The organism is Trinickia fusca, assembly GCF_003628145.1.
GTDB lineage: Bacteria > Pseudomonadota > Gammaproteobacteria > Burkholderiales > Burkholderiaceae > Trinickia > Trinickia fusca.
Genome location: NZ_RBZV01000001.1, coordinates 1 through 113,018, shown reverse-complemented (window position 1 = coordinate 113,018; position 113,018 = coordinate 1). Strand labels below are relative to the sequence as shown.

At 64.9% G+C, this 113,018-nt stretch carries 109 protein-coding genes, 2 tRNA genes, 1 rRNA gene and 1 other RNA gene (1 of these 113 running past the window's edge); 51 read left to right on the top strand and 62 right to left on the bottom strand.

Features of this window, described 5'->3' with window-relative positions:
• From cmk to gyrA, 8 genes are all read right to left on the bottom strand, one after another.
• A protein-coding gene (gene cmk / locus D7S89_RS00560) for a (d)CMP kinase (protein WP_121274798.1) crosses the window boundary here: on the bottom strand, positions 1-318 show its 5' end (the start). 357 nt of this gene lie to the left of the window's left edge; the window shows 318 of its 675 coding nt (coding positions 1-318); it begins with the start codon at positions 316-318; its stop codon lies beyond the left edge, outside the window.
• A gap of 23 nt (positions 319-341) precedes the next feature.
• Positions 342-1,646 (bottom strand): 3-phosphoshikimate 1-carboxyvinyltransferase, encoded by a 1,305-nt coding sequence (gene aroA, locus D7S89_RS00555; RefSeq protein WP_121274797.1) that lies wholly within the window; start codon positions 1,644-1,646, stop codon positions 342-344.
• Positions 1,647-1,658: 12 nt separating this feature from the next.
• Positions 1,659-2,597 carry a prephenate dehydrogenase gene (locus D7S89_RS00550; RefSeq protein WP_121274796.1) on the bottom strand — a complete coding sequence of 313 codons (939 nt, stop codon included), beginning with the start codon at positions 2,595-2,597 and terminating at the stop codon, positions 1,659-1,661.
• A 66-nt stretch (positions 2,598-2,663) separates the two neighbouring features.
• On the bottom strand, positions 2,664-3,776 hold the full coding sequence (gene hisC, locus D7S89_RS00545) for a histidinol-phosphate transaminase (protein WP_121274795.1): 1,113 nt from the start codon (positions 3,774-3,776) through the stop codon (positions 2,664-2,666).
• A 102-nt stretch (positions 3,777-3,878) separates the two neighbouring features.
• The gene (pheA, locus tag D7S89_RS00540) at positions 3,879-4,961 is read right to left on the bottom strand and encodes a prephenate dehydratase (RefSeq protein WP_121274794.1); all 1,083 of its coding nucleotides are present in this window, start codon (positions 4,959-4,961) and stop codon (positions 3,879-3,881) included.
• Positions 4,962-5,019: 58 nt separating this feature from the next.
• Positions 5,020-6,102, bottom strand: coding sequence for a 3-phosphoserine/phosphohydroxythreonine transaminase (gene serC / locus D7S89_RS00535; protein ID WP_121274793.1), 1,083 nt, complete (start codon positions 6,100-6,102; stop codon positions 5,020-5,022).
• A 158-nt stretch (positions 6,103-6,260) separates the two neighbouring features.
• Entirely contained in the window at positions 6,261-6,851 is a 591-nt protein-coding gene (locus D7S89_RS00530; protein ID WP_121275924.1) for a DUF2059 domain-containing protein, read from the bottom strand.
• A 139-nt stretch (positions 6,852-6,990) separates the two neighbouring features.
• Positions 6,991-9,627, bottom strand: coding sequence for a DNA gyrase subunit A (gene gyrA / locus D7S89_RS00525; protein WP_121274792.1), 2,637 nt, complete (start codon positions 9,625-9,627; stop codon positions 6,991-6,993).
• A 500-nt stretch (positions 9,628-10,127) separates the two neighbouring features.
• On the opposite strand from gyrA, the gene ompA reads away from it, so the two are divergent.
• From ompA to ssrA, 4 genes are all read left to right on the top strand, one after another.
• Positions 10,128-10,781, top strand: coding sequence for an outer membrane protein OmpA (gene ompA, locus D7S89_RS00520; RefSeq protein ID WP_121274791.1), 654 nt, complete (start codon positions 10,128-10,130; stop codon positions 10,779-10,781).
• Between the two features lie 183 nt (positions 10,782-10,964).
• Positions 10,965-11,663: a bifunctional 2-polyprenyl-6-hydroxyphenol methylase/3-demethylubiquinol 3-O-methyltransferase UbiG gene (ubiG, locus tag D7S89_RS00515; RefSeq protein ID WP_121274790.1), complete on the top strand. Its 699-nt coding sequence runs from the start codon at positions 10,965-10,967 to the stop codon at positions 11,661-11,663.
• Positions 11,664-11,706: 43 nt separating this feature from the next.
• Positions 11,707-12,420: an HAD family hydrolase gene (locus D7S89_RS00510; protein WP_121274789.1), complete on the top strand. Its 714-nt coding sequence runs from the start codon at positions 11,707-11,709 to the stop codon at positions 12,418-12,420.
• Positions 12,421-12,499: 79 nt separating this feature from the next.
• Positions 12,500-12,856, top strand: a transfer-messenger RNA (tmRNA) gene (gene ssrA / locus D7S89_RS00505).
• A gap of 105 nt (positions 12,857-12,961) precedes the next feature.
• On the opposite strand, the gene D7S89_RS00500 is transcribed toward ssrA, so the two are convergent.
• Both D7S89_RS00500 and D7S89_RS00495 read right to left on the bottom strand, forming a co-directional pair.
• A complete protein-coding gene (locus D7S89_RS00500; protein ID WP_121274788.1) occupies positions 12,962-13,297 on the bottom strand; it encodes a type II toxin-antitoxin system RelE/ParE family toxin in 336 nt (111 codons plus the stop codon).
• The gene (locus tag D7S89_RS00495; protein ID WP_121274787.1) at positions 13,294-13,530 is read right to left on the bottom strand and encodes a type II toxin-antitoxin system ParD family antitoxin; all 237 of its coding nucleotides are present in this window, start codon (positions 13,528-13,530) and stop codon (positions 13,294-13,296) included. The genes D7S89_RS00500 and D7S89_RS00495 overlap by 4 nt, the downstream gene beginning before the upstream one ends.
• 155 nt (positions 13,531-13,685) lie before the next feature.
• Between D7S89_RS00495 and D7S89_RS00490 the strand changes: the two genes are divergently transcribed.
• Together D7S89_RS00490 and D7S89_RS00485 are read left to right on the top strand one after the other, a co-directional pair.
• Positions 13,686-13,985, top strand: a complete 300-nt coding sequence (locus tag D7S89_RS00490) for a hypothetical protein (RefSeq protein WP_121274786.1) — start codon at positions 13,686-13,688, stop codon at positions 13,983-13,985.
• 198 nt (positions 13,986-14,183) lie between these two features.
• The gene (locus tag D7S89_RS00485; RefSeq protein ID WP_121274785.1) at positions 14,184-14,567 is read left to right on the top strand and encodes a sugar ABC transporter ATPase; all 384 of its coding nucleotides are present in this window, start codon (positions 14,184-14,186) and stop codon (positions 14,565-14,567) included.
• Positions 14,568-14,604: 37 nt separating this feature from the next.
• On the opposite strand, the gene D7S89_RS00480 is transcribed toward D7S89_RS00485, so the two are convergent.
• Positions 14,605-14,871 (bottom strand): hypothetical protein, encoded by a 267-nt coding sequence (locus D7S89_RS00480; protein WP_121275923.1) that lies wholly within the window; start codon positions 14,869-14,871, stop codon positions 14,605-14,607.
• A gap of 138 nt (positions 14,872-15,009) precedes the next feature.
• Positions 15,010-16,110: a substrate-binding domain-containing protein gene (locus tag D7S89_RS00475; protein ID WP_121274784.1), complete on the bottom strand. Its 1,101-nt coding sequence runs from the start codon at positions 16,108-16,110 to the stop codon at positions 15,010-15,012.
• Between the two features lie 156 nt (positions 16,111-16,266).
• Here D7S89_RS00475 and D7S89_RS00470 point away from each other — a divergent pair, with 156 nt between their 5' ends.
• The 4 genes from D7S89_RS00470 to D7S89_RS00455 are packed head-to-tail and all read left to right on the top strand — an operon-like array spanning position 16,267 to position 21,588.
• The gene (locus D7S89_RS00470) at positions 16,267-16,749 is read left to right on the top strand and encodes an NAD(P)H-dependent oxidoreductase subunit E (protein WP_121274783.1); all 483 of its coding nucleotides are present in this window, start codon (positions 16,267-16,269) and stop codon (positions 16,747-16,749) included.
• Positions 16,746-18,314 carry a formate dehydrogenase beta subunit gene (locus D7S89_RS00465; protein WP_121274782.1) on the top strand — a complete coding sequence of 523 codons (1,569 nt, stop codon included), beginning with the start codon at positions 16,746-16,748 and terminating at the stop codon, positions 18,312-18,314. Before D7S89_RS00470 ends, D7S89_RS00465 begins: the two co-directional genes overlap by 4 nt.
• A gap of 14 nt (positions 18,315-18,328) precedes the next feature.
• Entirely contained in the window at positions 18,329-21,307 is a 2,979-nt protein-coding gene (gene fdhF / locus D7S89_RS00460) for a formate dehydrogenase subunit alpha (RefSeq protein WP_245982566.1), read from the top strand.
• A 38-nt stretch (positions 21,308-21,345) separates the two neighbouring features.
• On the top strand, positions 21,346-21,588 hold the full coding sequence (locus D7S89_RS00455) for a formate dehydrogenase subunit delta (protein WP_121274780.1): 243 nt from the start codon (positions 21,346-21,348) through the stop codon (positions 21,586-21,588).
• A 54-nt stretch (positions 21,589-21,642) separates the two neighbouring features.
• Here D7S89_RS00455 and D7S89_RS00450 read toward each other — a convergent pair whose 3' ends face one another.
• On the bottom strand, positions 21,643-23,397 hold the full coding sequence (locus D7S89_RS00450; protein WP_121274779.1) for an FAD-dependent monooxygenase: 1,755 nt from the start codon (positions 23,395-23,397) through the stop codon (positions 21,643-21,645).
• A 197-nt stretch (positions 23,398-23,594) separates the two neighbouring features.
• Between D7S89_RS00450 and D7S89_RS00445 the strand changes: the two genes are divergently transcribed.
• A complete protein-coding gene (locus D7S89_RS00445; RefSeq protein WP_121274778.1) occupies positions 23,595-25,472 on the top strand; it encodes a tetratricopeptide repeat protein in 1,878 nt (625 codons plus the stop codon).
• A gap of 65 nt (positions 25,473-25,537) precedes the next feature.
• Here D7S89_RS00445 and tcuC read toward each other — a convergent pair whose 3' ends face one another.
• The 3 genes from tcuC to uvrC form a co-directional block, all read right to left on the bottom strand.
• Entirely contained in the window at positions 25,538-26,833 is a 1,296-nt protein-coding gene (gene tcuC / locus D7S89_RS00440; RefSeq protein ID WP_121274777.1) for an MFS transporter, read from the bottom strand.
• Between the two features lie 148 nt (positions 26,834-26,981).
• Positions 26,982-27,575, bottom strand: coding sequence for a CDP-diacylglycerol--glycerol-3-phosphate 3-phosphatidyltransferase (gene pgsA, locus D7S89_RS00435; protein WP_121274776.1), 594 nt, complete (start codon positions 27,573-27,575; stop codon positions 26,982-26,984).
• Between the two features lie 159 nt (positions 27,576-27,734).
• Positions 27,735-29,819, bottom strand: coding sequence for an excinuclease ABC subunit UvrC (gene uvrC / locus D7S89_RS00430; RefSeq protein WP_121274775.1), 2,085 nt, complete (start codon positions 29,817-29,819; stop codon positions 27,735-27,737).
• A gap of 125 nt (positions 29,820-29,944) precedes the next feature.
• Between uvrC and earP the strand changes: the two genes are divergently transcribed.
• From earP to D7S89_RS00415, 3 genes are all read left to right on the top strand, one after another.
• Positions 29,945-31,165, top strand: a complete 1,221-nt coding sequence (gene earP, locus D7S89_RS00425) for an elongation factor P maturation arginine rhamnosyltransferase EarP (RefSeq protein WP_121274774.1) — start codon at positions 29,945-29,947, stop codon at positions 31,163-31,165.
• A 94-nt stretch (positions 31,166-31,259) separates the two neighbouring features.
• Positions 31,260-31,817 carry an elongation factor P gene (gene efp, locus D7S89_RS00420; RefSeq protein ID WP_121274773.1) on the top strand — a complete coding sequence of 186 codons (558 nt, stop codon included), beginning with the start codon at positions 31,260-31,262 and terminating at the stop codon, positions 31,815-31,817.
• A gap of 342 nt (positions 31,818-32,159) precedes the next feature.
• Entirely contained in the window at positions 32,160-33,542 is a 1,383-nt protein-coding gene (locus tag D7S89_RS00415) for a sigma-54-dependent transcriptional regulator (RefSeq protein ID WP_121274772.1), read from the top strand.
• 34 nt (positions 33,543-33,576) lie between these two features.
• On the opposite strand, the gene nagZ is transcribed toward D7S89_RS00415, so the two are convergent.
• The 22 genes from nagZ to D7S89_RS00305 form a co-directional block, all read right to left on the bottom strand.
• Complete coding sequence (gene nagZ / locus D7S89_RS00410) at positions 33,577-34,605, bottom strand: beta-N-acetylhexosaminidase (protein ID WP_121274771.1); 1,029 nt, start codon at positions 34,603-34,605, stop codon at positions 33,577-33,579.
• Between the two features lie 68 nt (positions 34,606-34,673).
• Positions 34,674-35,081 carry a holo-ACP synthase gene (gene acpS / locus D7S89_RS00405; protein ID WP_121274770.1) on the bottom strand — a complete coding sequence of 136 codons (408 nt, stop codon included), beginning with the start codon at positions 35,079-35,081 and terminating at the stop codon, positions 34,674-34,676.
• 16 nt (positions 35,082-35,097) lie between these two features.
• Complete coding sequence (gene pdxJ / locus D7S89_RS00400; protein WP_121274769.1) at positions 35,098-35,862, bottom strand: pyridoxine 5'-phosphate synthase; 765 nt, start codon at positions 35,860-35,862, stop codon at positions 35,098-35,100.
• Positions 35,859-36,758 (bottom strand): DNA repair protein RecO, encoded by a 900-nt coding sequence (gene recO / locus D7S89_RS00395; protein WP_121274768.1) that lies wholly within the window; start codon positions 36,756-36,758, stop codon positions 35,859-35,861. The genes pdxJ and recO overlap by 4 nt, the downstream gene beginning before the upstream one ends.
• Positions 36,745-37,644 carry a GTPase Era gene (era, locus tag D7S89_RS00390; RefSeq protein WP_121274767.1) on the bottom strand — a complete coding sequence of 300 codons (900 nt, stop codon included), beginning with the start codon at positions 37,642-37,644 and terminating at the stop codon, positions 36,745-36,747. Before era ends, recO begins: the two co-directional genes overlap by 14 nt.
• Before the next feature lie 67 nt (positions 37,645-37,711).
• A complete protein-coding gene (gene rnc / locus D7S89_RS00385; protein ID WP_121274766.1) occupies positions 37,712-38,911 on the bottom strand; it encodes a ribonuclease III in 1,200 nt (399 codons plus the stop codon).
• Positions 38,912-39,040: 129 nt separating this feature from the next.
• Positions 39,041-39,934, bottom strand: coding sequence for a signal peptidase I (gene lepB, locus D7S89_RS00380; protein ID WP_121274765.1), 894 nt, complete (start codon positions 39,932-39,934; stop codon positions 39,041-39,043).
• 15 nt (positions 39,935-39,949) lie between these two features.
• Complete coding sequence (gene lepA, locus D7S89_RS00375; protein ID WP_121274764.1) at positions 39,950-41,743, bottom strand: translation elongation factor 4; 1,794 nt, start codon at positions 41,741-41,743, stop codon at positions 39,950-39,952.
• Positions 41,744-41,935: 192 nt separating this feature from the next.
• Entirely contained in the window at positions 41,936-42,202 is a 267-nt protein-coding gene (locus D7S89_RS00370) for a glutaredoxin family protein (RefSeq protein WP_121274763.1), read from the bottom strand.
• Entirely contained in the window at positions 42,203-43,711 is a 1,509-nt protein-coding gene (locus tag D7S89_RS00365) for a DegQ family serine endoprotease (RefSeq protein WP_121274762.1), read from the bottom strand.
• Between the two features lie 17 nt (positions 43,712-43,728).
• The gene (locus D7S89_RS00360; protein ID WP_121274761.1) at positions 43,729-44,772 is read right to left on the bottom strand and encodes a MucB/RseB C-terminal domain-containing protein; all 1,044 of its coding nucleotides are present in this window, start codon (positions 44,770-44,772) and stop codon (positions 43,729-43,731) included.
• 4 nt (positions 44,773-44,776) lie between these two features.
• On the bottom strand, positions 44,777-45,382 hold the full coding sequence (locus D7S89_RS00355) for a sigma-E factor negative regulatory protein (RefSeq protein ID WP_121274760.1): 606 nt from the start codon (positions 45,380-45,382) through the stop codon (positions 44,777-44,779).
• Positions 45,383-45,468: 86 nt separating this feature from the next.
• Positions 45,469-46,068 carry an RNA polymerase sigma factor RpoE gene (rpoE, locus tag D7S89_RS00350; RefSeq protein ID WP_121274759.1) on the bottom strand — a complete coding sequence of 200 codons (600 nt, stop codon included), beginning with the start codon at positions 46,066-46,068 and terminating at the stop codon, positions 45,469-45,471.
• Positions 46,069-46,171: 103 nt separating this feature from the next.
• A complete protein-coding gene (locus D7S89_RS00345) occupies positions 46,172-46,627 on the bottom strand; it encodes a protein YgfX (RefSeq protein WP_121274758.1) in 456 nt (151 codons plus the stop codon).
• 4 nt (positions 46,628-46,631) lie between these two features.
• Positions 46,632-47,870 carry a beta-ketoacyl-ACP synthase II gene (gene fabF, locus D7S89_RS00340; RefSeq protein WP_121274757.1) on the bottom strand — a complete coding sequence of 413 codons (1,239 nt, stop codon included), beginning with the start codon at positions 47,868-47,870 and terminating at the stop codon, positions 46,632-46,634.
• Between the two features lie 157 nt (positions 47,871-48,027).
• Positions 48,028-48,267 (bottom strand): acyl carrier protein, encoded by a 240-nt coding sequence (gene acpP, locus D7S89_RS00335; RefSeq protein WP_004197638.1) that lies wholly within the window; start codon positions 48,265-48,267, stop codon positions 48,028-48,030.
• Positions 48,268-48,415: 148 nt separating this feature from the next.
• Positions 48,416-49,165 (bottom strand): 3-oxoacyl-ACP reductase FabG, encoded by a 750-nt coding sequence (gene fabG, locus D7S89_RS00330; RefSeq protein ID WP_121274756.1) that lies wholly within the window; start codon positions 49,163-49,165, stop codon positions 48,416-48,418.
• A 72-nt stretch (positions 49,166-49,237) separates the two neighbouring features.
• On the bottom strand, positions 49,238-50,176 hold the full coding sequence (fabD, locus tag D7S89_RS00325) for an ACP S-malonyltransferase (RefSeq protein ID WP_121274755.1): 939 nt from the start codon (positions 50,174-50,176) through the stop codon (positions 49,238-49,240).
• A gap of 82 nt (positions 50,177-50,258) precedes the next feature.
• The gene (locus D7S89_RS00320; RefSeq protein ID WP_121274754.1) at positions 50,259-51,248 is read right to left on the bottom strand and encodes a beta-ketoacyl-ACP synthase III; all 990 of its coding nucleotides are present in this window, start codon (positions 51,246-51,248) and stop codon (positions 50,259-50,261) included.
• Positions 51,248-52,351, bottom strand: coding sequence for a phosphate acyltransferase PlsX (gene plsX / locus D7S89_RS00315; protein WP_121274753.1), 1,104 nt, complete (start codon positions 52,349-52,351; stop codon positions 51,248-51,250). The genes D7S89_RS00320 and plsX overlap by 1 nt, the downstream gene beginning before the upstream one ends.
• 135 nt (positions 52,352-52,486) lie before the next feature.
• Entirely contained in the window at positions 52,487-52,666 is a 180-nt protein-coding gene (rpmF, locus tag D7S89_RS00310; protein ID WP_121274752.1) for a 50S ribosomal protein L32, read from the bottom strand.
• 101 nt (positions 52,667-52,767) lie between these two features.
• Entirely contained in the window at positions 52,768-53,406 is a 639-nt protein-coding gene (locus D7S89_RS00305) for a DUF177 domain-containing protein (protein ID WP_121275921.1), read from the bottom strand.
• A gap of 214 nt (positions 53,407-53,620) precedes the next feature.
• Between D7S89_RS00305 and D7S89_RS00300 the strand changes: the two genes are divergently transcribed.
• Both D7S89_RS00300 and D7S89_RS00295 read left to right on the top strand, forming a co-directional pair.
• Positions 53,621-54,250 carry a Maf-like protein gene (locus D7S89_RS00300; protein ID WP_121274751.1) on the top strand — a complete coding sequence of 210 codons (630 nt, stop codon included), beginning with the start codon at positions 53,621-53,623 and terminating at the stop codon, positions 54,248-54,250.
• Positions 54,247-54,969 carry an SAM-dependent methyltransferase gene (locus tag D7S89_RS00295; protein WP_121274750.1) on the top strand — a complete coding sequence of 241 codons (723 nt, stop codon included), beginning with the start codon at positions 54,247-54,249 and terminating at the stop codon, positions 54,967-54,969. The genes D7S89_RS00300 and D7S89_RS00295 overlap by 4 nt, the downstream gene beginning before the upstream one ends.
• Before the next feature lie 21 nt (positions 54,970-54,990).
• Here D7S89_RS00295 and D7S89_RS00290 read toward each other — a convergent pair whose 3' ends face one another.
• From D7S89_RS00290 to D7S89_RS00275, 4 genes are read right to left on the bottom strand one after another with little or no spacing between them, the layout of a single operon-like run.
• Positions 54,991-55,995 carry a S49 family peptidase gene (locus D7S89_RS00290; RefSeq protein ID WP_121274749.1) on the bottom strand — a complete coding sequence of 335 codons (1,005 nt, stop codon included), beginning with the start codon at positions 55,993-55,995 and terminating at the stop codon, positions 54,991-54,993.
• A gap of 9 nt (positions 55,996-56,004) precedes the next feature.
• Positions 56,005-56,412: a Rieske (2Fe-2S) protein gene (locus D7S89_RS00285; RefSeq protein WP_121274748.1), complete on the bottom strand. Its 408-nt coding sequence runs from the start codon at positions 56,410-56,412 to the stop codon at positions 56,005-56,007.
• Entirely contained in the window at positions 56,409-57,068 is a 660-nt protein-coding gene (locus tag D7S89_RS00280; protein WP_121274747.1) for an HAD-IIIA family hydrolase, read from the bottom strand. The genes D7S89_RS00285 and D7S89_RS00280 overlap by 4 nt, the downstream gene beginning before the upstream one ends.
• Positions 57,049-58,074 (bottom strand): RluA family pseudouridine synthase, encoded by a 1,026-nt coding sequence (locus D7S89_RS00275; protein ID WP_121274746.1) that lies wholly within the window; start codon positions 58,072-58,074, stop codon positions 57,049-57,051. The genes D7S89_RS00280 and D7S89_RS00275 overlap by 20 nt, the downstream gene beginning before the upstream one ends.
• A 728-nt stretch (positions 58,075-58,802) precedes the next feature.
• Between D7S89_RS00275 and D7S89_RS00270 the strand changes: the two genes are divergently transcribed.
• The 6 genes from D7S89_RS00270 (at position 58,803) to D7S89_RS00245 (ending at position 66,092) form a co-directional block, all read left to right on the top strand.
• A complete protein-coding gene (locus D7S89_RS00270) occupies positions 58,803-61,934 on the top strand; it encodes an Rne/Rng family ribonuclease (protein WP_121274745.1) in 3,132 nt (1,043 codons plus the stop codon).
• A gap of 170 nt (positions 61,935-62,104) precedes the next feature.
• On the top strand, positions 62,105-63,214 hold the full coding sequence (gene moaA / locus D7S89_RS00265; RefSeq protein ID WP_121274744.1) for a GTP 3',8-cyclase MoaA: 1,110 nt from the start codon (positions 62,105-62,107) through the stop codon (positions 63,212-63,214).
• A 7-nt stretch (positions 63,215-63,221) separates the two neighbouring features.
• Positions 63,222-63,845, top strand: coding sequence for a molybdenum cofactor guanylyltransferase MobA (mobA, locus tag D7S89_RS00260; protein WP_121274743.1), 624 nt, complete (start codon positions 63,222-63,224; stop codon positions 63,843-63,845).
• Positions 63,846-63,951: 106 nt separating this feature from the next.
• Positions 63,952-65,286 (top strand): molybdopterin molybdotransferase MoeA, encoded by a 1,335-nt coding sequence (gene moeA, locus D7S89_RS00255; RefSeq protein WP_121274742.1) that lies wholly within the window; start codon positions 63,952-63,954, stop codon positions 65,284-65,286.
• Positions 65,287-65,334: 48 nt separating this feature from the next.
• Entirely contained in the window at positions 65,335-65,610 is a 276-nt protein-coding gene (locus tag D7S89_RS00250) for a hypothetical protein (protein WP_121275919.1), read from the top strand.
• Positions 65,610-66,092 (top strand): GNAT family N-acetyltransferase, encoded by a 483-nt coding sequence (locus tag D7S89_RS00245; protein ID WP_245982564.1) that lies wholly within the window; start codon positions 65,610-65,612, stop codon positions 66,090-66,092. Before D7S89_RS00250 ends, D7S89_RS00245 begins: the two co-directional genes overlap by 1 nt.
• 48 nt (positions 66,093-66,140) lie before the next feature.
• On the opposite strand, the gene D7S89_RS00240 is transcribed toward D7S89_RS00245, so the two are convergent.
• The 5 genes from D7S89_RS00240 to pncB all read right to left on the bottom strand — a co-directional run bounded on the left by D7S89_RS00240 (position 66,141) and on the right by pncB (position 72,096).
• A complete protein-coding gene (locus D7S89_RS00240; protein ID WP_121274741.1) occupies positions 66,141-67,628 on the bottom strand; it encodes a DNA recombination protein RmuC in 1,488 nt (495 codons plus the stop codon).
• Positions 67,625-68,614 (bottom strand): 2-hydroxyacid dehydrogenase, encoded by a 990-nt coding sequence (locus D7S89_RS00235; RefSeq protein WP_121274740.1) that lies wholly within the window; start codon positions 68,612-68,614, stop codon positions 67,625-67,627. The genes D7S89_RS00240 and D7S89_RS00235 overlap by 4 nt, the downstream gene beginning before the upstream one ends.
• Before the next feature lie 17 nt (positions 68,615-68,631).
• Positions 68,632-70,071: a sodium:proton antiporter gene (locus tag D7S89_RS00230; RefSeq protein WP_121275915.1), complete on the bottom strand. Its 1,440-nt coding sequence runs from the start codon at positions 70,069-70,071 to the stop codon at positions 68,632-68,634.
• 67 nt (positions 70,072-70,138) lie between these two features.
• Entirely contained in the window at positions 70,139-70,810 is a 672-nt protein-coding gene (locus D7S89_RS00225; protein ID WP_121274739.1) for a LutC/YkgG family protein, read from the bottom strand.
• Between the two features lie 89 nt (positions 70,811-70,899).
• Complete coding sequence (pncB, locus tag D7S89_RS00220; protein ID WP_121274738.1) at positions 70,900-72,096, bottom strand: nicotinate phosphoribosyltransferase; 1,197 nt, start codon at positions 72,094-72,096, stop codon at positions 70,900-70,902.
• A gap of 281 nt (positions 72,097-72,377) precedes the next feature.
• Between pncB and fdxA the strand changes: the two genes are divergently transcribed.
• The 8 genes from fdxA (at position 72,378) to D7S89_RS00180 (ending at position 76,789) form a co-directional block, all read left to right on the top strand.
• Entirely contained in the window at positions 72,378-72,701 is a 324-nt protein-coding gene (gene fdxA, locus D7S89_RS00215) for a ferredoxin FdxA (protein WP_121274737.1), read from the top strand.
• Between the two features lie 120 nt (positions 72,702-72,821).
• Positions 72,822-72,897: transfer RNA gene (locus D7S89_RS00210), tRNA-Asn, on the top strand.
• A gap of 76 nt (positions 72,898-72,973) precedes the next feature.
• A tRNA-Asn gene (locus D7S89_RS00205) sits at positions 72,974-73,049 on the top strand.
• Positions 73,050-73,202: 153 nt separating this feature from the next.
• Positions 73,203-73,688 carry a CreA family protein gene (locus D7S89_RS00200; protein WP_121274736.1) on the top strand — a complete coding sequence of 162 codons (486 nt, stop codon included), beginning with the start codon at positions 73,203-73,205 and terminating at the stop codon, positions 73,686-73,688.
• A 49-nt stretch (positions 73,689-73,737) separates the two neighbouring features.
• On the top strand, positions 73,738-74,565 hold the full coding sequence (locus tag D7S89_RS00195; RefSeq protein ID WP_121274735.1) for an AraC family transcriptional regulator: 828 nt from the start codon (positions 73,738-73,740) through the stop codon (positions 74,563-74,565).
• A 208-nt stretch (positions 74,566-74,773) separates the two neighbouring features.
• A complete protein-coding gene (locus D7S89_RS00190) occupies positions 74,774-75,445 on the top strand; it encodes an AzlC family ABC transporter permease (RefSeq protein WP_121275914.1) in 672 nt (223 codons plus the stop codon).
• Positions 75,442-75,765: an AzlD domain-containing protein gene (locus D7S89_RS00185; RefSeq protein WP_121274734.1), complete on the top strand. Its 324-nt coding sequence runs from the start codon at positions 75,442-75,444 to the stop codon at positions 75,763-75,765. The genes D7S89_RS00190 and D7S89_RS00185 overlap by 4 nt, the downstream gene beginning before the upstream one ends.
• A gap of 256 nt (positions 75,766-76,021) precedes the next feature.
• The gene (locus tag D7S89_RS00180; RefSeq protein ID WP_121274733.1) at positions 76,022-76,789 is read left to right on the top strand and encodes a DUF4088 domain-containing protein; all 768 of its coding nucleotides are present in this window, start codon (positions 76,022-76,024) and stop codon (positions 76,787-76,789) included.
• A gap of 36 nt (positions 76,790-76,825) precedes the next feature.
• Here D7S89_RS00180 and D7S89_RS00175 read toward each other — a convergent pair whose 3' ends face one another.
• A complete protein-coding gene (locus D7S89_RS00175) occupies positions 76,826-78,997 on the bottom strand; it encodes an ATP-dependent helicase (RefSeq protein WP_121274732.1) in 2,172 nt (723 codons plus the stop codon).
• 104 nt (positions 78,998-79,101) lie between these two features.
• Between D7S89_RS00175 and D7S89_RS00170 the strand changes: the two genes are divergently transcribed.
• From D7S89_RS00170 to fumC, 4 genes are all read left to right on the top strand, one after another.
• Entirely contained in the window at positions 79,102-79,323 is a 222-nt protein-coding gene (locus D7S89_RS00170) for an RNA-binding S4 domain-containing protein (protein ID WP_121274731.1), read from the top strand.
• A gap of 132 nt (positions 79,324-79,455) precedes the next feature.
• The gene (locus tag D7S89_RS00165) at positions 79,456-80,838 is read left to right on the top strand and encodes an MATE family efflux transporter (protein ID WP_121275912.1); all 1,383 of its coding nucleotides are present in this window, start codon (positions 79,456-79,458) and stop codon (positions 80,836-80,838) included.
• A 321-nt stretch (positions 80,839-81,159) separates the two neighbouring features.
• On the top strand, positions 81,160-82,776 hold the full coding sequence (locus D7S89_RS00160) for a phospholipase D-like domain-containing protein (RefSeq protein WP_245982659.1): 1,617 nt from the start codon (positions 81,160-81,162) through the stop codon (positions 82,774-82,776).
• A 58-nt stretch (positions 82,777-82,834) separates the two neighbouring features.
• A complete protein-coding gene (fumC, locus tag D7S89_RS00155) occupies positions 82,835-84,241 on the top strand; it encodes a class II fumarate hydratase (protein ID WP_121274730.1) in 1,407 nt (468 codons plus the stop codon).
• Between the two features lie 88 nt (positions 84,242-84,329).
• Here fumC and D7S89_RS00150 read toward each other — a convergent pair whose 3' ends face one another.
• Positions 84,330-84,833, bottom strand: a complete 504-nt coding sequence (locus D7S89_RS00150) for an acyl-CoA thioesterase (RefSeq protein ID WP_121274729.1) — start codon at positions 84,831-84,833, stop codon at positions 84,330-84,332.
• Positions 84,834-84,936: 103 nt separating this feature from the next.
• Positions 84,937-85,080 (bottom strand): hypothetical protein, encoded by a 144-nt coding sequence (locus tag D7S89_RS27315; RefSeq protein ID WP_183085049.1) that lies wholly within the window; start codon positions 85,078-85,080, stop codon positions 84,937-84,939.
• Positions 85,081-85,279: 199 nt separating this feature from the next.
• Between D7S89_RS27315 and D7S89_RS00145 the strand changes: the two genes are divergently transcribed.
• Entirely contained in the window at positions 85,280-86,002 is a 723-nt protein-coding gene (locus D7S89_RS00145; RefSeq protein WP_121274728.1) for an ArsR/SmtB family transcription factor, read from the top strand.
• A 338-nt stretch (positions 86,003-86,340) separates the two neighbouring features.
• Positions 86,341-88,773, top strand: a complete 2,433-nt coding sequence (locus D7S89_RS00140; RefSeq protein ID WP_121275909.1) for a DUF6600 domain-containing protein — start codon at positions 86,341-86,343, stop codon at positions 88,771-88,773.
• Between the two features lie 133 nt (positions 88,774-88,906).
• Here the strand turns inward: D7S89_RS00140 and D7S89_RS00135 are convergent, their stop codons facing one another.
• Both D7S89_RS00135 and D7S89_RS00130 read right to left on the bottom strand, forming a co-directional pair.
• Complete coding sequence (locus D7S89_RS00135; protein ID WP_121274727.1) at positions 88,907-89,878, bottom strand: thymidylate synthase; 972 nt, start codon at positions 89,876-89,878, stop codon at positions 88,907-88,909.
• Between the two features lie 97 nt (positions 89,879-89,975).
• Positions 89,976-91,349 (bottom strand): sigma-54 dependent transcriptional regulator, encoded by a 1,374-nt coding sequence (locus D7S89_RS00130; RefSeq protein ID WP_121274726.1) that lies wholly within the window; start codon positions 91,347-91,349, stop codon positions 89,976-89,978.
• A gap of 509 nt (positions 91,350-91,858) precedes the next feature.
• Here D7S89_RS00130 and D7S89_RS00125 point away from each other — a divergent pair.
• The 9 genes from D7S89_RS00125 (at position 91,859) to D7S89_RS00085 (ending at position 100,234) form a co-directional block, all read left to right on the top strand.
• Positions 91,859-92,239, top strand: a complete 381-nt coding sequence (locus tag D7S89_RS00125) for a hypothetical protein (RefSeq protein WP_147426573.1) — start codon at positions 91,859-91,861, stop codon at positions 92,237-92,239.
• 33 nt (positions 92,240-92,272) lie between these two features.
• The gene (locus D7S89_RS00120) at positions 92,273-92,764 is read left to right on the top strand and encodes a hypothetical protein (protein WP_121274724.1); all 492 of its coding nucleotides are present in this window, start codon (positions 92,273-92,275) and stop codon (positions 92,762-92,764) included.
• A complete protein-coding gene (locus tag D7S89_RS00115; protein ID WP_245982562.1) occupies positions 92,761-93,429 on the top strand; it encodes a hypothetical protein in 669 nt (222 codons plus the stop codon). The genes D7S89_RS00120 and D7S89_RS00115 overlap by 4 nt, the downstream gene beginning before the upstream one ends.
• 30 nt (positions 93,430-93,459) lie before the next feature.
• Positions 93,460-94,854 (top strand): hypothetical protein, encoded by a 1,395-nt coding sequence (locus D7S89_RS00110; protein ID WP_121274723.1) that lies wholly within the window; start codon positions 93,460-93,462, stop codon positions 94,852-94,854.
• A 68-nt stretch (positions 94,855-94,922) separates the two neighbouring features.
• Entirely contained in the window at positions 94,923-95,630 is a 708-nt protein-coding gene (locus D7S89_RS00105) for a C39 family peptidase (protein WP_121274722.1), read from the top strand.
• Between the two features lie 6 nt (positions 95,631-95,636).
• Complete coding sequence (locus tag D7S89_RS00100; RefSeq protein WP_121274721.1) at positions 95,637-96,488, top strand: peptidase C39; 852 nt, start codon at positions 95,637-95,639, stop codon at positions 96,486-96,488.
• A gap of 123 nt (positions 96,489-96,611) precedes the next feature.
• Entirely contained in the window at positions 96,612-98,036 is a 1,425-nt protein-coding gene (locus D7S89_RS00095; protein ID WP_121274720.1) for a hypothetical protein, read from the top strand.
• Between the two features lie 79 nt (positions 98,037-98,115).
• Positions 98,116-99,555 (top strand): sigma-54 dependent transcriptional regulator, encoded by a 1,440-nt coding sequence (locus D7S89_RS00090; protein ID WP_245982658.1) that lies wholly within the window; start codon positions 98,116-98,118, stop codon positions 99,553-99,555.
• 163 nt (positions 99,556-99,718) lie between these two features.
• Positions 99,719-100,234: a dihydrofolate reductase gene (locus D7S89_RS00085; RefSeq protein WP_121274718.1), complete on the top strand. Its 516-nt coding sequence runs from the start codon at positions 99,719-99,721 to the stop codon at positions 100,232-100,234.
• 28 nt (positions 100,235-100,262) lie between these two features.
• Here the strand turns inward: D7S89_RS00085 and pmbA are convergent, their stop codons facing one another.
• Entirely contained in the window at positions 100,263-101,633 is a 1,371-nt protein-coding gene (gene pmbA, locus D7S89_RS00080) for a metalloprotease PmbA (protein ID WP_121274717.1), read from the bottom strand.
• Between the two features lie 207 nt (positions 101,634-101,840).
• Here pmbA and yjgA point away from each other — a divergent pair, with 207 nt between their 5' ends.
• Together yjgA and mog are read left to right on the top strand one after the other, a co-directional pair.
• Complete coding sequence (yjgA, locus tag D7S89_RS00075) at positions 101,841-102,458, top strand: ribosome biogenesis factor YjgA (protein ID WP_281273069.1); 618 nt, start codon at positions 101,841-101,843, stop codon at positions 102,456-102,458.
• A complete protein-coding gene (gene mog / locus D7S89_RS00070; protein WP_121275904.1) occupies positions 102,439-103,062 on the top strand; it encodes a molybdopterin adenylyltransferase in 624 nt (207 codons plus the stop codon). Before yjgA ends, mog begins: the two co-directional genes overlap by 20 nt.
• 52 nt (positions 103,063-103,114) lie before the next feature.
• On the opposite strand, the gene orn is transcribed toward mog, so the two are convergent.
• Complete coding sequence (gene orn / locus D7S89_RS00065; protein ID WP_121274715.1) at positions 103,115-103,723, bottom strand: oligoribonuclease; 609 nt, start codon at positions 103,721-103,723, stop codon at positions 103,115-103,117.
• 158 nt (positions 103,724-103,881) lie between these two features.
• Between orn and D7S89_RS00060 the strand changes: the two genes are divergently transcribed.
• From D7S89_RS00060 to D7S89_RS00050, 3 genes are read left to right on the top strand one after another with little or no spacing between them, the layout of a single operon-like run.
• On the top strand, positions 103,882-105,141 hold the full coding sequence (locus D7S89_RS00060) for a M48 family metallopeptidase (protein WP_121274714.1): 1,260 nt from the start codon (positions 103,882-103,884) through the stop codon (positions 105,139-105,141).
• Positions 105,138-106,088, top strand: a complete 951-nt coding sequence (rsgA, locus tag D7S89_RS00055; protein WP_121274713.1) for a ribosome small subunit-dependent GTPase A — start codon at positions 105,138-105,140, stop codon at positions 106,086-106,088. Before D7S89_RS00060 ends, rsgA begins: the two co-directional genes overlap by 4 nt.
• A gap of 34 nt (positions 106,089-106,122) precedes the next feature.
• Entirely contained in the window at positions 106,123-106,443 is a 321-nt protein-coding gene (locus D7S89_RS00050) for a putative signal transducing protein (protein WP_121275903.1), read from the top strand.
• A gap of 51 nt (positions 106,444-106,494) precedes the next feature.
• Here the strand turns inward: D7S89_RS00050 and D7S89_RS00045 are convergent, their stop codons facing one another.
• From D7S89_RS00045 to rpsP, 6 genes are all read right to left on the bottom strand, one after another.
• Positions 106,495-107,439 carry a CobD/CbiB family protein gene (locus D7S89_RS00045; RefSeq protein ID WP_121274712.1) on the bottom strand — a complete coding sequence of 315 codons (945 nt, stop codon included), beginning with the start codon at positions 107,437-107,439 and terminating at the stop codon, positions 106,495-106,497.
• A gap of 122 nt (positions 107,440-107,561) precedes the next feature.
• Positions 107,562-108,275: a CoA pyrophosphatase gene (locus D7S89_RS00040; RefSeq protein WP_183085048.1), complete on the bottom strand. Its 714-nt coding sequence runs from the start codon at positions 108,273-108,275 to the stop codon at positions 107,562-107,564.
• Between the two features lie 59 nt (positions 108,276-108,334).
• Positions 108,335-108,715 (bottom strand): 50S ribosomal protein L19, encoded by a 381-nt coding sequence (rplS, locus tag D7S89_RS00035; protein WP_121274710.1) that lies wholly within the window; start codon positions 108,713-108,715, stop codon positions 108,335-108,337.
• A gap of 152 nt (positions 108,716-108,867) precedes the next feature.
• The gene (gene trmD, locus D7S89_RS00030; protein WP_121274709.1) at positions 108,868-109,659 is read right to left on the bottom strand and encodes a tRNA (guanosine(37)-N1)-methyltransferase TrmD; all 792 of its coding nucleotides are present in this window, start codon (positions 109,657-109,659) and stop codon (positions 108,868-108,870) included.
• A gap of 2 nt (positions 109,660-109,661) precedes the next feature.
• Positions 109,662-110,351: a ribosome maturation factor RimM gene (rimM, locus tag D7S89_RS00025; RefSeq protein ID WP_121275901.1), complete on the bottom strand. Its 690-nt coding sequence runs from the start codon at positions 110,349-110,351 to the stop codon at positions 109,662-109,664.
• Positions 110,352-110,410: 59 nt separating this feature from the next.
• Entirely contained in the window at positions 110,411-110,665 is a 255-nt protein-coding gene (gene rpsP, locus D7S89_RS00020) for a 30S ribosomal protein S16 (protein WP_121274708.1), read from the bottom strand.
• Positions 110,666-110,878: 213 nt separating this feature from the next.
• Here rpsP and D7S89_RS00015 point away from each other — a divergent pair, with 213 nt between their 5' ends.
• Complete coding sequence (locus D7S89_RS00015; RefSeq protein ID WP_121274707.1) at positions 110,879-111,346, top strand: TM2 domain-containing protein; 468 nt, start codon at positions 110,879-110,881, stop codon at positions 111,344-111,346.
• Positions 111,347-111,361: 15 nt separating this feature from the next.
• Here the strand turns inward: D7S89_RS00015 and D7S89_RS00010 are convergent, their stop codons facing one another.
• Together D7S89_RS00010 and rrf are read right to left on the bottom strand one after the other, a co-directional pair.
• Positions 111,362-112,471 carry a PA0069 family radical SAM protein gene (locus tag D7S89_RS00010; RefSeq protein ID WP_121274706.1) on the bottom strand — a complete coding sequence of 370 codons (1,110 nt, stop codon included), beginning with the start codon at positions 112,469-112,471 and terminating at the stop codon, positions 111,362-111,364.
• A gap of 310 nt (positions 112,472-112,781) precedes the next feature.
• Positions 112,782-112,894 (bottom strand): 5S ribosomal RNA (gene rrf, locus D7S89_RS00005).
• Positions 112,895-113,018 lie beyond the last annotated feature (124 nt).

Here is a 113,018-nt window from a genome sequence, read left to right as displayed (position 1 = left end):
CACGGCAATCGCCGACGCGCGGTTGCCGATCTCCTCGGCGCGAATCTCATTGGACACATCGACGCCGTCGAGCTGCGCGCAGCCTTCGCGAAACGTGATGTGCAGATCGCCGACCAGCGCCGCGAGGTCGTCAGCCGCATCGGGCGCGATCTCGTAGCGCAGGCTCGCGAGCGCGGCAAGTCGATAGAGCGCACCGCTGTCGAGCAAGTGAAAGCCCAGCTGGGCCGCCACGAGCGTGGCTACGGTGCCCTTGCCCGACGCGGTCGGGCCGTCGATCGCGATGACAGGGGTCTGGTGAAAGGGACGAGTCGGTTTCATCTAAGCAAAAGCAAGAACTGCGGTCAGGGGGTCACGAGCGTATTGAAACGATCGAAGTAATCGGGAAACGTCTTGCCGACGCATTTCGGATCGTTGATGCGCACCGGCACGCCGGCCAGGCTCACGAGCGAAAAGCACATCGCCATGCGGTGATCGTCATACGTATCGATCGCGGCATCCGCAGTCAAGCGCTCGGGTGGCGTGACGACCAGATAGTCGGCCCCCTCCTCGATCGTCGCACCGACCTTGCGCAGCTCCTTCGCCATTGCCGCGATGCGATCGGTTTCCTTCACGCGCCAGCTGCCGATGTTGCGCAGCGTGGTCGTGCCGCGGGCCGTCAGCGCCGCGACGGCCAGCGTCATCGCGGCATCGGGAATCAGGTTGCAATCCATGTCGATCGCCTCGAGCTGGCCGTGATCGTGACCCACGCCGCGCACCTCGATCCAGTCCTCGCCGATCGTCACGTTCGCACCCATGCGCGTCAGTGCGTCGGCGAACGCGACGTCGCCTTGAATGCTGGCATGGCCGACGCCCACCACTCGCACCGGCCCGCCGGCCAGCGCACCGGCAGCCAGGAAATACGAAGCCGACGACGCATCGCCCTCGACCGCGATCGTGCCCGGCGCGCGATAGCGCACGCCGGCCGGCACCGTGAAGCGCTGCCAGCCTTCGCGCTCGACCGTCACGCCGAAGCGCGCCATGAGCCGCATCGTGATCTCGATGTAGGGCTTCGAGATCAGTTCGCCCTCGACTTCGAGCACGACCTGCCCGCTTTCGGCGCGCACGAGCGGCAGCGCCATCAGCAGCGCCGTCAGGAATTGACTCGAGACGTCGCCGCGCACGCGGATCGGCGCATCGACCGTAATCTCCCCCGCCCGGATCCTGAGCGGCGGATAGCCCTCGTTGGCTTCATAGTCGATGCGCGCGCCGATCTGCCGCAAGCCGTCGACGAGATCGCCGATCGGGCGCTCGTGCATGCGCGGCACGCCGTGCACGCGATAGTCGCCGCCGTTGACCGCCAGCGCCGCCGTGAGCGGACGAATCGCCGTACCGGCGTTGCCCAGAAACAGATCGGCCGTCTTGGCCGTAAACGCACCGCGCGTGCCCGCGACGACACACACGTCGCCTTCGCGCTTGAGCTTCACGCCGAGCTTGGTCAGCGCATCGAGCATCACGCGCGTGTCGTCCGAATCGAGCAGATTCGTGATCGTCGTTTCGCCCTCTGCCAGTGCCGCGAGCAGCAGCACGCGATTGGAAATGCTCTTCGAGCCGGGCAGGCGGACGGTGCCCTGCGCGCGGGAAAACGGTCCGAGATCCAGATATTCCATAGCGTTTCCTGTTTATGTCGATGCGAGATCGTCGAGCGGACGCGCGGCTCTCGCGCCACGCTCCAGCCATCCGGTACGTGCCTCGCGCGAGCGCGCGAACACCGCTTCGAGCGTCGCGCCGTCGCCCGCCAACATGGCGGCGCGCAAACGCGCGAGCACTGCCATATAAGCGTCGAGTTCGTCGACGAGCGCTTCGCGGTTGGCCAAGCAGACATCGCGCCACATCTCGGGGCTCGATGCCGCGATGCGAGTGAAATCACGAAAGCCGCCGGCCGCGAACGAAAACTTCAGCGCGCTATCGGCTTCGCCGAGGATCTGCTCGACGAGCGCGAACGACAGCAGATGCGGCAAATGACTGACGGCGGCGAACACGCGATCGTGTTGCGCGCCATCCATGGTGCGCACATGCGCCCCGGTGGCGCGCCACATGGCTTCGATACGGTGCACGTCGTCAGGCCGGTTCTCGGGCAGTGCGCACAGCACCACGTTGCGGCCCACGTACAGATCGGCGAGCGCCGCTTCGACGCCGCTCGACTCGCGCCCTGCGATCGGGTGGCCCGGCACGAACTGGCCGATGCGCGCCCCGAGCGCCTCACGGGCCGCAGCGATCACGTCGCTCTTCGTGCTGCCCGCATCGGTGATCAACGTGGCGGCATCGAGAAACGGTGCGATCCGCCGAAGCAGCGGCCCCGTCTGCGCGACCGGTGCGGCCAGCAGCACGAGGTCCGCACCGGCAAGCGCGCGAGCGAGCGATGCATCGTCCTCGAGCGCCGCGATTTCGTCGACGACGCCGAGTTGCCGCGCCCGTTCGCCCGATGCGCTCGAGCGCCCCACACCGACGATCGAGCCGCCTCGCGCGACACCGCCGCGCTCGCGCAACGCGCGCGCCAGCGAGCCGCCGATCAAGCCGACGCCGAAGATCACCAATTTTTCGAAAGAGAACGTGGTCACAACGGAGCTACCAGAACAAAGCGCGCGCCCGGAACACCGGGTGCGCGCGAGGGGAAATGCGGCGGCTTACGCCGTCGCGAGCGCCTTCTCGAGCGCCGCGATGAATGCTTCGTTTTCCTCGGGCAGACCGACCGTCACGCGCAGCCACTGCGGCAGCCCGTAGTTGCCGACCGGCCGCACGATCACGCCCTGCTTGAGCAGCGCGAGGTTCACGCGCGCGCCCGCACCGTCGTCGTTGCCGACGCGCACGAGCACGAAGTTGCCCGACGACGGTACGTACTCGAGGCCGAGCTTGTCGAACGCATCGGTCAGGCATTGGTAACCGGTTGCATTGAGCGTCGCGCTCTTCTCGAGGAAGGGGCGATCGTTCAGCGCCGCGATGGCCGCTGCCTGCGCGATCGTGTTGACGTTGAACGGCTGACGCAGACGATTCATCAGATCGGTCAGCTCGGGCTGAGCGATCGCGAAGCCGACGCGCAGACCGGCCAGCCCGAACGCCTTCGAGAACGTGCGCGACACCAGCAGGTTCGGAAAGCGGCGCACCCACGCGATCGAGTCATAGCGCTTGTCGGCCGACAGATATTCGGTGTATGCCTCGTCGAGCACGACGACGACGTTCTTGGGCACCTTCTCGAGAAATGCCTCGAGCACCGGACCTTCGACGAACGTGCCGGTCGGGTTGTTCGGGTTCGCGATGAAGATGAGCCGCGTGTCGGGCTCAATCGCGCGCAGCATCGCATCGAGGTCGTGCCCGTACTGCACTGCCGGAACGACGATCGCGCGCGCCCCGAGACCTTGCGTCGCGAGTGCGTACACGGCGAACGAGTATTGCGCGTAGATGATCGACTGCGACTTCTCGACGAATGCATGCGCGGCCAGTTCGAGGATGTCGTTGCTGCCGTTGCCAAGCGTGATCCAGTCAGCCGGCACGCCGTAGTGCGCGCTCAAAGCGGCCTTCAGCTCGAACGCGTTGGCATCGGGATAACGACCCAGTTCCGCGGCAGCGGCAGTCATCGCTGCCTTGGCCGAATCGGGCATGCCGAGCGGGTTCTCGTTCGACGCCAGCTTCACGATATGCGCCTCATCGAGCCCGAATTCGCGCGCGACTTCCGAGATCGGCTTGCCGGCGACATAGGGGGCGATTTCACGCACGTAGGAAGGGCCGTATTGCATTGTCATGTGTGTCTCCAAAGCGGACAGTGCGGGTGAAGCAGGATGGTTCGACGCGCGAGGCGCATCGCGACAAGCAAGCTGAAGCGATGCGACGCACCGCGGCACGCATTAACGCGCACGCGGATAGGAGCCGAGAATCTTGAGGAATGCGGCTTTCCTTTCGAGCTCGGCGAGCGTCGCGGCAACGGGTGCCTCTTCGCGATGACCTTCGACGTCGATATAGAAGTAATACTCCCAGGTGCCGACCCGGGCCGGACGCGATTCGAAGCGCGTCATCGACACGCCATGCCGCGCCAGCGGCTCGAGCAGCTTGAATACGGCGCCCGGCTCGTTCTTCACGGAGACGATCAGCGAAGTCTGGTCGTGTCCGCTCGGACAAGCGGGCGTATGACCGATCATGACGAAACGCGTCCGGTTGTGCGGATCGTCCTGAATCAGCGGATAAGCGATTTGCAGGCCGTAATGGGCCGCCGCGCGATCGCTCGCGATCGCGGCGACGCCGGCATCGTGCGAGGCGAGACGCGCCGCCTCGGCATTGCTCGACACGGCCTGACGCTCGATGTGCGGCAGATGCGCCATGAGCCAGCGTTGACACTGCGCGAGCGCCTGCGGATGGGCACATACGCGCGTGATGCCCGTCAGAGCGCCGCTCAGCGTCAGCAGATTGTGGCGAATCGGCAGCGCGAGCTCGCCGCCGATCACGAGTTGCGATTGCAGCAGCAGATCGAGCGTGCGCGACACCGCGCCTTCGCTCGAGTTTTCGACGGGCACGACACCGAATTCCGCCCCACCCGCCTCGACGCTGCGAAACACCTCGTCAATCGACTGGCAGGCAAGCCCTTCGATCGAATGACCGAAGTACTCGTACATCGCTTCTTCGCTATAGGTGCCGGCCGGGCCCAGGTAAGCGGCCTTCACGGTCCGCTCGAGCGAGCGGCTTGCCGCCATGATTTCGCGCCAGATGGCGCTGATGTGCTCGCCTGCCAGCGGGCCATCGCTGATGTGCTGGAGCCGCGCGATGACCTGCTGCTCACGTTCAGGCCGAAACACGGGTGCGTTGAAGTGCTTCTTGACCTCGCCCACTTCGAGGGCGATGGCCGCACGCTGATTGAGCAGCGTGATCAGTTGCGCGTCGATCGCGTCGATGCGATCGCGCAACGGCTTCAGTTTGGAATTGAGTTCGTCGTCCATGCGTATAAGGGCCGTATCGAAAGTCGGCGCGCGTTGACTACGCGCCTTGTCTCGCGCATCACGCGCGCGACTGTTCGAATTCCTTCATGTACTCGACGAGCGCTTTCACGCCCTCGAGCGGCACCGCGTTGTAGATCGACGCCCGCATACCGCCTACGGACTTGTGGCCCTTCAGCTGCATCAGCCCGCGCGCCTTGGCGCCGGCCAGGAAATCTTCGTTGCGCGACTCGTCCGCGAGGAAAAACGGTACGTTCATCCGCGAACGCGCCGCGCGCTCCACCTTGTTGATGTAGAAGTCGCTCGTGTCGATGGTCTCGTACAGGAGCTTCGCCTTCTCCAGATTGCGCGCCTCGATGGCCTCGAGGCCCCCTTGGCGCTTCAGCCATTTGAACACGAGCCCCGCGATATAGATCGCGTAGGTGGGCGGCGTGTTGTACATCGAATTGTTCTCGGCGACGGTGCGCCATTCGAAAGCCGACGGGCAGATCGGCAGCGCGCGGTCGAGCAGATCCTCGCGCACGATGACGATCGTCATGCCGGCCATGCCGATGTTCTTCTGCGCCCCGCCATAGAGCACGCCGAACTTCGCGACGTCGAGTGGACGCGACAGCACATGCGACGAGACGTCGGCCACCAGCGGAATGTCGCCGAGATCGGGAATCTCGAACGTCTCGACACCGTGGATCGTCTCGTTCGTGCACAGATGCACGTAGGCGGGATTGTCGGACAAATGCCATTCGGCACGCGCCGGCGAACGCGTGAAGCCGGCGGCTGTTTCGCCGGTCGCAGCCATGTGAGGCGTGCAGTACTTGGCCGCTTCTTTGAGCGTCTTTTGCGACCACGAGCCCGTGACCACGAAGTCGGCCGTCGTATGCGAACCGAGCATGTTCATCGGCACGATCGCGTTCTCTCCGAGCCCACCACCCTGCAAAAAGAGAATGCGGTGGCTGGCCGGCACCTTGAGCAATTCACGCAGGTCGAGCAGCGCCTCTTCGTGAATCGACATGAATTCGCGTCCACGATGGCTCATCTCCATCACGCTCATGCCGCTGCCGTGCCAGTCGAGCATTTCGTCGGCAGCCTGGCGCAACACCTCTTCCGGCAATGCCGCGGGACCGGCAGAGAAGTTGAAGACGCGCATCGTTGAGAACCCCCGAAAGTGGGCGCGGCGGCATAAAGACACCGATGAGGCCGCGCCGATCAGAAATAGAAATGGCCGTTCGCGCTCGCACGCAAACGGCCATTATCGCACCGCCGTTCGAAACCCGCTTCCCGCGGGTTACCCGATTCGGACGAGGCTTACTTGCCCGGCTTGACCGACGAAACTTCCTTGTCGGCTTGGTCGCGCGTTGCCTTGATCGATTGCGGCATGTACTTCTGCATCAGGCCATTCACGACGTCGCGGCCGACCTGGTCTTGCACTTCGATGAACTTGCGGCCCGTCGGGCTCTTGTAGAACGTCGTCAGGTCCTTGATTTCCTGCGCGCTGTAGTACTTCGCGTACGCGTCGTACTGAGCTTGCATCGCGTCCTGACGGAAGGCGTCCGTCCCGAAGACCTGGCCAGCCGAGTCCACGAGCTTGGGCACCGCGTTCTTTTGCAGCGTCGGCACAGCGGCTTGCTTTTGCTTGTCCGACATCGTCTTGTTTTCCGACAGCGCGTCCGACAGGATCGCCGGAACGAGCTGCTTGGCTTGCATCTGCGCGCTGCTGCCGATCGCGCCGACCAGCTTCTGCGCATCGATCGCTTCGAGCAGTTCCTTGATCGCAGCCTGCTTGGCCGGATCGGCCGGCGCTTGAGCGGCCGGCGCTTGAGACTGGAGCGCTTGCGCCATCGCGAAGGTGGGCACGAAAGCAGCCAGCAGCATCCATTGCTTGAATCGTCGTTGCATCATCACTCCCTTTATAAAAATGAGTCGATTGCCACGCGAAGCCCCGTCTCACGGCCCCTGCCGTGGATCATCCGAGTCTCGCGCGTTGTCGTGTTTAGTCAGTTCAGGCGCTTGCGGCAAACAGATCGATCGAAATCGATCATGCCTCACCACCATTCTCGCCGCCCTCGCCGTTTTCGTCGTCGGCTGCCGTGCTGCTGTCAGCTTCACCGTCGCCGTCCGCTTCCGCGATCTGCTGCAGGCCGGAGAGCTTCGTACCCTCATCGAGGCTGATGAGTGTAACACCCTGCGTCGCACGCCCCATCTCGCGGATCTCCGCGACACGCGTGCGAATCAGCACGCCCGTCGTCGTGATCAGCATGATCTGGTCTTCCGCGTCGACGAGCGTCGCGGCGACGACCTTGCCGTTACGCTCGGACGTCTGGATCGCGATCATGCCCTTCGTGCCGCGTCCATGGCGCGTGTACTCGGTGATCGGCGTGCGCTTGCCGTAGCCGTTCTCGGTCGCCGTGAGCACCGTCTGCTCTTCGCTGCCCGCGACGAGCAGCGCGATGACCTGCTGCCCGTCCTCGAGCTGCATGCCGCGAACGCCACGCGCCTCGCGGCCCATCGGACGCACGTCGTTTTCGTCGAAACGCACGGCTTTGCCGGCATCGGAGAACAGCATGACGTCGTGCTGACCGTCGGTGATCGCCGCGCCGATCAGGTAGTCGCCCTCATCGAGGCCGACCGCAATAATACCCTTGCGCAGCGGTCTGCTGAAGGCTTCGAGCGGGGTCTTCTTGACCGTGCCGAGCGCCGTCGCCATGAAGACGAACTTATCGGCCGAGAATTCCTTGACCGGCAGCACCACGTTGATCTTCTCGCCTTCCTGCAGCGGGAACATGTTGACGATCGGCCGGCCGCGCGCGTTGCGCGAGCCTTGCGGCACCTCGTAGACCTTCACCCAGTACACACGCCCGCGATTCGAGAAGCACAGGATGTGATCGTGCGTGTTGGCGATGAAGAGCGTGTCGATCCAGTCGTCTTCCTTCATCTGCGTCGCCTGCTTGCCGCGTCCGCCGCGCTTTTGCGCGCGATATTCGGACAGCGGCTGCGACTTCACGTAGCCGGTGTGCGACATCGTGACCACCATGTCCTGCGGGGTGATCAGATCTTCGGTGTTGAGTTCGGTCGCGTTGAGCTCGATCTTCGAGCGGCGCGCATCGCCGAACTCGGCCTTCACGGCCGTCAGCTCGTCGCCGATGATGGTCGTGATGCGTTCGGGGCGGGCCAGGATATCGAGGAGGTCGGCGATCTGCGCCATGACTTCGCGGTACTCGCCGATGATCTTGTCCTGCTCGAGGCCCGTCAGGCGTTGCAGGCGCATTTGCAGGATTTCCTGCGCCTGCGTATCGGACAGCTTGTAGAGGCCGTCGCCCTGCATGCCGAACGCCGGGTTCAGGCCCTCGGGACGATAGGCCTCGCGTCCGCCCGCCGTCGCGTTCTCGGTTTCGGCACGTGCGAGCATCTCGCGCACGAGCGACGAATCCCATGCGTGCGCCATCAACTCCTGCTTGGCGATCGGCGGCGTCGGCGCGGCCTTGATGATGGCGATGAACTCGTCGATGTTCGCGAGCGCGACCGCCAGGCCCTCGAGCACGTGGCCGCGTTCACGCGCCTTGCGCAGCTCGTATACAGTGCGCCGCGTCAGCACTTCCCGCCGGTGCGACAGGAAGCAGTCGAGCATCTCCTTCAGGTTGAGCAGCTTCGGCTGGCCGTCGACGAGCGCGACCATGTTCATGCCGAAGGTGTCTTGCAGCTGCGTCGCCTTGTACAGGTTGTTCAGCACCACCTCGGGCACTTCGCCGCGCTTGAGCTCGATCACGACGCGCATGCCGCTCTTGTCGGACTCGTCGCGGATGTCGGAGATGCCCTCGAGCTTCTTCTCGTTGACGAGCTCGGCGATACGCTCGAGCAGCGAGCGCTTGTTCACCTGATACGGCAACTCGTCGACGATGATCGCCATGCGCTGGCCGCGATCGATTTCCTCGAAGTGCGTCTGCGCGCGCATGACTACGCGCCCACGCCCCGTGCGGTAGCCGTCGCGCACGCCCGCCACGCCGTAGATGATGCCGGCGGTCGGAAAATCGGGCGCTGGGATGATCTCGATCAGCTCGTCGATGCTCGCCTGCGGATTCTTGAGCAGGTGATGGCACGCATCGACGACTTCGTTGAGGTTGTGCGGCGGAATGTTCGTCGCCATGCCGACCGCGATGCCCGACGAACCATTGATCAGCAGATTCGGAATCCGCGCGGGCAGAATCAGCGGCTCGGATTCGCTGCCGTCATAGTTGGGACCGAAGTCGACCGTTTCCTTGTCGATGTCGGCGAGCAGCTCGTGACCGATCTTCGCCATGCGGATTTCGGTGTACCGCATGGCGGCGGCGTTGTCGCCGTCGATCGATCCGAAGTTGCCCTGCCCGTCGACGAGCATGTAGCGCAGCGAGAAGTCCTGCGCCATCCGCACGATCGTGTCGTAGACGGCCGTATCACCGTGCGGGTGGTACTTACCGATCACGTCGCCGACGATACGCGCCGATTTCTTGTAGGCACGGTTCCAGTCGTTGTTGAGCTCGTGCATCGCGTAGAGCACGCGGCGATGCACAGGCTTCAGGCCATCCCGGACGTCGGGGAGCGCGCGCCCCACGATCACGCTCATCGCGTAATCGAGATACGAACGGCGCATTTCCTCCTCGAGGGAGATTGGCAGAGTCTCTTTGGCGAATTGATCCATTATCCGTATCTTTTTCAGGCGAAAACGAACTCGTACCGTCCGCCCCCGCAAGACCCCTGCACGAAAGCAGGGCATCTCGCGATTCTACCATGCGCCACATGCGCGCCCGCCGCCGTTCGCGTGCAGGACTCGCATGCGACGACGGGGACCATTGGAGAGCGGCGCGCCGTGATCGGCAAATTTTCCCTTGCTCGAGTCATTTTTTCCTCCGCCCTGGCACGCATCGTGCGGCCCCCGTCGGCCGCTAAGCCACGCCCAGCCTTGTGTTGCGCGTGCGCCACAATTGAGTCCGACGATAGGAGGCGGGCGGGGATTTTTTTTCGTAAGAAGGGAACGATATGGCAAAATGCCAACGCACTTGGTCAGGCACTGCTCGAAGTGTCCACAGGGTCACGATTTTTTGTACCGCACCAATGTTATACTTCGAGCAATGTTTGACTCGTCTTGGTCATCCAGGCTCGCAGTAAACCTGCGGTAATCTCAATTTCGAGAGGAGAAATATGAATAAACTTTCAAAGCTCGCGTTCATTGCAGCTACCGCGGTTATGGCTGCATCCGCTTCGGCACAATCGGTGCCGGCGTCGCGACAAGCAACGAATGACAACTGGGTGAACGGCACCGGCGAATACGTGTGGATGAACGGCACGAACGAGCTTTGCTGGCGCGATGCGTTCTGGACGCCGGCAACGGCGAACGCGAAGTGCGACGGCGCCCTCGTGGCGCAAGCACCGACGCCCCCGGCTGCTCCGGCCGCCCCGGCTGCTCCGGCGATCACGAGCCAAAAGGTCACCTACCAAGCTGACACGCTGTTCGACTTCGACAAGGCTGTCCTGAAGCCGGCTGGCAAGGAAAAGCTCGACGAACTCGCTTCGAAGATCCAAGGTATGAACCTCGAAGTCGTCGTGGCAACGGGTTACACCGACCGCGTCGGTTCGGACAAGTACAACGACCGTCTGTCGCTGCGCCGTGCGCAAGCTGTGAAGGCTTACCTGGTCAGCAAGGGCATCGAAGCCAACCGTGTCTACACGGAAGGCAAGGGCAAGAAGAACCCGGTGACGACCGGCTGCAACCAGAAGAACCGCAAGCAGCTGATCACCTGCCTCGCACCGGACCGCCGCGTGGAAGTGGAAGTGGTCGGTACGGCAAAGCAGTAAGCTGCGATTGCCGCATGAAAAAACCCCGCCTCGGCGGGGTTTTTTTCTGCCGGTACGCTGTGGTACGCGCCGGCCATGCGACAAAAGCTCGCCAGTTTTCTCGCCCCGCTTCGCTTTTGCCTCCGACTGAGCCTCGATATACTCGGGGCTGCCCCGCAGACCCTATCTCGCCCGCCTACCGATATGACGAATGCCGATCCCCACGAATTGCAGAAGTTCAGCGATCTCGCCCATCGCTGGTGGGATCCGAACGCGGAGTTCAAGCCGCTGCATGAGCTGAATCCCGTTCGGCTCAACTGGATCGATGCCCATGCCCATCTTGCCGGGAAGCGCGTCCTCGATATCGGCTGCGGCGGCGGCATCCTGTCCGAGTCGATGGCGGGGCTCGGCGCGCAAGTCAAAGGGATCGATCTGTCGTCGCAAGCCCTCGGCGTCGCCGATCTGCACAGTCTCGAAAGCGGCATCGGCGTCGAGTACGAGGAAATCGCAGCCGAAGCGCTGGCCGCGCGCGAACCGGGCACCTACGACGTCGTAACGTGCATGGAGATGCTCGAGCACGTGCCCGACCCCGCAGCGATCGTCAAAGCCTGCGCCACGCTCGTCAAACCGGGCGGCTGGGTGTTCTTTTCGACCCTCAATCGCAACGTCAAGTCGTATCTGTTCGCGGTCATCGGCGCCGAATACGTGGCACAAATGCTGCCCAAGGGGACACACGACTACGCGCGCTTCATCCGGCCATCGGAGCTCGCGACGTTCGTGCGCGCCGCCGAGCTGCTCGGCGTCGAGATCAAGGGCATCACCTATCGGCCGCTCAGCAAGCACTTCGCCCTGTCGGACGATACGAGCGTCAATTATCTGTTCGCGTGCCGCCGGCCCGTTTGAGCCTCCTTGCCTGTTTTTGAAGATTCGTCTGCCGAGCTAATTCATGAGCCAACCGACGTCGCTGCCCGAGCGAAACGACAAACCCGCCACAGTCGGCCTGTGCCGTGCCGCCCTGTTCGATCTTGACGGCACGCTTGCCGATACCGCTCCCGATCTCGTTGCCGCCGTCAACAAAATGCGGCGTGAACGCGGCCTCGAGCTTCTGCCGTTCGAGCAATTGCGCCCGCTTGCTTCGGCTGGCGCACGTGGGCTGCTCGGCGGCGCATTCGGCATCGGCCCCGAAGATCGCGATTTCGCCCCGATGCGCGAAGAATTTCTCGCCAACTACGAAGCCGATCTGTGCATCGAAACGGTACTCTTCCCGGGAATCGGCGAGCTGCTCGACGAGCTCGACGCGCGCGGCATCGGCTGGGGCATCGTGACGAACAAGGTGGAGCGGCTAACGAAGCCGCTCGTCGAACAGCTTGGCCTCGCCGCGCGTGCACGCTGCGTCGTGAGCGGCGATACGACGCCGCACGCGAAGCCACACCCTGCCCCGCTTTTGCACGCGGCCAACGAAATGGCGATGCGACCTGAGCACATCGTGTACATCGGCGACGACCTGCGCGACGTGCAGGCCGGCTTTGCCGCAGGCATGGTGACGATCGCGGCCGCATACGGGTATTGCGGCAACGAAGTGCCGCCCTCGATGTGGCACGCACAGCATATCGTCGAATCGCCGACGCAATTGCGGCGGCTCCTGAGCGAGCTTGGCTAGCCAGCCCCGTCGCCAGGCATCTTGAAATACGCGAGGCCAACATACTCTTGCGTTCTGTGGGATAATTCCACGTTCCGCTGGGGCCGACCTGGTTTCGACGTGGATAACGAAGCAGTTCAGGGCATACCGAGGACCCGTCACCTCGTTAATCAATGGGACTTAAGTAACTGCAAACGACGAAACGTTCGCATTGGCGGCTTAACCCCGCCAGCCTCGCACTAGCTCGCTGATGGGCTAGGGTCGCAAGACTAGCGAGGTCATTCACATCAGCTAATCCTCGGTGGCGTCACGACGCCGGGGCCAAAAATCTAGTGACTCGCCGTAACGAAGCGTGTTCGTCCGCGTCGGTGCGGTTAAATCAAATGATAGAACTAAGTATGTAGAACTGGCTGTGGACTATTTGCGGACGCGGGTTCGATTCCCGCCGGCTCCACCAAAATGTCGTTTTGAGAAGTTAGAGCAAGTCTTGAAACACCCCGAAAGCCCGCGTTGCAGCGGGCTTTTGCTTTGGTTTTGCATGCTTCAATATCCCTCTCGTCCGTCAACGGGACTGACCCGCTGAGTCCCCCAGCCATGCCGGGATATCCCGCATGCCGTGCAGGACCCGCCAAACATCAATATGACCGTCGCACTCGACATAGAACAGAAGATACGGGTAGCCCCTCAAAGACCACGAGCGCAAATCAGGAAGGTCTAGCTCATGAGCATAGCGGGGCGAGCCGCTGGCCGGTTCGCGTGCGATATGCGCATAACCCTGCTCCAGGGCATCGATGAAGCCCAGCGCAGCCTGCTCGGATTCTTGGCCAAGGTAGTAGGCCACAGCCTCGTCGACATCATGCCTGGCCTGTTCTCGCGGGAAGACTCGTTTAGCGGTCATCCGCGCGCGGCCCGCACGCGCTCACGCAAAGAATCAAAGTAGCCTTGATCCACCGCTGAAGTTGAAGGCGATGCCGCTCCGGCCAGCAGCAAGCTACGCAACTGCTGGCGATCCTGGTCCTTGCGAATCAGTTCGCGCACGTACTCACTGCTCGTGCCGTAACCGCGTCGGCCGACCTGCTCGTCGACGAAAGCCTTGAGGGTCTCGGGAAGGGAAATATTCATCGTGCTCATGAACGCATCCTAGTCGGCTTGGCAAAATTTGGCAAACCGCGCACCTCGTCGAGCCACCGCGACGCTCGAATTTGACTGATCCGACCCCAGCACTTAAAGTGCAATCGCGATCGTCAATGTCAATCGCGTAGTCGCACGCTATCGGAGAAAAATAAATGGCCACCGCCGTATTAATCAAGCACCCCGGATCGGGGATGATGAAAAAAGGGTATTTCGGGTTCAGCTGGACCTATCTATTTTTTGGGTGGTGGGTGCCCTTGTTCCGAGGCGAAGTCAGCATCGCCGCACTTCATCTGCTTCTGACCGTCTTCACGCTGTCGCTTTGGCAGTTCATCATGGCATTCCTGTACAACAAGCAGTACATGACGAGAATGCTGGTCGACAAGGGATTCGTGCTTGCCGACAGCAATGCCAAGAACACAGAAGCGCGTATCAAGCTAGGTATCGCGCTGTAACGCAATGACGGGCGGCCAGCCCTGGTCGGCTGGCTGCCGGGCAGCCCCAGCGCGCGTCGCCCCCTCATCCATTCACATTCGGTTACACCAATCCGGCCCGCTGCCCGGATTTCACCTTCTGTTCGGCCAATTGCACACCATCGTCCGACGCTACACTGGCGTTCATTCGATGTGCCACCCCGCGTTTGCCGAACCGCCATGACTCGACGCCTCCCCGCCCTCGCCCTGATTGCCGCCGCAACAACCGCCCTGCTCTCGGCCTGCGGGTCCGATCCCATCGCGAGCGCACCGCAAAGCGCCGCTACGGCAAACGGAGCGGCACCGACGATCTCCTTCAAATCGATGCGCTCGACCTCCTCGATCGCCAGTTGCTTGTCGAGCCGCGTCGGCGGTGTACGCCAAAGCACCGGTGGGGGCCGCACGCAGCTCGCGGTGGGCCGTGGCGCAGGCAGCTATGCGTGGCTGATCACGCTGACCCCCTCGGGCACGGGCACGGTAGTCCAGGCGCAAAAGGCCCACGACGCCGATTCATCCGTCGACGAACCCGAGCTGCGCTTTCATCTTGCCCGCTGCTCGGTCTGATCGAGGGGCTTAACGCTCCTTACGCCTGACGCTCGACTCACTCGGCGTCGTCGGGACACTGCAGGTTGCAGCCGTTCGGGTCGCCGAGGTCGCCGCGCTTGCGCATCTTCGAGGTGCGCGACTGATATTTCTTCGATGGTGCCGATGCCGCAAATTGCATTTGCGGATGCTCTTGCAGCTTGAATTGATCGTCGAGGATGCCGCCCGGCACGCCAGGCGAGTTCTGCGCGAAAGCCAGCGAGGTGACAGCGGTGAGCACGCCGGCCGCGATCGCGGCCGCACAAGCGTTCGTAATGAATTTCATATCGAGATGGCCGCGCGCAAGCCGCGCGGAATAGACGTGATTCGCAAGTCTGCAAGCGTAACGCAGAATCGCCACGCACGGCGGCGACACACATTACCTCGGTAACGGATTACCGCCTGACGCCGCGGCGACGTCCGGTCAATCGGGTACGGCGTCGCTCGACGCGGCGCCGCGCAAGCCGGCCGCGAGGTCGACCAGTGTGCCGCATTCGGTCGGATCGTACCCTTGAAGATGCGACACGCTCTCGCGAAACGCGTCGCTGCGCAGCACCGCGAGCACGCTCGCCAGCGGCCCCGACGTGAGCCGCATGCGCTCGCAGGCAAAGTAGTAATCCTCGTCGACGATCGGGATGAAGTCGAGGCCGAATCGATGCGCAGCCGGCGCGACACCAAAACCGACATCGGCCATACCGCTCGCGACGAACGCCGCAATCGCCGTGTGCGTGAGCTCGGTCGACGCGTAGCCGTTGACTCGCGCCGGATCGATCCCGACCCGGCGCAGCGCGAGATCGAGCACCAGACGCGTCCCCGAGCCCGGCTGGCGGTTGACGAAGCGCACGTCGCCGCGCGCCAGGTCGTCGAGCCCGCGCACGCCCTTCGGATTGCCCTTTTGCAGAAAAAGCCCCTGCTGGCGACGCGTCAGATAGATGAGGACATGTCGGCGCGGATCGAGCGAGCGCCGATAGATGTCGGCGCACAGGTCGCGAAACGCGCTGCGCGGCAAGTGAAAGCCCGCGAAATCGCATTCACCGCGCGCCAACGCCGCCACCGCCTCGGCGCTCTCCCGGTACTTGATGTCGACCGCGGATGCATCGTGCGCGCAGAGCTCGCTCACCAGCTCGGCCACCGCATAACCGTGAGAGGCATGAATGCGCACAGGCCCGCGATGCGCGCCGAGCTGGCGGTTGAGATCGTCGGCTACTTCGGTCACCACGGACTGCATCGGCCCATCGAGCCGCTCCCCGCAAAGCCGATGCGCGCGCACGACGGCACGCCCCAGCGCCGACAAGGCCGAGCCCTTGCCGCGCGCCTTATCGATGAGATCCCCGCCGAGTCGTGCCTCGAGTGCCCGCAGCAAGCCCCACGCATGACGATACGAAAGCTGGCGCTGCTCGGCCGCCTGCGCGATGCTGCCCGTCTCGTCGATCAGCAGCAGCAGCGGCACGATGTCGGTCAGGCTCGCTTCACGGCCTGCACTGTCGCGGACGATCAATTCCGTGACGCATCTGATTTCGATCATTTATGCAATCCTACTTCCTATTGCGCAACGCATGGCACCCGCCTATTGTTCCAGGACAACGAACAAGGCTGAGCATATCTGCACGCCATATGACGATCAAGTGCATATTGGCGTAGCGTCTGTTCACACTCATGACAGGCCCTACAGGAGCCCCACTTGGAACACGCAAGCGCCACGGCGCCGGACGAACTCGTGCGCCGGCATGCCAAGCCGGGCGCATCGCTCGTCGCGGTGCTGCACGCCATTCAGGATGAAATCGGCTTCGTGCCGCAGGAGACCCTCGCGCCGCTGGCGCGCGCACTGAATCTGTCGCGCGCCGAAGTGCATGGCGTGCTCACCTACTATCACCACTTCCGCACCTCGCCTGCCGCACGCGTGACCGTCGCGCTGTGCCGCGCCGAAGCGTGCCGCAGCATGGGTACGGAAGCGCTCGCCAAACACGTCGAAGCGCACACGGGCTGCCGCTTCGATGCGCCCCATGACGGCAAGGTCGGGCTCGAATCGGTCTACTGCCTCGGCCAATGCGCGCTGTCGCCCGCGATGACGATCAACGGTGCGCTGCATGCGAAGGTTTCCGCCGACAAATTCGATGCGCTGTTCGACGCCGCCACCCGCGCGAGCGCCAAGGAGTCCGCATGACCACGCGTATTTACGTTCCCCGCGATTCGTCGGCACTGGCGCTCGGCGCCGATACGCTGGCCGAGGCGATCGTGCAGGAGGCCGCACGGCGCGGCCAGTCGATCGAACTCGTGCGTAACGGCTCGCGCGGCCTGCTCTGGCTCGAACCGCTCGTCGAGGTGCAGACGATCACGGGCCGCGTCGGCTATGCGAACGTCGAAGCATCCGACGTCGCCGCGCTGTTCGACGCAGGCTGGCTGTCGGGTGGCGTGCATGCCCGCTCGGTTGGCCCCGTCGACGACATCCCCTATTTGAAGCGCCAGCAACGTCTGACGTTCGCGCGGCTCGGGCTGACCGACCCCTTGTCGATCGACGACTATCTGGCGCACGAAGGCCTCGTCGGCCTGCGCGCCGCGCTCGCCATGAGCGGCGAAGCCGCCTGCGAGGCGCTCATCGAATCGGGGCTGCGCGGCCGCGGCGGCGCGGCCTTTCCGGCCGGCATCAAGTGGCGCACCGTGCAGCAGGCCAAGGCAGCGCGCAAATACATCGTCTGCAATGCGGACGAAGGCGACTCGGGCACGTTCTCCGACCGGCTCGCGATGGAAGGCGATCCGTTCGGCCTCATCGAAGGCATGATCATCGCCGGCATTGCGACTGGGGCCACACAGGGCTACCTCTACGTGCGCAGCGAGTATCCGCATGCCATCGCGATGCTCGAAGCCGCCATTGCGAAAGCCCGTGAGGCGGGCTGGCTCGGCGAACGCGTGCTCGGCTCGGACCATGCGTTCGAGCTCGCCGTCGCCAAGGGGGCGGGCTCGTACGTGTGCGGCGAGGAAACGGCGCTGCTCGAATCGCTCGAAGGCAAGCGCGGCATCGTCCGCGCCAAGCCGCCAGTGCCGGCGCTCGCGGGCCTGTTCGGCCAGCCGACCGTCATCAACAACGTGATCACGCTGGCGACCGTGCCGGTCATCTTCGCGCGCGGCGCCGCGTGCTACCGCGATTTCGGCATGGGCCGCTCGCGCGGCACACTGCCGTTTCAACTCGCCGGCAACATCAAGCAGGGCGGGCTCGTCGAACTCGCGTTCGGCGTCACGCTGCGCGAGCTCATGTACGACTTCGGCGGCGGCACGGCGAGCGGCCGGCCAGCGCGCGCGGTGCAAGTCGGCGGACCGCTGGGCACCTACCTGCCTGAAAGCCAGTGGGACATTCCGATGGACTACGAAGCCTACGCGGCCGTGGGCGCCGTAGTGGGCCACGGCGGCATCGTCGTCCACGACGACACGAGCGACCTCGCCGAACTCGCGCAATACGCGATGCACTTTTGTGCGCTCGAATCGTGCGGCAAGTGCACGCCGTGCCGGATCGGCTCGACGCGCGGTGTCGAAGTCATCGAGCGCATTCGCACAGGCGACGCTGCGCAGAAACAGAAGCAGGTGCAACTGCTGCGCGACCTGTGCGACACCATGGTCGCCGGCTCGCTGTGCGCGATGGGCGGCATGACGCCGTATCCGGTGCTGTCCGCTCTCGACCATTTCCCCGAAGACTTCGGTCTTCGCACCGTCCAGCCGAACGCGGCTGAGGCTTGACGATGGAGCCCCTCATGTCCGACGCGCTCGCTCAATCCCCATCCCTATCCGGCAGCGCCCCACAGGGGTTGGGGGGCTGCGGCTCCAGCCACTGCGCCTGCCGCGCACAGGCCAGCCCACGCTCGCCATTCGACGACACCGACTACGGGACACCGCGCAAGCACGCCGATACCGACGTCACCCTCGACATCGACGGCCACGCGATCACGGTGCCGGCCGGCACGTCGGTCATGCGCGCGGCGATCGAAGCCGGCGTCAACGTCCCGAAGCTGTGCGCGACCGATTCACTCGAGCCGTTTGGCTCGTGCCGCTTGTGCCTCGTCGAAATCGAAGGCAAGCGCGGCTACCCGGCCTCGTGCACGACGCCCGTCGAGCCCGGCATGCGCGTGCGCACGCAAACCGAGCGCTTGCAGGCGCTGCGGCGCAACGTGATGGAGCTGTACATCTCCGACCACCCGCTCGACTGCCTGACCTGCCCCGCCAACGGCAACTGCGAGCTGCAGGACATGGCCGGCGTAGTGGGCCTGCGCGAAGTGCGCTACGGCTTCGATGGCGCCAATCATCTGCAGGACCGCAAGGACGAATCGAACCCGTACTTCACCTACGATCCGTCCAAGTGCATCGTCTGCAACCGCTGCGTGCGCGCCTGCGAGGAAACGCAAGGCACGTTCGCGCTGACGATCGCCGCACGCGGCTTCGAATCACGCGTGGCCGCCAGCGAGAACGAGCCGTTCATGGACTCCGAATGCGTGTCGTGCGGCGCCTGCGTCGCCGCGTGTCCGACCGCGACGCTGATGGAGAAAAGCGTCATCGCCATCGGCCAGCCCGAGCACTCGGTCGTCACGACGTGCGCGTACTGCGGCGTAGGCTGCTCGCTCAAGGCGGAGATGAAAGGGACCGAAGTCGTACGCATGGTGCCGCACAAGAACGGCCAGGCCAACGAAGGCCACGCCTGCGTCAAGGGTCGCTTCGCATGGGGCTATGCGACCCACAAGGACCGCATCACGAAGCCGATGATCCGCGCGAAGATCACCGACCCATGGCGCGAAGTGAGCTGGGATGAAGCGATCGGATACGCAGCAGCGGAGTTCCGCCGCATTCAAGCCAAGTACGGCCGCGATTCGATCGGCGGCATCACGTCATCGCGTTGCACGAACGAAGAGACGTATCTCGTGCAAAAGCTCGTGCGTGCCGCGTTCGGCAACAACAACGTCGATACCTGCGCACGCGTGTGCCATTCGCCGACCGGCTATGGCCTGAAGACGACAATCGGCGAATCGGCCGGCACCCAGACGTTCGCCTCGATCGGCCAGACCGACCTCATCATGGTGATCGGCGCGAACCCGACCGACGGGCACCCTGTGTTCGGCTCGCGCCTGAAGCGCCGCGTGCGCGAAGGCGCCAAGCTGATCGTCGTCGATCCGCGCCGCACCGATCTCGTCGACGGTCCGCATGTGAAGGCCGTCCATCATCTGCAACTGCGGCCCGGTACGAACGTCGCGCTCGTGAACGCGCTGGCCCACACGATCGTGACCGAAGGGCTCGTCGACGAAGCGTTCGTCGGCGAGCGCTGCGAGCGCGAAGCGTTCGAGCAGTGGCGCGACTTCATCGCACGCCCCGAGAATTCGCCCGAGGCAACGGCCGACATCACCGGCGTGCCGGCCGAGGACGTACGCGCGGCCGCACGCCTGTACGCGACGAGCGGCAATTCCGCGATCTACTACGGCCTGGGCGTGACCGAGCATGCACAAGGCTCGACGATGGTGATGGGCATCGCGAACCTCGCGATGGCGACCGGCAACATCGGGCGCGAAGGCGTCGGCGTCAACCCGCTGCGCGGACAGAACAACGTGCAAGGCTCGTGCGACATGGGCTCGTTCCCGCACGAGTTGCCCGGCTATCGCCACATCGGCGGTGCCGAGGTACGCGCGCAATTCGAAGCGGCGTGGCAGGTGCAATTGCAGCCCGAGCCCGGCCTGCGCATCCCCAACATGTTCGATGCCGCGCTCGATGGCAGTTTCAAGGGGCTGTACTGCCAGGGCGAGGACATCGTGCAATCCGATCCCGACACGCAACACGTGGCGCAAGCGCTGTCGTCGATGGAATGCATCGTCGTGCAGGACATCTTCCTGAACGAAACCGCCAAGTACGCGCACGTGTTCCTGCCCGGCTCGTCGTTCCTCGAGAAGGACGGCACGTTCACGAACGCGGAACGTCGCATCTCGCGTGTGCGTCGCGTGATGCCGCCGCTCGCGGGCTACGCCGACTGGGAAGTGACGCTGATGCTGTCGCGCGCGCTCGGCTACGAGATGGACTACGCGCACCCCGCCGAGATCATGGACGAGATTGCGCGCCTGACGCCGACCTTCCACGGCGTCTCATACGCACTGCTCGATGCGCGCGGCAGCGTGCAGTGGCCGTGCAATGAGCAGGCCCCCGACGGCACACCGACGATGCACGTCGACACCTTCGTGCGCGGCAAGGGCAAGTTCGTGATCACGAAGTTCGTGGCCTCGCGCGAAAAAGTGACGCGCCGCTTCCCGCTGCTGCTCACCACGGGGCGCATCCTGTCGCAATACAACGTGGGCGCGCAAACGCGCCGGACCGAAAACGTGCACTGGCACGACGAAGATCGCCTCGAGATCCATCCGCACGATGCACAGGAGCGCGGCATCGAGACCGGCAACTGGGTCGGCATCGAATCGCGCGCGGGGCAGACCGTGCTGCGCGCGCTCGTGACCGAACGCATGCAACCCGGTGTCGTGTACACCACGTTCCACTTCCCCGAATCGGGCGCGAACGTCATCACGACCGACAGCTCCGACTGGGCGACGAACTGCCCCGAGTACAAGGTCACGGCCGTGCAGGTGCTGCCCGTGCAGCAGCCGTCGCCGTGGCAACAGCAATACTCGCGTTTCAACGAGGAGCAGCTTGCGCTGTTGCGCGAGCGCGAACGTGCGCTTGCCGACGCGGGCGTGGGCACGGGTAAGTGAGAAGTGGGAACGGGAACTACGAGGACAAGGCAGCCACGATGAACGAGCAGCACCTGATCGACATGGCGAACCGGATCGGCGAGTTCTTCGACTCGATGCCCGATCGAGACGAAGCGCTGGCCGGCATCGCCGATCACATTCGCCGCTTCTGGGAGCCGCGCATGCGCCGCGCGATTCTCGCGGCGCTCGATGACCCAGCAGCCAGCGCGACCATGTCGCCGATCGTCAACGAAGCGCTGACGCGCTCGCGTAGCGAACTGACGCCAGCCCCGGCGGTTTGAAACGCCTGTGAAGGCAAGCCGCGGGGCGCGCCACGCTTGCGCGCCCTGCGGCCTTCAAGCGTGCTCGCGCAGCGCGGTGAACCACATCTCGCAATGGCGCGCGAGCGCGCTCGCATCCGACGCCGGGCGTCCGCGCGCGCAGAGGTAGCCGTCAGGCCTCAGCAGATAGAACGCCGGGCGCGTGCGCCCGTAGGCCTCGGTCAGCATCGGGCCGCCACTGTACGCGTCGGTCACGCGCCAGATGCGCACGGCACCATGCAGCGTCGCTTCGACCAGGGAGACGAGCCGGTCGAGCTCGGGATCAGGGGGCAACGACGGTGGCCCGAGCGCGTCCGTTGCGGCGGACGATGTGCCGTCGTCGGGCGCCGCAACGAGCACGAACAGCGAGAAGAACGCCGGGTCGTGCAGATCGAAGAGACGTCCTGTGCCCGGTGCGCGCCCTAGCGGGCCGTCGATCACATGGACAAGCGCATCGGGAGCCCGCTCGCCCGCACGCGGCCCGCCGTCGAGCACGCGCTCGAGCGTCAGCGGACTGCGCCGATACTGGATCGACAATTCGCTGACCACGAGCCTCGCCGCGTCGCGCAGCGGGCCGAATGCCGCCAGCATCGGCATCGCATGTTCGCGCAGCAGCTTCAGCGGCCCGCGCTCGGCCTCGGCCAGTTGTGTGATGAACGCGGTCTGCCGCAGCACGTCGCGCTCGATCGGATGACGTTCGAGCTGATACGAGTCGAGCAGTTGATCGGGCGCATGCCCTGCGATCGCACGCGCCAGCTTCCAGCCCAGGTTGAACGCCTCCTGAATGCCCGTGTTCATGCCTTGTGCGCCGGCCGGGCTGTGCACGTGCGCCGCATCGCCGGCCAGAAACACGCGCTGCACGCGCAAGCGCTCGACCATGCGGCTGTTCAGTCTGAAATACGACGACCAGCCCAGTTCGGCAAGCGTCAGCGGCCGATGAATGCGCCGCTCGACCACCGTGCGAAAGAGCGCGAGCGGCGGCGCGCCGTGTTCGAGGTTCTCGATCGTGGCACCTTCTCCGCCGCCACTGTCCTCGCCCGCTACCGCCTCCGTTGCGCTGCCGCGTGTCGGACCGTTCGCGCAAACCGGCACGTCGACCGGCGGATGATCGGCAATGAAACGGTGCCGCCCGTTGCCCATCGGCAGGACACCAGCCAGTCCGTCCCCCGACGCGAAGAGATGAAACTCGTCTTCGGTCAAATCGGAGTCGACACGCAGATCGGCCAGCATGAACGTCTGCTCGAACGTCTTGCCGGAAAAATTGAGCCCGAGCAGATGCCGCACGGCACTGTGCGCGCCGTCGGCCGCGATCAGATACGACCCATGCGCTAGCTCCTCTCGGCCATCGGCATGCTTGAGGCCCACCTCGACGCGCGAGGCGCCTTGCGTACAGCTCACGAGTTCTACGCCGCGCTCGACGGCAACACCGAGCGTAGCCAGATGCTCGGCCAGGAGCCGCTCGGTAATGGTCTGGTCGAGACACAGCAGATAGGGATAGCGCGTCTGCAGCGGATCGAAATCCAGCCGTGCGAGGCGATGACCGTTCGAGTACAGATTCGCCGCACGCAGACGATGCCCGAGTTCGAGGAACGGCTCGATCACGCGATGCTGCTCGAGCAGCTCGAGCGTGCGGGCCTGGATGCCGATCGCGCGCGAATGCGCCGCTGGTTGCAGGGCACGATCGATCAAGCGCACGGGGATGTGCGCGCGCGCCAGGCTCATCGCCGCGGCAAGCCCGGTGGGGCCCGCGCCGACGATCAGCACCGGCTGCGCGTTCAGGACGGCGGCCATGCATTTCCTCCGGCGGACTACCAGCATTGCCGCCTAGTGTACGCTGGCGGCCGCTGGCCTGGCAGGGGCCGCGCAGCCTTCCATCGCCGCAGCGCACAACCGCCATGTAAGCGACACCCGATCTGCCATCCGGCGCGGACTCGGGCCGGATGGCGCGAGTGTGGGACAATGCCGCGTTTGCCGCTTTTCCTGCCGTCATGGACACGCTTTTCGACCGCGCCTACGCGGCCCATCGCGACGGACGGCTTGCCGACGCCGAGCGCGATTACCGCGCCGCGCTCGAAGCCGACCCCGTCCACGCCGATGCCTTGCACCTGCTCGGCGTGCTGCGCCACCAGCAAGGACGCCACGCCGAAGCCGCCGACCTCGTCGGGCGCGCCGTTCAGCTGCGCCCGAACGATGCCGCGCTGCAACTCAATCTCGGCAACGCGCTGAAGGCGCTAGGCCAGCTCGACGACGCCATCGAGCGGTTTCGCAACGCCCTCACGCTCGCGCCCGATTTCCCGCTCGCGCACTACAACATCGGCAATGCCTATGCGGCGATCGGCCGTCACGCGGATGCCGTCGATGCATTCGAACGGACGCTGCGACTCCAGCCGAACGACGCGTCGGCCTGCAACAACCTCGGTAATGCACTGCACGCGGTGGGTCGCCACGAACAGGCGATCGCAGCCTTTCGACGCGCGCTCGCGTTGCGTCCCGGCCATGCCGGTGCCCATAACAACCTTGGGATGGCGCTGGGTGCGCTCGGCCATGCCGACGAAGCCGTCACGCACTTTCAGGCCGCCATCGCGGCCGAACCGCGGTTCGTGGCCGCGCATTTCAATCTCGGCAATACGCTCGACGCGGTGGGTCGCCATGCCGAGGCGGCCACCGCCTTCGAGGCGGCACTCGCCCTGCACGCGCCGTTCCCGGCCGCGTTGCTGGGCCTGGGAAACGCACTGTCGGCACTGGGCCGGCCCGCTAGAGCAATCCCCCTGCTCGAACGCGCCGTGGGGCTCGACCCGCAGTTGAGCCTCGCCTGGCTGAGCCTGGGCAACGCCCATCACGCGCTCGGCGCGCACGATGCAGCGCTGCGTGCGTTCGACCAAGCCCTGCGCGTGCGTCCCGATCTGGCTTCGGCACGACTGAACCGCGCCATGACGCTGCTGACGCTCGGCGACTTCACGCGCGGCCTGCCGGCCTACGAATCGCGACTGGAGATGGCGACGGTAGCCACCACCGCGCCAGCGGCATCGAGCGAAGCGTTACCGCGCTGGCACGGCGAGCCGATCGACGGGCGCACGCTGCTCGTCGCGGCCGAGCAAGGCTTCGGCGATACGCTGCAATTCATCCGCTTCGTGCCGCTCGTGCGCGAGCGCGCAGCCGGCGTGGTGGTCGCGGTACAGCCCGAACTCCTGCCGCTGCTGGCGCCGCTCGCCGACACCTGGCGCGTGACGATCGTCGCGCGCGACTCGGCCCGGCCGCGCGCCGACCTGTATTGCCCGCTGTTGAGCCTGCCGCTCATGCTCGGCATGACGCCGGACACGTTGCCGGCGCCCAAACGCTACGTCGATGTACCCGCCGCATACCGCCGGCGTTGGCGCGGCTCGCTGGGCGGCCACGCGAGGCACAAGGTCGGGCTCGCCTGGTCGGGCCGGATCCAGGCACACGAGAACCGCACGATGCCGCTCGCCGCGCTCGAGCCGCTCTTCGCGCTCGAAGGCATCGACTGGATCGTGCTGCAACCGAATCTCGCCGACGCTGACAAGCACGCGCTCGCGGACTATGCACGGCGCGCGCCGATCCATCGCTTCGACGAGAAGATTCGCGACTTCGCCGACACCGCCGCGATTGCTGACCGGCTCGATGCGATCGTCTCGATCGACACGTCCGTCGCACACCTGGCCGGTGCACTCGGCAAGCCGTTATGGCTGATGCTGCCGTTCGCGGCTGACTGGCGCTGGTTCACGGGCAGCGCACGCAGCCCGTGGTATCCGAATGCGCGCCTCGTCAGGCAGCCGGCACCCGGCGCCTGGGAGGAAGTGGTGGAGACGGTGGCGCGCGCACTCGAGCAAGCGTTGCGCGGCCGTTGAGGTGTTGAGGCGTGTTCGGGCGTGGCGCGACGCCCGCTCGCCACGTCGCCGCACCGCGCCCGATATCAGACGGCCTTGTACTGCTCGCGAGTCTGCGGCGACCGATAGAGCCACAACGTCGCGACCAGCCCGCACGCGGCGGCTACGGCCATCCAGATTCCCGGCGCGGCCTTGTTGCCGGTTTCGTGGATCAGCAGCGTCGAGATCGCGGGGGTGAAGCCACCGATCGTCGTCGCCAGGCTATAGGCCAGCGAGAAGCCGGCCGTGCGTACATCCGACGGCATCACTTCGGTCAGCGCGACGACCATCGCGCCGTTGTAGCTGCCGTACAGGAACGACAGCCACAGCTCCACCATGAGCAGACGCTCGAACGACGGCTCGGCCACGAGCCACTGCACGGACGGATAAGCGGTCAGGATCGTGAGCGCCGTAAACAACAGCAGCACGGGCCGGCGCCCGATGCGATCGGACACCGCGCCCATCACGGGCAACCACAGCAGGTTCGACAAACCGATGCAGACCGTGACGATCAGCGTATCGATCGACGAGAGCTTCAGCACTTCCTTGCCGAAGGTCGGCGTATACGCGGTGATCATGTAAAACGACACCGTCGTCATGATGACCATGCCCATGCCGCCCAGCACGATGGCCCAGTTCTGCACGAGCGACTTGAAGACCTCCCCCATCGACGGCCGATGGCGCTTCGCGAGGAATTCGTCGGTCTCCTTCAGCGAGCGGCGGATCAAGAACAGGAACGGTACGATCAGGCAGCCGATCAGGAACGGCACGCGCCAACCCCAAGCCACCATCTGATCGGCGGGCAGCAGATCGTGCAGGATCACGCCGAGCAGCGCCGCGAACACGACCGCCACTTGCTGGCTGCCCGATTGCCACGAGCAGTAAAAGCCCTTGTTGCCCTTGGTCGCGATTTCAGCGAGGTACACCGACACGCCGCCCAGCTCCACGCCGGCCGAAAAGCCTTGTAGCAGCCGGCCCAGTAGCACGAGCACCGGGGCCAGCATGCCGATCGTCGCGTAGCCGGGCACCGCTGCGACGGTCAACGTGCCGAGCGCCATCAGCGCCAGCGTGAGAATCAAGCCCTTGCGACGACCGTGACGGTCGATGTACGCCCCCAATACGAGTGCGCCCAGCGGACGCATCATGAAGCCGGCACCGAACACGGACAACGACAGCATCAGCGACACGAAGTCATTGCCGCTCGGAAAGTAGGTCTTGGCGATCGCCGAAGCGTAATAGCCATAGACCATGAAGTCGTACATCTCGAGGAAGTTGCCGCTGACGACACGAAAGACCGCGCGGGCTTTCGACTCTTGATGCAAGGAAGGGGACGAATGGGACATGAGACTCTCGGGGAAACCCGCCACACGAGCAGGCACGCCGAGCCGGCGAACCGACCTGCGGCCGGAACAGCGAATGAACGAGCGCCCGGCCAAGGCCGGGCAGCCGTCATCTTATCGCGACAGACCGATCGGTTCAGTTATAAATGCGTCACAGCACGCCGCCGCGCTCGCGGATCTGCGGCCAGGCAAGCTTCATGTAGTACAGCATCGACCAGATCGTCAGCACGGCGGCCAGGTACATGAGCCATTCGCCAACCACGCGCGCATCGAACACCGCGGCGCCACCGAAGCGCACGGGGCCGTAGTACAGGAGCAACGGGATCGCGATCATCTGGCAGGCCGTCTTGAACTTGCCGAGCTGGTTCACGGCGACGCTCTTGGATGCGCCGATCTGTGCCATCCATTCGCGCAGCGCCGAGATGGCAATCTCGCGCCCCACGATGACGAGCGCGATGACCGCCTCGATGCGCGCGAGTTGCACGAGCACGAGCAGCGCGGCCGTGACCATCAGCTTATCGGCTACGGGATCGAGAAACGCGCCGAAAGCCGACGTCTGATTCCATTTGCGGGCCAGGAAGCCGTCGAACCAATCCGTCAGCGCAGCAAGGATGAAGATCGTCGCGGCTGCCGCGTTGCGATGCACCTCGCTCATCATGGTATCGGGCACGTAAAACACGCCGACGATAAGCGGAATCAGCACGATCCGCAGCCACGTCAGAAAAATCGGGAAATTGAACGGCATGAGCGGATTAGCGGGCTGAAGCGGTCAGAAAACGAAGTGTCGCCATTGTGCCGCGTCGACGACCCCGCCACAAGCCGACCCGATGACGGGGAAATCCCGACGCGGCGCGCCCGAGCGTGCCGCTCGCCCGAGTCTCGAGCGACTCATTGCCTCAGTGCTTCAGTGCAGTTGGCGATAGATCTGCTCGGCGAGCGCGAGCGAGATGCCCTCGACGCTCGCCAGATCCTCGACGCTGGCCGCCATCACGCCGCGCAAGCCGCCAAAGCGTGCCAGCAGGCGCTGGCGCCGCTTCGCGCCGACGCCATCGAGCTCCTCGAGGCGCGAGCTCTGCCGCGCCTTGGCGCGCTTGGCGCGCATACCCGTGATCGCAAAGCGGTGCGCCTCGTCGCGGATCTGCGCGACCAGCATCAGCGCCGCGCTCTCCTTGCCGAGTTCGAGCGGTGTGCGCCCGTCGGCGAACACGAGCGTCTCGAGGCCGACCCTGCGCCCCTCTCCCTTGGCCACGCCCACCAGCATCGACCGGTCGAGCCCGAGCTCGGTGAAGACCTGGCGGGCGACTTCGACCTGTCCCTTGCCGCCGTCGATGAGCACGATGTTCGGCAGCACGCCGCCGGCCGCCGGCTCGGTCGTATCGCCCACATTGGCCGCCTCGGCAGCCAGTTCGACGAGCTTCTCGTAGCGACGCGTCAGCACTTGCCGCATGGCCGCGTAGTCGTCGCCGGGCGTGATGCCGGTGATGTTGTAGCGTCGGTACTCGCTCGACTGCATCTTGTGATCGCGATAGACGACGCACGACGCTTGCGTGGCCTCGCCCATCGTATGGCTGATGTCGAAACACTCGATGCGCAGCCGCGCAAGGTCCTCCCAGTCGATGCCGAGCGTCTCGGCCAGCGCGTGCGTGCGCGCCTGCTGCGAGCCTTGCTCCGACAACAGCCGCGCCAGCGCAAGCCGCGCGTTTTGCTCGGCCATGCCGAGCCACACGCGCTTTTGCCCCTGTGGCTGTCGCAGCAACGTGACCTTGTGACCGGCCTGCTCGGTCAGCAGCTCGACGAGTTCGCGGTTGGCTGGCGCGTGGCTCACGACCAGCACGGGCGGAATACGATTGCCGAGGTAGTGCTGTGCGATGAACGCCTCGAGCACCTCCGCTTCGATGCCGGGCGCCACGTCGTGGCGTGAGCCGGCGTCCGCCTCGCGCGCTTCGAGGTCCGGCTCGCCTTCGCGCCGCTGCTCAGCCGCCGCCTCATCGGCGCTTGCTGCGCCGGTCTCATCGGGGAGCGCCAGCCGAGCAGCGTCGGCGGCCAGCTCGTTTCCGGCTTCTTCGGGCTCGTCGTCCTCGAGCGCCGCCTCGTTCGCCGCGATGGCGTTCTCGACCTGCGTCGGGAAGTACGCTTTGTCGCCGAGATGCCGGCCGCCGCGCACCATCGCCAGATTCACGCAGACCCGTCCGCCCAGCGCGACGACCGCGAGAATGTCGACGTCGCTGTCGCTGCCCACCTCGATGGCCTGCTGGTGCAGCACGGTCGAGAGCGAGCTCATCTGGTTGCGCACGGCCGCCGCCTGCTCGAACTTGAGCTCGGCCGCGAACGCATGCATCTTCGCCTCGAGCTCCTTCATCACCTCGTTCTGCCGCCCGAGCAGAAAGCGCGAAGCGTTGGCGACGTCGCGTGCGTAGTCCTCCTCGCTGATCTTGCCGACACAGGGTGCCGTGCAGCGCCCGATCTGATGCAACAGGCACGGCCGCGTGCGGTTGTTGAACACGGAATCCTCGCACGTGCGCAGTTGAAACACGCGCTGCAGGATCTGGATGCTCTCGCGCACGGCCCACGCGCTCGGGAATGGCCCGAAGTACTGGTTCTGCTTGTCGACGGCGCCGCGATAGTACGCCATGCGCGGGTACTGGTGCCCCGTCAGCTTGAGGTACGGATACGACTTGTCGTCGCGAAACAGGATGTTGTAGCGCGGCGTGAGCGCCTTGATCAGATTGTTCTCGAGCAGCAGCGCTTCGGCCTCGGAGCGCGTCACCGTCGTCTCGATGCGCGCGATGCGCGTGACCATCATCGCAATGCGCGGCGACAACTGCGTCTTCGTGAAGTAGCTCGACACGCGCTTTTTCAGATCGCGCGCCTTGCCGACGTAGAGCACGTCGCCCTGCTTGTCGTAATAGCGGTACACGCCAGGCAGATGCGGCAACTGGGCCAGGACCGTCTTGGGTTCGAACGGGGATTCGGGCGTATCGGGGGTCATGCGGATAGTGGACAGTGCGCCCGCGCAAACGGCGTGATCGGCGTCGGCGCGCTTGGCACGGCGTGCTTTAGAATCGCCAGTTTAGAACATTTACGCGTTCGTCCGAGCCGCGGACGCCACGCCTCATGCCCCACACCCCTGATTCGCCACGGCCCTCCGCCGCGTCCGCCCACCGCGCATCGCAATCGGCCGACACCGGCGCCATCGCCTGCGACATCTTCTGCGCCGTCATCGACAACTTCGGCGACATCGGCGTCTGCTGGCGCCTCGCTCGTCAGCTCGCCGACGAACATGGCTGGCAGGTACGCCTCTTCGTCGACGATCTGCATACGTTCGCACGGCTCGCCCCTGGCCTCGACCTGACCCGCGCGCGCCAGCACGTAGGCGGTATCGTCGTCGAGCACTGGCACGAACCGGCCCATGCGGGTGACCGACTCCAGGTGGCCGACGTCGTGATCGAAGCATTCGCCTGCGAGCTGCCCTCTGCCTACCTCGCCGCGATGGACCGCCGCAAACGCGCACCCGTCTGGATCAATCTCGAATACCTGAGCGCCGAAGACTGGGTGGCCGACTTTCACTTGAAGCCATCGCCGCATCCGCGCTATCCGCTCATGAAGACGTTCTTCTTCCCGGGGCTGGGACCCGGCACGGGCGGCGTACTCAAGGAACGAGGGCTCGACGCGGCACGCACGGCATTCGAAGCCTCGCCTGATGCGCAAGCGGCCTGGTGGCAACGTGCCACGGGCGGCCCACCGCCGGCGCCCGACACCACCGTCGTCTCGCTGTTCGCGTACGAAAACCCGGCCGTGGAGGCTCTGCTTGCGCAATGGCGCGACGCCACCGCGCCCGTCGTGCTGCTCGTGCCCGAGGGGCGCATCTCGGGTGCGCTCGCGCGCTTTTTCGGCGTTCAGACCTTCCACGCGCCGACATGTGCCCAGCGCGGCAACCTGCGCGCCCACGCGCTCGCCTTCACGCCGCAGCCCGAGTACGATGCGCTGCTGTGGGCCAGCCACCTGAACTTCGTGCGCGGCGAGGATTCGTTCGTCCGGGCGCAATGGGCACAACGGCCGTTCGTCTGGCACATCTATCCGCAGGCAGACGACGTGCATCTGCCCAAGCTCGATAGCGCCCTCGCCCACTACACGGCTGCACTCGGCCCCGCCGCGCGCGAGGCCACCGAGCGCTTCTGGCACGCCTGGAACGGCAATGGCACGCCCGATTGGAACGACTTTTGGCAGCACCGCGCCGAACTGCGAGCGCGCGCGGCCGATTGGGCGAGTGAACTGGCGGCGGTCGGCGACCTCACCGGAAACCTAGCCGGATTCGCAAAATCTCAGTTAAAATAAGCGGTTATCTCCAACGGCACACCTCCTTTCGCGATCGATGACGCCGTTGAGCAACATTTAGATTCAGCTACTTCATTCGCAAGGACAGTTTTTTATGAAGATTGCACAGGAACTGCGCACCGGTAACGTCGTGATGATTGGCGCCGACGCCATGGTCGTGCAAAAGACCGAATACAACAAATCGGGCCGTAACGCGGCCGTCGTGAAGATGAAGCTCAAGAATCTTCTGACGGGTGCCGGCATGGAAGCCGTGTACAAGGCCGACGACAAGTTCGACGTCGTCGTGCTCGACCGCCGGGAAGTGACGTATTCGTACTTCGCCGACCCGATGTACGTGTTCATGGACGCCGACTACAACCAGTTCGAAGTCGAAGGCGAGATGATGGGCGACGCGCTCCATTACCTCGAAGACGGCATGACCTGTGAAGTGGTGTTCTACAACGAGAAGGCCATCTCGGTCGAACTGCCGACCATCCTCGTGCGCGAAATCATTTACACGGAACCGGCCGTGAAGGGCGACACGTCGTCGGGCAAGGTGCTCAAGTCCGCAAAGCTCAACACGGGCTTCGAACTGCAAGTGCCGCTGTTCTGCAACACGGGCGACAAGATCGAAATCGACACGCGCACGCACGAATACCGCAGCCGCGCGTAATCCTGCCTGACCGGGACACCGGTGCGCGTGCACCGGTGAGTCGACGGTTCATCGCAGAAAAAGAGAAAGAGCGTTCCACTGGAACGCTCTTTTTTTTTCGTACGAGTCGTGTATGGTTAAGAAAACTTTACCGGGCGTTTTTTACTAAATGACCGGTTCCCTCTGCTGATTTTTTACGCACCTATGAAACGCGCCCTTGTTTCGTAAGGGGGAGAGTGTTCTGGCACGCTATATGCTTATAGGTTGAGTTGTCCTGTATTGCTAAGCCGATACCTGCTGCACGTGGCACAACTCGTCCGCGACGCCGGCAGGTTCCCAATTATTTGATTGATTGCGCCAGCCATGCCACACGCTCTGATTGTCGAAGACGATCCCAATAGCCTGTCCGGCCTTTCCGCGATCGTCGCCGCAGATGGTTTTTCCGTCGACACAGCCGCCTCGCTTGCGGAAGCCCGGGCGGCCCTGACTCGCTTCATCCCGGACGTCGTCCTGATCGACCTGAACCTGCCCGACGGCAGCGGCCTCGACCTGCTCCCCAACCTGCCCGCTCAACCCGACGGCGTCTTGCCCGTGATCGTGATGACCGGCAACGCCACCGTCGAGAGCGCGATCGAAGGGTTGCGCCATGGGATCTGGGACTACCTGCTCAAGCCCGTCAACATTCCGCGGCTGCGCAGCCTGCTCGCGCGCATTCCTCGCCCATACGAGCTGACCGAGGAAGTGCAGGCCCTGCGCGCGACGTTGCGCCAGCTCGGCCGTTTCGGCCCGCTGATCGGCCGCAGCGACGCGATCGCCCATGTCTACGATTCGATCGAGCGGCTTGCGCCGACCGAGACGGCCGTTCTGCTGTGCGGCGAAGCCGGGACCGGCAAGGAAGTGGCGGCGCGCACGCTGCACGAGATGAGCCGCCGCCGCAAAGGTCCGTTCGTGGTATTCGACTGCCGCGCATTCGCGCGCGAGCTCGGCAGCGAGCGTTCGCTCGACAGCCTGCTGTTCGGCCATGAAGCCGGGTCGCAAGCCGGCGCCGAACGCCGTGAGGCGGGTCTGTTCGAACAAGCCAGCGGCGGCACGCTGTTTCTCGATGAGATCGTCGAATTGCCGCTCGGCCAGCAGGAAGCGCTGTTGCGGGCACTCGACTCGCAAACCTATATGCGTGTCGGCGGCACGAGCCAGGTTGGCATGGACTGCCGCGTCATCGCCGCCACGCGCAAGCCACCGCGCGACGCCGTCGCCGACGGCATGCTGCGGGAGGATCTGTGGCTGCGGCTCGATGCCGCGTCGATCGCCCTGCCGCCGCTGCGGGAACGCGACGATGACGCCGTGCTGCTGGCCGAAGCGCTCGTCGACGACTTGAACCGCGAGATCAACGCGAGCGGCCTGGCCACGGTCAACAAGCGCATCGGTCCGGGCCTGGTGCGCGAATGCCTGGGCTACGACTGGCCCGGCAACGTGCGCGAACCGCAGGAGCGCGTACGGCGCGCGTATAACGCGTCGGGCGAGATCGTCGATACGCTGCGCGCCGACGAAACCGCGAGCGTCGGCGGACGCCGGCTCAACGGCGGCAGCGTCCAGGTGACGGTCGGCACGCCGCTGTCCGATGTCGAGGACTTGCTGATCCGCGCGACGCTCGATGCGGTCGGCGGCACGCGCCACCGTGCCGCGACGCTGCTCGGCATCAGCCCGAAGACGCTGTACAACAAGCTGCAGCGGATGAAGCTGTCTTAGCCACCGCCACAGCTGGCCCGTGCTGTGCTGTGCGCTACGCGAAGGTGCCGCGCAGCAGGGCCTGCGCTTCCTGGTACTCGGGCTGGGCCACCAGCTTGCGCCAGTTGAGCGCCTTGCCGCGCGGTTGCAATTGCTTGAGGCGCCGCACCGACGCCTTCGACGGCACGTAGTCCAGCTCGTGCAGCACGCGCTCGGCAGCCTCGGGCTGATTGCAGACGAGCACCATGTCGCAGCCGGCCGTCAGCGCGGCCGTAGCCGCTTCCGCCAGCGTGCCGCCGGCACGTGCCGCTTCCATCGACAGATCGTCGCTGAAAATCGCCCCGGTGAAGCGCAGCTTGCCGCGCAGGATGTCCTCGAGCCAGATGCGCGAAAAGCCGGCCGGCTTCGCATCGACCTGCGAATAGATCACGTGCGCCGGGATCACCGACGCGAGCGACATGCCGAGCCAGCCGTACGGCGCGACGTCTTCACGCAGAATCTCGTCGAGCGGCCGGTCGTCGACGGGCAGCGCCACATGCGAGTCGGCGCTCGCGAAGCCATGCCCCGGAAAGTGCTTGCCGCAGTTGCGCATGCCGGCCAACGCGAGCCCGTGATTGAGGCTCTTGGCCAGCAGCGTCACCACACGCGGATCCCGATGGAACGCTCGATCGCCGATCACCTGTGACTGGCCATAGTCGAGATCGAGCACGGGCGTGAAGCTCATGTCGATGCCGCACGCGCGCAGTTCGGAAGCCAAGATGTAACCGGTAGCCGTGGCGACCTTCGTCGCTTGTAGCACATCACGGTCCCACAGCTCGCCCAGGCGGCGCATCGCGGGCAACACCGTGAAGCCATCCGTCCGGAAACGCTGCACGCGCCCGCCCTCGTGATCGACGGCGATCAGCAAGTCCTCGCGCACCGCGCGAATCGCGTCGGTCAGCGCGCAGAGCTGAGCGCGATTCTCAAAGTGGCGCGCAAACAGGATCACGCCGCCCGTCATCGGATGCGACAGGCGCCGCATGTCGTCCTCGGTCAGCGCCGTGCCTTGCACGTCGAGCATGACCGGTCCCGGAGTGTTCTTCATCGAGTCGTCCGTCGAAAGCTTGAAATCGGGGAATGTCGGAAAAAAGGAAGCGCGAGCGCGTTGCGCCGCTACGCAGCGGGCGCATCCGTTTCGGCGACGACGAACGTGACGGCGTAGTCACGCTCGTCGCTGACCGTCACGCGCGCGCTGATGCGACGCTCGGCCAGCCACTCGGCCAGCTCGCCCGAGGCCACGACGATGGGCTGGCCGCTCGCCTCGTTCAACGTTTGCAGCGCGCGCCACGTCATCGGCCAATGCATGCCGAGGCCGATCGCCTTCGAGAACGCTTCCTTGGCCGAAAAGCGTGTCGCCAGATACGCGAGGCCGCGCACGGACGAGCGGCTCTGCCGCGCTTGATACACGCGCAGCTCGTCCGGGCCGAGCACTTTTTCCGCGAAGCGTCCCTGCGTGCGCGTCATCACCGCCGCGACGCGGCTCAACTGCACGATGTCGGTACCGATGCCGTAGATCGCCATGTGTTGCGCCGCCTGCTCAGTGCGTGGCCGCGAGCCGCGCGGCGACCATGATCGCCTTCATCTCGCGCACCGCGTTCTCCCAGCCCGTGAAGATCGCTTGCGCGACGATCGCGTGACCGATGTTGAGTTCGACGATACCTTCGATCGCGGCGATCTGCTGCACGTTCGTGTAGTGCAAACCGTGGCCGGCGTTGACCTTCAAGCCGAGCGTCGAGCCGAGCGCCACGCCGCGCACGATACGCTCGTACTCGCGCTGCTGCTCCTCGTCGTCGTGCGCATCGGCATAGCAGCCCGTGTGCAGTTCGATGACGGGCGCGCCGGCTTCATGCGCGGCCCGAATCTGCGCGTCGTCGGCGTCGATGAACAGCGACACGCGCGACCCCGCTTCAGCCAGCTGGCGGCAGGCCGCGCGCACGGCCTCGAAATGGCCCGCCACGTCGAGCCCGCCTTCGGTCGTGAGCTCGGCGCGCTTCTCGGGCACGAGGCAGACATCGTGAGGCCGCACCTCGCAAGCGATGTCGAGCATCTCCTGCGTAATCGCGCACTCCAGGTTCATGCGCGTTTTCAGTTGCGTGCGCAACGAACGCACGTCGGCATCGAGAATATGCCGGCGATCTTCGCGCAAGTGCAGCGTGATCGCGTCGGCACCGGCCTCCTCGGCCAGCAACGCCGCGCGAATCGGATCGGGATACGAGGTGCCGCGCGCATTGCGCAGCGTAGCGACGTGGTCGATGTTCACACCGAGATCGATCACGTGAGGCGACGTAAGGAAGAAGCTCATAGGTTCTGGAGGTCGATCAGGATCTGGCGCGTCGCGAGCGGCGTGCCGCCTAGGTAGGTGTTCAGCAAAAAGCGCATGAGCGTCTTGCTCTGCGCCACGGTCTGCGCCCGATGGTAATCGTCCTGCTCCATATCGAGCAACGTCTGACCCGACACGACGGGCCAATGTGAAGGCAGATCGTTCGAGGCTTCGCGCACACCGCGTTCGGGATCGAACACGTAGCGGCCCTCGGCGCGCACGGCCTTGCGCGTCGTGGTGCGATCGAGCGCGAGCGCATAGCCGGTTTCGCGCAACAACACGCGCTCGAACGAACGCAGCACCTGCACGGGCGGCTCGTCGTGCGCGAGGCGCGTCAGCGTGACGACGTAATGATGAAAAAGCTGCGGATGCGGATCTTCGCGCGCGAGGAATTTGACGAGCAGCTCGTTGACGTAGAAGCCGCACAGCAGTGCCCCCCCCGTCAGCGGCAACATCCCGCCGACCCATTCGGCGCCCGTCAACGTGCGCATCTCCGATTTTCCCGACCACGACATCGCGAGCGGCTGAAACGTCTGCAGCACGCCGCGCAGCGCCGAGTGCGGACGCTTGGCGCCCTTGGCGACCAGCGCGAGCCGGCCGTGATCGCGCGAGAGGACGTCGATGATGAGGCTCGTCTCGCGATACGGGTAGCTGTGCAGCACGAAAGCGGGCTGCTCGGCAATGCGGTATTCGGAACTGCGCGAAGACGAACGGCGCTCGCCGTTCGAAGCACGGCGTGAGCGCGCGCGCTCATTGGTGCGCGCAGCAGCGGGCGGCTCGACAGGCGCGGGCTCGGGTTCGAGCCCGCGTGCGGGCGGCTCGCCGGCAGCGCCGTCGTCGTCGATCGGTAACGTCACCCAGACGTCATTCGTACCCATAGGCGCGCAGCCCGGCTTCGTTGTCGGCCCAACCGCTCTTGACCTTGACGAAGGTCTCCAGGTACACCGGACCGTCGAACAGCTTGGCCATGTCGAGCCGCGCCTCGGTGCTGATCTGCTTCAGCTTGGCGCCCTTCTGGCCGATGATCATCGCCTTGTGCGTATCGCGGTCGACGAGAATCGTCGCGAATACGCGCCGCAGCCGCCCTTCCGTCTCGAACTTGTCGATGATGACGGTGCTCGTGTACGGCAGCTCGTCGCCGGTCCAGCGGAACACCTTCTCGCGCAGAATCTCGGCCGCCAGAAAGCGCTCGCTGCGATCGGTCAGGTCGTCTTCGCCGTAGATCGGCTCGCCCTCGGGCAGATACGGCTTGAGTGTCGCCAGCAACCGCTTGATGTCGTCGGGATGCTTGGCCGACAGCGGCACGATCTCCTTGAATTCGCGCAGCGCGCTCATCTGCTGCATGAACGGATACAACGTGTGCTTGTCGTTCACGCGATCGAGCTTGTTCGCGATCAGGATCGTCGGAACCGAAGGCGGAATGAGGTCGAGCACCTTCTGATCGTCGGGACCGAACCGGCCCGCCTCGATCACGAACAGGATCGCATCGACCGAAGACAGTGTGGAGGTCACCGCACGGTTCAGCGAGCGGTTCAGCGCCCCGCTGTGATGCGTCTGAAAGCCCGGCGTGTCGACGAAGACGTATTGCGCGTCGTCGATCGTATTGATGCCGGTGATGCGATGTCGCGTTGTCTGCGCCTTGCGCGACGTGATGCTGATCTTTTGGCCGACGAGCGCGTTCATCAGCGTCGACTTGCCGACGTTCGGCCGGCCGACGATCGCGATCATGCCGCAGCGAAAACCGGGAGAGGTGGGGGCGTTCATTATGCTGTGCTGCCGAATCGGAGAATGCGCCGCTCGCCTCTATCGGCGGCCATTGGCGCAATCGGGGTCATGAATGGTCGGGCTCGGCCGCGTGCGGTTGCGCCGCATCGGCCGCGGCCGACACGAGCGCTGTGTCGCCGCCGAGCACTGCGGGTGCGTCGAGCTTGGCAGGCGTGTCGCCTTTCGCAGGCGTCTCACCCTTCGCTACGTCTTGCTTGGTCGCTGCATCGTGCTTTGCTTCGTTCCTGGCATCGGCCTTGGCCGCTGCCTCAACCTTCTGCGCGCCCGCATCGGGCGGCTTGGCCGGCGCCTCGCCTTTCGTGATCGCATCGTGTGCACGCGGCGACGGCTTGTGCTCGACGTGCGCCGCGCGAATCACGGCTGGCGGCACCGCGGGACTACGCTCAGTGCCTGAGTCGACAGACGCGGCGGGCGGCAGCTTCAATTCGGCGCGCGCCGCCTTCTCCTGCTTGCGCTCAGGCGAGCGCAGATCGAGCGCGGCCTGTATGCCCTTCACACCGGGTACGACCTCGGGCTCGGCATGCTTGGCCTGACGTGCGCCGCGCGAGCGCTTGGGCTTGACCTCCATCGCCGGCGCGACCGCCATCACCTCGTCGAGCGCCTTCTTCGCGGCGGCCTGCTCGGCCGCGCGGCGGCTCGCGCCGGAACCCGACACTTTGATCTCGAGTTTCGGCACCGTGCATTCGACTTCGAATTGCTGGTTGTGCGCGGCACCATGCGTCGCGACGACGGTGTAGGTCGGCAACGCGATCTTGTGACCTTGCAGATACTCTTGCAGCAACGTCTTGGAATCCTTACCGAGCGTGCGCGGATCGATGTGGTCGAGGATCGGCACGTATACACGCTTAATGACCGTCTGCGCGGCCTCGAAACCACCGTCGAGGAAAACCGCCCCGATGATGGCTTCGAATGCATCGGCGAGAATCGACGGCCGCCGGACGCCTCCGCTGCGCAGTTCACCTTCGCCGAGCCGCAGGCCGTCCGAAATATTCAGGGCCTGAGCAATTTCGTACAGCGATTGCTGTTTGACGAGATTGGCGCGCACGCGAGACAGGTCGCCCTCGTCCAATTTGCCGAATCGCTGGAACAATAGTGCGGCTACCGCGCAATTTAGAACGGAATCGCCCAAAAATTCGAGCCGTTCATTGTGCGAGGCACTGTGACTGCGATGAGTTAACGCCTGGCGCAATAATTCCGCATTGCGAAATTCGTAGCGCAACCGGCTTTCCAGCGGAGATAGAGGCATGTGCAGAGTATAACGCGCGCGTTCGCCCCGTCGATCCGACGGGGCGAGACGCAAAAAGCGTGGTGAAGCAGCGCAGGCGACGCGCCTCGTGACATGCGCGCTGCGCACGCGACGAGTCGCGACGCCCGATCAGTGGAACAAGCCGATGCGTTTCAAATTGCTGAAGTTCATCCAGACGAAGAACGCGCGTCCGACGATGTTACGGTCAGGCACAAAACCCCAGTAGCGGCTGTCCTCGCTGTTGTCGCGGTTGTCGCCCATCATGAAGTAGTGTCCCGCCGGCACCTTGCAGACGACGCCTTCGCTGTTGTACGTGCAGTTGTCCTGATACGGATAGCTTTGCGCACCGATCACGATCGACGGCACCGTCGGGATGTTCAGGATCGCGTGCTTGCGGCCGTCGAGCGTCTCTTCGAACTCCTTCGCGTAGCCCACGCGCTCTTCGTCGAAGTAATCGGGCAGCTGGACTTCGGGCACCGGCTTGCCGTTGATCGTGAGCTTCTTGTTCTCGTAGGCGATGACGTCGCCGGGCAAGCCGATCACGCGCTTGATGTAGTCGACCGACTCATCTTTCGGATAACGAAACACGACGACGTCGCCACGCTCGAGCGGGCGGCCCTGCGTGATCTTCGTGTTGACGATCGGCAGGCGCAGGCCGTAGTCATACTTGTTGACGAGGATGAAGTCGCCGACGAGCAGCGTCGGCACCATCGAGCCCGACGGAATCTTGAACGGCTCGACGATGAACGAGCGCACGACGAACACGACGAGAATCACGGGGAAGAAGCTCGCCGTGTATTCGAGCCACCACGGCTGGCGCAGCTTTTCCTCACGCAGCCGCGCCCGCGTTTGCGGGGCGTTCTCGTCGGCGAAGCGCTCGCCGACGCGGGCCTGCTGCCGATCGAACTCGGCCACGGCCGCGTCCGCGGCACGCTGCCGTCGGGGCTGGAAAACGAGTTTGTCGGCAATCCACGCGATGCCCGTCAACACGACGAGTACAAAAAGAATCAGCGCAAAATTCATGTAAGAGAGATCCTGTTATTTGTCTTCGACGCGCAAGATCGCTAGGAAAGCCTCTTGGGGAATCTCGACCGACCCGACCTGCTTCATTCGCTTCTTGCCTTCTTTTTGCTTTTCCAGCAGCTTCTTCTTACGCGTGATGTCGCCGCCATAACACTTGGCGAGCACGTTCTTGCGCAGCGCCTTGATGTTTTCCCGCGCGATGATATGCGCGCCGATGGCGGCCTGGATCGCCACGTCGTACATCTGGCGCGGAATGATCTCGCGCATCTTGGCCGCCACCTCGCGGCCGCGGTACTGCGACTGCGAACGGTGGACGATGACGGACAGCGCATCGACCTTGTCGCCGTTGATCAGCATGTCGACCTTCACGACATCCGAGGCACGATATTCCTTGAACTCGTAATCCATCGACGCATAGCCGCGCGAAACCGACTTCAAGCGGTCGAAGAAATCGAGCACGATCTCTGCCATCGGGATCTCGTACGTGAGCTGCACCTGGCGGCCGTGGTACTGCATGTTGATCTGCGAGCCGCGCTTTTGCGTGCACAGCGTGATGACCGAGCCCACGTAGTCCTGCGGCATGTACAGATTGACCGTGACGATCGGCTCGCGAATCTCTTCGGTCTTCGACGGGTCGGGCATCTTGGCCGGGTTCTCGACCATCATGACCGTGCCGCCGGTCTGCACGACCTCGTAGACCACGGTCGGCGCCGTGGTGATGAGGTCCATGTCGAACTCGCGCTCGAGCCGCTCCTGCACGATCTCCATGTGCAAGAGGCCGAGGAAGCCGCAGCGGAAGCCGAAGCCGAGCGCTTGCGACACTTCGGGCTCGTATTGGAGCGACGCGTCGTTGAGCTTGAGCTTCTCGAGCGATTCGCGCAGCGCGTCGTATTGATTCGCCTCGACCGGATAGAGCCCCGCGAACACCTGCGGCTTCACTTCCTTGAAGCCCGGCAGCGGCTCGACCGCGGACCGCGTCGCGAGCGTGACCGTATCGCCGACCTTGGCGGCCGTCAGCTCCTTGATGCCCGCGATGATGAAACCCACCTGCCCGGCCGACAGCTGCTCGAGGTTCTTCGACTTCGGCGTGAACACGCCGATGTGCTCGACCGGATACTGGGCACCCGTCGCCATCAGCTTGATCTTGTCCTTCGGACGCAGCGTGCCGTTCACGATGCGCACGAGCATGACCACGCCGACGTAGTTGTCGAACCACGAATCGATGATCAACGCCTGCAGCGGCGCCTCGGGAGCGCCCTTGGGCGGCGGCACCTTCGCGATCAGCGACTCGAGCACGTCTTCGACGCCGAGCCCGGTCTTGGCGCTGCAACGCGTGGCGTCGCTCGCGTCGATACCGATCACGTCCTCGATTTCTTCGATCGCGTTCTCGGGATTGGCCGCGGGCAGATCGATCTTGTTGAGCACGGGCACGACTTCGACGCCGAGCTCGATCGCCGTGTAGCAGTTCGCGACCGTTTGCGCTTCGACACCCTGGCTCGCGTCGACGACGAGCAGCGCCCCCTCGCAAGCCGACAGCGAACGGCTCACTTCATAGGAGAAGTCGACGTGCCCCGGTGTGTCGATGAGGTTCAGGTTATAGAGCTTGCCGTCGCGCGCGCGATAGCTGAGCGCGGCGGTCTGCGCCTTGATGGTGATGCCGCGCTCGCGCTCGAGATCCATCGAGTCGAGCACCTGCGATTCCATTTCGCGGTCGGACAAGCCGCCGCAGAGCTGGATGATGCGATCGGCGAGCGTCGACTTGCCATGGTCGATGTGCGCAATGATCGAGAAGTTACGAATATGATCCATTCAGGGCCGATCAAGCGAAAAAGGCGCGCTCGGACGATTGCGGAGCACGCCTTGTAAGTACGTGAAAAACCGGGCTATTTTAGCCGAATTGGCCGTCCCACGGCGCATTTCGGCAATCGAGCTTCAAATCAAGGGCCTCATCGTGGGCCGACGGCCGCGCTGCCGCGTCACGCCACGCGAGGGCACCCCCTGCTATCGCGAGGCCCGGTAGGACTCGAGCACCGCCCGCACGTGCGCGGCATCGAGCCGATAGCGGCAGAGTTCCTGACCATCCCAGACCAGCACCGGCACGAGTTCGTCGTAGCGCGCCTCGAGTTCGGCATCGGTATCGATGTCGACCACCTCCACCGGCATGTCGAATTCGGCCAGCAGCGGTTCGAGGGCCACCTGCATCTCCTCGCACAGATGGCACCAGGCACGCCCATACAGCATCAAGCGCGGCGTTTGCGGCGCGGTCATTTACTTTTGTGCGACTGCCGCACGCGGCCGCATCGGCACGAACTGCGTGTTCTCGCCACGGCGCACGAGCACGGCCACCATCTTCTGCGGATCGAGATGCGCAGTGACCTGCTCGAACTGCTTGGCACTCGAGACATCGGTATCGCCGATTCGCAAGATGATGTCGCCCTTTTGCAGTCCGACGTGCTCCGCCGGCCCTTCCACGGCTTCCACCTGCACGCCGTTGCGCAGCTTCAGCGTTTTCATCTGATCGGACGACAGATCGCTGACCGTCACGCCGAGCGGATTGCTGCGTCCCGGTTTGGCCGCCTGCGCGTCCTGCTCGCTGACCTTGGCCGTCTTGTCGGTCGGCGTGTCCGCGATCGTGATCGGCAGATCGCGCGCCTGCCCCTTGCGCCAGACGGTCACGGTCGCCTTCGTACCCGGTTTCGTATCGCCGACCATGCGCGGCAGATCGGTATCGGTCTCGACCGGCATGCCATTGAATTTCAGGATGATGTCGCCGGGCTGTACGCCAGCTTTGTCAGCCGGACCGCCCGGCTCGACGCTGCTGACGAGCGCCCCTTCGGCGCGCGGCAAGCCCAGCGAATCGGACACGTCCTTCGTGACCTGACCGATCGACACGGCGATGCGGCCACGCACGACCTTGCCGGACGTCTTCAACTGGTCGGCCACGCGCATCGCCTCGTCGATCGGAATCGCGAACGAAATGCCCATGAAACCGCCCGTGCGGCTATAAATCTGCGAGTTGATGCCGATCACCTCGCCCTGCATGTTGATGAGCGGGCCGCCCGAGTTGCCGGGATTCACGGCCACGTCGGTCTGGATGAACGGCAGATAGTCGCCGGTATCGCGCCCCTTCGCGCTGACGATGCCCGCCGTCACCGTGTTGTCGAGCCCGAACGGCGAGCCGATCGCGACGACCCACTCGCCGACCCGCACCTTGTTCGAATCGCCGATCGTGACAGCCGGCAGATTGGCCGCGCTGATCTTGACGATGGCCACGTCAGTGCGATCATCGGCACCGATCAGCTTGGCTTTGAACTCGCGCTTGTCCGTGAGCGTCACGTAGATATTGTCGGCATCCTCGATCACGTGCGCGTTCGTCATCACGTAGCCGTCGGTCGACAGAATAAAGCCCGAGCCCACGCCGTTGCTCTGCTCGGCATCGCCGCCGTCGGGCGAATCCGGCGCATTGCCGCCGCCGTGCGGGACGTTCGGCGCATGAGGCGTATTGGGCGTCTGCGGCAGCGGAATGCCGAAAAAGCGGCGGAAGAACTCGGACATATCGCCGTCGTCGAGGCCAGGCGGCAAACCGCGCTGGGGCGTGGTGCTCGAGACGTGCGTCGTCGTGCGGATGTTGACGACGGCTGGCCCCACTTTGTCGACGAGATCCGTGAAATCGGGCAGATTGGCCGCCGGCGCAGCTGCGGCGACCTGCGGCGCGAGCGGCAGGCAGCCCAGCAGCACCGCGGCCGCGAGAAATTTGCGCACCGAGAAATTCGACATAGGAAGGGACCGAAGCGTTACTTGGAAGCTTTGTATTCTATGGCAGACGCGAAACGTTGCAGCGTGGCTTGCGGCACCTCGCCCAGCAGCGTGATCCAGTAATCGCCGTAACGCGTCACGAGCACGTGCGTGGCACCGCTGCTGCCCGCCCCTTCCTTGCGCGAATTCTTCTCGGCCCGCTCGATGAATACGGAGATGGCCGAGAGCCCATCGGAGAAGACGGCCTGATCGACCGGGATCGGCGGATCGCCCGCCTCGCGCGCCGCCATCGGCCGCCGCAATTCACGAATCTTGCGAAAGCCCTGGACGTCGGGCGTCATGCGCCAGCCTTGCGCCTCGATGTCGACGGGCTGCACGGGCGGCCGCACGAGCGTCCAGCCTGTCGTATTGCGCATGCCGGCCACGATCGATTGCTTCTCTACCGGCACACCGATGCGCACCTGAGTGAACGAAACCTGCTCGAGCACCTGCCCGTTCGCATCGAGCGTTTGTGTGCGCAATAACAGACCGGTCTTGGCATCGGCCCACAACTTGTAGGCAAAGCGATACGTGTCCTTCGGATCGAGCTCGATGACCTGCGCGTCCAAGCCCGCCACGCGATCGGCGCCGAGCAGCTTCGGCTCGTAGACCATCAGCACCTGCTCGCCGCTTTCACCGAGCAACGCCGGAAACGAGTCTTTGCTCTGGCGCTTTTCGACGATGCACATATGCCGTTCGGGCACGAACGTATAGAGATCGTCGTCGTGACGCAGCAGCTTGCGCGGCTTGCCGTCGAGGCTCTCGAGCGACTCGTACTCGCCCTCGCCGCGCGACGCATAGTGCGTGATGCGCGAGGACTGCACGAATGTGCCGCGCTGATAGACGAATGCGCCTTCGTAATTCTCCTTCTGCGCGGCCTGATGGATCCGGTCGAGCCAGCCGGCCACTTGTTCGCGCGCGGCGGTGGTGCCAGCCGCCTCGGCAAACGCGTGGGGTGCAAGCACCAGCATGAAGGCGGCGAGAAACAGCCACGTAGGCAGCCGCCCCCATGTGGCGACGCGCTTGAACCGCAGTATCGGCATCAGCTTACTGGCCTTGCGAAGTCAACGCGGCGGCGCGAATCAGCGGCATCGAGCCAGCCATCATCGGCTGCTGAGCGAATTGCTGGTGCGCTTCCAGATATTGATCGAGACGGGCGTCGCGGATGATGTTCGCCTGTTCGCCAGCGGTGTTCATGGCTACCGCTCGCACACCGTCGGCCCGGGTTGGCGCCGAGGCCGTCTGGACGGAGCCTTGGGCACCGTCGAGCCGCTGCACTTGCGGCACGACGATCCACGTCAACGTGGCAGCAGCCGCGGCGATGGCCAAGGCCGGCATGAACCGGCGGCGCAGCATCTGCAGGCGATGCGTGCCTGCTCGCGACACCGAGGCCGGCGCCAGCACATGCGGCTCGGCTTCGAGCCGCGCGGCGAAACCTTTGAGAAAAGCGTCGCTCATGGCTGGGTGCACGGCCAGATCGTCGGAGCGCAGCGCATCGCCGATCAGGTGATATTCGCCCCAGGTAGCGCGCTCCGCCCTGTCCAGTTCTCCGAGGACGTCGCCGACGTGCTCGTCCGCCCATTCACCATCGAGAAAAGCGGATAAACGCTCGCCGCGCGAGCATTCCTGCGATTGCATCGAGACCGACCCCATGACGCTCCCCATCTTACAGATACCCCGTAAAGACCACTACCCCAAGTATGCGTTGCCCGCCGGCACACGTCCGATACTCGCGGCCACTACCAGCGCTTGCCTTCCGGCGTGTCCAGCAGCGGTCGCAATTTTGCCGCAATCGCCTCGCGTGCGCGAAAAATGCGCGATCGCACGGTGCCGATCGGGCACCCCATCATTTCGGCGATTTCCTCGTAGCTCAGACCTTCGATTTCGCGCAGCGTGATCGCCGTACGCAACTCCTCGGGCAACAGCGCCATCGCGGCGTTGACCGTTTGCGCGATCTGCTTGCTCATCAACACCGATTCGGGCGTATTGATATCCCTTAGTTGATCGGCGTCGGAGAAAGTTTCCGCTTCTTCGGCATCGGCCTCGGTCGAGGTGGGTGCGCGCCGGCTTTGCGTCGCAAGGTAGTTTTTGGCCGTGTTGACGGCAATCCGGTACAACCACGTATAGAACGCCGATTCGCCACGAAATTGCGGCAACGCGCGATAAGCCTTGATGAACGCGTCTTGCGCGACATCCTCGACCTCGGCCGGGTCGCGCACGAGGCGCGAGATCAACCGAATGATCTTGCGGTGGTATTTGGCGACCAGGAGTTCGAACGCTGCCTTATCGCCCTTTTGCACGCGCTCGACCAATACCTGGTCAATTTCTTTTTCGCTCACCTGTAGGATCCGTTCACTTTGGGGGTGCGTCGCGGAGCGTTATTGTAGCGTCCCCATCATCGACCCACGCGCGATCTGTAACGATCGTTACGGTCGTTACAGATCAGTGTGAAGCGTGCCGCGCCCGCACGGCCAATTCGCGAAATATATCGGCCGGCAGCGCATCGGCTGCCAAGACGAGCGGCATCACGCGACGCGCGCTGTCAGGCACCACGGCGAGCACGAGCAGCCAGCGCGCCCATTGTGCGCCGCCAGCGATACGTCCGCGCAACAACGCACGACCGGCGTCATCGAACGCCGCAATGCCGCTCGAGGCGATTTCGAGCATCGCCGGCTGGCGACGCTCGTGGCAGCGCCAGCCGAGCATCAATGCCGCACACGTGGCGAGCGCCAACGCGAGCGCTGCAACGGTCCCGCCTCGCGGCGCGACGACCGCATGCACGGCTGCCGAGGCAATCGCCACGAACGCGAACGTCAGCGCCCGCAAGATGAAGGAGCGCCGCAATGCCACTTTGCGCGGCGCCCCTGTCTGCGAAAAAGCGTTCGAATCGTCCGTCAAGCGATCAGACGCGTTTGAACACGAGCGTACCGTTCGTGCCGCCGAACCCGAACGAGTTCTTCAGCGCGATGTCGATCTTCATCTCCCGTGCCGTGTTGGCACAGTAGTCGAGATCGCAGTCCGGGTCCTGGTTGAAGATGTTGATCGTCGGCGGCGACACCTGGTGATGCATCGCCAGCACCGTGAACACCGACTCCAGACCGCCCGAACCGCCGAGCAAGTGCCCCGTCATCGACTTCGTCGAATTGACGACGACCCGCTTGGCGTGCTCGCCCAGCGCGCGCTTGATGCCCGTCGTCTCCGAGATGTCGCCGAGCGGCGTCGACGTACCGTGCGCGTTCACGTAGTCGACCTGATCGCCGTTGATGCCCGCGTTGCGCAGCGCAGCCGTCATGCAGCGGCGCGCGCCGTCGCCGTCTTCGAGCGGCGCCGTCATGTGGTTCGCGTCGCAGCTCATGCCGTAGCCGCCCACTTCCGCATAGATCTTCGCACCACGCGCCTTCGCGTGCTCGTACTCTTCGAGCACCATGACACCCGCGCCCTCGCCGAGCACGAAGCCGTCGCGATCCTTGTCCCACGGACGGCTGGCCGTCGCCGGATCGTCGTTTCGCTGCGACAGCGCACGTGCCGCCGCGAAGCCGCCGATACCGAGCGGCGAAACCGTCGACTCGGCACCGCCAGCGATCATCACATCGGCATCGCCGTACTCGATCAGACGCGCCGCTTCGCCGATGCAGTGCAGGCCCGTCGTACAAGCCGTCACGATCGCGAGGTTCGGGCCTTTGTAGCCGAACTTGATGGCGATGTGGCCCGAGATCATGTTGATGATCGAGGCCGGGACGAAGAACGGCGAAATGCGGCGCGGACCGCGATTGAGCAGTTCGGTTTGCGTGACTTCGATCATCGGCAGACCGCCGATGCCGGAACCCACGACCACGCCGACACGCTCGGCGTTCGCTTCCGTCACTTCGAAGCCGCTATCTTGAATAGCCTGAATGCCGGCCGCCATGCCGTAATGGATGAACGTATCCATATGGCGTGCTTCCTTGGCCGGAATATAGTCTTCGATGTTGAAGCCCTTGACCTCGCCGGCAAAGCGGGTCGAGAAGTTCGTAGCGTCGAACTTCGTGATGTTGGCGATGCCGGACTTGCCGGCCACCAGATTGGCCCAGCCGTCGGCAACATTGTTGCCAACAGGCGATATAAGCCCTAAGCCTGTAACGACAACGCGACGGCGGCTCACGGTAACCCCTTTTCCATAGAATGACAAAAACAAAAGCCACAGCGGCCACAGGTACTTGCCCTGTGAGCCCTGTGGCTATGAATCCGGCACCAGCGTCGGCATCCGACGTGACAGCATGTCAAACGCGGCTAGCGCAGAAAGGATCGCGCGACAGGCGTTAGGCCTTGACGTTCGCGCGAGCGTAGTCGATCGCTTGCTGAACGGTCGTGATCTTCTCGGCTTCTTCATCCGGAATTTCCATGCCGAATTCGTCTTCCAGCGCCATCACGAGTTCAACGGTGTCGAGCGAGTCGGCGCCGAGGTCGTTGACGAACGAAGCTTCGTTCTTGATTTCAGCTTCTGCAACGCCCAGTTGTTCTGCGACGATCTTCTTGACGCGCTGTTCGATGTTGTCCATTACCCCTCCGAGGGAAAGATGTTCAAAAATGCAAGTGCGCGCATTCTAACAGGTTTGGTACCGCAAAAAAGCGCGCAAAGCTTGCGGCAACACAAGCGCCCGGCAGTTTAAGCAAACTCGCCGCGGCGCGGATGGTAACCGAAATTCCTTACGACATGAACATGCCGCCGTTCACGTGCAGCGTCGTGCCGGTGATATAGCCGGCATGCGGCGACGCGAGGAACGCGACGGCGTGTGCGATGTCCTCGGGGCTGCCCAGCCGACCCAGCGGAATCTGCGCCTTCAGCGCGGTCTGCTGTTCTTCCGGCAGCACCTTCGTCATGTCGGTATCGATGAAGCCCGGCGCCACGCAATTGACCGTGACGTTGCGGCTGCCGATTTCACGCGCAAGTGCACGCGTCATGCCCGCCACGCCGGCCTTCGCGGCCGCGTAGTTGATCTGCCCCGGATTGCCCGACGAGCCCACCACCGACGTGATGTTGATGATGCGGCCGCCACGCGCCTTCATCATCGGGCGCAGCACCGCACGCGAGAGCCGGAACACGGCTTTCAGGTTCGTGTCGATGACGGCGTCCCACTCGTCGTCCTTCATGCGCATCGCGAGCTGATCCTGCGTGATGCCTGCGTTGTTGACGAGGATGTTCAACGCGCCGAACTCCTTGACCGTCGCGTCGATGAGTGCATCGACCGCAGCCGCGTCGTTGACGTCGAGCACGGCGCCGCGACCCGCGAACCCCTGGGCCGACAACGCTTCGCCGATGCCGTTGGCACCTGCTTCGCTCGTTGCCGTACCGATCACGGTCGCGCCTTGCCGCGCGAGTTCGAGCGCGATCGCCCGGCCGATGCCGCGCGAAGCGCCCGTCACGAGCGCAATTTGTTTTTCGAGAGCTTTTTCCATGATGTATCCGAATGATCCGCTTCTCGAGGCGGATCGATTGCCGTCTCCGTCCAATGAAGCGACGCGGCCCGGTCAGGCCGTTACGAGCTTGAGCATGTCGTCGAGCGATGCCGGATCGGTAATCGAACCGCCGACCAGGTTGCCGTCGATGCGTTTCGTGAGGCCCGCCAGCACCTTGCCGGGACCGCACTCGATCACATGCGAGACACCGCGCTGGGCGATCGCCTGAACGCATTCGACCCAGCGCACGGGGCCAGCGGCCTGACGCACGAGCGCATCTTTGATGGCAGCGGGCTCTGCGACGATCGCCACGTCGACGTTGTTGACGACGGGAATCTGCGGAACGCCGACCTCGACATCGGCCAGATATTGGCGCAGCTGATCCGACGCCGGCTTGAGCAGCGACGAGTGAAACGGCGCCGACACCGGCAGCGGCAGCGCGCGCTTGGCACCCTTGGCCTTGGCGATCTCACAGGCCTTCTCGACCGCTTCCTTATGCCCTGCGATCACGACTTGGGCAGGCGCATTGAAATTGACGGCTTCGACCGCGCCGAGGCCGGCACCGGCCGCTTCCGCGCACACGGCGCGCACGGTGTCGTCGTCGAGGCCCAGAATGGCCGCCATGCCGCCGACGCCGACCGGCACCGCCGTCTGCATCGCCTGCGCGCGAAAGCGCACGAGCGGCACGGCATCGCGAAACGCAAGGGCGCCCGCGGCAACGAGCGCCGTGTATTCGCCAAGGCTGTGGCCTGCGACGATCATGGGTGCCGGGCCGCCCGCTTCGCGCCATGCGCGGTACATCGCGTAGGCTGCCGTCAGCATGACGGGCTGCGTGTTCGTCGTGAGGTTCAATTCGTCGGCTGGACCTTCGGCGATCAGCTTGCCGAGATCCTGACCCAGCGCGTCGGATGCTTCCTGAAGCGTTTCACGCACGATCGCGTGATCGGCAAATGCGTTGAGCATGCCGACCGACTGCGAGCCTTGCCCAGGAAAAACGAACGCAAAATTCATATCGTCCCCAAATGACTGAAATCCGATGGGATGCGCATGCGCGCGAATGCCGCGGCTGACGCCGCCCGGCGAGCAGCCGCTATCAGTAGCGAATGACGGAGGCGCCCCACGTGAAGCCACCGCCAACGCCCTCGAGCAGCACGTTCTGGCCGCGCTTGATGCGCCCGTCGCGCACCGCGAGATCGAGTGCGAGCGGAATGGAGGCGGCCGACGTATTGCCATGCTCATCGACCGTCACGACCATGCGCTCCTGCGGCAAGCCAAGTTTGCGGCAGGTGCTGGACATGATACGGATATTGGCTTGGTGCGGAATTAGCCAATCGACCTGCTCGGGCGACAGATCCGCCTTGGTCAACGCTTCGATGGCGACCTTCTCGAGCACGTTCACGGCCAGCTTGAACACGGCTTGGCCATCCATGTGAAGGAACGCGCTACCGGCCACCACGCCGCCGTTCACGTGACCCGGCGTGCACAGGATGCCCGCGTGGCTGCCATCGGCATGCAACGCGCTCGCGAGCACGCCCGGCTCTTCCGATGCCGACAGGATGATCGCGCCGGCACCGTCGCCGAACAGCACACAGGTCGTGCGATCGTTGAAATCGAGAATGCGCGAGAACGTCTCGGCACCGACGACGAGCGCCGTGCGGTGCTGTCCGCTGCGAATGAGGCTGTCGACCGTCGCGACCGCGTAGGCAAAGCCCGAACACACGGCCTGGATATCGAACGCGGCGCCGTTGTTCTTGATCCCGAGCTTGTCTTGCAGCAGGCACGCCGTGCTCGGAAAGACGAAGTCGGGCGTCGAGGTGGCGACCACGATCAGGTCGATCGACTGCGGATCGATACCGGCAGCTTCGATCGCACGCTGCGATGCGATCAGCGCGAGGTCGCTCGTCGCGACGTCGGGCTCGGCGAAGTGGCGCGCCCGAATACCGGTACGAGCGACGATCCACTCATCGCTGGTTTCGACACCGCGTTCGGCGAGACGATCCGTCAGCTGCTGATTGGTCACGCGCCCGGGCGGCAGGTAGCTGCCAGTGCCGAGCACACGGGAATAAACTTTCGATTGAACCATTATGCCTTCGAGGAAACCGCAGCGTAGGGCTCGGCCGGCCGGCCGGCGGGGGTGGCATGACCTGCGCCGCCCGCATCGCGCGCCGCCTGTTCGAGCGGATAGGCATTTTCTTCCATCGCGCGTGCGAGGCGTTCGAGGACGCCATTTTTGACGGCATCATACCCGCGTTTGATAGCCCACTCAAACGCATACGCATCAGCGGATCCGTGGCTCTTGATGACGAGGCCGCGCAACCCGAGCAGGGCCGCACCGTTGTACTGGCGATGGTCGACGCGCTTCTTGAAGCGCATCAGCACCGGCAGCGCCAGCAGCGCCATCAGTTTCGTGAGCGGCGAGCGACCGAATTCCTCGCGGATGATCTCGGAAAGCATCTGCGCCAATCCTTCCGACGTTTTGAGCGCGACGTTGCCGACGAAGCCGTCGCAGACGATCACATCGGTCGTGCCCTTGTAGATGTCGTTGCCCTCGACGTTACCGCGAAAATTGAGCGTGCTCGCGCGCAGCAACTCGCCTGCGCGCTTGATCGTGTCGTTGCCCTTGATGACCTCTTCGCCGATGTTGAGCAGCCCGATGGTCGGACGCTCCTTGCCCTCGAGTGCGGACACGAGCGCATGCCCCATTTCGGCAAACTGCAGCAGATGCTGCGGCTCGCAATCGACGTTGGCGCCGAGGTCGAGCATCATCGTGTAGCCGTGCGAATTGGGCAATGCGGAGGCGATCGCGGGCCGCTCGATACCTGCGAGCGTTTTGAGCACGTAGCGAGAGACGGCCATCAGCGCGCCCGTGTTGCCGGCGGAGATACAGGCCTGCGCCGCGTCTTCCTTGACGAGGTTCAACGCGACGCGCATCGAAGAATCTTTCTTCTTGCGCAACGCGACCTCGACCGGGTCGTCCATAGCGACGACTTCGGAGGCGGGCACAATGGTCAGCGCGGGATGATCCAGCGCTTTGCACTTCTTCAGTTGAGCACGAATCGCGGTTTCGACACCGACCAGCACGAGATGTGCGTCGGCATGCGAGCGAACGAAGTTGACGGCAGCGGGAACGGTCACGGACGGGCCGTGGTCGCCTCCCATGCAATCTATCGTGAGCTTTATAGTCATGGACTGCGACGAATTTCAGGCGCAAAAAAGCGGCAGTTGAATGCCGCCCTTTTTGTCAAACCGGGAAAATGTCAAGCGAGCCGTTCGCGACGCACTAAGCTGCCGCGCCCGGCAGGCGCCGCGCGCAAAGCGCGATTAGTCGTTCTTCGTCTTGACGACTTTCTTGCCGCGGTAGTAGCCGTTCGGGCTGATGTGGTGACGCATGTGCACCTCACCCGTGCTCGGCTCGACGGCCAGGGGCGCCGCAGTCAGGAAATCGTGCGAGCGGTGCATGCCGCGCTTGGACGGCGACTTCTTGTTTTGCTGGACTGCCATGATAACTCCTAAAAATTTTCCGGATTCTAACACAGCCCGAACGGCACCACGCCATCGGCCGAACGGCCGGCGCGCCGCATCGCGCTACTAATGCAACGTTTTCAATGCTTCTTGTCGCCGGAGCCGCCACGCTTGAGCGCATCGAGCGCCGCGAACGGATTCGGCTTGTCCGGCGCCTGCGCACCGCCGTCGTCCGCCGCTGGTTCGTCGGCCTCTTCGGCGTCGCTGGTGCCGGAAAGCAAGCTCTCGTGCACCTCAGGACACACATCGTGCTTGGGCACGAGCGGCAGAGAAAGCAACAGCTCTTCTTCGATCAAATCGATGAGATCGAACTGGCGCGAGCCCACGATCACATCCACTTCATCGTCATCGAGCGGAAACTCGTCCGCCTCCTCTTCCGTCGCCACGAGCCGATAGATGGCGTCGACATCGAACGACTGCTCATACGGCGCGAGGCATCGCTGGCACTCGAGCCATGCGCACCCGTGCACCGCGAGCCGCAGGTACGGCTGAGCAGCCTCGGTGCCGTCGTCCTGCAACTCCGGCTGCGTAGACCCTTCCACCTGCCACGTGAACGCGGTGTCGCGATCTGGCGCGTCGGCTGGGACTTCGTTTAACATGCGCGGCAGTTGCGAGACGCGCACCGCGCCCGCTGCCTGTCGCCCACTACGCGCAAATTCGAACACATCGAGCTCGTGCGGATTGACGGAGCCGTGAGGCTGGCCAGGATGTTGAGTCATGAGCTCGCTCCCCTTGCGTCTGTTCAACCCGAATCGCTGCGAATCGCTCAATCGCCGCGACTGACGGCCACGGCGAAAAGCGCCGACCAGCGGATCGGGCATACCGTGAAAAGCCCGACATCATATTCGTTTTACCTTTTCGAGTCAAACACTTAAGACCCGGCTGCAAAACGCCTTGCGCACGCGATCCGGATCTCTTTTTCCCGTCCCGACCATGTCCACCCCATCCGACCAACCACCTCGGCTGATCCTCGCCTCGAGCTCGCCCTATCGACGCGAGCTGCTCGAGCGGCTGCGCATCCCGTTCGACGTCGCCGTGCCCGCGATCGACGAAACGCCGCTTGCCGACGAAACACCCGCCGCCACGGCACTGCGACTGGCCCAAGCGAAGGCGCGCGCCGTCGTGACACTCTCCGTAGCCGGCCTTGACGCACGCCACGTGCTCGTGATCGGCTCCGACCAGGTCGCCACCTTCGACGGCCAGCAAATCGGCAAGCCCGGCACGCACGAAAAAGCGCTGGCTCAGTTGCAGGCGATGCGCGGACGCGTCGTCGAATTTCATAGCGCGTTGTGCCTGTACGACGCGGCACGCGACGTCGCGCAGACCGAAGACGTCGTGACGCGCGTGCGCTTTCGCGATCTTCCCAACGCCGAACTCGAGCAATACCTGCACGCCGAAACGCCGTACGACGTGGCCGGCAGCGCCAAGTCGGAAGGGCTCGGCATCGCGCTGCTCGAGTCGATCGAATCGACGGACCCCACCGCCCTCGTCGGGCTCCCGCTGATCGCGCTCACGCGCATGCTGCGCGCGGCCGGCTACCCGCTGCTCCAGGGGGCGCGATGACAGGCGTGCTCTATTTGATCCCGAATGCGCTCGGCGACGGCGACGCCAGCGCGCTCGCCACCGTGCTGCCGGCCAGCGTGCTCGCGCGCGCAGCTTCGCTGCACTATTACGTCGGCGAAAACGCCAAGACCACGCGCGCCTTCCTGAAAAAAGTCGGCACGGAGCGGCCGATCCAGGAAATCGAGATTCGCGAATTGAATGTGAATACGCCGGCTCGCGACATCGACGCGCTGCTTGCGCCGATTCTGGCCGGCACCGACGCGGGACTCGTGTCGGAGGCCGGCTGCCCTGCCGTCGCGGACCCTGGCGCGCTGCTCGTGCGGCGCGCCCATGAGCGTGGCGTGAAAGTCGTGCCGCTGGTGGGCCCGAGCTCGATCCTGCTCGCGCTGATGGCCTCGGGCCTGAATGGTCAGCGCTTCGCGTTTCACGGCTACTTGCCGGTCGATCCCGCCGAACGGGCCAAGAAATTACGCGAACTCGAGCAGCACTCGCGCAAGGCCAACGAAACGCAGATCTTCATCGAGACGCCCTACCGCAATCGCGCATTGCTCGATGCGCTCGTTGCGGGCTGCGCGCCGTCGACGCTGGTTGCCGTCGCCGTCGACCTCACGCTCGAGACGGAGACCATCGCCAGCCGCCCCGTTTCAGCGTGGAAGAAACACGCGGGCACGCTCGATCTGCACAAGCGCCCCGCGATCTTCCTGATGCTCGCGAACTGAGGTGCGCGCGGCGCGCACGCCTCAGTGCAGCCGCACGCCGCCGAGCGCCAGCGCATGCACGGCCGCCGAGCCGACGGCCGCGCCGAACTTGCGGGTGATGCGGTCGGAGAGGCTCTCCTTGACCGTGTAGTCGACGACGTCGGGTGCCTTGATCACTTCGCGCGCGACGTAGCCGGTGTCGCCGAAGCCGTCGGCCAGCCCCAGCTCGACGCTCTTCTCGCCGGTCCAGAACAGCCCCGAGAATACGTCCGCCGTCTCGTGCAGACGCTTGCCTCGCCCCATCTTCACGGCATCGATGAACTGCTGGTGGATGTCGTCGAGCATCGCCTGCGCATGCGAATCCATCGCCGGCGTCTCGGGCGAGAACGGGTCGAAAAAGCCTTTGTTGGCCCCCGACGTGTGCAAGCGCCGCTGAATGCCGAGCTTGTCCATGAGACCCGTGAAGCCGAAGCCGTCCATCAGCACGCCGATCGAGCCGACGATGCTCGCGCGGTCGACGAAGATCTTGTCGGCCGCCGCCGCGACGTAGTAGCCGCCCGACGCACACATGTCGCCGACCACCACGTAAAGCGGCTTGGACGGATATTTCGCGCGCAGGCGACGAATCTCGGCATTCATGATGCCGGCCTGCACCGGACTGCCACCGGGGCTGTTGATGTGCAGGATCACACCGACCGTGCTCGCATCGTCGAACGCGTTTTCGAGCGCGGTGTCGATGTCGTCGGCGTTCGCATTCGTATCGGCGGCAATCTCGCCGTCGAGCGTGACGAGCGCCGTATGACGCCCCGAGACCGTGACCTTCTCGCGGGACGCGTCGAACAGTCCGAACACGATCAGGATCAGGACCGCGAGAAACGCAAAGCGGAAGAAGATGCGCCAACGCCGTGCCGAGCGCTGCTCATTGATGGCGGCCAGCGCGATGCGCTCGAGCGCCGCGCGCTCCCAGTTCGGCTCGCGCGCGCCCTCGCCTGTCGGGGGACGCGATTCGGGAATGTCTTGCGATTCAGGGGAGTGGTTATCGGCCATGCGTCGCTATCAAGGAAGGGGGCTGGAAGTTGTCGCCGGGTGCAGGTCGTCCTCGGGCAGCCAGAATACCGCGCGGCCCTCGGGCGTATCGCGCTCCTGAACCGCTACCGGCCGCAACCGGCCGCCGCGGCACGGGCCGCCGACGCAGCGCCCGGTATCGGGCGCGTAGATCGCGCCGTGCGTGGCGCACATCAAGTATAAGCCCGACGATTCGAAGAACTGGCCCTCGACCCAGTCGAGCTCCATGGGCACGTGCGCACAACGATTGAGGTAGCCGTAGACGTTGCCGTCGTAGCGCACGAAGAACACGATGGCCGCGTGGCCGCAGTGCGCCGCGTCCACGCGCACACCGGCGCCGCCGTCGACGAGCGCCTCGGACGCGCACACGCGCACCGCTTCGCGCGCTGCGCCGCTCACGCGTGAGTCCTCAGCCAGTCGGACAGCGAGGCGACGCTGTCCGCCACGAACGCCGGCTCGAGCGCGGCCAGCGCCTCGGCCGGGTGCGCGCCGTACGTGACGGCGATGCTCGCGGTGCCCGCATTGACCGCCATCTGCAAGTCGTGCGTGGTATCGCCGATCATGACCGTGCGCGCCAGATCCTGGCCCAGTTCGCGCGTGAGCTCGTGCAACATGGCCGGGTGCGGCTTCGAGAAGGTTTCGTCGGCACAGCGCGTACCGTCGAACAGGCTCGTGAGGCGCGCTTCGTCGAGCGCGCGATTCAGACCGACGCGGCTCTTGCCCGTCGCGACGGCCAGCAGATAACCGAGCCCCCGCAACTCTTGCAGCATGTCGAGCACCCCATCGAACAGCTCGGTGCGGGCCTCTTTGACGAGGTAATGATAGCGATAGCGCTCGGCGAGCCGCGGGTAGTCGGATGGGTCCAGCGACGGCGCCGCGATTTGCAGCGCATCGCGCAAGCCGAGCCCGATCACATAGCTCGCGGCTTCGTCGGCCGGCACCGGTAAGCCGAGATCCCGGCACGCGGCCTGGATACTGCGCGTGATATGCGCGGTCGAATCCATCAACGTGCCGTCCCAGTCGAAGACGATCAGATCAAATTGCTGTCGGGCCATGCGGTTGCGTCTCGCTGCGCAGTTCGGTCAGTTGGTCCAGGAAGCGCCGGCATTCGGCCGGCAACGGTGCGTTCAATTCGAGCGGCTCGCCGCTGATCGGATGCGTCAGACGCAAGCGATGCGCATGCAGGAACATGCGCTTGAGCGACGGCCGCGCGCTTGCCCGCGCGAGCGCCTTGTTCAGCGCGAAATCGCCGTACTTCGCATCGCCCACGATCGGCAGCCCAAGATGCGCGAGATGCACACGGATCTGGTGCGTGCGGCCCGTCTTGAGCTCGGCTTCCAGCAATGCATAGCCTGGCCAGCGCTCGACGAGGTTGAAGACGGTATGCGACGGCTGCCCGTCCGGCTGCACGCACACGCGCCGCTCGCCTTCCGGGGTCAGATACTTCCTCAACGGCTCCTTCACGGCACGGCGGCGCCCCCAGTCGCTGGACCACTCGCCATGCACGCACGCGTAGTAGCGCTTGTCCATGCGATTGTCGCGAATCTGCTCATGCAGGCCGACCAGCGCCGCGCGTTTCTTGGCGAGCAGCAGGATACCCGAGGTTTCGCGATCGAGCCGATGCACGAGTTCGAGAAATTTGCCGAGCGGGCGCGCCTCGCGCATCTGTTCGATCACGCCGAAAGCAACGCCGCTGCCGCCGTGCACGGCCACGCCGGCCGGCTTGTTGATGACGATCAGCGCGTCGTCCTCGTACAGGACTTCGAAATGCGCGGCCGGCACGGGCGGCTGCACGTCGTCGGCGGCGCCCTGAGCGATGCGGATCGGCGGCACGCGCACGACGTCGCCGGTCACGAGCCGGTACTTGGCGTCGACGCGCCCCTTGTTTACCCGGACTTCACCGCTGCGCAGGATTCGGTAAATATGACTTTTGGGTACACCCTTGCAGACGCGCAGTAAAAAATTATCGATGCGCTGCCCGGCTGCGCCGTCATCCACCTGTATCATCGAAACTTGGTCACTTGCGACCGATTTCTGGGATATTTTGCCTAACTCATTCATTCTGAATATAATTTGCCCAGCAGTCCGGGGCTCACGGCGCGTTCGCCGACAGGCGCACGGATTGCAGGGTGCGAAGCAGGAAACTGTTATTTTACTTGCTTGGCTGTACCCAAGGGTTGGTTGCTCGCCCAGTCAATCATAAGAAGCAACGAGTTGCACGCACGGAATCCGTTGCGGCAAGGACGGCGCCCACAGGCCCGTTCGGTCGCGACGTGATGCCGACGGTAACGGAATTTTGGTAAAAAAGAATTCATCAGGTGAGCCTCGGTATCGAGCGATGTCGAGCAAAACCAGGCTCCCGATTGCGAAAATTACGGCGAGCGCCCTCAAGTGTTCCGCGTTACGCGGCGCTCCAGGCGACGTCAAAATTGGCGAGACACCCCGCGCGGCTGTCGAGCGATCATCGGGCTTCGCGCCGCGTCCATGACGCGGCTTCGCCCCGGCCGGTACGTGCACACGATGCACGATGCGAGCCGGTCGCGGCGAGCGAGGCCCGGCGCTCAAGGCGCGTGTGCGACGCCGTCATTTTTGAAGCCGTGTTCGCATGCGCCCCTGCGGCTCGCGGCCCCATTTACGGCCACAACGAGTCCCTTCAGGCAATTCTCCCCGCCATCGTTCCCGCTCCAGCGTGCTTGTGACAACACAATAAGGACGCGGCGCGCAGCAAGCTCGCCTGCCCGGCTGACAACCGTGCGGAGCCTGCGGCTAAGCCGCTCTGGAGCCGTTCAATGAAACGCATGCTGTTCAATGCAACGCAGCAGGAGGAACTGCGCGTTGCCATCGTCGATGGGCAAAAGCTCATCGACATCGACATCGAAACTGCCGGCCGCGAACAGCGCAAAGGCAATATCTACAAGGGCATCGTCACGCGCATCGAGCCGTCGCTCGAAGCCTGCTTCGTCAACTACGGCGAAGACCGCCACGGCTTCCTGCCGTTCAAGGAAGTCGCCCGCCAGTACTTCAAGGAAGGCGTCGACATGCGCTCCGCGCGCATTCAGGACGCGCTGCGCGAAGGCCAGGAACTGATCGTTCAGGTCGAGAAGGAAGAGCGCGGCAACAAGGGCGCGGCGCTCACGACGTTCATCTCGCTGGCCGGCCGTTACCTCGTGCTGATGCCGAACAACCCGCGCGGCGGCGGCGTCTCGCGCCGCATCGAGGGCGACGATCGGCAGGAGCTGCGTGAAACGATGTCGCAGCTGCAACTGCCCGACGGCATGAGCATCATCGCGCGCACGGCCGGCATCGGCCGCAGCGCCGAAGAGCTGCAGTGGGACCTGAACTACCTGATGCAGCTGTGGCGCGCCATCGAAGCCGCGTCGCAAAGCGGCCAGTCCGGCCAGCCGATGCTGATCTATCTCGAATCGAGCCTCGTCATCCGCGCGATTCGCGACTACTTCCAGCCCGATATCGGCGAAATCCTCATCGACACGACCGAAATCCATGACCAGGCACGCGCCTTCATGGATATCGTCATGCCCGACAACGTCGGCAAGGTGAAGCGCTACCACGACGACGTGCCGCTGTTCTCGCGCTTCCAGATCGAGCATCAGATCGAGACCGCGTATTCGCGCACGGTGCCGCTGCCCTCGGGCGGCGCGATCGTCATCGATCACACCGAAGCGCTCGTCGCCATCGACGTGAACTCCGCGCGCGCGACCAAGGGCGCCGACATCGAGGAAACGGCCACGCGCACGAACCTCGAAGCAGCCGACGAAGTTGCCCGCCAGCTGCGTCTGCGCGACCTCGGCGGCCTGATCGTCATCGACTTCATCGACATGGAGTCGGCCAAGAGCCAGCGTGAAGTCGAACAGCGCCTGAAAGATGCGCTCAAGCACGATCGCGCTCGCGTGCAGATGGGCAAGATCTCGCGCTTCGGCCTCATGGAGCTGTCGCGCCAGCGGCTGCGCCCGGCACTGTCCGAAGGCAGCCACGTCACGTGCCCGCGCTGCAATGGCACCGGCCACATCCGCGATACCGAATCGTCCGCCCTGCAAGTGCTGCGGATCATTCAAGAAGAGGCCATGAAGGAGAACACCGCGGCGATCCACTGCCAGGTGCCCGTCGAGGTGACGGCCTTCCTGCTCAACGAAAAGCGCCAGGAAATCAACAAGATCGAGTCGCGCTTCAAGGTCAATGTCGTCCTGATCCCGAATAAGCACCTCGATACGCCGCATTACAAGCTCGAGCGCCTGCGTCACGATGACGCACGTCTCGACGAGCCGCGCGCCTCGTGGAAGATGGCCGAGGAGGCCGCTCGCGAGCTCGAATCGGAAACCGCCTACAGCAAGCGCACCGAGGAAGTGAAGCCGAAGCAGGAAGCGGCCGTGAAGGGCATCACGCCCGAAAAGCCGGCGCCTACCGCTCCGGCCAAGCCGCAGCCCGCTCCGGCCGCAGCCCCTGTGACGGCAGCGTCGGGCGGCTTCATCGGCTGGCTCAAGCGTCTGTTCGTCGGCCAACCGGCGGCACCCGCCCCGGCTCCCGAACCGGCTCAGCCTGCGCGCCCGGCGCGTGGTGAGCGCGCCGAGCGTGGCGGCGAACGCGGTGGCGATCGCAATCGCAACCGCCGTGGCGGTACGCCTGCCCGCGAAGGCGCCGCCCGCGGCGAAGCAGCCGGCGGCCGTCAGCAGCAGCAACCGTCGCAACGCCGCGAGGAACAACAGCGCGAGCCGCGTGAAGCGCGCGGCGGACGCGAGCCCCGCGAAAGCCGCGAGCGCCTCGAGCGTGGTGAGCGCCTCGAGCGTGGTGAGCGCGTGGAGACGGCCGAGGCCGCACCGCGTGGCGAGCGGCAGGATCGGCAAGAGCGCCGTGAACGTGGCGAGCGTGGCGAACGCCAGGAACGTGGCGAACGGGCCGAGCGCGGCGAGCGCGGCGAGCGTCAAGAACGCCGCAAGCAACAGCCCGAAGTAACGGCCGAAGCCGCCGCAGCCCGCGCCGAAGCATCGGCTGCCGAGGAGCTCGCGCAAGCAGCAGTGGCCGGTACGAACGAAGGTGTGGACGCGCCCGAGCAAGAACCCATCGCGCGTGAAGGTGAGGAACGTCGTCGTCGCCGTCGCGGCCGCCGTGGCGGTCGCCGCGAGCGCGAGGAAGACGGCATGAACGTCACGCATGCAGCTGAGCTTGCCGAAGCCGAGGGCACCGTGGCCGAAGTGCCGGTCCAAGCGCCGACGGAAGCAGTTCAAGCCTATGCGCACAAGCCGGCTGAAGCCGCGGCAGACGTCGTCGTCACACCGGTGCCGACGGCAGCGCCTGTGGTAACGGCCTTGCCCGAAGTGAGCGTGGCACCTGCTCCCGCTGCGCAACCGGCAGCAGCGCCGGTCGCAGTCGAAGCTGAGCGTCATGTGGAAGCGACGCCCAGCGCGTTCGAGCAAGCAGCGCCTGAAGCGACCGAACCGGCCGCCGCGCCGACGCAGCCCGCAATCGTCGAGCCGGCACCGGCAGCGACGAGCCCGGCCGCTGTCGAAGTCGTACCTGCGGAAGTCGCACCTGCGCGCACTGTCGAGCCCGTCGCCGCCAGCACGGCACCGCAAGCCGAAGCCGCCGCTGAAGCTGCGCAGCCAGTCGCCGTCGAAGCGGCCGAGCCCGCTGCCCCCGTCGCGCCGCAAGCCGCAGTTGTCGTCGAGACAGCCGCAGTAGCGGCCGCGCCGAGCGTACGCCGGAACGGTCCGTCGGCTGGCGAGCTGCAGCCGATGCTCGAATCGGTCGGTCTCGTGTGGGTCAACACCGATGCCGACAAGCTGCGTGCCGCCCAGGAAGTCGCCGCGCAAGCCGTGCCGCCCGCACGCGCGCCGCGCGAGCGCAAGCCGCTGGCACCCGTCGATCTGACGCCGATGCAGCAGGTCGAAACCCACAAGGGTGACTGACACAACGCGGCTGTGATCGCAGTTGAGCGCAAGCCCGCCTTTCGAGGCGGGCTTTTTTTTGTGCTCACGCCCCGTCAAGTCTGACGATATTCGCCCGACCAAGGGCGCAACGCAGGGCAAACGCCGACGGTTCCGCTAGAATGGTCTTTGCTCCGTCTCTTTGCCTCATCATGTCTCGACGCATCATCCCGGTCGCCGATATCCATGCGGTAGCCCTACCCGATATCGCCGGCACGCAACTCGCACCGCTCGGGATGCTCGCCGACGCACTCGAAAGGCCGCTGCGCGATCTGCGCATCTCGGTCACCGATCGCTGCAATTTCCGCTGCGTGTACTGCATGCCGCGCGCGGTGTTCGACAAGGACTACCCGTTCCTGCCGCACAGCGCGCTGCTCACGTTCGAGGAAATCGAGCGGCTGGCGCGGCTCTTCGTCGCGCACGGCGTCGAGAAGATCCGCTTGACCGGCGGCGAGCCACTGTTGCGCAAGGATATCGAACGCCTGATCGAGCGCTTGGCGCGGCTGACGACGCCCGATGGGCGAGCACTCGACCTCACCCTGACGACGAACGGCTCGCTGCTCGCTCGCAAGGCGCGATCACTGAAGGACGCGGGCCTGTCGCGCGTGACGGTGAGCCTCGATGCGCTCGACGACACCCTGTTCAAGCGCATGAACGACGCCGACTTCGCGCCGGCCAGCGTGCTCGAGGGGATCGCCGCCGCGCAGGCAGTCGGCCTTGCGCCGCTGAAGATCAATATGGTCGTCAAGCGCGGCACGAACGAGGACGAGATCGTGCCGATGGCGCGCCATTTCAAAGGCACCGGTGTCGTGCTGCGCTTTATCGAATACATGGACGTCGGCACGTCCAACGGCTGGAACATGACCGAAGTGCTGCCATCGGCCGAGGTCGTCGCACGCATCGCTGAGCACTTCCCGCTCGTGCCGCTCGAAGCGCACAGCGAGGCCGAAACCGCGCAGCGTTGGGGCTATGCCGACGGCAGCGGCGAGATCGGCGTGATCTCGAGCGTGACGCGCGCCTTCTGCGGCACCTGCACGCGCGCGCGCCTGTCGACCGAAGGCAAGCTGTATCTGTGTCTGTTCGCCTCCATGGGCTACGACTTGCGTGCGCTCGTGCGCAATGGCGCGACCGACGCACAGATCGCCACGGCCATCGCCCGCATCTGGCAAATGCGCGAAGATCGCTATTCGCTGCTGCGCGGCAGTGCCTCCCCCCTCGAAGCCGGCGCCGCCCGCATCGAGATGTCGTACATCGGCGGGTAAGCTGCCGATGGCCGCTTACCCCTGCTCCGCCGCACGACCGACCGGACTGATTCTCGCCGGGGGGCGCGGCACACGCATGGGCGGGCGCGACAAAGGCTTGCAGCCGCTGCACGGCGAGCCGCTCGCGCTGCACGTCGCCAGACGCCTCGCCTCGCAAGTCCAGGCGCTGGTCATCAGCGCGAACCGCAATCTCGACGTGTATGCCGCGCTCGGCGCCCCGTTTCACGCGCGTGTCGTCAGCGATGCCTCGAACGATTACGCCGGGCCACTGGCCGGACTGCTCGCGGGCCTGCGGGCCGCACAGACCGACTTCGTGCTGTGCGCGCCTTGCGACGCCCCACACCTGCCGCTCGATCTGGCTCGGCATCTCGCCGCTTCGCTCGAGGGCGCGCGGGCCGACATCGCCACCGTGACGACGACCGACGCACAAGGGCACGTCTCGCTGCACCCGGTGTTCGCACTCGTGCGCACCTCGCTCGCCGACGACCTCGCCGCCTTTCTGGCTGCCGGCGAACGCAAAGTCCGCACGTGGTACGCACGCCACATGCACGTCGAAGTGCCGTTTGAGGACGAGCACGCGTTTTACAATGCCAACTCCTTGCAGGAGCTCGCCGAGCTCGAGCGTACGTGAGGCGTTGTCGTCCATCCGACCCACACACACGTCTCATGAGCCACGGCACGCCTTTTCGATCGAAGCACGCCACGCCCCCTACCCCGCGTGCGGCGCCCAATCATCGATGACCACCTCCGACAACATCTCCGGCTGTCTCGCCGAGCACGACCCGAACGCCTTGCCCGTCACCGCGGCACGCGAGGTCGTGCGCCGCTTCGTGGAGCCCGTCACGACGATCGAACGTGTCGCGCTGCGCGCCGCGCTCGGTCGCGTACTCGCGCAAGACATCGTCTCGCCGATCGACGTGCCCGCCCACGACAATGCCGCGATGGATGGCTACGCATTTGCGGGCGCGTGTCTCGCGCAACCGGCAGGCATACCCGATGCCGCCGATGCGGCCGGGGCCGCTAGCCTCTCGCTCTCGCTCGAAGTCGTCGGCGAAGCGTTGGCCGGCCATCCGTTCGCGGGTACGTTGGCAGCCGGCCAGTGCGTGCGCATCATGACAGGCGCGCCGATGCCAGCCGACTGCGATACGGTGGTCCCGCAGGAATTCGTCACGCGCAGCGGCGCGCGGATCGCTTTCGATGCACGGCGCATCACGACCGGCGCCAATCGCCGCCGTATCGGCGAAGACCTGGCCCGTGGCCGCCCCGCCCTGTTCTTCGGACGCATCGTCCGTGCGTCGGACCTCGGCCTCATGGCCTCGCTCGGTATCGCCGAAGTAGCGGTGCGCCGACGGCTACGCGTGGCGTACTTTTCGACCGGCGACGAATTGCGCTCGGTCGGCGAGCCGCTCGAGGCGGGCTGCGTCTACGACAGCAATCGCCACACGCTGTTTGCGATGCTGTCGCGGCTCAACGTCGAGCCGCTCGATCTCGGCATCGTGCGCGACGAGCCGGCTGCGCTCGATGCCGCGCTGCGCGAAGCGGCACAAGCGGCCGACGTCGTCCTGACCTCGGGCGGCATATCGGTCGGCGAAGCCGATTTCACGCGCGGCACGCTCGCCTCGCTCGGCGACATCGCCTTCTGGCAGCTCGCGATGCGCCCGGGCCGCCCGCTCGCATTCGGGCGCATAGGGGCGCAAGGCGGCGCGACCAGCAAACGAGCCACGCTGTTTTTCGGCTTACCGGGTAATCCGGTGGCCGTCATGGTGACGTTTTATCAAATCGTGCGCGAAGCGCTGCTCATGATGTCAGGCGCACACGCGTCGGCCCCGTTACAATTCGCGGCCACGTGCAGCGAACCGATCAAAAAGCGCGCGGGCCGCACCGAGTATCAACGCGGCATCGCCACCCGCGCAGCAGACGGCAGGTGGCAGGTCGCGCCAACGCGTTCGCAAGGCTCGGCCGTGCTGAGCGCGATGAGCGAGGCGAATTGCTTCATCGTGCTCGAGCATGACCAGGCCGACCTCGCCGCAGGCTCGAGCGTCGACATCGTGCCCTTCGAAGGGCTTATTTGAACAACGAACTTCCGGAGACCGTCCCAACGGGGCTTCACGCACATGAATATGAAAAAACAAATCTCGTCGATCGCACCCGGTCAGACCGCCAAGGCGCTCATCCTCGTCTATCTGACGTTCAGCGTGCCGATCGTGTTGTTGGGCGTGCTCGTTGCATTCATCCGCTACGGTTCGGTCGAGCTCAGCACGATTTTCAGCGCGCTCCTGCTGAACGCGATCCTCGGCTTCGTGCTGCTGTGGATTGCCTGCCATGCGTACAACTGGGTCGCATCGCGCTTCGGCGGTATCGAGATCGTGCTGTCGGACGCGCCGGAAGAAGCGTAATGCGCGACGTCATCCGTCATGCCACGCCCGACGATATGGGCGCCATGCTGGCGCTGATGCGCGAGCTCGCCGAATTCGAAAAGCTCACGCATCTGTTCGTCGCGACCGAAGCCAGCCTGCATGAGGCGCTGTTCGGCGCGCATCCTGCAATCGAAGCGCTCGTTGCCGAGCATGATGGTCGTGTCGTCGGCTATGCGCTGTTCTTCCACAACTTCTCGACGTTCCTGAGCCGTCGCGGTCTCTATCTCGAGGACCTGTACGTGCAGCCCCAGCTCCGCGGCAGCGGAATCGGCACGGCGCTACTGCGGCGTGTGGCCGCGATTGCAGTCGAGCGGCGCTGCGGCCGCTTCGAATGGTCCGTGCTCGACTGGAATCAGCCGGCCATCGACTTCTATACGAAGATGGGGGCGACGGTCATGCCCGATTGGCGCATCGTGCGCATCACCGACGATGCCCTTGCGCAGCTCGCCGCCGGTGCCTGACGGCTACGGCTTACGTCCCGCCTCCCGCTCGAGCACCTGCGGCGAACATCACACTTCGGGCTCCTGCAGATTCGCGTAGGCGTCGCCGAGCAGGCTCTCGGTCTGCTCGCCCGGCAGTGCCTCGACCTGGCGCAGCTTGGTACTCATTACGCGCGTCCTGCGCTCGGCCGCTTCGATCGAGCGCGTGACCGTCTCGAGCTGCGACTTCGTCTTCGCCAGCACATCGCCGAATTTGCCGAATTCGGTCTTCACCGCGCCGAGCACCTGCCACACCTCGCTCGAACGCTTCTCGATCGCCAGCGTCCGAAAACCCATCTGCAAGCTGTTCAGCAACGCCGTCAGCGTGGTCGGGCCGGCCACCGTCACGCGATAGTCGCGCTGTAGCTGGTCGCTCAAGCCGGGGCGGCGCAGCACTTCGGCATAGAGCCCTTCGGTCGGCAGGAACAGCAGCGCGAAATCGGTCGTGTGCGGCGGCGCCACGTACTTCTCGGCGATCGTGCGCGCCTCGTTGCGCACGCGTGTCTCGAGCGCGCGCGACGCCTCCTCGACGCCAGCCAGATCGGCCCGCTCCTGCGCATCGATGAGCCGCTCATAGTCCTCGCGCGGAAACTTCGCATCGATCGGCAGCCACACCGGCGTAGCTGACCCCTGCCCGTGGCTGTCCTGACGGCCCGGCAGCTTGATCGCGAATTCGACGCGCTCGTTGCTCTTGGGCACCGTCGCCACGTTTTTCGCGTATTGGTCGGGGGTCAGCATCTGCTCGAGCAACGCCTCGAGCTGCACCTCGCCCCACGTGCCGCGCGTCTTCACGTTCGTCAGCACCTTCTTCAGATCGCCGACGCCGGCCGCCAGCGTCTGCATCTCGCCCAGCCCGCGATGCACCTGCTCGAGCCGGTCCGAGACCAACTTGAACGATTCGCCGAGGCGTTGCTCGAGCGTCGCGTGCAGCTTCTCGTCGACGGTACGCCGCATTTCCTCGAGCTTGACCGCGTTCGTGGCCTCGATGTCCTTCAGGCGTGCCTCGAGCGTGGCGCGCACTTCGGCGAACCGCCGGTCGTTGGCCTCGACCAGTTGCGCCAGTTGCTGCGCGAGCGTATCGCCGAAGCGCTTGAGCGTCGCGCCCTGCTCGTCGCGCGCGTCATGCGCCTGGCGTTGCAGGCTCTCGCGCATCGCCTCGAACTGCTTCGCGTTCATGTCGATCAGCTGCGCCAGACGAGCGGCAAAACCGTCGATTTGCTGATTCTGCACCGTCGCCACGCTCGTGAGCTGCGCCGCGAGCGTTTGCTGAAATTGCGCGAAGCCGCCACCGAGCTCGGCGCGCGAGCTACGGGACGTCTCGGCGATCTCGGCACGCAACTCGCGTTCGAGACGCTCATAGGCGCGTGCCTGCATCTGCCCAGCCGTCTCGATGCTTTCGCCGAGCTCGACCAACGCCGCCTGCTCATGCGCGCGCGATGCGCCTCTCAACGCAAACACCAACGCCACCGCGAGCGCGGTGACGGCAGCGGCCAATACGACGATGACGAACGTGGTCATGAACGGGCTTTTCCTAGTACTTCAGGGTTGATCGGATTGGGCGGCTGGCCCGCACGTGGCCCGACGCCGAGCGCCGCGATGAGATTGTCGGCCGCGAGATTGGCCATCGCGCGGCGCGTCGATTCCGTGGCACTCGCGATGTGCGGCGTCAACACGACGTTGGGCACCGTCAGCAAACCGGGATGAACGTTGGGCTCGCCTTCGAACACATCGAGGCCTGCGGCCGCGATGCGTTTGTCGCGCAATGCCTCGAACAGCGCCGCATCGTCAACGATGCCGCCGCGTGCGATGTTCGTGAGCGTCGCGGTCGGCTTCATCAGCGCCAGCTCTTGCGCGCCGATGGTGTGATGGCTTTGCGCGCTATACGGCAGCACGAGCACGACGTGGTCGGCCTGCCGCAACAAGTCTTCCTTCGACAGGTATTCGGCGCCCAACGCGGCTTCGATCTCGGGCGCCACGCGCGAGCGGTTGTGATAGACGACGCGCATCGCGAAGCCACTCGCCCGCCGTGCAAGGGCCTGGCCGATACGGCCCATGCCGATGATGCCGAGCGTCGCACCGTAAACGTCGCCACCGAGAAAACCGTCATAGCGCCACGCGCGCCACTCGCCCGCGCGCAGCCAATGCTCGCTTTCCGCGATGCGCCGCGAGCAGGCCATCATCAGCGCCCAGCCGAAATCGGCCGTCGCCTCGTTGAGCACATCGGGCGTATTCGTCGCAAGCACGCCCGCCGCGTTGAATGCGGGCATGTCGAAATTGTTGTAGCCGACCGCCATGTTCGCGACGACACGCAGTCGCGGCGCCTGTGCCAGTGTGGCGGCGCCGATCGGATCGCCCACCGTGATCGCACCGTCCTTGTCGGCGAGCCGGCGAGCGAGCTCGTCACTGTCGAGCGCAGGGCCGTCGTTCCAGTCGACCTCGAAATATTGTTTGAGGCGCTCGACGACGTCCGGGAAAATCGGCCGAGCCACCAAAATTTTCTGCATTTGCGTGCCTCCGAATCTCAAAAGAACAGCCATGTCGTGAGCAGGAACACGGGCAGCAGGATCGCGGCCGCCCACCCCAGGTAGGCGAAAAAGCTCGGCATGCGCACGCCGCGCGATTCCGCAATCGCCTTCACCATGAAATTCGGCGCATTGCCGATGTAGCTGTTCGCGCCCATGAAGACGGCCCCCGCCGAAATCGCCGCCAGCGTCGTCGCACCGGTCGTCATCAAGGTGGGCGCATCGCCGCCGAGCAGATTGAAAAAGACGAGGTACGTCGGCGCGTTGTCGAGGAACGACGACAGAATACCCGTGGCCCAGAAATACATCGCGTCGATGGGCTGCCCTTGCGCATCGGTCACGAGCGCGAGCGCGGACGCGAACGCACCATGCGAGCCCGCGCGCAGCATCATGATGACCGGTGCGATCGTCACGAAGATGCCGGCAAACAGCTTCGCCACCTCCTCGATCGGCGCCCAGGTGAATGCGTTGCCGGTGCGCGCCGTGCGTGGCGTCACCGCCAGCGAGATGAGCGCGAGCCCGACGAGCGCGCCATCGCGCACGGCGTTTTGCAGCGCCACGGGCGTACCCAGGACATCGAACGTCACATTCGGTTTCCAGATGCCGCTCATCAGCACGAGCACGATGACGAGGCCGAGCAGGACGAAGTTGACCTTGCCCTCGATCACGATGCCGCGCGAATCGGGTGTGGGATCGAGAAACGGTGAACGCGCTTCGTCGCGACAGTGAAAGAAATACGTGTCGAGCGCGTAGAAGATCGCGAGCAACAGCGTGCAGATGAACAGCATCGGCATGGCCAGATACTCAGTCGTCCAGAAGAAGCTCACGCCGTTCAGGAAGCCGAGGAACAATGGCGGGTCCCCAAGCGGCGACAGCGATCCGCCCGCATTCGCGACGAGAAAGATGAAGAACACGACGACGTGCACGACGTGCTTGCGATTGTCGTTGGCGCGCAACAGCGGACGAATCAGCAGCATCGCCGCACCGGTCGTCCCCATCACGCTGGCGAGCAAGGTGCCGAGCGCGAGTATCGCCGCGTTGACGTTCGGCGTGCCGCGCAGGTTACCGCGCACGCAAATGCCGCCCGCAATCGTGAACAGCGCGCTCAGCAACACGATGAACGGGACGTACTCCGCCACGAGCGCATGCACGAACGCATCGAGCGCCGCGTGCATACCGAACGCGTGGGCGAACGGCACGATGAACGCCATGGTCCACACCAGCGCAATCTTGCTGAAATGGTGATGCCAGAACACGGGGGCGACGAGCGGAAACACCGCAATCGACAGCAGAATGCCCGCAAACGGCACGGCCCACAGCATGGACAGTCCAGCCCCGTCGGGCATGCCGGTCGACGCGGCGCAAGCAAGCGCGGGCCACAACATGCAGGCGAGCGCCGCCACCACCGTCATGCGCGCCGATGCGGCATGTCGTTTCATCATTCACTACCTCTTATTGCTTGGATGGGTTTTATGCGCAGCGGCGCGATGCTCGCGCCCGCGCGCTTCACGCGCTCGTGACGACGATCACATGCACGCGGTACGGACCGTGCGCACCGAGCACGATCGTCTGCTCGATATCGCCGGTACGCGAGGGCCCCGAAATGAAGTTGACCGCGCGCGGCAGCTCGCCGCGCTCGGCGCGCATCAGCGCGTACGCCTCTTCGTGCCCGGAGACGATGCGCGAGGCCCGGACGATCGCGATGTGCGTCTCGGGCAGCAAGCCCGCCGACACCTCGCTCTGCGGGCCCGACAGCAGCACGAGCGAGCCCGTTTCGGCCGTCGCGCAGAAGCACCCCGTGATGCCGACGAGGTCAGTGCCCTGCGGCTTGCGCGCGTCGACGGCCAGCCCCGCCTGCGCCCACGGCAACGCCTCGAGCTCGGACCACACGACCGCGCGCGCGGCCAGACCGTTCGCAGCCAGATAGCGCGCAGCCGCGGCCGGCGCATCGGCGAGCGTGGCGACCTCCTCGACCGTGCTCGCCATGCGGCCCGCTGCATCGATGAAGCGTGCGACGAGCGCCGCAGGCTCGCTGGGCATCGGCGGGCGCGGCCCCGCCGGGTGGCGAGCGAGGTAATCGGCGACGGCTTCGCGCTCGGCCGCCTCGGGCTCGGCTGGACGGCCGCTCGCCGCGCGGATACGTGCGAGGATGTTGCGACGCGCCGCCGATGTATCCATTACGTTCCTCTTCGCGAACCGGGTCAAATGAGCCGATTATACTGGCGGCCCTTTTTGGGATACACCGTCCGCAAGGCCACGCTGGCGAGCTAGCCGGCCGTGTCCCCGGCTGGCGTCTCGATGCCGAATACCTGACGCAGGTAGGCGAGATACGCTTTGTCGTCGCACATGTTCTTGCCCGGCGAATCGGACAGCTTCGCGACGGGCTGGCCATTGCAGCGGACCATCTTGATGACGATCTGCAGCGGGCTGTAGCCGAGATCGTTGGTCAGGTTCGTGCCGACGCCGAACGCGAGCCGGCAGCGGCCACGAAAACGCTCGTACAGTTGCAGCACCTTCGGGATATCGAGCGCATCGGAGAACACGAGCACCTTCGTGCGCGGATCGCAGCGGTTCTCCTCGTAATGGCGCAGCAGTTGCTCACCCCACTCGAACGGGTCGCCCGAATCGTGGCGCGCGCCGTCGAACAGCTTGCAGAAGTACATGTCGAAGTCGCGCAGGAAGGCCTTCATGCCGTAGACGTCCGACAACGCAATGCCGAGGTCGCCGCGGTACTCCTTGGCCCAGACTTCGAAGCCGTAGGTCTGCGAATCGCGCAGCCGCGGCCCCAACGCCTGACACGCCTGCAAATACTCGTGCGCCATCGTGCCGAGCGGCGTCAGGCCGTGCTTTTTCGCGTAGAACACGTTGCTCGTGCCGGCGAACTGCTCGCCGATGCCGTCCATCAACCTGAGGATCACCTCTTCGTGCCAGCGCTTGGAGAAGCGCCGGCGCGTGCCGTAATCGGCAATCTTGCAGTCGGCGAATTCGGGTCGCGCGCCAAGCAGCTCGATCTTTCCGCTGAGGCGCTCATGGCCGCTCGCGTAATCGGGCTCGCGCTGGGTATTGCGGAAGTACACCTCGTTGACGATCGCGAGCACCGGAATCTCGAACAGAATCGTGTGCAGCCACGGCCCCTGGATGACGATGTCGATCTCGCCGTTGCCCTTGGGCGAAGGGTCGATCGAGATGTACTTCTCGTTCAGCTGAAACAGCGCCAGAAAGTCGACGAAATCGCTCTTGATGAAGCGCATGCGGCGCAGATAATCGAGTTCGTCGTCGGTAAAGCGCAGCCGGCAGAGCTTGCCGACTTCATCGCGCAACTCGTCGACGTACGGCGCAAGGTTCACATTCGGCGTGCGGCAACGGAAGCGGTATTCCACATGAGCCGCGGGAAAATGATGCAGCACGACCTGCATCATCGTGAACTTGTAGAGATCGGTGTCGAGCAGCGAGGTAATGATCATGAGGTCGGCCAGCCGGGCGAACGTTCGGGCCGCACGGCATACGCGACGCGCATGGCTCGGCGGGTTGCCGCATGTTACCCGAAGACCGGCCCCGCTCGCCCGATGCCCCTGCGGGCGCACCGGCCCCGCCAGCGATCCATAAACTAATCACGAATCGATCTAACGGCGTCCGATGGGTAAATCGCATCGGACTTGGGCCGTTACGTTACAATAACTACTTTGCTATTTCGGCATTTTTCGTCTACCCCCAATACCCAATACCCGCGTACGCAGGAGCTTGAATGACTCACGTTGTGACCGAAAGCTGCATCAAGTGCAAATACACCGACTGTGTGGACGTGTGTCCGGTGGACTGCTTTCGCGAAGGTCCCAACTTCCTCGCGATCGATCCCGATGAGTGCATCGACTGCGCCGTGTGCGTGGCCGAATGCCCGGTGAACGCCATCTACGCCGAGGAAGACGTCCCCGGCGATCAGCAGCAATTCACGCCATTGAATGCCGAACTCGCCAAACTCTGGCCGAGCATCACGAAGACGAAGGGTTCGCTGCCCGAAGCGGACCAGTGGAAAGACGTCTCCGACAAGCTGAATCTGCTCGAACGCTGACCCTTGGCACGCCCGGTGCGACGCAGGATGCCCCTCCATGCGTCGGCACTGTGCAACGCGAAAAGGGTATTGACAGGGTAGAGCGTCGCCCATAGAATCTCGTTTCTCTGCTGTTGTTGTTCCCCGATAGCTCAGTCGGTAGAGCGCCGGACTGTTAATCCGTAGGTCCCTGGTTCGAGCCCAGGTCGGGGAGCCAAAGAATTTGAATGGAAAAGCCCGTTCACGTCGACGGGCTTTTTTACGCAGCACAAGTTTTGCAGTAGCAATGTTGTTCCCCGATAGCTCAGTCGGTAGAGCGCCGGACTGTTAATCCGTAGGTCCCTGGTTCGAGCCCAGGTCGGGGAGCCAAAAGCATCGAAAGGCCCGTCATCGCGACGGGCCTTTTTGCTTTTCCGCCCTCGCCTACGAGCGCGCCGGCGTTGTGATACCGTGTCGTTTTGCCGCACCGCCGCGTGCCGCCACGTTGTCAGCAGTTCAACCGCCGCTTAGCCGCCGTAACCGATGACGAACCGCCTTTCGACCATCCTGTCCTCCCTCGCGGGCATCGCACTTGCGTGCGCAACGCTCACTTCGCACGCCGAAGAGATCGCGAGCGTCAACACGAACTTCCATATCACCGGTTCGGACCGCGTCGTCGTGGAGGCTTACGACGATCCGCTCGTGCAAGGCGTGTCGTGCTACGTGTCGCGCGCGCGCACAGGCGGCATCAAGGGTACGCTCGGGATCGCGGAAGATCCGACCGAGGCGTCGATCGCCTGCCGGCAGGTGGGCCCCATCAAGATCGCCGCGCCACTCAAGCGTCAGGGCGACGTCTTCACCGACCGCATGTCGTTCATTTTCAAGACGCTGCACGTCGTGCGCATCGTCGACGAAAAGCGCAATACGCTCGTCTATCTGACCTACAGCGACCGCGTCGTCTCGGGCAGCGCCAAGAACAGCGTGACGGCCGTGCCGCTGCCGGCTGGCACGACGATTCCGCTGCGCTAGCCGCGGCGATCACGCTACCCCGCCCCACGCTTTCGCCCGATTGCCCAACATGAACGCGCCCCTGTTTCGCGATCGCGCCCGCTATTGGCGCTCGCCGTTGCTGCCCGGCGCCGACATGGTGACCGCCGAGTACCGCGACCACACGTTCGCGCCGCACTGGCACGACGCGTACGCGGTGCCCGTCATCGAAGCGGGCGCCGAAGCGTATACCTATCGCGGTGAGCGCCAGGTCGCCGAAACCGGCACGGTGCCCGTCATCAATCCCGGCGAAATCCATACGGGCTCGCGCGCGATCGAAACGGGCTGGCGCTATCGCGTGACCTACGTGCCCGTCGATTTCATCCAGAGTCTCGCCAACGAACTGGCCGGTCGCACGCAGCCGATGCCATGGTTTCCCGTGCAAGCCATCCGCGACCCCGATCTCGCGCGCCGCGTGCTGCTCGCGCATCGGCTGCTCGAGGCCGAAGACGATCCGCTCGCGGCCGAGACGGCCCTCGTCGATGCGCTCTCGACGCTGATTGCGCGCCACGCGCAGCAGCAGCCCGAGTCCGTGCGGCTGGCCGCCGATTCGCCGCGCATTGCGACCATGAAAGCGCGGCTCGCAACCGACCTGACCGAACCGATCTCGCTGACAGCGCTCGCGCAGGAAGTCGGCTTGTCGACGTTCCACGCGGCGCGTCTGTTCACGCGCGAAACCGGACTCGCGCCGCACGCGTGGCGCAATCAGTTGCGGCTGCAACGCGCGCTCGCCCCTTTGCGGGCCGGCGTACCGGTCACCGAAGTCGCGGCCGCGAGCGGCTTTACCGATCAAAGCCACTTCACACGCCATTTCCGACGCATGTTCGGGGTGCCGCCGGGTCGCTGGCAAGCAAGCTGAGGCTAAACCCGGCAGCAACGGGCTGGAAAGTTCGTAGGACGCCCACATTCGCCCAGCCCGCCGCCCCCACCCGGCCAGGCGCAAAAACGTACAAGCGCGGCGCGCGCATGCGCGACTATGCTGCGCACAGCTTAAGGAGGACTTTCGATTGAATCACTCACGCACTCCGCTCAACGAATTCGCCGACGGCGCGCGCGACACGATCCCGATGATGGTCGGGGCCGCGCCGTTCGGCGTGATCTTCGGCACGCTCGTCACATCAGGGCCGCTTTCGGCCTGGCATGGCCAACTGATGTCGCTGACGGTGTTCGCCGGCTCGGCGCAGTTCATCGCGCTCGGCCTCATCGCCGGCCACGCGAGCTTTGCCGTCGTGTGGGCGACGACGCTCATCGTCAACCTGCGCCACGTGCTCTATAGCGCGACGCTGGCGCCCTACGTGGCCAAGCTGCCCGCACGCTGGCGCTGGGTGCTCGCGGCAGTCCTGACCGACGAGGTGTTCGCCGTCGCCTATGCCCACTATCGGCACTCGCCGCCCGGTGAAATCGGACCGCATTACTTCCTCGGCTCGGGCATCGCGATGTATCTGAACTGGCTGCTGTGGACCGCCGTCGGATTGGTGTTCGGCGCCGCCTTCCCGCGCCTGCAATCGCTGGGGCTCGATTTCGCGATGGTGGCGACGTTCATCGCGATCGTCGTGCCTCAGCTCGTGGCCGCACGCTTCGTGGCCGCCGCCGCGACGGCCGGCCTGCTCGCGTACCTGTGCTCGGCCTGGCCCTACAAGCTCGGGCTGCTGGCTGCCGTCGCCGCGGGCGTGATCGTCGGCGTCGTGCTCTCGCGCCCGTGGGCGACCCGCACGCGCCCCGCAGGAGTCCCCCAATGAACTACGTGATCCTCATTCTGGGCATGGCCGTCATCACCTTGCTCGTGCGCGCCAGCGTCTTCGTGCTCGGCGAGCGCGCCGCGTTTCCGCCGCTCGTGCGCACGGCGCTCAGCTTCGTGCCCGTCACCGTGCTGACGGCCATCATCGTCCCGATGGCCGTCGCGCCCCACGGCGGGGCAGCCGAGCTGACCTGGCGCAACCCGCAGCTCGTCGGCGCGCTAGCGGCCTGTGGCGTGTCCGCGCTCACGCGCCGCCCGCTGCTCACGATCGCGGTCGGCCTCGTCGTCTTCTTTGTCTGGCAAGGCTTCGTCGTGCACTGAGCACGTCCTCGAATTGGCCTCAAGTTCCGGCTGCCACCGCCGTTAAACAGACGAAATGCGTTTGCTGGCGAACGCATGGGCCAGACGTCACGCCCATGTACGGCAGCAGAACGCGATCAAAAATGCAGTGCAGCCGCAGCGCGGCGCCGTCAAGCGCCGCCCGGCCTCGATATGCCGGCGGCCGGCAATGCGCGAGGATGCATCCGCGCACCGGCACGCTCGCGTTGCCGCGCGGGATCGGCCACCAGGACAAGTCATGGGTCAAATCACCCTTTCGCTCAGAGAAGAGACGATTGCGTCGCTACACAAGGACTTCGAAGCCTTCTTGCGCGTATCGCTGAAGCTCGACCCGCAATTCGCGACGCCCTCCTTCGAGGATTTCCTGCGCGCGAAGCTGCTCGACAACATGGTGCCGCTCACCGAGCACGCCGTGCAGCGCATGCTGGAGGGCGGCCAGTACGCTTGGGCCAAACGCACCCTCGACAAGGAATTCCCCGACGTCGTGGCGATCCTGATGCGCCAAGCCGGCGAGTTCGGCTTCAGCCTCGCCGTGCGCTCCGAGTGGACGCCCGAGGAACTCGCCAAGGCGTGCCGCGACTGGGCGGCAGCCATCGTCAAGGAAGCCGGCGGCGACGCCGCGCTCGTCGACCCGCTCGCGGCGCAGATCAAGGCCAGCGCGCAAGACATCCAGGGGCTCGAGGAAAAGATGCAGACGCCCGCTTGGCGCCTGGCGGAATCACTGCGCCAGCGCGCCTACGAGGCCAAAATCGCGTGCGAGACGAGCGTCGGCAGCACCGCGCGCGAAAAGCTCGGCGAACTGCGTGGGCTGTTGAAGCTCGGCCTCGCGCACGGCTCGTTCCAGAAGCAGGAAGCGCAGCAGATCATGGAATTCCTGCGCCTGCTCAAGCCGGAGATCTTCGTCGAGGAGCCCTACGACATCTTCTCGCGCATGGCCGCCTGGCTGCGCAACTTCTTCATGCCGCCCGCAAGGCCGCAGCAGCCGCAGGAACGGCGTCAGCGCTGATTCTCCAGGGCGCCTGCACTTGCCGTGCGCGCGCCTTCAATCCCACATCGTCTTCAACTGCGCCGCGATGTCGATGCGCGCCTTGGCCGCGGCGGCCAGCCCCGTGGCCGTCGGCGCGGTAAGCGGCGCGACCGTCGGCCATGCCTGCGCGTCGAACAGCGGCAACAGTGACGCCGGGATGAAGCGGGTGCGCGATGCCCACACGTGGCGATCGCCGTTCTGCGCTTGGTTGTGCACGTAAAAGCGCTGCGGCACGACGATGTGCAAATCCTCTTTCGCCCGGGTCATCGCCACGTAGAGCAACCGCCGCTCTTCGTCGATTTCCTCCTGGCTGCCGGTGCCGAGATCGGACGGAATGCAGCCGTCGACGCCGTTGAGCACGAACACGTTGCGCCACTCCTGCCCTTTCGCCGAATGAATCGTCGAGAGAATCAGGTAGTCCTCGTCGACGAGTGGCACACCCGACTCGTCGCTCGTCGCGTCGGGCGGGTCGAGTGTAAGCTCGGTCAGAAAGCGCTCGCGCGACGCGTACGTCGCCGCCAGGCTCTCCATCTGCAGGACATCGGCCTGGCGCGTGGATGCGTCTTCGTGATTGCGTTCGAGATGCGGCTCGTACCAGCGCCTCACCTGCTCGAACTCGGCGGGCCACGGCGTGCGCGCGCCGCACACGTCGGCCATCAATTCGACGAACGGCGCCCAGTCGGCGCTAGCACGGGCCGGCGGCTCGAATGCATCGAGCGCGGCTGCCGCGTCATGCGTGGCCGTAACGTCGTCGAGCACGCGCGCAGCCGTCGCAGGCCCGACGCCCGGTAGCAGTTGCACCACGCGAAAGCCCGCGACACGGTCACGCGGGTTCTGAGCCCAGCGCAACACGGCGAGCACGTCCTTCACGTGCGATGCGTCGAGAAAACGCAGTCCGCCGAATTTGACGAACGGCACGTTGCGCCGTGCCAGCTCGAGCTCGAGCGCCGCGCTGTGATGCGCGGCGCGAAACAGCACGGCTTGCGCTTTCAGCTTCATGCCAGTCTCGCGGGCCTCCAGCACGCGTTCGACGACGTAGCGGGCCTGCTCGAGCTCGCCGGCCACTGTCACGAGCCTGGGACGCTGCGCGCAGGCCCGGTCAGTCCATAGATCCTTCGTGAAGCGCTCGGCCGCCAGGCCGATCACGGCATTGGACGCGGCCAGGATCGGCGCCGTCGAACGATAGTTGCGCTCGAGTGTGACGCGATGCGCGTTCGGCTCGAACTGTGTCGGGAAATCGAGGATGTTGCGCACGGTGGCGCCACGAAACGAGTAGATCGACTGGGCATCGTCGCCGACGACGGTCAATCCGTGCCCCTGCGGCTTCATCGCGAAGAGGATCGATGCCTGCAGGCGGTTCGTGTCCTGGTATTCGTCGACGAGGATGTGATCGAAGCGTCCGGCCAGATCGGCCGCAATCGCGGGCTCGGCCGCCATGCGCGCCCAATAGAGCAGCAGGTCGTCGTAGTCGAGCACGTTCTGCGACTGCTTGGCCGCCACATAAGCCGCGAACAGCGCGCGCAGCTCGGCCTCCCATTCGCGGCACCACGGAAACGCGTCGTCGAGCACGCGTGCGAGCGGCGCGCCCGTATTGACCGCGCGCGAGTAGATCGCCAGGCAGGTCGCCTTGGTCGGAAAGCGGCGCGATTTGACCGACAGCCCCAGCTCGTGCCGCACGACATGGATGAGATCGGCGCAATCCTCGCGATCGTTGATCGTGAAGACAGGCGACAGGCCGATCAGCTCGGCGTATTCGCGCAGCAGCCTGGCACCGACACTGTGAAACGTGCCCGTCCAGGCGAGCGCCTGCGCAAGATCGGCGCGCGTGCCGAGCGCTTGCGCGGCAATGCGCGTGGCGCGCCGCGTCATGTCCTGCGCCGCACGGCGCGAGAACGTCAGCAACAGGACGCGGCGCGGATCCGCCCCCTTCACGAGGAGGTGCGCGACGCGATGCGCAAGCGTGCTGGTCTTGCCCGACCCCGCCCCCGCGATCACGAGCAGCGGGCCGCCCGGACGCGCGGCAGGGTCGATGCCATACTCGACGGCGGCGCGCTGCGCGTCGTTGAGCTTGGCGAGGTAGTCGGTGGCGTCAGGTTGCGGACGCGAAGCGGCAAAAGCGGAGGACACGGCGCGTTCGGGCGAGCGTTGAGGGTTCGTTCTAGGGAACGTCGCATACTGTATAGGCATACAGCCAAACTCCGCAAGGTCCGTGTGACCGGCCCTTGGCGTGCAAGGCCCGCTTGGCTTATGATGCCTGCCCACCTTTTTCGCCGCGCGCCGCGCCTGCCGCCATGCCGAACCTCAATTTCACGCTTACGGGCGAGCACGTCGAACTGCACAATCTGCTCAAGCTGACGGGCCTCGCGGACACCGGCGGCTCGGCCAAAATGCTCGTCGCCTCGGGCGCGGTCAGCGTCGACGGGCACGTCGAGCTGCGCAAGACATGCAAGATCCGGGCAGGCCAAGTCGTTATGCTTGGCGACACGCGTATCGCCGTGCACGAGGCAGCCTAGCGCCGCGCTGCCGCTACGAACACGCGTATCGACAGTCGCGCCGCCAGGCAATAAGCTGTCCGTCTTTCATACAACAACGCTCCGAGGGGTGCCGCCCGCGCGCCACCCATGGCCCTCGGCTTCGCCTTGAACATGTCGCAACCCGGAATCACCCATGCGGCCAGCGCGCCGCCTTCTCTGTCCCGCCATGCCGCCGATACGGCGCGCCTGGCCGCCCCGCTCGCCATCGCGCAACTGTCGCAGATGGCCATGAGCGTCACCGACACCATCCTGCTCGGCTCGCTGGGCCCCGACGCCCTGGCGGCCGGCGGTCTCGGCGCGGGCCTGTTCTTCGTCGTCGTGACGGTGCTGCAAGGCGTGCTCTCGTCGGTCAGCGTGACCGTCGCGAATGCCCGCGGCGCGCAGGCCGACCACCGCGTGCCGCACATCTACTGGACCGGGCTCGCGCTATCCGTGCTGCTCGCGGTGCCGGCGTTCGTGCTGCTGTCGCTCGCGCAACCGATCCTCACCGCATTCGGCGAGCCCGCGCAGCTCGCCCACAACGTGGGCGCCTACGCCAATGTGCTGCGCTGGGCCTCGCCCGGCAGCCTGATCGGCATCGGCCTGATGCGCTCGTTCCTGCCCGCCATCGGGGCCGCCAAACGCCTGCTGTGGGTGTCGCTCGCGAGCGTCGGCATCAATGCGGTGCTCAACTACGGACTCATCCACGGCGCCTATGGCCTGCCGCGTCTGGGCCTGCTCGGTTCGGCCACCGCCACGACGGTGACGATCTGGCTCACGACGATCACGCTGGTCGCGTTGATGCACGGTCGCGCGCGCTTTCGGCACTTCGTCACGGCCGCTCGGCCCAATGTGCCGCTCATGGGCGAATTGTTCGGCATCGGCTGGCCCGTCGCGATCACCTACGGCGTCGAGTCGACGCTGTTTCTGGCCACCGGCCTCATGATCGGTCTCTTGGGCGAGAAACAGCTCGCCGCCCACCAGATCGCCCTGAACGTGGCATCCGTTTCGTTCATGGTGCCGCTCGCGATCGGCCAGGCGGCCAACGTGCGCGTCGGCTACTGGATGGGCGCAGGGCAGCCGCTGGCCGCACGTCACGCCGGCTTCGTCGCGCTGGGGCTCGGCGTCGCATTCATGTCGATGACCGGGCTCGTATTGATGGTCGCGCCCCACGCCATCATCGGACTTTATCTGCGGCTCGACGATCCGACCAATGCTCATACGGTCGCCATCGCCGCGTCGCTGCTCGGGGTCGCGGCCGTATTCCAAATCGTCGACGGCATGCAGACGATCGGCTCTGGCTGTCTGCGCGGCCTCAAGGACACGCGCATTCCGATGCTCGCGGCGACCTTCGGCTACTGGGGCGTGGGTTTTCCGACCGGTTACGTGCTCGCGTTTCACACCGGACTCGGCACGCGCGGGCTCTGGTGGGGGCTCGCGGCGGGTCTCGCGAGCGTCGCGCTGTTGATGACCGTGCGCTTCGAGCACATGACGCGGCACACGCGCCGTACGTAACGTCACGCCAAAGGTATAAGCAAAGCACGCTTTGTTGGTTGGTGCCGGGCTCGCCAAGGCCTACGATAGGCACGACTCTTCTGACAGGGTGTTTGGCCCGCGCTGGCTTGGCGGGCCTTCTTTTTGCTTGCTCTACACGTGACTCTCGCGTGCCGCGTCTAGAATGTGTCCTTGCCGAGGCCGTCGCGGCACTGCAAGACCCTTCATCGACAATGACAAGGTCCGAACGTGTTAGAGCTCAGGCGGCCACTCGTCGCCTTGCGCCTGCCGGCGCCCCTTCTTTCTTTGCGCGTCTCGTCGTATGCCGCGCCGTCCGGCCGGCTGCGCTACCCGGCCTCCATCGCGCGCGCCTGCTTCGTCTGCTGCGCGCTGCTGCTCACAGCCTGTTCGACGCTGCCGCCCGCCACCTCGCTCGATCGTCCCGTCAGTCACGCACTCGCCGCCCCGCAAACGACACCGCTCGGCCAATCACTCGCCCCGCTCGAAGCGGCACACCCCGGTCAGTCGGGCTTTCGTCTGTTGACTGACGGCACCGCTGCGTTGCAGATGCGCATCGCGCTCGCACGCGCCGCGACGAAGACGCTCGACTTGCAGTACTACATTGCCGCGCAGGACACGACGGGCAGACTTCTGCTGGCCGCGGCGCTCCACGCGGCCGACCGCGGCGTGCGTGTGCGCATGCTCGTCGACGACCTGAACTTCGACGACAGCCGGCAGCTGATGGCGGGGCTCGCCACGCATCCGTCGATCGAAGTGCGCGTGTTCAATCCGTTCGGCAGCACGCACGAGAGCGTGTTCGCGCGCACCGAGGATCTGTTCACGCGCATCGACCGCTTCTCGCATCGCATGCACAACAAAGCGATGATCGCCGACGACGAAGTCGCGATCGTCGGCGGCCGCAACCTCGGCGACGAGTACTTCAGTGCGAGCCCGACACTGCAATTTCGCGACCTCGACGTGCTGGCCGCCGGCCCGATCGTCGACGATGTATCGACCAGCTTCGACACGTTCTGGAACAGCGCGGGCGCCTACCCGCTCGCCACCCTCGACCGGCATCGCTACACGACGAACGACCTGAATACCGTGCGCGAAATGCTACGCGCGCATTGGCGTGCGCAGGCGAGCGCAGTCGACGCCAAGCCGCACGATGCCGAGCCGCTCGCCTCGCGCATCGCGCACGACCGGCTTGGACTCGTCTGGGCCGACGCCAGCCTCAGCGCCGACTCGCCGCGCAAGGCCACGGCACCGCAGGCCCCCTACCAGAGCCCGCCTATGCATGGCCTCGCCGAACAGCTGCGAGGCGCCGATCACGAAGTGCTCATCCTCTCGCCCTACTTCGTGCCGCACGATGCCGGGTTGCACCTGCTCCGGGAACTCACGCAGCGCGGCGTGCGCGTGGCCGTCTTGACGAACTCGATGGCCTCGACCGATACGATCGCGGTACAGGCCGGCTATAGCCCGTATCGCGTGCCGCTGCTCAAGAGCGGCGTCGAGCTTTACGAATACGAGCCGCTGCAACGCGAGCACTCGCGCTACTTCGCGGGCTCGAGCTCGCGCGCGAGCCTGCATGCGAAAGCGTATGTGATCGACCGGCGCATCCTCGTCATCGGGTCGCTGAACTTCGATCCGCGCTCGGCCCATCTGAACACCGAGATCGCGCTCTTCATCGACAGCGCTCCGCTCGCCGGCGAAGTCGCTCAGTTGATCGAACATGCGATGTCGCCTAGCGTCAGTTATCGCGTACAGCTCGCCACGCCGGCCGAGACGGCGCGGCTGCGTGCGCTCGGCTCGCCCGTCTCGGGCCTCACCTGGACCGGCGACGAGCCCAGCCCGAACGGTCCCTATCTGCGTACGTGGTCGCTCGACCCCGAGGCCGGCTTCGTGCGCAATGCGCTGACGGGGCTATTCTTGATGTTGCCAGTCGACTCGCAGCTATGACCCACGCGGGCCGTCCATTCATCGAAGCATTGAGTGTCATTTGACCGGAGTTTTGAACATGACCGAAGAAGTACGCATGGAACGCGACACGTTCGGCGAAATCGCCGTACCGTCCGCGCGACTATGGGGTGCGCAAACGCAGCGCTCGTTGCAGAACTTCAAGATCTCGACGGAAAAGCAGGCACCCGAGCTCATTACCGCGCTCGCAGTCATCAAGCGCGCGGCCGCGCAAGTCAACCTCGAGCTCGGCGTACTGGCCGAAGACAAAGCGCGCGTGATCATGCAGGCGGCCGACGAGATCATCGACGGCAAGCATGCCGGCGAATTTCCGCTCGCGGTGTGGCAGACCGGGTCGGGCACGCAAACCAACATGAATCTGAACGAGGTCATCGCCAATCGCGCCAGCGAACTGCTGGGCGGCGAACGCGGCGAGGCGCGCAAGGTTCATCCGAACGACGACGTCAATCGCGGCCAATCGTCGAACGACGTGTTTCCGACGGCCATGCACATCGCGGCAGCCTACGGCATCGTCTATCAACTGCTGCCCGCGCTGAAAACGCTGCGCGCGACACTCGATGCGAAAGCGCGCGCGTTCGCCGACGTCGTGAAGATCGGCCGCACGCACTTGCAGGATGCGACGCCGCTGACGCTCGGACAAGAGTTTTCGGGCTACGTCGCGCAGCTCGGGCATGGCATCGCGCACGTCGAATCGACACTGCCGCATTTGTACGAGCTCGCGCAGGGAGGCACGGCGGTCGGCACGGGCCTGAACGCGCATCCGCAATTTGCGGGGCGCGTGGCTGCGGCGATCGGCGCGCTGACGCAACTGCCATTCGTCAGTGCGCCGAACAAGTTCGAGGTGATGGCCGCGGCCGATGCACTGGTGTTCGCCCACGGCGCGTTGAAGACGGTGGCCGCGAGCCTCATGAAGATCGCCAACGATATCCGCTGGCTCTCGAGCGGTCCGCGCTGCGGGCTCGGTGAGCTCACGATCCCCGAAAACGAGCCCGGCAGCTCGATCATGCCCGGCAAGGTCAATCCTACGCAGTCCGAAGCGCTGACGATGCTGTGCTGCCAGGTGTTCGGCAACGACGTGGCCGTCAACGTCGGCGGCGCGAGCGGCAACTTCGAGCTCAACGTCTTCCGGCCGATGATCGCGCACAACGTGCTGCAATCGATTCGCCTGCTGGCCGACGGTGCGCGCAGCTTCAACGATCACTGCGCCATCGGCATCGAGCCGAATCGCACGCGTATCGATACGCTGCTGAACGAATCGCTGATGCTCGTGACGGCGCTCAATCCGCACATCGGCTACGACAAGGCCGCGCAAATCGCGAAGAAGGCGCACAAGGAGGGCACGACGTTGCGCGCGGCAGCGCTCGCGCTCGGCTACGTGACCGAGGCGCAGTTCGACGAATGGGTGCGTCCCCGCGACATGATCGGCACGGGCGGCGCCGAACGATAAGCGCGGCACGCCGCGCGCTCAGGGCCTCGTCATGTCCATGGCCTGCTCATGTCCATGGCCTGCTCATGTCAATGGCAGGCCCTGAGCCTCAGATATGTCCTTGCGCCATTTCCTCGGGCTTGAGTTCGACGATGGCGTCGAGGGCGGCCTTCACGTCCATCGCATACTTCGCAACGCGCTTTTGCTCTTCCGTTTCGGGCACGAACGGCGGCACGGGAATCGGTGTGCCATTCTCGTCGACGGCCACGAATACGACGAGGCAGTCGGTCGTCAAACGCAACTGACCGCTCTTCGGATCGCCCGCGTGCACGGTCACGTGAATGTGCATGCTCGTACGCCCTGTCGCGACGACGCGCGCACGCAGTTCGACGAGATTGCCGACCTGAATCGGCCGACGAAAGCGGATGTTGCCGACGCTGACGGTCACGCAATAGCGGCCCGACCAAACGGCCGCGCAAGCATAGGCGGTTTCGTCGATCCACTTCATCAGCGCACCGCCGTGCACCTTGCCGCCGAAGTTGACGGAGGTCGGCTCGGCAAGGAAACGGAAGGTGGTTTCGGAACGGTCGAGGGGGGTGGCGGACGTGCTCATTGTGACTCCGGTGCGCGCTGGCGTTCTGTCTATGTTCTATGAGTAGGCAGCCGATTATACGGAGCCAATAGGGCGTGTGCCCGTACGGACACGCACGCGCAGGTCATTTGCGAAACGTCACGCCTTGATCGATCGTGCCGTACATCGTGATGCTGCCATTGCCCGGCCCTGTCGCACCCGATGCGTCCGTCTGCGCGCAGGCCGCGCACAGCCACGCCGCAGCGATCGCCATCAACCACACTTTCATCATCAACCTCACTGCTTGTTATACGAAAACTCGATACGAAAACCCGGCACGAAAAGCCGATGCCGATTCTAGCGCGGCGGCCCGTGCCAGCACCGGACGCCAGGGGCGCATTCGATGTTTCGGTTGACGCTGAAACATCGAATGCAGTGCCGGATTAGACTGTAGTCACACCTTCAGAAAATCTACCCGGAGATCAGCCATGCCCGCCTCGCTTCATGACGACGACCGCGACGCCGCGCACTTTCCCGGCCTGAGCCGCATCGGCGCCCTGCTCGCCGATGCGGGCCGCGCCGCCATGCTGTGGGCGCTGATGGATGGCAGCGCGCGCCCGGCCGGCGAGCTGACGCTCATCGCAGGGTTGTCGCCATCGGCCGCGAGCGGCCACCTCGCACGATTGACCGAGGGTGGCCTCCTTACGCTCGAGGTGCGCGGCCGCCACCGCTACTACCGTATCGCCACGCCCGAAGTGGCGGCGGCCATCGAGGCGCTCGCGAACCTCGCGCAAGCCAGCGCACCACAGCGAGCGGTCCCGCAGCCCGCGCGCACGGTGCCGCTCGACATGCGCTATGCCCGCACTTGCTATGACCACATGGCCGGCGAGCTCGCCGTGCGCGTGTTCGATCACCTGATCGCGCGCGACTGGCTCGTCGACCGCGGCAGCGATGTCGAGGCGACCGAGGCCGGTGCCGAGATGCTCGCGCGTTGGGGCATCGACGTGAAGACGCAACGCACACGCCGCCGGCGCTTCGCCTGCACGTGCCTGGACTGGAGCGAGCGACGCGCGCATCTGGGCGGAGCGCTCGGCGCCGCGCTATTGCAGAGCTGGACGGCGCTCGGCTGCATCGAGCATGCCGGCAAACCCCGCGTGCTGCGCGTGACGCCGAAGGGCCGGCAATACTTCGACGAGTTGCTGAACGCATAAGGTAGTCAACCCGGCGCGATCGGGAATTGCAACCGAATCGGAATTGAAATCGGCCTGCCCTATGCGATTGAGCCGCGCGTGAAAATCACGAAGCGATTTTCACGCGCGGCCATTGCGCTTTACCGCACATGACTAATTGCACGAGCGCTTGTCACCCCGAGCGGCACAGATCAATCCCTTGAGCGGTGTCCCCCCGCAGCGTGGCACGCTGCGGGCTGATATTTTTCGTTACAGGCATCGATCAGAGACTTACAAAACGGAGCGCATTGATACACAGAATGCAGCTACAGTGGGTTCACGGAATGACGTACCATCCGGCATCCAATTACAGAACCGACATGAAAATTCCGACCACCTCCCCCCTCGTCACTTTCCGGCGCCTGACGGGTTATGCCCTCATCGCCCTGGCGGCGCAAACGGCCTTCACGCAATCGGCTCTCGCTCAATCGGCCCCGCCGCCCGACGCACCGGCCGCCACCCAGAGCGCCGATCCGCCAAGCCGCGTCGCGCGACTGGACTACATGGCAGGCACGGTCACGACCGAACCTGCGGGGGCCAGCGACTGGTCGTATGCGGCGGTCAACCGTCCGCTGACGACTGGCGATCAGCTGTGGAACGACGCGAACGCACGCTCGGAATTGCACATCGGTTCGACGGCCGTGCGGCTCGGCGCCTCGACGAACCTCGACATCCTGAACCTCGACGACACCAGTGCGCAGATGAAAGTCGCGCAAGGCACGCTGTCGACGCGAGTGCGCGCACTGCCGCAGGGTTCGTCGTACGAGATCGACACGCCGAACGTCGCGCTGGCGGTCACGCGTGCCGGCGACTACCGCGTCGACGTGGCGCCCGACGGCAGCACGACGACCGTCACGGTGCGCAGCGGCGCGCTGACGGCCTACGGCGACAACGGGCAAGTGCCACTCACCGCGGGCCAGCAGATCACGTTCTCGGGCACGAACCTGCAGGAAGCGGCCAGCCAGGAAGTGCCCCCGCTCGACGCGTTCGACCAATGGGCCGCGAGCCGCGATGCCGCCGAGGACCGCTCGGTTTCGGCCCGCTACGTGTCGCGCGACATCCCCGGCTATCAGGACCTCGACGAAAACGGGACGTGGCGCAACGACCCGCAGTACGGCGCCGTCTGGGTGCCGCACTATGAGCCGGAAGGCTGGGCGCCTTACCACGACGGCCACTGGGCGTGGGTCGCGCCGTGGGGCTGGACCTGGATCGACGATGCGCCGTGGGGCTTCGCGCCCTATCACTACGGACGCTGGGCCTATGTCGGCTCGTCCTGGTGCTGGGTGCCGGGCCCGCTCGTCGTGAGCGCGCCGCCCGTCTATGCGCCTGCGCTCGTCGCGTTCGTCGGCGGCGGAGGCGGCGGCGTCAACTGGGGCGTCAGCCTGAGCATCGGCGGCGCGGCCGCGGCGGGTGTCGCCTGGTTCCCGCTGGGTCCCGGCGAAATCTGGCGTCCGCACTGGGGCGGCTGGAGCCCGCGCTACTACGAGCGCGTGAATCAGACCGTCATCGTGAACCAGAACATCAACATCACGAACATCCACAACACGTACATCAACTATCACGCCCCGGGCGCGCTCACGGCCGTGCCGGCCACTGCATTCGTGCACGGACAGCCCGTGCCGCGTTTCGCGCAGAAGGTCGATCCGCGTGCGTGGCACGACGTGAAGATCAACGAGGGCGCGCCCGGCATCGCGCCCGTGCGCGAAAGCTTCGCACCGGGCTTGAAAGCCGCCACCTATCGCCCGCCGCAAGCGCTGACCGCCCGCCCTGTCGTCGCGACGCGCGCACCGGCCGTCCCGGCCGCGTTCCACGATCATCTTGCGCAGCGCTTCGCGCAGAGCGGCGGACAAGTGCCGGGGGCTGGCGAGCCCGTCGTCCACATGACCGCCCCGACCGGCGTGGCCGGCCAGCCGGGCCAGCCGCCGCGCGGTATCGGCGCGGCACCGGCCATGCCGATGCACAACGTCCGTGTGGTCGATCAGCATTCGCCGGTCATCACGCCGCAGCACGGTCCCGCGCTGACGGGCACGCCGCGGCCGCAAACGGGCGGCCCCGGTGCCCCGGTCACGGCCGAAGGCATGCACCCGGGCATGGGCATGCACCCGGGCACGGCGCCCGGCCAAGCGCAGCCGCACGCTCCCGTCATGGCACCGCAGCAGGCCAACGGCGTGCCGCGCCCGCCTTCAGCTCAACCGCATGTGGAGGACGCCGCGGTACCGGCACGCCACGAACCGACCTGGACGCAACCGCACGCGCCGATGTCGCAGCAGCATCTGCCGGAGATGGCGCCGCAGCACGCACCGACGGCACCCGGCGCTGCCGAGCCGGGCCGCGAGGCTCAGCAGGCCACACACCTGCCGCAGCCCACCGAGCGTGCCCCGCAAGCCGCTCAGGCTCAGCCGCATCCCGCGCCTGCTCCGACCTTCGAACAGCGCCAGACGCGCGCCGAACCGCAGCCGCACGTGCCGATGCAACCGCGCAGCGAGCCGCGCGCCCAGACTCAGCCGCAAGCGCAATACGAGCCGCGTCCGGCCGCCCCGCAACCGCAGCCGCATGTGGAGCCGCGTAACGAACCGCGTCCGGCCATGGAAGCGCCGCGCCCCGTCATGCAGCCGCATCCTGCGCCGCAGGCACGGCCCGAGCCGCAACCGCACTCCGAACCGCAGCCGCGAGCCGAGCCGCATCAACAGCAGCAAACGCACGGCCAACCGAGCGCCAGCACCGATAGCCGCGAAGAGCATCACCACGGCTAAGCCGCTCAACGGCGCTCAACGCAAGAAAGCCCACGGCACGCTAAATGCCGTGGGCTTTTTTGTTGGATCTAACGAAAGCTAACGCAAACGGGCAAAAACGCCCGACGGGGCCCTTGCCACCCGCCCCCGGCACTCAAACAGCCATGGGCGCCGTCAACGGCTCGTGATGCCGGTAGTTGTGAAGCGAGAAATCGGTGGGCTCGACCAGCTCGAGCCACTCGGGCGCATAGACCCCGGTTTCTGCATAGGCAGGCACCCGGTCCGAGATGACGAGCGTCGGGCTCGGATACGGCTCACGCTCGAGCTGCCGCTTCAGCATGTCGACCTGATTCTCGTAGATATGGGCATCGCCGATGAAGTACGTGAACCAACGCGGCGTATAGCCCGTCAGCCGGCCGACCAGCGCAAGCAACGCCGCGCCTTCGGTCAGGTTGAACGGCGTGCCGAGCCCCACGTCGTTGCTGCGGATGTAGAGGCACAGCGAGATCTCACGCTTTGCAGCGTTGGGGATGAACTGATACAGCAGGTGGCACGCGGGCAGCGCAATCTGATCGAGCAGCGCCGGATTCCAGCCGTGAAACAGGATGCGCCGGTCCGACGGGTTGTTCATGATCGTGTCGAGACACTGGCGCAGCTGATCGATGGCCTTGTAGAGCAGCACCTTCTGCACACCGTCCTCTTCGAACTGCGTGACGATGCGATAGCCACGCGCCACCGCATCGTCGAGCTGCGCGCGCGCATCGGCTTGCAGCACTTTGTACGCGGGCCACTTGCGCCATTGCACGCCGTATACGTCGCCGAGATCGTCGGGGCCTTCGCGGTACGGATTGGCGAGCCACTGAGCGTTCTCGTTGGCATTCGCATCCCAGACCTTGCAGCCCAGATCACGAAAATCGGCCGCGCTTCGCGAGGCGCGCAGAAAGCCGATCAGCTCGCCGATCGCCGATTTGAACGCGAGCTTTTTGGTCGTGACGGCCGGAAAACCCGCTTGCAGATCGAAGCGCATCATCGCGCCGGGCATGCTGATCGTGCGAATGCCCGTCCGGTTCTCTTGCCAGGTGCCGGTCTCGAGGATCGTGCTGACTAGGTCGAGGTATTGTTTCATGCGGGAGGGTTCCTTCGGCTCGATGCGGGCGCACCCGCGACACGCGCGGGCAAAGCACGATTCTATCAAGCCGCGCCGGGCGCCGCCGGCGTCTCGCTTAGCTCGACATGCGATCGCCGGCTGCGTCGACTTCGATATGGCGCATGCCGTGCGCGCTGAGCAGCCGATACAACGTCACGCGCGAGATACCGAGATCGCTGGCCGCATCGCCGAGGCGGCCGCGATGCCGCAGCAGCGCGAGCTCGATCGCCTGACGTTCGGCCGCTTCGCGCGCCTGCGCGAGCGAGACCGGCATGATCTCGACGTAATCCGACAGTTCCAGATCGCGTGCGCAGATGAGCCGCCCTTCCGACATCACAATGGCACGCCGCACGCGATTGATGAGCTCACGCACGTTGCCGGGCCAGCGATAGTTGTGCAGGGCTGCGATCGCATCGGGTGCAAAGCCACGCAAGCGCCGGCTCGCGTCATGCTTGTAGCGCTCGAGCGTATGCTGCGCGATGAGTTCGATGTCCTTGCCACGTGCCCGTAGCGGCGGCTCCTCGAGTTGCAGCACACACAGGCGGTGGTACAGATCGGCACGAAAGTGTCCGTCGATCATCGCGCGATGCATGTCCACGTGCGTCGCCGAAATCACGCGCACGTCGACGGCGATCGACTCGTGTCCGCCGAGCCGCTCGATCCTGCCTTCCTGCAGGAAGCGCAACAGACTGGCCTGGCTCTCGAGCGGCAAATCGCCGATTTCGTCGAGGAACAGCGTGCCGCTGTTGGCTGCCTCGATGCGGCCGATCTTGCGTTGATTGGCGCCGGTGAACGCGCCACGCTCGTAGCCGAACAGCTCCGATTGCAGCAGGTGGGCCGGAATCGCACCGCAGTTGATCGCGACGAACGGGGCCTCGCGCCGCGCCGAACGCGCGTGGATCGCGACAGCCGTCAGCTCCTTGCCCGTGCCCGATTCGCCCGAGATGAACACCGGCGCATCGGTCATCGCAACTTTACGGACCGCATGAAACAGCGCTTGCATCGCCTCGCACGAGCCGATCATGTCGCCCTCGCTCGCCGGGGCTGGCACGCGGTGTCCGGGCGGCTCGCCGAGTGCGACCATGCCGTAGGCATGTCCCACCGCATCGACGATACGGCGCGTGTCGTAGGGAAGCGTCACGTAGTCGAAGCAATAGTCACGCACGAGGCGGCGCAGTTCGGCATCTTCCAGCTGGCCGCGCGCGGTCGCGGCCACCCACCCTACGCGTCCGATCGTGAGGCACGATTCGAGCGCGTCGAGGTCGTGCTCATCGATGCTGTGCGACAAATCGAGCAAGCCGCCCGCCGCCGCCTCGCCGCGCAGGGCGCGGCGCGCATCGCGTGCATTCGTGACGATTTCGACTTGCCAACTACGCTGGCGGAATTGTTCGGCTAGTTGCGGGTCGGGATCTCGTGTGACGTAAATCAACTGCCGCATTGCAGATTCCATTGCTCAGACCTCTTTTCCATGAACAAGCGCGGACGCCTTCAACGAGGACCGCAAAGGCTCCGCAGCGCGCGAATGGACACGCGCGCCGGCTGGGCTTTCTCTCCCTTGAAACGCTAGACCCCGAAATCAATTATTAATATAAATGCCGTTAAATCGGCCTTTTTGCGGGCTTGAAACCGTTCCATGAGCTTACTATAGGCGCCTACCGCCAAACACCGCACAGGTGTAACAAATTGAAGCGAAGTCCTACCCACAAGGCTTTGCGGCTCATTTATTCAATTTGTCGGATTTGATTTATCAGCCCTCGCGTGGCTGATTCGCAACGCCCATTTTTTACCGAAAAGCGTAGTCAATTGCGATTTGTCGCGCACCGTTTCAGTGCTGAAACGGTTTCTCGCCGGCTCGTCTTCTCTTGCGCCGATGGCTTCGCGCGAAACCCAATCCCCGCAACGATGTCATCGCGATGGCATGCGTTTCGCTCAATGTCCCCGCAACACGGAGACATCGCCATGCCATCGTTTCCCTCTCTCGATCCACGCCGACACATGCGTATCGCCATGCTCGGCATGCTGCTCGCCGCCGGCTGGTGCGCGCCGGCCGCGCAGGCCGAAACGCTTCTCGCGCTTGCCAGCCCGGTCGGCCAAACAGCCATGGAAGCAACCGCCGGCGAAGAAGCAGCCATCGTCGGCGTCGCACTCGACGATCAGGCGCTCGCCGACGAGCGCGGCAGCGGCCTCGGCGCGGTAACGGTCGCGGCCACGCCTGAGCTGATCGAGCGCACGCACTCGGTCACGCTATGGGACGAACTCGCCCCGCCCGCTCCCGCACCCGTGCCAGTCGATACGGCCAAGACGGCGCAGGTCAACGTCCTCACGACCACGCGCAGGTAGTCCCTTCGAGATCGATGGAACGGAGAACACGACATGAGCGCCCCTTTCTTCCCGAACCGCACGCGTAACGTCCTGGCGGCCTGCCTGCCGGGCCTCGTCGGCGCACTCGCGCTGAGCGTGAGTGCATGGGCCGCCGCACAAAGCGCGGAGCCCGGCGACATCGTCGTCGAACGCCGCGTCATGACGAGCGATGCATTCGAGCCAGTACCCAAGCAGGACGATCCCGTGGCCGTGAAGGCGTCGACGTTCCCAACTCAGACGTTCGATGCCTCCGTCGCCACCCTCGTCTCCGACCTGGACCTGACGGGGGCGCGCGGTTCGCTCGGTGTCGCGACGAATGACGGCGTCAATGCCGCGGGCTTGCAAGCGCTCACGCGGCTGACGAACGGTGTCGCGCCAAACGTCGGTGCCGGCCTCGGCACGGGCAGCCTCGCGCAATCGGGCAACTCGCTTGGCGGGACCGTCGTCAATTCGGTGACGGGCACCCTTGCCCCGCTCGGCGCGGCATTGGGAGCGCTCAAATGAACCTGCGCCGACTGCCCCAGCCATGCCACGTGCTCGCACGTCGCCTCGCTCGCGCCGCCGTAGCCGCATCGGCCGTCTGTTGCGCCTGGATGGCCGTCAGCATGCCCGCCGCGGCGCAAGCCGTGCCGCAGGTCAACGGAGAGGCCACGATTGCCGCTGGCGCAGGTGCCGGCATCCAGGGCGTGGCGACCGTCAACGAAGCGGCCGGCCTCGACAACGTCCAGAGCAATCAAGCCGCCGTGTCCGTGGGCCTCGGAGCAGGCGCCGGCCTGAATGTCGGGAACGACGGCACGCAGCTCGCCACCGCCACGGCGCACGTCCCGCAAGCGAGCGCGAGCATCGAGCAAGGCGCCTTTGCAAACGTGTCGGGTGCCGTGATGGTGAACCAGGCCGCGGGCGCGGCCAATCTTCAACGCAACAGCGTCGCGCTCGGCGCTGGCGTGATGGGAGTGGAGACCGTGACGGACGCCGAGCTGTCCGCCGCCATTCCCAAGCAAGGACCGATGGGTGATCGCGCAACCGCGCACGACGCACGTCAGGCGCGTATCGACGCAAACGCATTCACACACGCCAGCGGCATCGTGCAGATCAACCAGACGGCCGGCGCCGGCAATGCAACGGCGAATAGTTTTGTGCTCCGTCCCCCGGCGGGCACTTTTTTCTAACGCAGCAACCCTTGGTATCGGAGCGTCATCATGAAACGCACAATCATCGCAGCGGCCGTCCTCGCAACCGCATCCGGCGCAGCCTTCGCGCATCACATCGCGGATCCGTACATCTTCAACTCGACGGCCGTGAGCGAAAACATGGACATCGACGGCAGCGTCAGGCTGTTCGGCCACGTCAGCGTGTCGAGCACGGTCGGTGCCGTGGTCGACAACACGCAGGCCGTGTCGGTCAACGCAACACTCGACCCGCCGCCGCAGACCTACACGGTCGGCACCGTCACCAAGACGATCGACGTCGGCTCGCAGTCGTCCACCGAAAACGGCTACAAGTTCTCGGCCAGCGTGAGCACCGAATCGGGCTCCAAGTCGTTCTCCGAGTCCGCGCAGGCCTCCTCGTCCTATGGGTATCACAACGAGAAGAGCGCCGTCTCCGGGGGCGGCTACGCCTACGACAAGCAGTCGTCGAGCTCGTCGAACAGCACGAGCCATACGGGCGAAGACTCGGCCGCCTATGCCGCGCTGAGCGTGAACTCGAGCGACAGCTATACCTATGCCCATCACAACGGGCGTCATTCGGGCTCGGGCAGCAAGACCGATATGGACAGCGTCACGGTGAACGCCGCCACGGCCGGCTACCAGGACACCTCGAGCTCGGCGAGCGCCTCGAGCTCGGCGAAGGGCTCGGGTGACCACGTGAAGTGGAGCTTCTCGGCCAATCAGGGCTCGGGAGCGAAGTGGTCCAAGGAGCAGGCGTCCAGCTCGGCTCAATGGAGCGAAACGAACAAGAAGGGCTATGCCGCGGTGTGGGGCTCGGGTGAATCCAAGTCGTGGAAGAACGTCGAGACGCAAGGCAGCGTCACCACCTACATCGACACGCAAAAGCCCGGCGAGCTGAACGCGATGACCGGCACAGGCTCGGGCAACGGCGCATCGGGCAACATCGGCATCAACGTGGCCGAAGGCATCGATAACGCCCAAAGCAACGACACCTCGCTCGCCTCGGTCGATGCAGGCAATGTGTTCGGCAACGCACAGATCTTCAACAACCAGAGCTCGGGCGGCACCGCGCAGATCAACAACTTCGCACTCAATGCGTCGGTCGGCGACTTCTCGCTGCAAAACGTCTCGGGCAACGTGGGCGTGAACGTCTCGGCCGGCGTGGGGAACGTGCAGAACAACAGCCTCGCCGCCTCGACGACCAACCTGAACCCGGGCAGCGCTTCGGCGGTCGCGATGGCCGCGACCGATCAAAACTCGCAATCGGCCGCGATGTCGTTCAACGGCACGTTCCAAGGCACGGCCTCGCTCGGTGCGGGCGCGTTGCAGAACTCGATGGGCAACATCGGCGTGAACATCGCGGGCGGTGCGGGCAATCTGCAGCACAACGGCCTCGCGATCGCAGCGACGAACATGAGCCATTGACGTAGGGCTCTTGCAGCCGGTACCGGCCGCGCCCCAAGCGGCCGGTACGCCTTTCGGGGGAAACGAGCATGTCCGGGTATCCGCTCTCGGCATGGCGCCTCGTCGCGACGCTCGCGTGCGTCGCGATATGTGCGCCAAGCAACGCGCAATCCACAGTTGATACGTCTACGCTTGCAGGCGTGCCACTTCACAAAACGGTGCGCTCGATGCGAGACATTCGATACGGCCACATCGTCAGTCAGCAATACGACTACAGCTGCGGTTCGGCTGCACTCGCGACGCTGCTGCGCTATGGCTACGGTATCGACATTCCGGAGGCCGAACTGATTCGTCGGATGATGGCCTTCTCGACACCGGAGGTCGTCGTCAAGAACGGCTTCTCGATGCTCGACATGAAGAAGTTCGTCGAGACGATCGGGCTGCACGGCCGCGGCTTTCGCGTCAACGCCGACGCGCTCTATCACCTGAGGATTCCCGTACTCGTCCTGATGAACATGCAGGGCTACGAGCACTTCGTCATCGTCAAGCATGCCGAGAACGGCCGCATTTTCATCGCGGACCCCGCGCTCGGCAATCGCATCGTGCTCGAGCAGGACTTCGTCGAGAGCTGGAACGGCCTCGTGTTCGCGATCCTCGGGCAACCCTTCAGGGAGGACTCTCCGCTGCTGGAAGACAACGTCTCGCTGGCGTTGAAGCTGCGCGAGCGAGCGCTCGCGAACAGCACCGCCGCGACGCCTTTTGTCGATTACGGACTTTCCAAGGCAGACTGGTTCTGACTGATCATGAAGCGTCTACTTTCCTCCGCGAGTCTTGCTTTATACATGGCGACATTTGGCTTCGCCAGCGGCGCCGGTGCCAGCGAGCACAGCGCTTCGACTCCGGAGTTTCTCGCATCGCTCGGCGCCGACGCGCAAGCGGTGCGCTGGCAGAGCGTCGGCGACGACGTGCTCGCGCGCCAGACGGGCAAGAACCCGGGCGCCGAGGCGATCTCGGGTTTCGTGCTGGACGTCGTCTCCAAGTGGCACATGCCGAACCATGCGGCGGCTGTCGCGCAAGCGTCGATCGCGGTCGACGCGGCCGCCCCGCGCAACGATCAGGTTCATGTGCACACGTCCGCCCATGTCCGCGGTGGCGTCGGCGACAACGGCGCAAACACGGCAGCCGTCGCGACCGGCGGCCAGAACGTCTCGGTGAACGGCGTATCGCAGATCACGCAAGTGGCCGGCGACAACAACGTCGGGACCAATTCGGCCGTCATCGACTACAACGGCGCGAGCACGGCACCGCTCGCCGGCACGCATGCAGCGAGCGCGAGCGGAAGCGGAAGCGGAACCGGGATCGGCAGCGCAAGCGCAAGCGATACCTCCGGCAGCATCACAGCGAGCGTCGCCATCGGCAACAGTGGCATCTCGCTGGCGTTGAACACGCCGGCCGGCGTCGCCACGCAGACCATCGCGCCGGGTAGCGCCCAGCAACCGGGCTCGATCGCGCAATTGCTTCAAGTCGCAGGCAACGGCCAGGCGGTGACGAATCGACTGGTGCTGAGCCTGCAGACACAGCAGATGTCGAGTGCGCTATTGCGCCAGCTCGGCGTCCTTCAGGCGTTGCAAAACGCCGCGATAGCAAGGAGATGACGCGCGCGACCCTGGCCGCGCGGGAGCAGAACACAGGACCGACCATATCGAACAAGCAGACCAAATCGGCGCGCGAGCCCGAGGCAACAATCGCTCGCGACGCCGGAAACCGGGGGAACGACAATGTCGAATCACTCATCGAGGAGGCGGCTCGCCGCCCCGCGCGCCAGCGCAGCGATACCGGCCACGGCCATGCTGCTTGCGCTGGCCCAGCCCGCTTGCGCGCAAGCGCTAGCCGATCAACCACTGGCCACGCGGCTCGACATGCTGATGCGTCTCGTCGATCAGCAGCAGCGTCAGATCCACGCACTCGAGCAGCAGGTCGTCGAGCTCGAAATGGCGCAGCGCGGCCGCGGCGTGAGCGGCCCCGACGTCAGCGCGCGCCCTGACAGCAGCGCGATGCCCGGCGGCGACGGCGCGCCCGATCCGCAACCGTCTCTGCCGCCGCTCGCGCAAACGGCCCCTGGCGCCCCTGGCCCGAAGAGCGCGGGCGAAACGGCGACCGGCGTGCCGGCCACCCCGCCCGTTCCCACCACGAGCGGCAACGACGGCACTGCGGTGGGAACGACGCAAAAGGCGGCCCAGCCGGCGCGCACCGAAGCCGAGAGCGCCGTCGTACAACGCGAGCACGCACCTCTGTTCGATCGCAAGCTCACGCTCGACTGGGGCATCAGCGACACCTACTACGATCGCCGCCAGTTGCAGCTTTCGGGCTTCCTCGCGCTCGACGCGATCTTCCTCGGCAACATCAATCTGGGCGAGACGAAATCGCATCAGGTGATGGCCGACCTCGATACGCGCTATGGCCTGACCGACCGCATCAGTGTCGACGTCGACGTGCCGTACATCTACCGGCACAGCAACTTCATCGTCGGCGGCGCGGGCACCGCGGCCAATTCGCTGTCCGACGCGTCGGGGAGCTCGAACGCGCTCGGCGACGTCAACTTCGGGCTCTACTACCAGTTCGTCAAAGAACACGCGAATTGGCCCGACATCGTCGGCAGCGTACGCGTCAAGGCGCCCACAGGTACGTCGCCGTTCGGCATCAAGCTCGTGCAGGTGGACCCGAACAACACGAACCTCGTCGCCCCGAGCAAGCTGCCGACCGGCACGGGCTTCTGGAGTATCACGGGCGGCCTGTCGGTACTCAAGACCTACGATCCGGTCGTGCTGTTCGGCAGCCTGTCGTACACGTATAACGTTGCACGCTCGTTTGCCGACATTTCGTCGACGGTCGGCCAGACAGAGCCGGCGAAGGTCAAGCTCGGCGACATCGTGCAATGGGGCGCGGGCATGGCGCTCGCGTTCTCGGAGAAAGACTCGGCCAGCGTGTCGTACACGATGGCGATCGAACCGCAAAGCCAGACGCAGGCACCGGGCCAGGGTTGGCAAAAGGTGCCGGGCAGCGAAACGGTCGCCGCGGCGCTGAATTTCGGCTTGAACCATGTCGTGAACAAGCATCTGACGATCAACGGATCGGTGTCGATCGGGCTCACGCCCGATGCGCCGAACTTCGTGGTCGGCGTGCGGTTCCCGTATACCTTCTGACCATGACGGGTGCATCGTGCGAGACACATCTCATCTGACAACGATCGTGTCGTGCCCACCGGGCGGGCCGCGGCTATCGCTGGCGGGCGCGGCCGAAGACGGCCGGCAAGCCGATACGCGCTCGCTGGTTTATGTGGCGCGCGAACCCGACCAGGCGCTCGTCGAGTATCTCGCGAGCCGTGGCTGGCAAGTCACGCTCGCACGCTCGGCCAGCGATTGCGCGCGTCACGTGAAGCCCGACGTACCGGGCGTCGGCATCGTCGACATGACCCAGCTCACCGCGCGCGACCTCGCCACGCTCGACGCGAGTCTGCGCCAGCAGCAAATCGGCTGGATCGCACTCGCAAGCAGCGAGCGCCTCCTTGACCCCGACGTGCGGCGCCTCATCCGCCACTACTGCTTCGACTACCTGAAGCTGCCGGCTGCCCATGCGAGCGTCGATTATCTCGTCGGCCACGCGCTCGGCATGGTGACGCTGTGCGACCTCGACATGGCGGCGGGACTCGCCACGGCCGGCGACGCGGAAATGGTCGGCACGTGCGAGGCGATGCAGCAGCTCTTTCGCATGATCCGCAAGGTGGCCGCCACCGACGCGCCGGTGTTCATCTCCGGCGAATCGGGCACGGGCAAAGAGCTGACGGCCGTCGCGATCCACGAGCGCTCGCCGCGGCGCAAGGCGCAGTTCGTCGCGATCAACTGCGGCGCGATTCCGCATCATCTGTTGCAGTCCGAACTGTTCGGCTATGAGCGCGGCGCGTTCACGGGCGCCAATCAACGCAAGATCGGCCGCGTCGAAGCAGCCGACGGCGGCACGCTGTTTCTCGACGAAATCGGCGACCTGCCGCTCGAGAGCCAGGCGAGCCTGTTGCGTTTCCTGCAGGAAGGCAAGATCGAGCGGCTTGGCGGACATGAGTCGATCGCCGTGGACGTGCGCGTGATTTCGGCGACGCACGTCGATCTCGAAGGCGCAATGCGCGACGGCCGTTTTCGCGCGGACCTGTTTCATCGCCTCTGCGTGCTGCGCCTCGACGAACCGCCGTTACGTGCGCGCGGCAAGGACATCGAAATCCTCGCGCATCACATCCTGCACAAGTTCAAGGCCGACAGCACACGCAAGATTCGGGGCTTCTCGCCATCCGCGGTGCAGGCGATGCACAGCTATACGTGGCCCGGCAACGTGCGCGAGCTGATCAATCGCGTACGGCGCGCGATCGTGATGGCCGAAGGCAAGCTGATCGGCGCCGAAGATCTCGACCTCGGGCAGTTCGCGGTGCAAGAAACGCTCACGCTCTCCCAAGCGCGCGACGCCGCCGAAAAGCGTGCGATCGAAGCGGCGCTGCTGCGGCATCGTCATCGCCTCAACGAAGCGGCGATCGATCTCGGCATCTCGCGCGTGACGCTGTATCGGCTGATGGGTGCACACGGCCTGCGCGATCCCGCCGCCCCCGAGCACGACAAACCGGAGCACGACCGAACAACGCCGCACGCGAACGGCACCGACGAGCCGCCCCACGCATAAGCGCTGCGCCTCACTGCACCCCACTGCACACACACGATGTGCGGTACCAACGTGTCGTTTCGCGCGCGATGTGCATGCCTCTGCACGCGTGGGCGAAACAATGCGCGCGCCGCCTCGCGTAAAATCGCGGCACCCGGCTCTTACGTTCCCAGGTTTTTTCTCGATGACGACGCTGACTGTAATCGTCGCTCGCGCCCGCAACGGCGTGATCGGCCGCGACAACCAACTCCCGTGGCATTTGCCCGAAGACCTCGCGTTCTTCAAGCGCACGACGATGGGCGCGCCCATCATCATGGGCCGCAAGACGCACGAATCGATCGGCCGCCCGCTGCCGGGCCGCCGTAACATCGTCGTGACGCGCGATGCGACGCGGCACTTCGAAGGCTGCGACACGGCCGCCGGCATCGTCGAAGCGCTTGCGCTCGCGCAAGCCGGCGACGCGCCTGAAGCGTTCCTGATCGGCGGCACGCAGCTCTACCGCGAAGGCATCGGCTACGCGGACAAACTCATCATTACCGAAATCGACGCCGATTTCGAAGGCGATGCGACCTTCCCCGCACCGGACCCGTCGCAATGGGAAGCCGTCTCGCACGAAACGCTCCGCGCCGAAGGCCCTGACGGTTTCGATTACGCGCGCGTCGTTTATCAGCGTATCGGTCGCGTGACCCGCGCCGGCTGACGCCAACGCGCGGGCCAGCGCGGCTCGATCACTGCCCCGCGATCGTCATGCGCTCGATGAGCACCGAGCCTGTGTGCTTGGTGCCGCGCACGATCGTGTCGGCGCCGATCGCGACGATGTTCCTGAACATCTCCTGCAGCGTGCTCGCGACCGTGATTTCCTCGACCGCGTACTGGATCTTGCCGTTTTCGACCCAAAAGCCCGAGGCGCCACGCGAATAGTCGCCGGTCACATAGTTGACGCCCTGCCCCATCAGCTCCGTCAGCAACAGCCCCGTATCGAGCTTCTTCAGCATCGCTTCGAAGTCGTCGTCGGCTCGCGTGGCGGAGCTGAGCAGCGACAGGTTGTGCGAGCCGCCGGCATTGCCGGTCGTCTTCATGCCGAGCTTGCGCGCCGAATACGTCGAGAGGAAGTAACCCTGCACGACACCGTCCTTCACGACGTCGCGCCGGTGCGTGCGCACCCCTTCCTCGTCGAACGGCGCGCTGCCCATGGCGCGTGCCACGTGCGGATCCTCGACGACCTGCACGTGCGGCGCGAACACCGGCTTGCCGAGGCTGTCGACGAGGAACGACGTCTTGCGATACAGCGCGCCGCCGCTCGTGGCCTGCACGAACGCGCCGAGCAGGCCGGCTGCGAGCGGCGCCTCGAACAGCACGGGCACCTTGCGCGTGTCGAGCTTGCGCGCACCAAGCCGCGCGAGCGCGCGCTCGGCCGCGTAGCGCCCGATGGCCTCGGGCTGGGCCAGCTCGTGCGCACTGCGCTTGGACGAGTACCAGTCGTCGCGTTGCATGTTGCGCCCGCTGCCCGCGATCGGCGCGCACGAAATGTAGTGGCGCGAGTACGGATAGCCGGCCAGAAAGCCGCGCGATGTGGCGAGCACGAACTGCGAATGCTGTGCCGATACGCTGGCGCCTTCGGAATTGCGGATCTGCCCATCGGTCGCGAACGCCGCATCCTCGGCGCGGCGCGCGATCTCGACAGCTTCGTCGGCCTCCAGATGCCACGGGTGGTAGAGATCGAGATCGCGCGGCGCCGTCTCGAGCAGTTCGGCTTCGGCGAGCCCCGCACAGTCGTCCTCGGCGGTAAAGCGCGCGATGTTGTAAGCGGCCTCGACCGTATCGCGCAGCGCCTCCTTCGAGAAATCCGAGGTGCTCGCATTGCCGCGCTTGGTGCCGATGAACACCGTCACGCCGACCATCTTGTCGCGGTTGTGTTCGATCGTTTCGACTTCGCCGCGGCGCACCGACACCGACAAGCCGTCGCCTTCGGAGATTTCCGTCGCGGCATCGCTTGCGCCCAGCGATTTCGCATGGCGCAGGATGTCCGAGGCGATTTCCTTGAGTTCGTCTTGCGTATGCGGGAAGAAGCGTTGTGAAGTATCCGTATCCGCTGCCATCGTCGTTGCCATCCGGTAAGAGCTGTTCTCATGGCGCGCGGCCCCGCCACGGCACGGAACGAACCGTGCAGTACGCGGCGGCGCGCGGCCGTCGTTTGCATCCCGCGATCATAGCAAGGTCCGCGCCGCCGCATCGTATCGAAACATGTCGGCGTGGCACGCCATACGGCACGGGCGGCGGCAATCGCGCGCGCTACAATGACGCCCATGACACGCAAAACCCGCATACAACCGATGGACCAGGCCGGCGCGGCCGACCAGGAAACCGGCTACGACCGCCCCAGCAAATCGCAGCTCAAACGCGACATGCATGAACTGCAAGTGCTTGGCGTCGCGCTCGTCGAGCTGCCGAAAGACGCGCTCAAACGCATGCCGATGCCCGAGAGCCTCGCCGACGCCGTGCGCGAAGCACGGCGCATCACCGATCACGAAGGCAAGCGCCGCCAGGTCCAGTACATCGGCCGCGTCATGCGCACGCTGACCGAAGCCGAAACTGCCGCGCTGCGCACGGCGCTCGAATCGTACCGCGGCGTGAACAAAGCCGACACGGCCCGCCTGCACTGGATCGAAGAGGCACGCGAGCGCCTGCTGGCCGACGACGCGGCCTTCACCGAGTTCTTGCGCAAGCATCCCGGCGCCGACGCGCAGGCAGGCCGCACGCTGATTCGCAACGCGCGCAAGGAGGCGGAGCAAGGCAAGCCGCCGCGCTACTTCCGCGAGCTGTTCCAATGGATCAAGACGGCCAGCACCACGGCGGGTGGCCACGCCGATGCCGACGCGCAAGGCAGCGAGACGGACGAAGACGATGACGATAGCGAAGCGTAGCCATCCCGACGAAGTGCGTATCGGGCTCGTCTCGATCAGCGACCGTGCCACGAGCGGCGTCTATGAAGACAAGGGCATCCCGGCCCTTCAGGCGTGGCTGCAAAAGACGCTCGCCTCGCCTTGGCGCGTCGAGACCCGCCTGATTCCCGACGAGCCCGCCTTGATTTCAGCGACGCTCGTCGAGCTCGTCGACGAGCTCGGCTGCGATCTCGTGCTGACGACGGGCGGCACGGGCCCGGCACGGCGCGACGTCACGCCCGAGGCCACGCTGGCGGTTGCGACGAAGGAGATGCCGGGTTTCGGCGAGCAGATGCGCCAGATCAGCCTGCAATTCGTGCCGACGGCGATCCTCTCGCGTCAAGTGGCGGTCATTCGCGAGACGGCTGACCATGCGGCGTTGATCATCAACCTGCCCGGCCAGCCGAAGTCGATTCAGGAAACGCTCGAAGGCTTGCGCGATGCGACGGGCGCCGTGAAGGTGCCGGGCATCTTCGCGGCGGTGCCGTACTGCATCGATCTGATTGGTGGGCCGTACGTCACGACGCACGAGGACGTCGTCGCGGCATTCCGGCCCAAGAGCGCGCAACGACCGCCGCGCGCGTAAGGGTAAGGTCAGGCAACGCACCGCGCAGCGGCGCGTCCGGCGGCAAAGTGACTCAGTTCCCCTCGACGGGCACGGCAGGCGCGGCGACGAGAAAATGCTGGCGGTAGTACTTGAGCTCGTCGATCGACTCGTGGATATCAGCGAGCGCCGTATGCATCGCGCGCTTTTGAAAGCCCTTGTAGATCGCGGGCTGCCAGCGGCGGCACAGCTCCTTGAGCGTGCTCACATCGAGATTGCGATAGTGGAAAAAGCGCTCGAGTTCGGGCATCCAGCGCGCCATGAAACGGCGGTCCTGACAGATCGAGTTACCGCACATCGGCGACTTGCCGGGCGGCACGTACTCGCCGAGGAACGTGCGAATGATCTCGGTCGCCTCGGCTTCGGTGACGGTCGACGCGCGCACGCGCTCGATGAGCCCCGAGCGGCCGTGCGTGTTCTTGTTCCACTCGTCCATCTTGTCGAGCGTCTCGTCGCTCTGGTGAATGGCGAGCACGGGGCCCTCCACCATTTTGTCGAGCGTCGAATTCGTGACGACCACAGCCACTTCGAGGATGCGGTCCGTATCGGGCTCGAGCCCCGTCATTTCCATGTCGAGCCAGATGAGATTCATCTCGGTGCGCGCGAGCGTCGTCTCGCCGACGGGTTCGAGAATGTCAGTCATGAACAATAGATTCCGAAGCAAAACGGTTGGCGTGCACGGCAATGCAGCATCGCCTGAAGAACGGCCGTCAACGAAAGACGGCCTGCGTGCGCCACACCATGCATCTGCTGGTGCGGCGAAACTTTATAATTGTCGCATAGATACCCCGGACTTCCGCGATGCCCTCTCTTTACTTCACCGCCTTGTTCGCCGCGATGGTGCTCGCCATGGTCGGCACCAAGCTCTGGCTTGCTTCGCGCCAGATCCGCTTCGTGCAAGCGCATCGGGGCGCAGTGCCGCCCCAATTCGCGGACACGATCGCACTGGCCGCGCATCAACGTGCGGCTGACTACACGATCGAGCGCACGCGGCTTGCGATGCTCGAAGTCGTCGTCGGCGCCGCCGTGCTCGTGGGCCTGACGCTGCTGGGCGGCGTGCAGGCGCTCGAACTCGCCGTCTCGCGCTGGCTCGGCCACGGCTACGTGGGCCAGATCGGCTTGGTTGCGGCCGTCGTCGCCGTCACGAGCGCGATCGACCTGCCGTTCGACTATTACCGGCAATTCGTCGTCGAAGAGCGCTTCGGCTTCAATCGCATGACCAAAGGCATCTTCTTCGCCGATCTGCTCAAGGGCACGGCCCTTGGCGCGGCCTTCGGCCTGCCGCTGCTGTTCGTCGTGCTGTGGCTCATGAACCAGGCCGGCAGCCTGTGGTGGCTGTGGGCGTGGGTCGTCGTGGTCGGCTTCCAGTTGCTTGTGCTGGTGCTGTATCCGACCTTGATCGCCCCGCTCTTCAACAAGTTCGAGCCGTTGACCGACGAGGCGCTTAAAACCCGCATCGAAGCGCTGATGCGACGCTGCGGCTTCGCCGCCAAAGGCCTCTTCGTCATGGACGGCAGCCGCCGCTCGGCACACGGCAACGCCTACTTCACGGGCTTTGGCGCGGCCAAGCGCATCGTGTTCTTCGATACCCTGCTCGCACGCCTGTCGGGCAACGAGATCGAGGCCGTGCTCGCGCACGAGCTCGGCCACTTCAAGCGCCGCCACGTCATCAAGCGCATGCTGATCACGTTCGCGCTCAGCCTCGCGCTGCTCGCGTTGCTGGGCTGGCTGACGCAACGCACCTGGTTCTATGAAGGGCTCGGCGTGCGTCCGTCCATGGCCGGCAGCAACGACGGCCTGGCGCTCGTGCTGTTCTTCCTCGCCCTGCCGGTGTTCCTGTTCTTCGTGACCCCGCTCGGCAGCCTGAGCTCGCGCAAGCATGAGTTCGAAGCCGACGCGTTCGCCGCAAGCCAAACCGACGCAAAGGCGCTAGTCAATGCGCTCGTGAAACTGTATGAAGACAACGCAGCGACGCTGACGCCCGATCCGATCTACACCGCCTTCTACTACTCGCATCCGCCTGCCTCGCAACGGATCGATCGCCTGTTACGCCACGCATGAGCACCCGCCCCACCAAAGCCACCCCCACGACGCGACGCCCGTCCAGCGCCGAGCGCGTGCAAGGGCTCGTCATCGCGGCACACGGCCGCCACTACATCGTCTCGCCGGAAGGCAGCGCACATACGCTCGTGCAGTGCTTTCCGCGCGGCAAGAAAAGCGACGTGGCGGTCGGCGATCGCGTCATTTATGAGCCGACGTCGGCCGATCAGGGCGTGATCGTCGAAATCGGCGAGCGGCGCAATCTCCTGTACCGCTCCGATCAGTACAAGTCCAAGCTGTTCGCGGCCAATCTCGACCAGTTGCTGATCGTGCTGGCAACCGAACCGTACTTCAGCGAGGACCTGCTCGGCCGCGCGCTGGTGGCCGCGGAAGCCAATGCGCTCAAACCGTTGATCGTGCTGAACAAGACCGACGTCGAAGCTGCCCTGCCCGCTGCGCGTGCCCGGCTTGCGCCGTACGCCTCGCTCGGTTACGAGGTGCTAGAGCTGTCGATCAAGGCACGCCCCGATCACGCCCGTGAAGCGCTCGTCGACCATCTGCACGGACACGCGACGCTGCTGCTGGGCCAGTCGGGCATGGGGAAGTCGACGCTCGTCAATTTGCTCGTCCCCGATGCCGACGCCGCCACGCGCGAGATTTCGACCGCCTTGAACAGCGGCCGCCACACGACGACGTTCACGCGGCTCTACCCACTCGCGGCCGGTGGCGCGCTGATCGATTCGCCAGGCTTTCAGGAATTCGGCCTCTATCATCTGACCGAAGGCCAGCTCGAGCGCGCACTACCGGAGTTTCGCCCGTTGCTCGCGCATTGCAGGTTCTACAACTGCCATCATCTGCACGAGCCTGGCTGCGCGATTCTCGAAGCGGTGACCGCGGGAGATATCGCACGCGAACGGCATGCGCTCTATGCGCAGCTCTTGCACGAAGCGAGCCAGATCGTGCGCTAAGAGGCATTGGACGGCATTGAGAGGCACAGTCATGCTGAAGTTGATGCACGCTCCGAACCCCGTCATTGGCCAGCACTGGGTCAATCTGCTCAACGTCGCCGGCATCGCCTGCGAGCTGCACAATCGCTATCTGACCGGCGCGCTCGGTGAAATACCGGCTGAGCAATGCGCGCCGGAGTTGTGGCTCGTCGACGAACGCGACGAGCGCCTGGCGAGAAAAATCATCGAAGCTGCCACACACGGGCCGGAGCCCGGTGCGACGCCGTGGCGCTGTGCTCACTGCGGCGAATGGCTAGAAGCGCAGTTCACCGAGTGCTGGCAGTGCGGCGCCACACGCGATCTGGGTACAGGCTGAGGCCGGCGCCAGGCAAAGCCTCCCGCCCGCCCGTTCACGCCCGCCCTGGCCTTATCGGCCGACCCACACGGCGATCGTCAGCATCAGCAGCAGGATCATCCACAGAATGACGGCGCGCCAGACCAGGCCGACGGCCGATTGCAGCGTGCGCGGCGTGCAGTCGTCGCCGACCGACAGCGGGCCGCCGTCGCCAGCACCGAGCGCATCGAGACTCGACGGCTCCGCGAGGGGACCGGCCAGGCGCGCCCCCAGCGCACCGCTACCCGCGGCCAACAGCACGCCATCGTTGACGTCGAGCCACTGACGCGAGTGGTTGCGCCATGCATAGATGGCGTCTTCGAAGTTGCCGACGATCGCAAAGCCCAGCGACGTCAGACGGGCCGGCAGCCAGTCGATGACGAAGAATGCGCGCTGGGCGAACGACGCGAACGCCACGGTACGCTCGCCCTCTGCCGGCGCGGACCAACTGCGCGACAGATACTCGGAGATCCGGTACAGCACGGCACCGGCCGGCCCGATCGGCACGAGGAACCAGAAGAACACGCCGAATACATGACGGTGCGAGGCGACGACGGCATGAATCAGCGTATGACGCACGATCTCGCCAACGGGCATATCGACGGTATCCATGCCGGTCCATTCGCTGAGGATTTCTCGCGCCCGCGGCACGTCGTCGTTATTGAGTGCGAGGTGGATATCGGTGAAGTAATGGCTGAACTGCCGAAATCCGAGCGTGAAATAAACGATGACGACGTTCCACAGAAACGCCAATACGAAACTGATGTGATAGAGGACGTAATAGACGGCCGCCACGGCGAGTGTCCACGGCAGCACGACGACGAGCCAGGCTAGAACGCCATGCTTTTGCTTGCCGGCGTCGAAGCCTTGCGCGGCCCACTCCGCGTGATATTGCAGCAGCGCGAAGACCGGATTGTTCGGCGAGAGCGCGCGCAACTGTTCGATAACGAGAGCCAGCAATACGGAGAAAAAAGTCATGCGAAGCGCCGTGGCAATTCGAGTTATGCGATTGTCGCGTAACGATAGCACACGGCCGCGGAGCAGGAACGCCGTGTGTTCGATTGCGCGCGTGATGAAAGACTGCCGGGAGACTGCCGCATTCAGGCTCTGAGAAAGCGATAGAAGTTACGCAGCATGGCTGCCGTGGCGCCCCAGATGAAGTAATGGCCGCCGGTGCCCGCGCGAGGATAAGGCATGGAGAAGAAGCGGCGCTCCCCGCCCTCCCAGCTTAGCCGCCGCACCTCATGGTTGGCCGGGTTCATCAGAAACGCCAGCGGCACCTCGAAGATCTCGGCCACCTCGAGCGTGTCCGCTTGCACCGAAAACGGCTCGTGCACGAGACCGACGACAGGCGTGACGCGGAACCCGGTGCCCGTCAGGTAATCGGGTAATGCTCCAAGCACTTCGACGCACTCCGACGCCAGCGCCACCTCTTCTCGTGCCTCGCGCAGTGCGGTCGCGACGGCGTTCGCATCGCTCGGCTCGCGACGCCCGCCCGGGAAGCTGACCTGCCCGGCATGATCACTCAGATGATCGGCGCGTTGCGTGAGCAGCACAGTGAGCCCCTGCTCGCGCACGACGAGCGGCACGAGCACGGCGGCCGCCCGTGGATCACGCCCCCCGAACCAAGGCCTTTCGACCGGCTCGGGCTCCCAGACGAGCCGCTGCGCAAAGCGCGCACGCAGCCCTTCGGCCGTCAGCCTCTCGGCGGCGACGGCGGGCAAGTGAGCGCCGGTGGCTTCCACCGGCAGCGACTCGGGTTCAAAAACGGGGCGAATCAATGTGGCTCTCGTCAATCGGCGGACATCCGCCATTGTGGCCCGACAAACAAAAAAGCACCCGGGACGGGTGCTTTTTCTTACAGCTCTTACGCTCAGGAAGCAGCGCGGTCCTTCGAGACCAGCTTTTCCTTGATACGTGCCGACTTGCCCGAACGCTCGCGCAGGTAGTACAGCTTCGCGCGACGAACGTCACCGCGACGCTTGACGACGATGCTTGCCAGCAGCGGCGAGTAGGTTTGGAACGTACGCTCGACGCCTTCGCCCGACGAGATCTTGCGAACGATGAACGACGAGTTCAGACCGCGGTTACGCTTCGCGATCACGACGCCTTCGTACGCCTGAACGCGCTTGCGGGTACCTTCCACCACGTTCACGTTCACGATCACCGTATCGCCAGGAGCGAATTCGGGGATTTTCTTATCGGCGAGCACGCGCTCGATTTCTTCCTGCTCGAGTTTTGCAATCAGATTCATGACTGACTCCTAGAACCATCTTGTCGGCGTTTGCACCGGTCTTCGCTCGCATGGCGATGCTCGACACGGTCCCGATAGAGGATGGGTTCACAACTGGCGCCGTGCACGCATGCACGGTGCCGCCTATGCCCTGCCGATACGTCGCCGAAGACTCAAGTCTTCGGCGGCGCCTTGGCAAGACTTGCGAGCCATGCCTCGTCGGCACGGCTCAACATCTTGTTGCGCTTCGCGCGCTCGATCAGATCGGGCCGCTTCGCAGCAGTATTTCTCAGCGCTTCGCGACGACGCCACTGCTCGATTTCCGCGTGATGGCCGCCGAGCAGCACATCGGGCACGCGCATGCCCTCGTATTCCTCGGGGCGCGTGTAGTGCGGGCAATCCAGCAACCCGTCGACGAAACTGTCCTGCACCGCCGACTGCGCATCGTTGAGCACGCCAGGCAAGTGCCGAACCACAGCATCCATCAGCGCCATCGCCGGCAGTTCACCACCGGACAGCACGAAGTCGCCGAGGCTCACTTCCTCATCGACGCAGCGTTCGACGAGCCGTTGATCGATCGCCTCATAACGTCCGCAAAGCAGGATGAGACCAGGCTCATGCGCAAACCGCATGACGCGCTCATGATCGAGCCTTGCGCCTTGCGGCGACATCATCACTACGCGCGCGCCTGTGACACCCCGCTCGGCCTGCGCAGCTTTCGCCGCTTGAATCGCGGCTTCGAGCGGCTTGGCGAGCATCACCATGCCGGGCCCACCGCCATACGGACGATCGTCGACCGTACGGTAGTTGTCCGTCGTGAAATCGCGCGGATTCCACGTGCGCAGTGCGAAGCGCTCCTGCTTGACCGCGCGGCTCGTGATGCCCCAATCGGTCAGCGCCCGGAACATCTCCGGAAATAGCGTGACGATATCGAACTGCATCGCGCTGCCCGTGGTCTCGACCATGCTCAGTAATCGGCTTCCCAATCGACGACGATGCGTTTGCCCGCCTGGTCGACCGTTTTCACATACACGCCGACGAACGGAATCAACCGTTCGCCGCTCGTGGGCTGCCCGTCCTTGCCAATCGACGGATACTCGATACGCAGCACCGAATGGGCGCCGTTGTCGATCAGATCGACGACACGCCCCAGCGCCACACCTGCCTCGTTGACGACATCGAGGCCGAGCAGATCAACCCAATAAAACTCGTCTGCGCTCAACGCCGGAAAGTCGCCACGGCGAACGTGCACGCGATAGCCGCGCAGCGCCAGGGCACCGTCTCGATCATCCGAACCACCCAGATGAGCGACGATGCTGTCGCTGTGCACCTTTGCCTGCAGCACCGGCGTCGATTTACGCTCGGGCCCTTTGGCGAGCCACCAGCGTTTCGCACTCGTGAGCGCATCCCCGCCCTGCCCAGAGCTCGCGTGCGCAGCCACCTTCACCCAGCCTTTCAGGCCATAGGCGTCGACGACGGCACCCACCTCGACGGCATCGTCGGGCCAGGAATCCGCCGTTTCGGTGCGCAACTCGCTTCCTGACTCGGTCGCAGCTGCAGCTTTGGGAGCCGGCTTACGGACGAATGCGCCGAACGATGCTTGCGCGCGGGCAGCACCTTTGCTGCGCCCGGCGCCACCCGAATCACGAGCGGACATCGACGGACTCCGAAACGACGTTCGCGGCATGCCGAAGCGACAGGCCGCGGGGACAACGATTAAGCAACCGGTTGCGCCTTTTGCGCTTGCTTCACGAGACGCTCGACGGTCGGCGACAGTTGTGCGCCAACGCCTTGCCAGTACGTGAGGCGGTCTTGCGCGATGCGCAGCGATTCGCCCTTCGTCGCGACCGGGTTGTAGAAGCCGACGCGCTCGATGAAGCGACCGTCGCGACGGTTACGCGAATCGGTTGCGACGATGTTGTAGAACGGGCGCTTCTTCGAGCCGCCACGTGCCAAGCGGATGATGACCATACTGTAATCCTTGAAAACCGGGGGTTCGGAACCACTGAAACGTTCGATTATAGCGGGAAATCGAAACCATAACAAACACTTACCCCAACCGCTGCGAAAAGACGCACCACGCGAACCTGCCTGCCGGCGCGCGAGCGGCGTAAAATGCGCGCTCCGTGCCGCGAGCCCGCCGCACGGAGCGCCCCGACGATTCCTCGCCCCGACTGACACCTTATGTCCGACCGCCCTTCAAGCCGTCCCCGCTTCCGCTCGAAAACGCTCACTGCTGCTCTGTCCTTTCTGCTCGGCAGCATTGGGGCACATCGCTTTTATCTGTACGGCTGGCGCGATATTTTCGGCTGGGCCCACATCGTGGCAACCGCCCTGGGCATTCCGGGTGTATTGCTGCTGATCTCGAGCGACCGCACGTCGATGCTGGGCTGGATGCTGGCCTTTCCTGGTGCCGTTTCGGTGTTAGCGGCCTTTCTCGCTGCGATCGTCTACGGGCTGCGTCCCGATGAGAAGTGGGATGCACAATTCAATGCGCAGACGGACGAGCAAAGTCAATCTGGCTGGACGGTCGTGTTCATCGTGATTTTCTCGCTGTTGATCGGTGCTTTCTTGTTGATGAGCGGGCTCGCGCTGACCTTCCAAACCTACTTCGAATCACAAGTCGACGCCGCCAAAACACTTTCGCAATAGAACGGCATTAGCGCGTCAAAACAAGCTGAGCTGTGGACTCGGCTTGTCGTGCGGAGACGGGCTCTTGAACTGCGACATGTCGAGGATGCCGTTCTGACGCTCGTTCAGCCCGAGCCGCTTGACCGCCTTGCGGAAACGTTGCTTGATCAGATCGGCCCACACGCCCTCGCCTTTCATGCGATGCGCAAACGAGGCGTCGTAATCCTTGCCCCCGCGCATATCCCGGACACGCGCCATCACGCGTTCGGCCCGATCGGGAAAGTGCGCGGCCAACCAATCCTTGAACAGCGGCGCGACTTCCCAAGGCAAGCGCAGCACAATGTAACTCGCGCTCGTGGCGCCGGCCTCGGCACATGCCTCGAGCACCCGTTCGAGATCGGGCTCGGTAACGAACGGGATCACGGGCGCGATGCTGACGCCGACGGGAATGCCGGCTTCGCTCAAGGCGCGAATCGTGCGCAATCTGCGCGATGGCGTTGCTGCGCGCGGCTCTAACGTACGCGCGATCTCAGCATCGAGCGTCGTAATGGTAATGGCGGCCATGACCAGCGAGCGCGCTGCCAGAGGTGCCAACAGATCAATGTCGCGTTCGATCAGCGACGATTTCGTGATCGCGGCAAAGGGATGTCCATGCTCGTACAGCACTTCGATGATGCGTCGGGTGAGCCGCAGCTCGCGCTCGATGGGCTGATAGGCGTCGGTATTGACGCCTAGCGCGATCGGCTCGGGGACATAGCTTTTCTTGGCGAGTTCGCGCCGCAGCAATTCGGGCGCGTTGACTTTCGCATAAAGGTGGCTTTCGAAGTCCAGGCCGGGAGAAAGTCCCAAATAGCTGTGCGTCGGTCGTGCGAAACAGTAGATGCAGCCGTGCTCGCACCCACGATACGGGTTCAATGACACGCCGAACGGAATATCCGGTGAGCTGTTGCGCGTGAGGATACTTTTCGCGCGCTCTTCAAAAACTTGCGTACGCAGCCGTGGCGACTCCCCTTCTTCCTCCGCCCAGCCGTCGTCGAACGCTTCGCGCTGATCGAGTTCGTAGCGCCCTTGAAGGTTCGTGACCGCACCGCGCCCTTTCAAGGGCGTCGGCGGAGCAACAGGAAATTCGGCGTCGGAATCGTTCATCGCTGCAGGGGACCGATGGCATGCGGGCATCGAGGTGCCATCAAGCCAAATCGACCGACCCCGGACACCATGATGACAGCCAGGGCTAACGGCCTGAAACATCGATGATACGCGCCTCGCTCAGGCGACGTTCAAGAACGAGATGAAATGAATCTGCTTGCGGGGAAACACTCGAGCGAGAGCTGAGCGCGTCGCGCTACTCGAGCGAGTAGCACGGGTAGCTTTAGCGGTGGGATCGAGTTTTTTGGGGCCGTAAAAGCACAAACCCCCGGGGCTTGAGTAAGCGCACCGGGGGTTTGTCGATTGGGGAGCCTGACGATTACCTACTTTCACACGGGAATCCGCACTATCATCGGCGTGGAGTCGTTTCACGGTCCTGTTCGGGATGGGAAGGGGTGGTACCAACTCGCTATGGTCATCAGGCATGACTTGTTGCTGGTCGCTGTGTTGAGCGACCAGCCAATCTGGGAAGAAGTATTGTGTGTAATGAGGTAGTGATTGCGGCACGAATGCGGACTCAATCCTGAGCGTGTAGAAACACACTTGT

Bases quoted from the DNA above. Each gene is read 5' to 3' on its own strand.
- aroA (WP_121274797.1), bottom strand. From the start codon at position 1,646: ATGGAATATCTGGATCTCGGACCGTTTTCCCGCGCGCAGGGCACCGTC.
- hisC (WP_121274795.1), bottom strand. From the start codon at position 3,776: ATGACAATGCAATACGGCCCTTCCTACGTGCGTGAAATCGCCCCCTAT.
- pheA (WP_121274794.1), bottom strand. From the start codon at position 4,961: ATGGACGACGAACTCAATTCCAAACTGAAGCCGTTGCGCGATCGCATC.
- serC (WP_121274793.1), bottom strand. From the start codon at position 6,102: ATGCGCGTCTTCAACTTCTCTGCCGGTCCCGCGGCATTGCCGGAAGAG.
- D7S89_RS00530 (WP_121275924.1), bottom strand. From the start codon at position 6,851: ATGCAACGACGATTCAAGCAATGGATGCTGCTGGCTGCTTTCGTGCCC.
- gyrA (WP_121274792.1), bottom strand. From the start codon at position 9,627: ATGGATCAATTCGCCAAAGAGACTCTGCCAATCTCCCTCGAGGAGGAA.
- ompA (WP_121274791.1), top strand. From the start codon at position 10,128: ATGAATAAACTTTCAAAGCTCGCGTTCATTGCAGCTACCGCGGTTATG.
- ubiG (WP_121274790.1), top strand. From the start codon at position 10,965: ATGACGAATGCCGATCCCCACGAATTGCAGAAGTTCAGCGATCTCGCC.
- D7S89_RS00510 (WP_121274789.1), top strand. From the start codon at position 11,707: ATGAGCCAACCGACGTCGCTGCCCGAGCGAAACGACAAACCCGCCACA.
- D7S89_RS00500 (WP_121274788.1), bottom strand. From the start codon at position 13,297: ATGACCGCTAAACGAGTCTTCCCGCGAGAACAGGCCAGGCATGATGTC.
- D7S89_RS00495 (WP_121274787.1), bottom strand. From the start codon at position 13,530: ATGAGCACGATGAATATTTCCCTTCCCGAGACCCTCAAGGCTTTCGTC.
- D7S89_RS00490 (WP_121274786.1), top strand. From the start codon at position 13,686: ATGGCCACCGCCGTATTAATCAAGCACCCCGGATCGGGGATGATGAAA.
- D7S89_RS00485 (WP_121274785.1), top strand. From the start codon at position 14,184: ATGACTCGACGCCTCCCCGCCCTCGCCCTGATTGCCGCCGCAACAACC.
- D7S89_RS00480 (WP_121275923.1), bottom strand. From the start codon at position 14,871: ATGAAATTCATTACGAACGCTTGTGCGGCCGCGATCGCGGCCGGCGTG.
- D7S89_RS00475 (WP_121274784.1), bottom strand. From the start codon at position 16,110: ATGATCGAAATCAGATGCGTCACGGAATTGATCGTCCGCGACAGTGCA.
- D7S89_RS00465 (WP_121274782.1), top strand. From the start codon at position 16,746: ATGACCACGCGTATTTACGTTCCCCGCGATTCGTCGGCACTGGCGCTC.
- fdhF (WP_245982566.1), top strand. From the start codon at position 18,329: ATGTCCGACGCGCTCGCTCAATCCCCATCCCTATCCGGCAGCGCCCCA.
- D7S89_RS00455 (WP_121274780.1), top strand. From the start codon at position 21,346: ATGAACGAGCAGCACCTGATCGACATGGCGAACCGGATCGGCGAGTTC.
- D7S89_RS00450 (WP_121274779.1), bottom strand. From the start codon at position 23,397: ATGGCCGCCGTCCTGAACGCGCAGCCGGTGCTGATCGTCGGCGCGGGC.
- D7S89_RS00445 (WP_121274778.1), top strand. From the start codon at position 23,595: ATGGACACGCTTTTCGACCGCGCCTACGCGGCCCATCGCGACGGACGG.
- tcuC (WP_121274777.1), bottom strand. From the start codon at position 26,833: ATGTCCCATTCGTCCCCTTCCTTGCATCAAGAGTCGAAAGCCCGCGCG.
- pgsA (WP_121274776.1), bottom strand. From the start codon at position 27,575: ATGCCGTTCAATTTCCCGATTTTTCTGACGTGGCTGCGGATCGTGCTG.
- uvrC (WP_121274775.1), bottom strand. From the start codon at position 29,819: ATGACCCCCGATACGCCCGAATCCCCGTTCGAACCCAAGACGGTCCTG.
- earP (WP_121274774.1), top strand. From the start codon at position 29,945: ATGCCCCACACCCCTGATTCGCCACGGCCCTCCGCCGCGTCCGCCCAC.
- efp (WP_121274773.1), top strand. From the start codon at position 31,260: ATGAAGATTGCACAGGAACTGCGCACCGGTAACGTCGTGATGATTGGC.
- D7S89_RS00415 (WP_121274772.1), top strand. From the start codon at position 32,160: ATGCCACACGCTCTGATTGTCGAAGACGATCCCAATAGCCTGTCCGGC.
- nagZ (WP_121274771.1), bottom strand. From the start codon at position 34,605: ATGAAGAACACTCCGGGACCGGTCATGCTCGACGTGCAAGGCACGGCG.
- acpS (WP_121274770.1), bottom strand. From the start codon at position 35,081: ATGGCGATCTACGGCATCGGTACCGACATCGTGCAGTTGAGCCGCGTC.
- pdxJ (WP_121274769.1), bottom strand. From the start codon at position 35,862: ATGAGCTTCTTCCTTACGTCGCCTCACGTGATCGATCTCGGTGTGAAC.
- recO (WP_121274768.1), bottom strand. From the start codon at position 36,758: ATGGGTACGAATGACGTCTGGGTGACGTTACCGATCGACGACGACGGC.
- era (WP_121274767.1), bottom strand. From the start codon at position 37,644: ATGAACGCCCCCACCTCTCCCGGTTTTCGCTGCGGCATGATCGCGATC.
- rnc (WP_121274766.1), bottom strand. From the start codon at position 38,911: ATGCCTCTATCTCCGCTGGAAAGCCGGTTGCGCTACGAATTTCGCAAT.
- lepB (WP_121274765.1), bottom strand. From the start codon at position 39,934: ATGAATTTTGCGCTGATTCTTTTTGTACTCGTCGTGTTGACGGGCATC.
- lepA (WP_121274764.1), bottom strand. From the start codon at position 41,743: ATGGATCATATTCGTAACTTCTCGATCATTGCGCACATCGACCATGGC.
- D7S89_RS00370 (WP_121274763.1), bottom strand. From the start codon at position 42,202: ATGACCGCGCCGCAAACGCCGCGCTTGATGCTGTATGGGCGTGCCTGG.
- D7S89_RS00365 (WP_121274762.1), bottom strand. From the start codon at position 43,711: ATGTCGAATTTCTCGGTGCGCAAATTTCTCGCGGCCGCGGTGCTGCTG.
- D7S89_RS00360 (WP_121274761.1), bottom strand. From the start codon at position 44,772: ATGCCGATACTGCGGTTCAAGCGCGTCGCCACATGGGGGCGGCTGCCT.
- D7S89_RS00355 (WP_121274760.1), bottom strand. From the start codon at position 45,382: ATGGGGTCGGTCTCGATGCAATCGCAGGAATGCTCGCGCGGCGAGCGT.
- acpP (WP_004197638.1), bottom strand. From the start codon at position 48,267: ATGGACAACATCGAACAGCGCGTCAAGAAGATCGTCGCAGAACAACTG.
- fabG (WP_121274756.1), bottom strand. From the start codon at position 49,165: ATGGAAAAAGCTCTCGAAAAACAAATTGCGCTCGTGACGGGCGCTTCG.
- fabD (WP_121274755.1), bottom strand. From the start codon at position 50,176: ATGAATTTTGCGTTCGTTTTTCCTGGGCAAGGCTCGCAGTCGGTCGGC.
- D7S89_RS00320 (WP_121274754.1), bottom strand. From the start codon at position 51,248: ATGGTTCAATCGAAAGTTTATTCCCGTGTGCTCGGCACTGGCAGCTAC.
- plsX (WP_121274753.1), bottom strand. From the start codon at position 52,351: ATGACTATAAAGCTCACGATAGATTGCATGGGAGGCGACCACGGCCCG.
- rpmF (WP_121274752.1), bottom strand. From the start codon at position 52,666: ATGGCAGTCCAGCAAAACAAGAAGTCGCCGTCCAAGCGCGGCATGCAC.
- D7S89_RS00305 (WP_121275921.1), bottom strand. From the start codon at position 53,406: ATGACTCAACATCCTGGCCAGCCTCACGGCTCCGTCAATCCGCACGAG.
- D7S89_RS00300 (WP_121274751.1), top strand. From the start codon at position 53,621: ATGTCCACCCCATCCGACCAACCACCTCGGCTGATCCTCGCCTCGAGC.
- D7S89_RS00295 (WP_121274750.1), top strand. From the start codon at position 54,247: ATGACAGGCGTGCTCTATTTGATCCCGAATGCGCTCGGCGACGGCGAC.
- D7S89_RS00290 (WP_121274749.1), bottom strand. From the start codon at position 55,995: ATGGCCGATAACCACTCCCCTGAATCGCAAGACATTCCCGAATCGCGT.
- D7S89_RS00280 (WP_121274747.1), bottom strand. From the start codon at position 57,068: ATGGCCCGACAGCAATTTGATCTGATCGTCTTCGACTGGGACGGCACG.
- D7S89_RS00275 (WP_121274746.1), bottom strand. From the start codon at position 58,074: ATGAATGAGTTAGGCAAAATATCCCAGAAATCGGTCGCAAGTGACCAA.
- D7S89_RS00270 (WP_121274745.1), top strand. From the start codon at position 58,803: ATGAAACGCATGCTGTTCAATGCAACGCAGCAGGAGGAACTGCGCGTT.
- moaA (WP_121274744.1), top strand. From the start codon at position 62,105: ATGTCTCGACGCATCATCCCGGTCGCCGATATCCATGCGGTAGCCCTA.
- mobA (WP_121274743.1), top strand. From the start codon at position 63,222: ATGGCCGCTTACCCCTGCTCCGCCGCACGACCGACCGGACTGATTCTC.
- moeA (WP_121274742.1), top strand. From the start codon at position 63,952: ATGACCACCTCCGACAACATCTCCGGCTGTCTCGCCGAGCACGACCCG.
- D7S89_RS00250 (WP_121275919.1), top strand. From the start codon at position 65,335: ATGAAAAAACAAATCTCGTCGATCGCACCCGGTCAGACCGCCAAGGCG.
- D7S89_RS00245 (WP_245982564.1), top strand. From the start codon at position 65,610: ATGCGCGACGTCATCCGTCATGCCACGCCCGACGATATGGGCGCCATG.
- D7S89_RS00240 (WP_121274741.1), bottom strand. From the start codon at position 67,628: ATGACCACGTTCGTCATCGTCGTATTGGCCGCTGCCGTCACCGCGCTC.
- D7S89_RS00235 (WP_121274740.1), bottom strand. From the start codon at position 68,614: ATGCAGAAAATTTTGGTGGCTCGGCCGATTTTCCCGGACGTCGTCGAG.
- D7S89_RS00230 (WP_121275915.1), bottom strand. From the start codon at position 70,071: ATGAAACGACATGCCGCATCGGCGCGCATGACGGTGGTGGCGGCGCTC.
- D7S89_RS00225 (WP_121274739.1), bottom strand. From the start codon at position 70,810: ATGGATACATCGGCGGCGCGTCGCAACATCCTCGCACGTATCCGCGCG.
- pncB (WP_121274738.1), bottom strand. From the start codon at position 72,096: ATGATCATTACCTCGCTGCTCGACACCGATCTCTACAAGTTCACGATG.
- fdxA (WP_121274737.1), top strand. From the start codon at position 72,378: ATGACTCACGTTGTGACCGAAAGCTGCATCAAGTGCAAATACACCGAC.
- D7S89_RS00200 (WP_121274736.1), top strand. From the start codon at position 73,203: ATGACGAACCGCCTTTCGACCATCCTGTCCTCCCTCGCGGGCATCGCA.
- D7S89_RS00195 (WP_121274735.1), top strand. From the start codon at position 73,738: ATGAACGCGCCCCTGTTTCGCGATCGCGCCCGCTATTGGCGCTCGCCG.
- D7S89_RS00190 (WP_121275914.1), top strand. From the start codon at position 74,774: ATGATGGTCGGGGCCGCGCCGTTCGGCGTGATCTTCGGCACGCTCGTC.
- D7S89_RS00185 (WP_121274734.1), top strand. From the start codon at position 75,442: ATGAACTACGTGATCCTCATTCTGGGCATGGCCGTCATCACCTTGCTC.
- D7S89_RS00180 (WP_121274733.1), top strand. From the start codon at position 76,022: ATGGGTCAAATCACCCTTTCGCTCAGAGAAGAGACGATTGCGTCGCTA.
- D7S89_RS00175 (WP_121274732.1), bottom strand. From the start codon at position 78,997: ATGCCTATACAGTATGCGACGTTCCCTAGAACGAACCCTCAACGCTCG.
- D7S89_RS00170 (WP_121274731.1), top strand. From the start codon at position 79,102: ATGCCGAACCTCAATTTCACGCTTACGGGCGAGCACGTCGAACTGCAC.
- D7S89_RS00165 (WP_121275912.1), top strand. From the start codon at position 79,456: ATGTCGCAACCCGGAATCACCCATGCGGCCAGCGCGCCGCCTTCTCTG.
- fumC (WP_121274730.1), top strand. From the start codon at position 82,835: ATGACCGAAGAAGTACGCATGGAACGCGACACGTTCGGCGAAATCGCC.
- D7S89_RS00150 (WP_121274729.1), bottom strand. From the start codon at position 84,833: ATGAGCACGTCCGCCACCCCCCTCGACCGTTCCGAAACCACCTTCCGT.
- D7S89_RS27315 (WP_183085049.1), bottom strand. From the start codon at position 85,080: ATGAAAGTGTGGTTGATGGCGATCGCTGCGGCGTGGCTGTGCGCGGCC.
- D7S89_RS00145 (WP_121274728.1), top strand. From the start codon at position 85,280: ATGCCCGCCTCGCTTCATGACGACGACCGCGACGCCGCGCACTTTCCC.
- D7S89_RS00140 (WP_121275909.1), top strand. From the start codon at position 86,341: ATGAAAATTCCGACCACCTCCCCCCTCGTCACTTTCCGGCGCCTGACG.
- D7S89_RS00135 (WP_121274727.1), bottom strand. From the start codon at position 89,878: ATGAAACAATACCTCGACCTAGTCAGCACGATCCTCGAGACCGGCACC.
- D7S89_RS00130 (WP_121274726.1), bottom strand. From the start codon at position 91,349: ATGGAATCTGCAATGCGGCAGTTGATTTACGTCACACGAGATCCCGAC.
- D7S89_RS00125 (WP_147426573.1), top strand. From the start codon at position 91,859: ATGCCATCGTTTCCCTCTCTCGATCCACGCCGACACATGCGTATCGCC.
- D7S89_RS00120 (WP_121274724.1), top strand. From the start codon at position 92,273: ATGAGCGCCCCTTTCTTCCCGAACCGCACGCGTAACGTCCTGGCGGCC.
- D7S89_RS00115 (WP_245982562.1), top strand. From the start codon at position 92,761: ATGAACCTGCGCCGACTGCCCCAGCCATGCCACGTGCTCGCACGTCGC.
- D7S89_RS00110 (WP_121274723.1), top strand. From the start codon at position 93,460: ATGAAACGCACAATCATCGCAGCGGCCGTCCTCGCAACCGCATCCGGC.
- D7S89_RS00105 (WP_121274722.1), top strand. From the start codon at position 94,923: ATGTCCGGGTATCCGCTCTCGGCATGGCGCCTCGTCGCGACGCTCGCG.
- D7S89_RS00100 (WP_121274721.1), top strand. From the start codon at position 95,637: ATGAAGCGTCTACTTTCCTCCGCGAGTCTTGCTTTATACATGGCGACA.
- D7S89_RS00095 (WP_121274720.1), top strand. From the start codon at position 96,612: ATGTCGAATCACTCATCGAGGAGGCGGCTCGCCGCCCCGCGCGCCAGC.
- D7S89_RS00085 (WP_121274718.1), top strand. From the start codon at position 99,719: ATGACGACGCTGACTGTAATCGTCGCTCGCGCCCGCAACGGCGTGATC.
- pmbA (WP_121274717.1), bottom strand. From the start codon at position 101,633: ATGGCAGCGGATACGGATACTTCACAACGCTTCTTCCCGCATACGCAA.
- yjgA (WP_281273069.1), top strand. From the start codon at position 101,841: ATGACACGCAAAACCCGCATACAACCGATGGACCAGGCCGGCGCGGCC.
- mog (WP_121275904.1), top strand. From the start codon at position 102,439: ATGACGATAGCGAAGCGTAGCCATCCCGACGAAGTGCGTATCGGGCTC.
- orn (WP_121274715.1), bottom strand. From the start codon at position 103,723: ATGACTGACATTCTCGAACCCGTCGGCGAGACGACGCTCGCGCGCACC.
- D7S89_RS00060 (WP_121274714.1), top strand. From the start codon at position 103,882: ATGCCCTCTCTTTACTTCACCGCCTTGTTCGCCGCGATGGTGCTCGCC.
- rsgA (WP_121274713.1), top strand. From the start codon at position 105,138: ATGAGCACCCGCCCCACCAAAGCCACCCCCACGACGCGACGCCCGTCC.
- D7S89_RS00045 (WP_121274712.1), bottom strand. From the start codon at position 107,439: ATGACTTTTTTCTCCGTATTGCTGGCTCTCGTTATCGAACAGTTGCGC.
- D7S89_RS00040 (WP_183085048.1), bottom strand. From the start codon at position 108,275: ATGGCGGATGTCCGCCGATTGACGAGAGCCACATTGATTCGCCCCGTT.
- rplS (WP_121274710.1), bottom strand. From the start codon at position 108,715: ATGAATCTGATTGCAAAACTCGAGCAGGAAGAAATCGAGCGCGTGCTC.
- trmD (WP_121274709.1), bottom strand. From the start codon at position 109,659: ATGGTCGAGACCACGGGCAGCGCGATGCAGTTCGATATCGTCACGCTA.
- rimM (WP_121275901.1), bottom strand. From the start codon at position 110,351: ATGTCCGCTCGTGATTCGGGTGGCGCCGGGCGCAGCAAAGGTGCTGCC.
- rpsP (WP_121274708.1), bottom strand. From the start codon at position 110,665: ATGGTCATCATCCGCTTGGCACGTGGCGGCTCGAAGAAGCGCCCGTTC.
- D7S89_RS00015 (WP_121274707.1), top strand. From the start codon at position 110,879: ATGTCCGACCGCCCTTCAAGCCGTCCCCGCTTCCGCTCGAAAACGCTC.
- D7S89_RS00010 (WP_121274706.1), bottom strand. From the start codon at position 112,471: ATGAACGATTCCGACGCCGAATTTCCTGTTGCTCCGCCGACGCCCTTG.